The sequence below is a fragment of the Hydrogenophaga sp. T66 genome (assembly GCF_057219855.1).
The window spans coordinates 1-102,856 of sequence record NZ_JBXVVX010000005.1 but is presented as its reverse complement, the minus strand read 5'-3'; the positions used below and the strand labels follow the sequence as shown (position 1 = coordinate 102,856).

The 102,856-nt window shown below is 70.6% G+C and carries 88 protein-coding genes and 2 pseudogenes; 42 read left to right on the top strand and 48 right to left on the bottom strand.

Annotated elements, in window-relative coordinates:
• Positions 1-84: 84 nt before the first annotated feature.
• The 4 genes from AC2D80_RS14850 to AC2D80_RS14835 form a co-directional block, all read right to left on the bottom strand.
• Positions 85-1,284: a phosphoglycerate kinase gene (locus AC2D80_RS14850; protein ID WP_484633811.1), complete on the bottom strand. Its 1,200-nt coding sequence runs from the start codon at positions 1,282-1,284 to the stop codon at positions 85-87.
• 109 nt (positions 1,285-1,393) lie between these two features.
• The gene (locus AC2D80_RS14845; RefSeq protein WP_484633810.1) at positions 1,394-3,025 is read right to left on the bottom strand and encodes a phosphoethanolamine transferase; all 1,632 of its coding nucleotides are present in this window, start codon (positions 3,023-3,025) and stop codon (positions 1,394-1,396) included.
• A gap of 36 nt (positions 3,026-3,061) precedes the next feature.
• Positions 3,062-4,384, bottom strand: coding sequence for a sensor histidine kinase (locus AC2D80_RS14840; RefSeq protein ID WP_484633809.1), 1,323 nt, complete (start codon positions 4,382-4,384; stop codon positions 3,062-3,064).
• Complete coding sequence (locus tag AC2D80_RS14835) at positions 4,381-5,079, bottom strand: response regulator (RefSeq protein WP_484633808.1); 699 nt, start codon at positions 5,077-5,079, stop codon at positions 4,381-4,383. The genes AC2D80_RS14840 and AC2D80_RS14835 overlap by 4 nt, the downstream gene beginning before the upstream one ends.
• A gap of 99 nt (positions 5,080-5,178) precedes the next feature.
• Here AC2D80_RS14835 and AC2D80_RS14830 point away from each other — a divergent pair.
• Positions 5,179-5,862, top strand: a pseudogene (locus tag AC2D80_RS14830) (phosphatase PAP2 family protein); the annotation flags it as partial.
• 33 nt (positions 5,863-5,895) lie between these two features.
• Here AC2D80_RS14830 and AC2D80_RS14825 read toward each other — a convergent pair.
• The 4 genes from AC2D80_RS14825 to def are packed head-to-tail and all read right to left on the bottom strand — an operon-like array spanning position 5,896 to position 8,465.
• Positions 5,896-6,231, bottom strand: coding sequence for an AzlD domain-containing protein (locus AC2D80_RS14825; protein WP_484633814.1), 336 nt, complete (start codon positions 6,229-6,231; stop codon positions 5,896-5,898).
• On the bottom strand, positions 6,224-6,961 hold the full coding sequence (locus AC2D80_RS14820) for an AzlC family ABC transporter permease (protein WP_484633807.1): 738 nt from the start codon (positions 6,959-6,961) through the stop codon (positions 6,224-6,226). Before AC2D80_RS14820 ends, AC2D80_RS14825 begins: the two co-directional genes overlap by 8 nt.
• Positions 6,961-7,926 carry a methionyl-tRNA formyltransferase gene (gene fmt, locus AC2D80_RS14815; protein WP_484633806.1) on the bottom strand — a complete coding sequence of 322 codons (966 nt, stop codon included), beginning with the start codon at positions 7,924-7,926 and terminating at the stop codon, positions 6,961-6,963. Before fmt ends, AC2D80_RS14820 begins: the two co-directional genes overlap by 1 nt.
• 17 nt (positions 7,927-7,943) lie before the next feature.
• Positions 7,944-8,465 (bottom strand): peptide deformylase, encoded by a 522-nt coding sequence (gene def, locus AC2D80_RS14810; RefSeq protein WP_484633805.1) that lies wholly within the window; start codon positions 8,463-8,465, stop codon positions 7,944-7,946.
• 212 nt (positions 8,466-8,677) lie between these two features.
• Here def and AC2D80_RS14805 point away from each other — a divergent pair, with 212 nt between their 5' ends.
• Entirely contained in the window at positions 8,678-9,877 is a 1,200-nt protein-coding gene (locus tag AC2D80_RS14805; RefSeq protein WP_484633804.1) for a LysM peptidoglycan-binding domain-containing protein, read from the top strand.
• 7 nt (positions 9,878-9,884) lie between these two features.
• A complete protein-coding gene (dprA, locus tag AC2D80_RS14800) occupies positions 9,885-10,982 on the top strand; it encodes a DNA-processing protein DprA (protein WP_484633803.1) in 1,098 nt (365 codons plus the stop codon).
• A gap of 15 nt (positions 10,983-10,997) precedes the next feature.
• Here the strand turns inward: dprA and AC2D80_RS14795 are convergent, their stop codons facing one another.
• The 5 genes from AC2D80_RS14795 to AC2D80_RS14775 form a co-directional block, all read right to left on the bottom strand.
• Positions 10,998-13,340: a DUF1631 family protein gene (locus AC2D80_RS14795; protein ID WP_484633802.1), complete on the bottom strand. Its 2,343-nt coding sequence runs from the start codon at positions 13,338-13,340 to the stop codon at positions 10,998-11,000.
• 69 nt (positions 13,341-13,409) lie between these two features.
• On the bottom strand, positions 13,410-14,369 hold the full coding sequence (gene secF, locus AC2D80_RS14790) for a protein translocase subunit SecF (protein WP_484633801.1): 960 nt from the start codon (positions 14,367-14,369) through the stop codon (positions 13,410-13,412).
• A gap of 61 nt (positions 14,370-14,430) precedes the next feature.
• Entirely contained in the window at positions 14,431-16,314 is a 1,884-nt protein-coding gene (secD, locus tag AC2D80_RS14785) for a protein translocase subunit SecD (RefSeq protein WP_484633800.1), read from the bottom strand.
• 120 nt (positions 16,315-16,434) lie between these two features.
• Positions 16,435-16,752, bottom strand: a complete 318-nt coding sequence (gene yajC, locus AC2D80_RS14780; RefSeq protein ID WP_484633799.1) for a preprotein translocase subunit YajC — start codon at positions 16,750-16,752, stop codon at positions 16,435-16,437.
• Between the two features lie 102 nt (positions 16,753-16,854).
• Entirely contained in the window at positions 16,855-20,430 is a 3,576-nt protein-coding gene (locus AC2D80_RS14775) for an indolepyruvate ferredoxin oxidoreductase family protein (RefSeq protein WP_484633798.1), read from the bottom strand.
• Positions 20,431-20,609: 179 nt separating this feature from the next.
• On the opposite strand from AC2D80_RS14775, the gene AC2D80_RS14770 reads away from it, so the two are divergent.
• The 7 genes from AC2D80_RS14770 (at position 20,610) to AC2D80_RS14740 (ending at position 26,762) form a co-directional block, all read left to right on the top strand.
• A complete protein-coding gene (locus AC2D80_RS14770) occupies positions 20,610-21,119 on the top strand; it encodes an Lrp/AsnC family transcriptional regulator (protein WP_484633797.1) in 510 nt (169 codons plus the stop codon).
• Positions 21,120-21,312: 193 nt separating this feature from the next.
• A complete protein-coding gene (locus tag AC2D80_RS14765) occupies positions 21,313-21,903 on the top strand; it encodes a hypothetical protein (protein ID WP_484633796.1) in 591 nt (196 codons plus the stop codon).
• A 71-nt stretch (positions 21,904-21,974) separates the two neighbouring features.
• Positions 21,975-22,601 (top strand): hypothetical protein, encoded by a 627-nt coding sequence (locus AC2D80_RS14760; RefSeq protein ID WP_484633795.1) that lies wholly within the window; start codon positions 21,975-21,977, stop codon positions 22,599-22,601.
• A complete protein-coding gene (locus AC2D80_RS14755) occupies positions 22,598-23,077 on the top strand; it encodes a hypothetical protein (protein ID WP_484633794.1) in 480 nt (159 codons plus the stop codon). Before AC2D80_RS14760 ends, AC2D80_RS14755 begins: the two co-directional genes overlap by 4 nt.
• A 29-nt stretch (positions 23,078-23,106) precedes the next feature.
• Complete coding sequence (locus tag AC2D80_RS14750; protein ID WP_484633793.1) at positions 23,107-23,898, top strand: hypothetical protein; 792 nt, start codon at positions 23,107-23,109, stop codon at positions 23,896-23,898.
• Positions 23,895-25,859, top strand: a complete 1,965-nt coding sequence (locus AC2D80_RS14745; protein ID WP_484633792.1) for a hypothetical protein — start codon at positions 23,895-23,897, stop codon at positions 25,857-25,859. The genes AC2D80_RS14750 and AC2D80_RS14745 overlap by 4 nt, the downstream gene beginning before the upstream one ends.
• A 408-nt stretch (positions 25,860-26,267) precedes the next feature.
• Positions 26,268-26,762, top strand: coding sequence for a hypothetical protein (locus AC2D80_RS14740; RefSeq protein WP_484633791.1), 495 nt, complete (start codon positions 26,268-26,270; stop codon positions 26,760-26,762).
• Between the two features lie 60 nt (positions 26,763-26,822).
• Here AC2D80_RS14740 and mltA read toward each other — a convergent pair whose 3' ends face one another.
• A complete protein-coding gene (mltA, locus tag AC2D80_RS14735; protein WP_484633790.1) occupies positions 26,823-28,169 on the bottom strand; it encodes a murein transglycosylase A in 1,347 nt (448 codons plus the stop codon).
• Between mltA and AC2D80_RS14730 the strand changes: the two genes are divergently transcribed.
• Positions 28,168-28,311, top strand: a complete 144-nt coding sequence (locus AC2D80_RS14730; protein WP_484633789.1) for a hypothetical protein — start codon at positions 28,168-28,170, stop codon at positions 28,309-28,311. The genes mltA and AC2D80_RS14730 overlap by 2 nt on opposite strands.
• Before the next feature lie 4 nt (positions 28,312-28,315).
• On the opposite strand, the gene AC2D80_RS14725 is transcribed toward AC2D80_RS14730, so the two are convergent.
• The 4 genes from AC2D80_RS14725 to AC2D80_RS14710 are packed head-to-tail and all read right to left on the bottom strand — an operon-like array spanning position 28,316 to position 36,053.
• Entirely contained in the window at positions 28,316-28,945 is a 630-nt protein-coding gene (locus AC2D80_RS14725; RefSeq protein WP_484633788.1) for a response regulator transcription factor, read from the bottom strand.
• 14 nt (positions 28,946-28,959) lie between these two features.
• Positions 28,960-30,981, bottom strand: coding sequence for a two-component system sensor histidine kinase NtrB (locus AC2D80_RS14720; protein ID WP_484633787.1), 2,022 nt, complete (start codon positions 30,979-30,981; stop codon positions 28,960-28,962).
• 55 nt (positions 30,982-31,036) lie between these two features.
• A complete protein-coding gene (locus AC2D80_RS14715) occupies positions 31,037-31,846 on the bottom strand; it encodes a carbon-nitrogen hydrolase family protein (RefSeq protein ID WP_484633786.1) in 810 nt (269 codons plus the stop codon).
• Between the two features lie 43 nt (positions 31,847-31,889).
• Positions 31,890-36,053 carry a YhdP family protein gene (locus AC2D80_RS14710; RefSeq protein WP_484633785.1) on the bottom strand — a complete coding sequence of 1,388 codons (4,164 nt, stop codon included), beginning with the start codon at positions 36,051-36,053 and terminating at the stop codon, positions 31,890-31,892.
• A 14-nt stretch (positions 36,054-36,067) separates the two neighbouring features.
• Between AC2D80_RS14710 and glnE the strand changes: the two genes are divergently transcribed.
• Complete coding sequence (gene glnE / locus AC2D80_RS14705; protein WP_484633784.1) at positions 36,068-38,863, top strand: bifunctional [glutamate--ammonia ligase]-adenylyl-L-tyrosine phosphorylase/[glutamate--ammonia-ligase] adenylyltransferase; 2,796 nt, start codon at positions 36,068-36,070, stop codon at positions 38,861-38,863.
• Complete coding sequence (locus AC2D80_RS14700; RefSeq protein ID WP_484633783.1) at positions 38,860-39,459, top strand: rhomboid family protein; 600 nt, start codon at positions 38,860-38,862, stop codon at positions 39,457-39,459. The genes glnE and AC2D80_RS14700 overlap by 4 nt, the downstream gene beginning before the upstream one ends.
• Before the next feature lie 18 nt (positions 39,460-39,477).
• Here AC2D80_RS14700 and AC2D80_RS14695 read toward each other — a convergent pair whose 3' ends face one another.
• From AC2D80_RS14695 to AC2D80_RS14680, 4 genes are all read right to left on the bottom strand, one after another.
• The gene (locus AC2D80_RS14695) at positions 39,478-40,329 is read right to left on the bottom strand and encodes a ferritin family protein (RefSeq protein WP_484633782.1); all 852 of its coding nucleotides are present in this window, start codon (positions 40,327-40,329) and stop codon (positions 39,478-39,480) included.
• 65 nt (positions 40,330-40,394) lie between these two features.
• Positions 40,395-41,948, bottom strand: a complete 1,554-nt coding sequence (locus AC2D80_RS14690) for a cryptochrome/photolyase family protein (protein ID WP_484633781.1) — start codon at positions 41,946-41,948, stop codon at positions 40,395-40,397.
• Between the two features lie 42 nt (positions 41,949-41,990).
• Positions 41,991-42,158 carry a DUF2256 domain-containing protein gene (locus AC2D80_RS14685; protein ID WP_484633780.1) on the bottom strand — a complete coding sequence of 56 codons (168 nt, stop codon included), beginning with the start codon at positions 42,156-42,158 and terminating at the stop codon, positions 41,991-41,993.
• Positions 42,159-42,169: 11 nt separating this feature from the next.
• Positions 42,170-43,132 carry a MerR family transcriptional regulator gene (locus AC2D80_RS14680; protein WP_484633779.1) on the bottom strand — a complete coding sequence of 321 codons (963 nt, stop codon included), beginning with the start codon at positions 43,130-43,132 and terminating at the stop codon, positions 42,170-42,172.
• Positions 43,133-43,175: 43 nt separating this feature from the next.
• Between AC2D80_RS14680 and AC2D80_RS14675 the strand changes: the two genes are divergently transcribed.
• From AC2D80_RS14675 to AC2D80_RS14635, 9 genes are all read left to right on the top strand, one after another.
• Positions 43,176-43,796, top strand: a complete 621-nt coding sequence (locus AC2D80_RS14675; protein WP_484633778.1) for a glutathione peroxidase — start codon at positions 43,176-43,178, stop codon at positions 43,794-43,796.
• A gap of 342 nt (positions 43,797-44,138) precedes the next feature.
• The gene (locus tag AC2D80_RS14670) at positions 44,139-45,503 is read left to right on the top strand and encodes an NAD(P)/FAD-dependent oxidoreductase (RefSeq protein WP_484633813.1); all 1,365 of its coding nucleotides are present in this window, start codon (positions 44,139-44,141) and stop codon (positions 45,501-45,503) included.
• Positions 45,500-46,327: a DUF1365 domain-containing protein gene (locus AC2D80_RS14665; protein ID WP_484633777.1), complete on the top strand. Its 828-nt coding sequence runs from the start codon at positions 45,500-45,502 to the stop codon at positions 46,325-46,327. Before AC2D80_RS14670 ends, AC2D80_RS14665 begins: the two co-directional genes overlap by 4 nt.
• Positions 46,328-46,378: 51 nt before the next feature.
• A complete protein-coding gene (locus AC2D80_RS14660; protein WP_484633776.1) occupies positions 46,379-47,608 on the top strand; it encodes a class I SAM-dependent methyltransferase in 1,230 nt (409 codons plus the stop codon).
• 17 nt (positions 47,609-47,625) lie between these two features.
• The gene (locus tag AC2D80_RS14655) at positions 47,626-48,234 is read left to right on the top strand and encodes a chalcone isomerase family protein (protein ID WP_484633775.1); all 609 of its coding nucleotides are present in this window, start codon (positions 47,626-47,628) and stop codon (positions 48,232-48,234) included.
• Positions 48,231-49,562 (top strand): MFS transporter, encoded by a 1,332-nt coding sequence (locus AC2D80_RS14650; protein ID WP_484633774.1) that lies wholly within the window; start codon positions 48,231-48,233, stop codon positions 49,560-49,562. The genes AC2D80_RS14655 and AC2D80_RS14650 overlap by 4 nt, the downstream gene beginning before the upstream one ends.
• A 7-nt stretch (positions 49,563-49,569) precedes the next feature.
• Complete coding sequence (locus AC2D80_RS14645; RefSeq protein ID WP_484633773.1) at positions 49,570-50,106, top strand: DUF3833 domain-containing protein; 537 nt, start codon at positions 49,570-49,572, stop codon at positions 50,104-50,106.
• A complete protein-coding gene (locus AC2D80_RS14640) occupies positions 50,103-50,972 on the top strand; it encodes an SDR family NAD(P)-dependent oxidoreductase (RefSeq protein ID WP_484633772.1) in 870 nt (289 codons plus the stop codon). Before AC2D80_RS14645 ends, AC2D80_RS14640 begins: the two co-directional genes overlap by 4 nt.
• Before the next feature lie 5 nt (positions 50,973-50,977).
• Positions 50,978-51,442, top strand: a complete 465-nt coding sequence (locus AC2D80_RS14635) for a nuclear transport factor 2 family protein (RefSeq protein WP_484633771.1) — start codon at positions 50,978-50,980, stop codon at positions 51,440-51,442.
• A 136-nt stretch (positions 51,443-51,578) separates the two neighbouring features.
• Here the strand turns inward: AC2D80_RS14635 and AC2D80_RS14630 are convergent, their stop codons facing one another.
• Positions 51,579-52,193, bottom strand: a complete 615-nt coding sequence (locus AC2D80_RS14630) for a glutathione S-transferase C-terminal domain-containing protein (RefSeq protein ID WP_484633770.1) — start codon at positions 52,191-52,193, stop codon at positions 51,579-51,581.
• A gap of 98 nt (positions 52,194-52,291) precedes the next feature.
• Between AC2D80_RS14630 and purB the strand changes: the two genes are divergently transcribed.
• Positions 52,292-53,713 (top strand): adenylosuccinate lyase, encoded by a 1,422-nt coding sequence (gene purB / locus AC2D80_RS14625; RefSeq protein WP_484633769.1) that lies wholly within the window; start codon positions 52,292-52,294, stop codon positions 53,711-53,713.
• Between the two features lie 18 nt (positions 53,714-53,731).
• On the opposite strand, the gene AC2D80_RS14620 is transcribed toward purB, so the two are convergent.
• Positions 53,732-54,166 carry a DUF3717 domain-containing protein gene (locus AC2D80_RS14620; protein ID WP_484633768.1) on the bottom strand — a complete coding sequence of 145 codons (435 nt, stop codon included), beginning with the start codon at positions 54,164-54,166 and terminating at the stop codon, positions 53,732-53,734.
• Between the two features lie 140 nt (positions 54,167-54,306).
• Between AC2D80_RS14620 and AC2D80_RS14615 the strand changes: the two genes are divergently transcribed.
• Together AC2D80_RS14615 and AC2D80_RS14610 are read left to right on the top strand one after the other, a co-directional pair.
• On the top strand, positions 54,307-55,020 hold the full coding sequence (locus AC2D80_RS14615; protein ID WP_484633767.1) for a TerC family protein: 714 nt from the start codon (positions 54,307-54,309) through the stop codon (positions 55,018-55,020).
• Between the two features lie 15 nt (positions 55,021-55,035).
• On the top strand, positions 55,036-55,395 hold the full coding sequence (locus AC2D80_RS14610; protein ID WP_484633766.1) for a phage holin family protein: 360 nt from the start codon (positions 55,036-55,038) through the stop codon (positions 55,393-55,395).
• A gap of 40 nt (positions 55,396-55,435) precedes the next feature.
• Here the strand turns inward: AC2D80_RS14610 and AC2D80_RS14605 are convergent, their stop codons facing one another.
• Complete coding sequence (locus AC2D80_RS14605) at positions 55,436-57,031, bottom strand: M48 family metalloprotease (RefSeq protein ID WP_484633765.1); 1,596 nt, start codon at positions 57,029-57,031, stop codon at positions 55,436-55,438.
• A gap of 78 nt (positions 57,032-57,109) precedes the next feature.
• Here AC2D80_RS14605 and moaC point away from each other — a divergent pair, with 78 nt between their 5' ends.
• Positions 57,110-57,646 carry a cyclic pyranopterin monophosphate synthase MoaC gene (moaC, locus tag AC2D80_RS14600; protein WP_484633764.1) on the top strand — a complete coding sequence of 179 codons (537 nt, stop codon included), beginning with the start codon at positions 57,110-57,112 and terminating at the stop codon, positions 57,644-57,646.
• Between the two features lie 19 nt (positions 57,647-57,665).
• Here the strand turns inward: moaC and AC2D80_RS14595 are convergent, their stop codons facing one another.
• From AC2D80_RS14595 to sucC, 9 genes are all read right to left on the bottom strand, one after another.
• Positions 57,666-58,457, bottom strand: coding sequence for a pilus assembly protein (locus AC2D80_RS14595; RefSeq protein ID WP_484633763.1), 792 nt, complete (start codon positions 58,455-58,457; stop codon positions 57,666-57,668).
• A 124-nt stretch (positions 58,458-58,581) separates the two neighbouring features.
• Complete coding sequence (locus tag AC2D80_RS14590) at positions 58,582-60,258, bottom strand: PglL family O-oligosaccharyltransferase (RefSeq protein ID WP_484633762.1); 1,677 nt, start codon at positions 60,256-60,258, stop codon at positions 58,582-58,584.
• 108 nt (positions 60,259-60,366) lie between these two features.
• Complete coding sequence (locus AC2D80_RS14585) at positions 60,367-60,798, bottom strand: pilin (RefSeq protein ID WP_484633761.1); 432 nt, start codon at positions 60,796-60,798, stop codon at positions 60,367-60,369.
• A gap of 177 nt (positions 60,799-60,975) precedes the next feature.
• Positions 60,976-61,761: an MBL fold metallo-hydrolase gene (locus tag AC2D80_RS14580; protein WP_484633760.1), complete on the bottom strand. Its 786-nt coding sequence runs from the start codon at positions 61,759-61,761 to the stop codon at positions 60,976-60,978.
• A 142-nt stretch (positions 61,762-61,903) separates the two neighbouring features.
• Positions 61,904-62,539 (bottom strand): FHA domain-containing protein, encoded by a 636-nt coding sequence (locus tag AC2D80_RS14575; protein ID WP_484633759.1) that lies wholly within the window; start codon positions 62,537-62,539, stop codon positions 61,904-61,906.
• Between the two features lie 48 nt (positions 62,540-62,587).
• The gene (locus AC2D80_RS14570) at positions 62,588-63,373 is read right to left on the bottom strand and encodes a Stp1/IreP family PP2C-type Ser/Thr phosphatase (protein ID WP_484633758.1); all 786 of its coding nucleotides are present in this window, start codon (positions 63,371-63,373) and stop codon (positions 62,588-62,590) included.
• Positions 63,374-63,384: 11 nt separating this feature from the next.
• Positions 63,385-66,075: a CHASE2 domain-containing serine/threonine-protein kinase gene (locus AC2D80_RS14565; protein ID WP_484633757.1), complete on the bottom strand. Its 2,691-nt coding sequence runs from the start codon at positions 66,073-66,075 to the stop codon at positions 63,385-63,387.
• Between the two features lie 179 nt (positions 66,076-66,254).
• On the bottom strand, positions 66,255-67,148 hold the full coding sequence (sucD, locus tag AC2D80_RS14560; RefSeq protein ID WP_484633756.1) for a succinate--CoA ligase subunit alpha: 894 nt from the start codon (positions 67,146-67,148) through the stop codon (positions 66,255-66,257).
• Positions 67,149-67,162: 14 nt separating this feature from the next.
• On the bottom strand, positions 67,163-68,329 hold the full coding sequence (gene sucC, locus AC2D80_RS14555; protein ID WP_484633755.1) for an ADP-forming succinate--CoA ligase subunit beta: 1,167 nt from the start codon (positions 68,327-68,329) through the stop codon (positions 67,163-67,165).
• Positions 68,330-68,539: 210 nt separating this feature from the next.
• On the opposite strand from sucC, the gene argC reads away from it, so the two are divergent.
• Positions 68,540-69,463: an N-acetyl-gamma-glutamyl-phosphate reductase gene (gene argC, locus AC2D80_RS14550; RefSeq protein ID WP_484633754.1), complete on the top strand. Its 924-nt coding sequence runs from the start codon at positions 68,540-68,542 to the stop codon at positions 69,461-69,463.
• Positions 69,464-69,610: 147 nt separating this feature from the next.
• Here argC and recX read toward each other — a convergent pair whose 3' ends face one another.
• Together recX and recA are read right to left on the bottom strand one after the other, a co-directional pair.
• Positions 69,611-70,060, bottom strand: a complete 450-nt coding sequence (recX, locus tag AC2D80_RS14545) for a recombination regulator RecX (RefSeq protein WP_484633753.1) — start codon at positions 70,058-70,060, stop codon at positions 69,611-69,613.
• Positions 70,061-70,072: 12 nt separating this feature from the next.
• A complete protein-coding gene (gene recA, locus AC2D80_RS14540; RefSeq protein ID WP_484633752.1) occupies positions 70,073-71,185 on the bottom strand; it encodes a recombinase RecA in 1,113 nt (370 codons plus the stop codon).
• A gap of 147 nt (positions 71,186-71,332) precedes the next feature.
• On the opposite strand from recA, the gene AC2D80_RS14535 reads away from it, so the two are divergent.
• From AC2D80_RS14535 to AC2D80_RS14525, 3 genes are all read left to right on the top strand, one after another.
• On the top strand, positions 71,333-71,809 hold the full coding sequence (locus tag AC2D80_RS14535; protein ID WP_484633751.1) for a MarR family winged helix-turn-helix transcriptional regulator: 477 nt from the start codon (positions 71,333-71,335) through the stop codon (positions 71,807-71,809).
• Between the two features lie 93 nt (positions 71,810-71,902).
• Positions 71,903-72,577: a response regulator gene (locus AC2D80_RS14530; RefSeq protein WP_484633750.1), complete on the top strand. Its 675-nt coding sequence runs from the start codon at positions 71,903-71,905 to the stop codon at positions 72,575-72,577.
• 124 nt (positions 72,578-72,701) lie between these two features.
• Positions 72,702-74,078: a sensor histidine kinase N-terminal domain-containing protein gene (locus AC2D80_RS14525; protein ID WP_484633812.1), complete on the top strand. Its 1,377-nt coding sequence runs from the start codon at positions 72,702-72,704 to the stop codon at positions 74,076-74,078.
• A gap of 93 nt (positions 74,079-74,171) precedes the next feature.
• Here AC2D80_RS14525 and AC2D80_RS14520 read toward each other — a convergent pair whose 3' ends face one another.
• The gene (locus tag AC2D80_RS14520; RefSeq protein WP_484633749.1) at positions 74,172-74,819 is read right to left on the bottom strand and encodes a glutathione S-transferase family protein; all 648 of its coding nucleotides are present in this window, start codon (positions 74,817-74,819) and stop codon (positions 74,172-74,174) included.
• A 28-nt stretch (positions 74,820-74,847) separates the two neighbouring features.
• Positions 74,848-77,820, bottom strand: coding sequence for a DNA topoisomerase III (locus tag AC2D80_RS14515; protein WP_484633748.1), 2,973 nt, complete (start codon positions 77,818-77,820; stop codon positions 74,848-74,850).
• Between the two features lie 95 nt (positions 77,821-77,915).
• Between AC2D80_RS14515 and AC2D80_RS14510 the strand changes: the two genes are divergently transcribed.
• From AC2D80_RS14510 to AC2D80_RS14500, 3 genes are read left to right on the top strand one after another with little or no spacing between them, the layout of a single operon-like run.
• Positions 77,916-78,422: an SET domain-containing protein gene (locus AC2D80_RS14510; RefSeq protein ID WP_484633747.1), complete on the top strand. Its 507-nt coding sequence runs from the start codon at positions 77,916-77,918 to the stop codon at positions 78,420-78,422.
• A 16-nt stretch (positions 78,423-78,438) separates the two neighbouring features.
• Positions 78,439-79,212, top strand: coding sequence for a biotin--[acetyl-CoA-carboxylase] ligase (locus AC2D80_RS14505; RefSeq protein ID WP_484633746.1), 774 nt, complete (start codon positions 78,439-78,441; stop codon positions 79,210-79,212).
• Positions 79,206-79,940, top strand: coding sequence for an SPOR domain-containing protein (locus AC2D80_RS14500; protein WP_484633745.1), 735 nt, complete (start codon positions 79,206-79,208; stop codon positions 79,938-79,940). Before AC2D80_RS14505 ends, AC2D80_RS14500 begins: the two co-directional genes overlap by 7 nt.
• Before the next feature lie 92 nt (positions 79,941-80,032).
• Here the strand turns inward: AC2D80_RS14500 and AC2D80_RS14495 are convergent, their stop codons facing one another.
• From AC2D80_RS14495 to tkt, 5 genes are all read right to left on the bottom strand, one after another.
• Positions 80,033-82,030, bottom strand: a complete 1,998-nt coding sequence (locus AC2D80_RS14495; RefSeq protein WP_484633744.1) for a S8 family peptidase — start codon at positions 82,028-82,030, stop codon at positions 80,033-80,035.
• A gap of 65 nt (positions 82,031-82,095) precedes the next feature.
• Complete coding sequence (locus AC2D80_RS14490; RefSeq protein WP_484633743.1) at positions 82,096-83,004, bottom strand: alpha/beta hydrolase family protein; 909 nt, start codon at positions 83,002-83,004, stop codon at positions 82,096-82,098.
• Complete coding sequence (locus tag AC2D80_RS14485; protein ID WP_484633742.1) at positions 83,001-83,633, bottom strand: TetR/AcrR family transcriptional regulator; 633 nt, start codon at positions 83,631-83,633, stop codon at positions 83,001-83,003. Before AC2D80_RS14485 ends, AC2D80_RS14490 begins: the two co-directional genes overlap by 4 nt.
• A gap of 163 nt (positions 83,634-83,796) precedes the next feature.
• Positions 83,797-84,795, bottom strand: a complete 999-nt coding sequence (gap, locus tag AC2D80_RS14480; protein ID WP_484633741.1) for a type I glyceraldehyde-3-phosphate dehydrogenase — start codon at positions 84,793-84,795, stop codon at positions 83,797-83,799.
• Positions 84,796-84,834: 39 nt separating this feature from the next.
• Complete coding sequence (tkt, locus tag AC2D80_RS14475; protein ID WP_484633740.1) at positions 84,835-86,895, bottom strand: transketolase; 2,061 nt, start codon at positions 86,893-86,895, stop codon at positions 84,835-84,837.
• A 123-nt stretch (positions 86,896-87,018) separates the two neighbouring features.
• Here tkt and AC2D80_RS14470 point away from each other — a divergent pair, with 123 nt between their 5' ends.
• The 3 genes from AC2D80_RS14470 to AC2D80_RS14460 all read left to right on the top strand — a co-directional run bounded on the left by AC2D80_RS14470 (position 87,019) and on the right by AC2D80_RS14460 (position 89,822).
• The gene (locus AC2D80_RS14470) at positions 87,019-87,753 is read left to right on the top strand and encodes a sugar phosphate nucleotidyltransferase (RefSeq protein WP_484633739.1); all 735 of its coding nucleotides are present in this window, start codon (positions 87,019-87,021) and stop codon (positions 87,751-87,753) included.
• 94 nt (positions 87,754-87,847) lie between these two features.
• On the top strand, positions 87,848-89,245 hold the full coding sequence (locus AC2D80_RS14465) for an aminopeptidase P N-terminal domain-containing protein (protein WP_484633738.1): 1,398 nt from the start codon (positions 87,848-87,850) through the stop codon (positions 89,243-89,245).
• Between the two features lie 13 nt (positions 89,246-89,258).
• Positions 89,259-89,822 (top strand): MOSC domain-containing protein, encoded by a 564-nt coding sequence (locus AC2D80_RS14460; RefSeq protein WP_484633737.1) that lies wholly within the window; start codon positions 89,259-89,261, stop codon positions 89,820-89,822.
• Positions 89,823-89,832: 10 nt separating this feature from the next.
• On the opposite strand, the gene AC2D80_RS14455 is transcribed toward AC2D80_RS14460, so the two are convergent.
• Positions 89,833-90,135 (bottom strand): hypothetical protein, encoded by a 303-nt coding sequence (locus AC2D80_RS14455; RefSeq protein WP_484633736.1) that lies wholly within the window; start codon positions 90,133-90,135, stop codon positions 89,833-89,835.
• A 220-nt stretch (positions 90,136-90,355) separates the two neighbouring features.
• Here AC2D80_RS14455 and AC2D80_RS14450 point away from each other — a divergent pair, with 220 nt between their 5' ends.
• The 3 genes and pseudogenes from AC2D80_RS14450 to AC2D80_RS14440 form a co-directional block, all read left to right on the top strand.
• The gene (locus AC2D80_RS14450) at positions 90,356-92,680 is read left to right on the top strand and encodes an NADP-dependent malic enzyme (protein ID WP_484633735.1); all 2,325 of its coding nucleotides are present in this window, start codon (positions 90,356-90,358) and stop codon (positions 92,678-92,680) included.
• A 251-nt stretch (positions 92,681-92,931) separates the two neighbouring features.
• Positions 92,932-93,321 (top strand): guanyl-specific ribonuclease, encoded by a 390-nt coding sequence (locus tag AC2D80_RS14445; RefSeq protein ID WP_484633734.1) that lies wholly within the window; start codon positions 92,932-92,934, stop codon positions 93,319-93,321.
• 51 nt (positions 93,322-93,372) lie between these two features.
• A pseudogene (locus tag AC2D80_RS14440) lies at positions 93,373-93,768 on the top strand (barstar family protein); the annotation flags it as partial.
• Positions 93,769-94,036: 268 nt separating this feature from the next.
• On the opposite strand, the gene rsmA reads toward AC2D80_RS14440, so the two are convergent.
• Genes rsmA through AC2D80_RS14425 form a run of 3 tightly spaced genes read right to left on the bottom strand, consistent with a single transcriptional unit; the run spans position 94,037 to position 98,656 of the window.
• Positions 94,037-94,798, bottom strand: coding sequence for a 16S rRNA (adenine(1518)-N(6)/adenine(1519)-N(6))-dimethyltransferase RsmA (gene rsmA, locus AC2D80_RS14435; protein WP_484633733.1), 762 nt, complete (start codon positions 94,796-94,798; stop codon positions 94,037-94,039).
• Positions 94,795-96,168 (bottom strand): peptidylprolyl isomerase, encoded by a 1,374-nt coding sequence (locus AC2D80_RS14430; RefSeq protein WP_484633732.1) that lies wholly within the window; start codon positions 96,166-96,168, stop codon positions 94,795-94,797. Before AC2D80_RS14430 ends, rsmA begins: the two co-directional genes overlap by 4 nt.
• Positions 96,161-98,656 carry an LPS-assembly protein LptD gene (locus AC2D80_RS14425; RefSeq protein WP_484633731.1) on the bottom strand — a complete coding sequence of 832 codons (2,496 nt, stop codon included), beginning with the start codon at positions 98,654-98,656 and terminating at the stop codon, positions 96,161-96,163. The genes AC2D80_RS14430 and AC2D80_RS14425 overlap by 8 nt, the downstream gene beginning before the upstream one ends.
• A gap of 36 nt (positions 98,657-98,692) precedes the next feature.
• On the opposite strand from AC2D80_RS14425, the gene AC2D80_RS14420 reads away from it, so the two are divergent.
• Together AC2D80_RS14420 and AC2D80_RS14415 are read left to right on the top strand one after the other, a co-directional pair.
• A complete protein-coding gene (locus tag AC2D80_RS14420; protein ID WP_484633730.1) occupies positions 98,693-99,796 on the top strand; it encodes an aminoglycoside phosphotransferase family protein in 1,104 nt (367 codons plus the stop codon).
• Positions 99,797-99,814: 18 nt separating this feature from the next.
• On the top strand, positions 99,815-100,534 hold the full coding sequence (locus AC2D80_RS14415) for a 16S rRNA (uracil(1498)-N(3))-methyltransferase (protein ID WP_484633729.1): 720 nt from the start codon (positions 99,815-99,817) through the stop codon (positions 100,532-100,534).
• A 30-nt stretch (positions 100,535-100,564) separates the two neighbouring features.
• Here AC2D80_RS14415 and AC2D80_RS14410 read toward each other — a convergent pair whose 3' ends face one another.
• Positions 100,565-101,506 carry a CE1 family esterase gene (locus AC2D80_RS14410; RefSeq protein ID WP_484633728.1) on the bottom strand — a complete coding sequence of 314 codons (942 nt, stop codon included), beginning with the start codon at positions 101,504-101,506 and terminating at the stop codon, positions 100,565-100,567.
• Positions 101,507-101,565: 59 nt separating this feature from the next.
• Here AC2D80_RS14410 and AC2D80_RS14405 point away from each other — a divergent pair, with 59 nt between their 5' ends.
• On the top strand, positions 101,566-102,750 hold the full coding sequence (locus AC2D80_RS14405; RefSeq protein ID WP_484633727.1) for an MFS transporter: 1,185 nt from the start codon (positions 101,566-101,568) through the stop codon (positions 102,748-102,750).
• Positions 102,751-102,856 lie beyond the last annotated feature (106 nt).

Below are 102,856 nucleotides of genomic sequence, written 5' to 3'. Positions count from 1 at the left end.
TGACGGCCCCCACGCTCCGCCGCTGCGCGGGTCGCTGCCCCGGGACAGGGAGGGGACCCGGTCCGTGCCGGTCCCGGGGGCCGCTTAAGCCTGCGCCCGGCGCGCCAGCACCTCGAAGGCGGGCAGGGTCTTGCCTTCCAGCACCTCCAGGAAGGCGCCGCCGCCGGTGGAGATGTAGCCCACGTCTTTGTCGATGCCGTACTTCGCGATGGCGGCCAGCGTGTCGCCGCCGCCGGCGATGCTGAAGGCGCTGCTCTCGGCGATCGCCCGGGCGATGGTCTGGGTGCCGCCTTCGAAGGCGGCGAACTCGAACACGCCGACGGGCCCGTTCCACACGATGGTGCCGGCGGCCTTGAGCTGATCGGCCAGCAGCGCGGCCGTCTGCGGGCCGATGTCGAGGATGAGGTCGTCGTCGGCCACGTCGGTGGCGGGCTTCACCGTCGCCGGCGCGTCCGCAGCAAACTGCTTGGCGCAGACCACGTCCACCGGAATCGGCACCGCCGCACCCCGGGCCTTCATCGCCTCGATCACGGCGCGCGCCTCGCCCACCAGGTCGGGCTCGGCCAGGCTCTTGCCGATCTTCAGGCCGGCGGCGAGCATGAAGGTGTTGGCGATGCCGCCGCCCACGATCAGGCCGTCGACCTTGCTGGACAGGCTTTGGAGGATGGTCAGTTTGGTGCTGACCTTGGAGCCCGCCACGATGGCCACCAGCGGCCGCTTCGGGTTGGCCAGCGCCTTCGCGATGGCGTCCATCTCGGCGGCCAGCAGCGGGCCGGCGCAGGCCACGGGCGCGGTCTCGGCGATGCCATAGGTCGTGCCCTCGGCGCGGTGGGCGGTGCCGAAGGCGTCGTGCACAAAGATGTCGCACAGCGCGCCGAGCTTCTTCGCCAGCTCGGGCTTGTTCTTTTTCTCACCCACGTTGAGGCGGCAGTTCTCCAGCAGCACCACCTCGCCGGGCGCCACGCTGAAATCGCCATCCACCCAGTGGGACACCAGCCGCACCGGTTGATCGAGCAGCTGGCTCAGGCGCGCCGCCACGGGCTGCAGCGAGTCCTCCGGCTTGAACTCACCCTCGGTGGGGCGGCCGAGGTGGGACGTGACCATCACCGCAGCGCCGGCGTCCAGCGCCATGCGGATCGCCGGCACGCTGGCGCGGATGCGGGTGTCCTCGGTGATGCGGCCCTGCTCGTCCTGGGGGACGTTGAGGTCGGCGCGGATGAAGACGCGGCGGCCGCGGGCCTGGCCGTTGGCGCAAAGGTCGGAAAAGCGGATGAAGGCAGACATGGCGGAGGGCAATGAAAAGAGGGACGGCGCCACGCGGCGGCCGCGGTCAACCCGGGATTGTAGGAAACGCGCGCTCTGCCCCGCCCGCCGGTCACACCGGCCCGGCGCATCAACCGCCGCAGGGACGGAACAGGTCGAGCGCAGGCTGGCGGGCGGACGTCTGCACCGCCAGCGCGCCCAGCACCGAGTGGAACAGGTGGTCGTGCGAGACCGGCAGCGCCGCCCGCTGGCGCAGGCAGTCCGTGCCCACGCCGGTGCGGCGCTGCAGCGCCTCGGACTGCCACACGACCATGGGCACGCGCGTCTGCTGCTCGGGGGCAAACGCGTACGGCACACCGTGCAGGTACAAGCCCTTTTCACCGAGCGATTCGCCGTGGTCCGACACGAAGTACAGCCCGGTCGCCGCCTCGCCGCGCCGGGCCAGGCCATCGAGCCATTGCAGCGTGCGGTCGAGCACATGGTCGGTATAGGCGATGGTGTTGTCGTACGCGTTGATCAGCGACGCGGGGTCGCACTCGGCCAGCGTGATGCGGGTGCACTCGGGCCGGAAGGGCTTGCGCTCGGCCGGTGTGCGCTTGAAGTAGGCCGGGCCGTGGCTGCCCATGAGGTGGAGCACCAGCACCGTGCCGCGGGCGCGGCGTTGCGGGTCGAGCGCGGCGAGCTGGGCGTCCAGCCCGGTGAGCAGCGCCTCGTCAAAACATTCCTCGCCCTCGCACAGCGCGGGCTGGGGCAGCGGCCGGGCGGAGGGCACGCGCGCGCACACGCCCTTGCAGCCGGACTGGTTGTCCACCCACAGCACCGCCAGCCCGGCGCGCTGCAGGACGTCGAGCAGGTTCTCGTGCACCGCCGGCTGGTCACCACCGCCAGCGCGACCCAGCGGGGAAAACAGGCAGGGCACGGAGACCTGGGTGTTGGTGCCGCAACTGCTGGCCTGCGGGAAGTTCACCAGCCCGCGCTCGGTCTGCCAGCGCGCCAGCGACGGCGTGGTCGGGCGCGCATAGCCATTGAGGCCCCAGTTCTGGGCGCGCGCGGTCTCGCCCACCACGACGACGAACAGCGGCGGCGGCCCCGGCGGCGCCGGGTCGGGCAGCCGGGCATCGGTGCCGACGGGTTGCAACGCCGCGGCCTGCCGCGGGAGGTGGCTGACGTCGAGGCGGCCGAGCGCGTACACGCTGTTGAAAGGGTTGATCAGGTAGCGCACGGGCTTGTGGTCCCGGGCCAGCGAGGCCAGCTGCTGGTAGCCAGCGAGCACCGCCGCCACCGCCACCAGCAGCGCGAGCAGGGCAGCGCCGCCGTTGCGCAGCGTCTGGCGGGGCCACGGCCGCCACGCCACCGGCCGGCGCCAGATCCACCACAGCGGCGGAGCGGCGACGCCCACCAGCCACAGCGGCATGGACCAGGACAGCAGGTCGCGCACCTCGCGCGCGTCGGTGGCCAGCGCGTTGGCGATCATGCTGCTGTCGATGACCACACCGTAGGTGGCCATGAAATAACTCGTGGCCGCGCTGGTCACCACCAGCACGCTGGCCACCACCCGCCCCACGCGCGGCCAGGCCAGCAAAGAAAGCAAGGCCACCAGCACCGCCAGCACGGGCGCAGCCAGCGAGGCCTTGAGGCCCACGCCGCCCAGATCGGCCAGCCGCTGCCACAGCGGCAGGTTGCCGACGGTGGTGAGCCACACGGCGACCGGCAGCGTGACCAACCAGGGGGAAACGGGACGCGCGGAATCGGCAGCAGGCATGGGGCGGCACGATGCCGCCCCGCGGTTAAACCAACCTTAGGCGCTCGGCCAGCGCAGCTCGAAGCGCGTGGTCATGGGCGGCTCGCCGGTGTCGCGGTGCAGGCCACCGCCGAGCTGTTCGGCGATGCGCTGCACCAGCCGCAGCCCCAGCCCGAGGCCGCCGCGCGGGGCCGCGAGCGCGGGTGCGCCGGGTCGCTGGCCGTCGTCGCTCACGCTCACGCGGCGCCCGCCCGGGCCGTCGCTCACCTCCACGAGCACCTGCGTGCCGGGCGGCGTGTGCTGCAGCGCGTTCTGCACGAGGTTGCGCAGCGCCAGCTCCACCAGCAGCGGCGGGCCGTCCAGCCACACCGGCTGCACGGGCGCGTCGAGCGCGAGCTCGTGACCACCGGCGTAGGCCGCCGGCGCGAGCTCGGCGACCAGCGCGGCGGCGGTGGCGCCGAGGTCGGTGCGCGCGGCCTCGCCCGACGGCAGGTCGCGCTGGGCGCGGGCGAGATCGAGCAACTGAGCCAGGATGCCGCCGGCGCGCAGCGCCTCGGCCTCCAGCCGCGCCAGCGCCTCCGGCGTAGAGGCTTGGCGCGCGGCGGCGGCCTGCAGGGCGAGCGCGGCCAGCGGGGTGCGCAACTCGTGGGCCACGTCGCTGGCGAACTCGCGCTCGCGCCGGGCCTGCGCCTGCAAGCCGTCGGCCAGGGTGTTGATGGCCTGCACCGTGCTGGCGAACTCGCGGTAGCGGTGTTCGGCCTCGCCCAGGCGCTGGCCGGCGCCGGCGTCGAGCGCGGCCACGTCGCGCGACAGCTCGCTCAGCGGACGCAGCCCGCGGTGGATGGCCCAGGCCAGCAGCAGCGCGACCAGCGGCAACACCAGCAGCGTGGGCCGGGCGAGGTGCAGCGCCATGTCGCGGCCCAGGTCGATGCGGTGGTCCATGTCCATGAGCACCGTCACCCGCACGCCATCGCGCGCCTCGGTGTACAGCCGCCAGTGGTCGGGCCCGTCAGGCGTGGGCGGCGGGCCGCGGCGCTCGCCAAAGCCGGCGGCGGGGGGTTGCCGCAGATCGAGCAGGGGGGCCAGGCCGTGGCTGTCGGTGATGAGCTGACCGTCCGACCAGCGCAGCACGGCCACGTCCTGCACGTACGCTCGGGGTCGGTGCGCGGCGATCGCCGGGGCCCGCGGGCCGGCCCCGGCCGGGGCGGCCCCCAACCACAGGCGCGCGGCCGCCACCAGCTGGCCGTCGGTCACCTCCTTGGCCTCGTGGTGGCCGGTGTACCAGGCCGCGCCCAGCAGGGTGAGCCACACCAGCAGCAACGCGCCCACCACCCAGCCCCACAGGGTTAGCCACAGGCGCGGACGGGTGTCGAGCGTCATGGCGCGGGCGGCGGCACGAAGTAGCCCACGCCACGCACGGTCTTGATCAGCCCTTCGCCGAGCTTTTTGCGCAGGTGGTGGATGTGGACCTCGATGGCATTGCTTTCCAGCGCATCGCCGAAGCCGTACACGGCCGACTCCAGGCGGGCCTTGGACAGCACCTGCGGGCTGTTCTGCAGCAGCGTGAGCAACAGGGCGAACTCCTTGCCGCCGAGCAGCACGGTCTCGCCCGCGCGCTGCACCGTGTGGGCGGCCGGGTCGACGACGAGGTCGCCGTGTTCGATCAGAGGCCGGCTGCGGCCGTGCGCGCGGCGCAGCATGGCGCGCAACCGGGCCATCAGCTCGGTGGCGTCAAAGGGCTTGACGATGTAGTCGTCCGCACCCCCGTCGAGGCCGGCGACGCGGTCGCTCACGCCATCGCGCGCGGTCATGATGAGCACCGGCAGGTCCGGGCGGGGCAGCGATGAGGCGCCCGCCCGCGGCGCGGGCTGGCGGCGCAGCCGCGCCAGCAGTTCGTGACCGTCGCCATCGGGCAGGCCCAGGTCGAGCAGCACGGCGTCGAACGGCTCGACGCTCAGCGCGGTCCAGGCCGACTGCAGCGTGCCGCACACGTCCACCGCGTGACCGGCCTGCTTCAGGGCCGCCTGCAGGCCGGCGGCGATGCCAGCGTCGTCTTCCACCACCAGGGTGCGCATGGGCTGAGGGCCGCGCAGCGGCGGCGGTCGTTGGGATGCGCCGCATTATGGGCGGCGCGATTAATCGGCCATTAATCCGCGCGGCGCAGCCTGCGGCCCATGACAACGCCCCCGCCTCACGCCCGCCCCGCTCCGCCCGACGCCGCGTGGCGCCAGCCGCTGCTGCGGGCCTGGCTGGCGGTGCTGGCCTTCACCCTGCTGTGGGACGCCAGCGGCCTGGACCTGAGGGTGATGCAGATGATCGGCGGTCCGGACGGCTTCGCCTGGCGCGAGCTGCCCCTGCTCTCGCGTTGGCTGCACGACCGCTGGCGCAGCGCGGCCACCGGGGCCTTGGTCGGGCTGTGGGTCTGGGCGCTGTGGCCCGGCGTTCGCCACGGTCTGGCGCGGCGCGAGCGGCTGACCGTGGCGCTGCTGGCGGTGGCGGCGCTGGTGGCGGTGAACCTTGTGAAGAACCGCAGCGCCACCAGCTGCCCCTGGGACTGGCAGACCTTCGGCGGGCCGGCGGCGGTGGTGTCGCACTGGCGCTGGGGTGTCGCCGACGGCGGACCGGGGCGCTGCTTCCCCGGCGGTCACGCGTCGAGCGCGCTGGCCTTCGTGGCCCTGGCGCTGCCGTGGCTCTGGCCGCCGGCGGGCGCCCACCGGCGCGCGGCGGTGGGCGTGCGGTGGCTGGGCGCGATCCTGCTGGCGGGCGCGGTGGCCGGGACCGTGCAGACGCTGCGCGGCGCGCACCCGCCGAGCCACACGCTGTGGACGCTGCTGATCAGCGGCGCGGTGGCGCTGGCCGGCTGGGCGGCGTTGCGCCCCTGGCTGGCGCGCTCACCAGCCCAGGCCCAAGCGCAGCGGCAGGTACACGGCCATGCCACAGACGATGGTGCCAAGCACCCCGCGCTGCCACACGAACCACGCCACGCCGGCGGCGGTGGCGAACAGCCGGGCGTCCTGCCAGGTGGTGATCAGGTGCCCCTGGCTGACCACGATCTCGGGGATCACGACCGCGGCCAGCGCGGCGATGGGCGCGTACTGCAAGCCGCGCTGCGCCCAGTGGGGAAGCGTCCAGGGCTTGCTGCTGAGAAAGAAAAAGCTGCGCGTGATGACGGTGATCGCGCCGAGCAGCACGAAGGTCAGCAGCGCGCCGGGGTCCAGGTCAAACACGGTGGGCCTCCCCGCTGGGCGGGCGCAAGCGGTCGATGATCAGGCACAGCGCGACCGCGCTGGCGATGGCCACCACGATATTGAGCTTCAGCGGCAGCGCGAACGCGGCGACCGCGGCGGTGCCGGCGATGGTGGCCGAGACCACGCGCAACGCCGAGGTGGCCAGCGAGCACAGCACGCCCACCAGCGCCAGGATGCCGGCGAAGCCCAGTCCCCACGACAGCGGGATGGCGTTGGCCAGCGCAATGCCCACCACGCTGGCGCTCATCCACGACACATAGTTCACCGCGCAGTTGCCCAGCAGGTAGGCCTGCTGGCGGTGCAGCTCGTCGGGCGTGTGGCCGGGGTGCGGGTAACGCCGGGCAAAGAAGACGTAGCTCAGGTCGGCGGTCACGTAGCCGGTGACCAGGCGCTGCCAGCGCGGCAGGTGCATCAGGTAAGGCCGCAGGTGCGCGGAGAACACCACGAAGCGCAGGTTCACGCAAAACGCGGCCGCCAGGATCACCCACAGCGGCGCACCGGCCACGATCATGGGCGTGGCCGCGAGCTGCGCGCTGCCGGCGTAGACGATCAGCGTCATGAGCAGCGCCTCCAGCGGCGAGAGGCCGGTCTGCACCATCGACACACCGGTCATCAAACCCCAGGCGCCGATGCCCAGCGCCGCCCCGGTCTGGTCGCGCACGCCTTCCCAGAACTCCGGGCGGGCGCGGTAATCGCGTCGGAAAAACATCAGGCCAGCTCCTCGCCCACGGCCACCGGCCCACCGCGCAGGAACTCCGCCACAGGCAGGCGCTTGCCGCCCGGGCGCTGCAGCGCGGTCAGGCGCAACAGGCCGTCGCCCGTGGCGACAAGGATGCCGTCGGCCCCGGCGGCCCACACGCGGCCCGGCGCGGCCCCGGCGGCCACGCCCGCGCGGCCGGACTCGGCCCGCGCACCCCACACCTTCAGCGCCTCGCCGCGCCAGCCGGTGGTGGCGCCCGGGAAGGGGTCAAAGGCGCGCACGCGGCGCTCGATCACCGCCGCGGGCAACGTCCAGTCGATCGCGGCCTCGGCCTTCTCGATCTTGTGCGCGTAGGTCACGCCGTCAGCGGGCTGCGGGCGCGGCTGCAGCGTGCCGGCGCCGGCGGCCCGCAGGGCGGGCACGATGAGGCGAGCGCCGAGGTCCGCCAGCCGGTCGTGGAGGCGGGCGGTGGTGTCGTCGGAGGCAATCGGCTCGGCCTGCTCAAGCAGCATGGCGCCCGTGTCCAGGCCCTCGTCCATCTGCATGATGGTCACGCCGGTGGTCGTGTCGCCGGCCTCGATGGCGCGGTGGATCGGCGCCGCGCCGCGCCAGCGCGGCAGCAAGGACGCGTGGATGTTGAGACAGCCCAGGCGCGGCAGGTCGAGCACCCAGCGCGGCAGGATCAGGCCGTAGGCCGCCACCACCATCGCGTCCGGCGCCGCGGCCACGAGCGCGTCGCGCGCCGCCGCGGCGTCGTCGGGAAACTTGCCGTCCAGGCGCAGGCTGCGCGGCTGCGCCACCGGGATACCGCGCGCCACCGCCAGCTCCTTCACCGGCGAGGCCTGCAGCTTGAGTCCGCGGCCGGCCGGGCGGTCGGGTTGGGTGAGCACGAGCGGCACGTCGAACCCGGCGTCGAGCAACGCCTGCAGCGCCACGCGGGCGAAGGCCGGCGTGCCGGCAAACACAATCTTCATGGCAGAACCGGCGGCGCTCAGGCGCGCTCGAGGTCGCGCTGGGCCTTGGCCAGCTTGGTCTTGATGCGGGTGCGCTTGAGCGGCGACAGGTATTCCACGAACACCTTGCCCATGAGGTGGTCCATCTCGTGCTGGATGCACACCGCCAGCAAACCCTCGGCCGACACCGTGCGCGCGGTGCCGTCGCGGTCGAGCGCGCGCACGCGGATCGACACCGAGCGTTCCACGCCGTCGTAGATGCCCGGCACGGACAGGCAGCCTTCCTCACCCTTGCGGGTCTCGGGGCTGGCCCATTCGATCTCCGGATTGATCAGCACCAGCGGCTGGTCGCGCGACTCGCTCACATCGATCACGATCAGGCGCTCGTGCACATCGACCTGCGTGGCCGCCAGACCGATGCCGTGGGCCGCGTACATGGTGGCGAACATCCGGTCAATCAGGGTGCGGACGCGGTCGTCCACCGCCGCCACGGGCACGGCGACCCGGTGCAGGCGGGGGTCGGGATAGCGCAGGATGGGCAGCGTGTCGGGGGCGTTCATGCGGGTCGGTTCAGCGGATCAGGCCCGGCTTCGCGACGGCTGGTGGCCGCGCGGTGACAGGCGGAATGGGGTGTCGCTATTTTCGCCACTTTTGCGACGGCAGGTCGAAAGCGCTCCCCACAAACATTGCCTAATCAAGGGCTTGGCCGCAAAATCAAACGCGATTTGTCAAGACACGAGCGGTGCGGTGCGCCGCCGCAGGGGCCTCTCACATGCCGTCCACCATTCCGCTCCGTCGCGCCGTCGCGCTGGCCGCCGCCCTGCTGGCGGCCCCCGTGCTGGCCCAGAACTTCCCCATCACGCCGGCCCAGCGCGCCACCGCCAACCAGGTGGCGCAAGCCGGTGTGCCGCTGTCCGAGCTTGCGCCCAACGCGCCCGACAGCCACACCGTCAAGGCCGGCGACACCTTGTGGGCCATCTCGGGCCTGTTCCTCAAGAGCCCGTGGCGCTGGCCCGAGCTGTGGGGCATGAACCTCAACGACATTCAGAACCCGCACCGCATCTTTCCCGGTCAGGTCCTTTACCTGGACAAGACCGGCGGTCGCGCGCGCCTGACCTCCACGCCGCCCGGCGGCGATCTGGCCACGGTGAAGGTGTCGCCGCGCGTGCGCAGCGAATCGCTGGCCGACAGCGCCATCCCGGCCATTTCGCTGGCGACCATCGAGCCCTTCCTGACCGAGCCGCTGATCGTCGACGAGGCGACCTTCGCCCGCGCGCCGCGCATCGTGGCCACCCAGGACAACCGCGTGCTGCTCAGCCGTGGCGACCGCGCGTACGCGCGCTCACTGTCTGGCGACAACCCGCAGGCCGAACCCCTCACCGTCGTCAACGGCAAGTCCCAGTCCTTCCGCGTGTTCCGCAACGCGCGCCCGCTGCGCGACCCCTCGACCAACGCCATCCTGGCCTACGAGGCCGAATACGTCGGCGGCGCCGACCTGGTCAGCAGCGAGACCAAGCGCACCGCCACCGCCGCGAACGGACAGACCACCACCGAACTAATCCCCGCCCGCCTGTCGATCACGGCCGCGAAGTCGGAGATCCAGGTCGGCGACCGGCTGCTGCCCGAGCCCGCGCGCGAGTTCGCCAACTACGTGCCGCGCGCGCCGCAATCGCCGCAGTCCGGCCAGGTGATCTCCGTGTATGGCAACGCGGTGACCTTCGCCGCCCAAAACCAGGTGGTGGCGATCAACCGCGGCAAGGAACACGGTCTGGAGCGGGGCCACGTGCTGGCTGTCCAGCGCGAGAGCAACCTCGTGCCCGACACGACCGACAGCGCCCGGCCGCAGATCCGCCTGCCCGGTGAGCGCAACGGCCTGATGATGGTGTTCCGCACCTTCGACAAGGTCTCCTACGCCGTCATCCTGCAAATTGAAGACGGCGTGAAAGTGGGCGACCGCTTCACCAACCCCTGACGGGCGCATGGCGCTCGACGACGAGCTGGCCGCCTGGCTGCGGCTGCTGCTCACGCCCGGTCTTGGCCGGGCGTCCGCGCGCCGTCTGCTGGCCGCGTTCGGCTCGGCCGAGGCGGTCTGGGCCCAGCCTGATCCGGCATGGCAGGCCGTGCTCGGTCGCGATGCCCCGGCGGCGCCCGACGACTGGGACGCCCAGCGCGAGGCCCACGCGCGGTGGCTCGACACCGCCGGCCACCACGCCATCCCGCTGGGCGATGGGCGCTACCCCGCCGCCCTGCTGGAAAGCGAAGACCCGCCCCTGCTGTTGTTTGTCCTTGGAGACCCCGCCGCGCTGAACCACCCCCGCCGGGTGGCCATGGTCGGCAGCCGCAACCCCACCGCCCAGGGCGCGGACAACGCCCACGCCTTCGCGCAGGCCCTGGCGCGGGCCGGGGTGGCGGTGGTGTCCGGGCTGGCGCTTGGCGTGGACGGGGCGGCCCATCAAGGCGCGCTGGCCGGCGCCGGGCTCACGGTGGCCGTGGTCGGGACCGGCCTCGACCGCGTGTATCCCGCCCGCCACCGGGACCTCGCCCACCGCATCGTGGCCAGCGGCGGCGCCATCGTGAGCGAGTACCCACTCGGTACGCCCCCGCTGCCCGCCCATTTCCCGCAGCGCAACCGCCTGATCGCCGCGCTCGGCGAAGCCACGCTGGTGGTGGAAGCCGCGCTGCAGTCCGGCTCGCTCATCACCGCGCGGCTCGCGGGCGAGATGGGCCGCGAAGTGATGGCCATCCCCGGGTCCATCCACGCGCCCCAGTCGCGCGGCTGCCACGCGCTGATCCGCCAGGGCGCCAAGCTGGTCGAGTCGGCGAACGACGTGCTGGAAGACCTTCGGTGGGCCGCGGCATCTACCCCGGCCACCGCGTCGGAGGTCACGCCGCAGGAGCCGACCGACGAGGACCCGCTGCTGACCCAACTGGGCCACGAGCCGGTGAGCTTCGACGCACTCCAGGCCCGCACGGGGCTGGACACGCCCACACTGCAGGCGCGCCTGCTGGACCACGAGCTGGAAGGGCGGGTGGCCCGCCTGCCGGGGGGACTGTTTCAGCGCCGCCACGCGGCCTGAGCCGCGACAACTGGCTCAGGCGAGCAGGCGCTCGGGACGGGCCTCGAGTTGCTGGATGGCCTGGCGCGTGGCCCGAACGGTCAGTGCCTCGTCTTCCGACGGGACGAGCAGCCCGGCCTGCAGGTAGGCGGCGAGGCGCTGCGTCTGGAACAGGTAGCAGCGGCCCGACCCGGTGACGAACATGTACAGCTGGCCGCGCTCGCTGCGCCAGACCAGCTGGACGCTGTTCACCTTGCCGGCGCGTTCCAGGCCGAACCAGGTACCGATCTGCAGTTCGGCCGCCCACTGCTTCATCGCCTCGCCCGGCTGGCTGCCGCCTTCGCTGATCACCTCGATGTTCGAGGCGTCCACCCCGGTGATCATCTCCAGGCTCTGGGCATCGAGGTCGAGATCGCCCACACCGCTCTCTGGCAGGTAGTCCTCGAGGTTGGCGAGGCGGTGGGCCAGGCGATCCAGAGCCTCCTGCGGGATCACGTCCGTGCGGGACATGAACGCGTCGGCCAGCGTGTCGCTGATCGACTTGATGTGCTCGTCCTGCAGACGCTGCGGAAAACCGAGCAACGTCATGCCCTGGCGCAGCTGCTGCAGGATGCCCGGCAGCTGCTGGATGACGCGCGCGCGGTCGTTGCGGTTGGGCTTGGCGCTGGCCGCCCAGAGCAGGTCGCTGGCCACCTGCTTGAGCGCGGCTGTCTGCTCCGATTTCAGGCCGTGCTTGACACTGGCCACGGCCAGGACATCCACCCAGACCTTGAACAGGAAATCCCGGACCTCGCTGCGCACGGGCACGTCGTTGAGCAGCTTGCGCAGCTCAATCGTGTACTGCACCGACAGGGTTTCCTTCTGCTCGACCTGCTGGGCCACGCTGACCGCCTTGCTGGCCGAACCTTCGCCGGTGAGGTGGGTGGCGAGAAACTTCTGAAACTCGTCAAACACCAGCTGAAAGACGCGTCGGCCGGTTTCCGGGTACTGCTCGATCACCTGCACGACGCGCTTGATCTCCGCTTCCAGCGCGGCGGACGTGACGCCGGCCTCAAAGCCCATCACGCAGGAGCCCATGCGGTCAATCAGGCGGCGCGCCGGGTGTTGGAGGGCGCTGAAAAACTCGGGCTCGGCGAGGGCCACGCGCAAGACCGGGATCTGCAGCCGCGCAAACCAGACGCGCACCGCGGCCGGAATGCGCTCTTCGGCCAGGATGCTCTGGAACATCAACGCCACGACCTCGACGGTGGCTTTCTCGGTGGGCGTGTCGGCGGCGCGCTTGAGTTCGTCGGCCCGTTCGCGCAGCGACTGGGCAACCCGGTGCACCTGCCCGCTGTCTGCTCGCAGTGCCGCGGTGCCGCTGGCATAGTAGGGCGCGCCACGGACCGAAACCGACACGCGCGACATCGCCTGCTGCAGCTGCGGGGACGGCGGCAACGCTTGCGTGGCCTCGAAATCGTCACCGACGCGGTCAAGCAGCAGGCGCTTGAGGCGCCCGACAACCCCCTGCGCGCGCATCCGGGCCCGCGCCAGCGGCGTGACACCGGTCAACAACCGGGTTTCTTCGCCAATGCCCATGCCGGACGAGGAGGGCCCGCTGCGGGAGAACATGCCCCCTGTGTCAGCGCCGCTGCCGGTCGGGCGTCCACCGCCGAAGCCGCTGCCCACCCCACTGGCGCCGCTGCGGCGCCGGCCCTCGTCGCGGCCAGGGGGTGCGCGCTTGACCAGGGCCTGCAGGTCGATTTCCTTCATCACACCGCTGTTGATGAGGAAGGCGTTGGTCGCCTTGTAGGCTTCCAGCATTTTCTCGGCCATCACCGGCGCAACCATGTCCTGTGCCATCGCCCAGGCCTCGCGCGTCTGACCGGAGGCGACCCATTGCTCGACCAGCAGGCGGGCCACCACCTCGGGCAGGAGGATGTCGTTGCGGGCCAGCTCGGTGGTGCGGTCCAGGTGCTGAATCCGCAGGCGCAGTTCGTTGATCTCGGTGGACGACTTGTCGAGCACGGCCATCGCCAGGCGCGAGGCAATGATCTGGTCGTTGACCACGCCGTCTTCGACCAGCGAGAACTCCTGACGGCCGGGCAACTGGTCAAAGCCGCTGGCGACCGTGGCGCCGCCGCCGGAGACGGGCAGCAGGGTGCGTTGCAGGAGTTTTCGGGTGTTGTTCAGCCAGGCACCGCGCTGTTTCTGAAACGCCATCCAGGCGTCACGGCGCTGCATGTTCTGGGCCGGCGTGCCGGCCACATCGAGCAGGCCGCGCAGCTTCGACTCGAATGCCTTTTCCAGCTCGGGCAGCGCCCGGCCCACGTGAACCACGAAGAGTTCACGTGCCTGTCGGGCGAGCGGGGAGGACGGCTGCTCGGACGGGGACGCCATGCGTGAAGTATGACACGGCACCTGCGGCGCCCGTCCCCCGGGAAACGCCGGGGATCGGGCTTTCGGGCCTTAGACCATGGCGCCGGCGTTGGGGTCGTCCGGATCGCCGGGTTTGCCGGTGCCGCTGGTGGGCTTGATCAGGTCTTCGCGCTTGATGCCCAGCCACATGGCGATGGCCGCGGCGACGAAGACGGAGGAATAGATGCCGAAGCAGATGCCGATGGTCAAGGCCAGGGCAAAGTAGAACAGGGTGGGGCCGCCAAAAAGCAGCATCGACAGCACCATGATCTGCGTGGAGCCGTGGGTGATGATGGTCCGGCTGATGGTGGACGTGATCGCGTTGTCGATGATCTCCACCGTGGTCTTCTTGCGGTGGCGCCGGAAGCTCTCCCGGATCCGGTCGAAGATCACCACCGATTCGTTCACCGAATACCCCAGCACCGCCAAGGTGGCCGCCAGCACGGCGAGTGAAAACTCCCACTGGAAGAAGGCGAAGAAGCCGAGGATGATGACGATGTCGTGCAGGTTGGCGATGATGGCCGAGACCGCGTACTTCCACTCGAAGCGGACCGCGAGGTAGATCATGATGCCAACGATCACCAGCGCCAGCGCCTGCAGGCCGTGGGTGACGAGCTCCTGGCCGACCTGGGGCCCCACGAATTCGGTGCGCGACAGGGTGACGCTCGGGTTCTGGGCCTTGAGCGCGGCAAACATCTGCTCGCTCTGCTGACCAGACGACTTGCCCTCTTGCACCGGCAGGCGCATGAGCACGTCGCGCGACGAACCGAAGTTCTGCACCGGCACCTCCGCGTAGCCCAGCGACTCCACCACCTGACGGATCGCAGCCAGGTCGGCAGGTTGCTCGTAGGCCACCTCGATCACGGTGCCGCCGGTGAACTCGACCGAGAGGTTGAGACCGCGGGTCACCAGGAAGAACACCGCGGCCACGAAAGTGATCGCCGAGATCGCGTTGAGCAGGATGGCGTGCCGCATGAACGGGATGTCGCGGCGGATGCGGAAAAATTCCATGGCGGGCCTTCGGGGGTCGGTCGGCGGAGCGGGCGGTCGTCAGACGGGCATCAAGCGATCATCAATCGGCTTTGGCGGCAGGCGCTTCGTCGCTGCGCCACACCGTACCGATCGAGACGCTCTTGAGCTTCTTCTGCCGGCCGTACCAGAGGTTGACCAGCCCGCGGGAGAAGAACACAGCGGAGAACATGCTGGTGACGATGCCCAGGCAATGGACCACGGCGAAGCCTCGCACCGGGCCGGAGCCGAAGATCAGCAGCGCCACACCCGCGATCAACGAGGTGATGTTGGAGTCGAGGATGGTGCCCCAGGCGTGTTCGTAGCCGGCGTTGATGGCCGACTGCGGCGACGCCCCGCGGCGCAGTTCCTCGCGCACGCGCTCGTTGATCAGCACGTTGGCGTCGATGGCCATGCCGAGGGCCAGAGCCATCGCGGCGATGCCGGGCAGCGTGAGGGTGGCCTGCAGCATCGACAGGACCGACACCAGCAGCAGGACGTTGAAGCCCAGCGCCAGGCTGGAGAACACGCCGAAGAGCATGTAGTACACGCTCATGAACAGCACGATCACCACAAAGCCCCAGACAACGCTGTTGAAGCCCTTTTCGATGTTCTCGGCGCCCAGGCTGGGGCCGATCGTGCGCTCTTCCACGATCTCCATCGGCGCGGCCAGCGAGCCGGCGCGCAGCAGCAGCGCGGTGTCGCTGGCTTCGGCGGTGGTCATGGCGCCGGAGATCTGCACCCGTCCGCCGCCGATCTCGGTGCGGATCACGGGGGCGGTGACGACCTCGCCCTTGCCCTTCTCGAACAGGATGATGGCCATGCGCTTGCCCACGTTGTCGCGGGTCACGTCGCGGAAGATGCGGGTGCCCTTGGCATCGAGCGTGAGGTGGACGGCCGCTTCCTGCGTCTGGTTGTCGAAGCCGGCCTGGGCGTCGGTGAGGTTTTCACCGGTGAGCAGAACCTCGCGCTTGACGATGACCGCGCGGCCGCCGCGCTCCAGGTAGCGCTCCGAGCCGAACGGCACCGGGCCGGTGCCCCGCTCGGCGGCGAGGCCCTCGGTGCTCTCGTCCACCAGGCGCAGCTCCAGCGTGGCGGTGCGGCCCAGGATGTCCTTGGCCTTGGCGGTGTCCTGCACGCCGGGCAGCTGCACCACGATGCGATCAGCGCCCTGCTGCTGAATCACCGGTTCGGCCACGCCGAGTTCGTTGATGCGGTTGTGCAGCGTGGTGATGTTCTGCTTGAGGGCCTGCTCCTGCACGGCGCGAGCGGCTTCAGGCCGGATGCTCAGGCTCAGGCGCGTGTCGCCACCGGGCTCGCGGGTCTCGGCGATGAGCAGGTCGGGAAACTGGGTGCGCAGCAGGTCCTCGGCCGCGTTGAGCGTGGCCTGGTCGCGCACCCGCAGCTCGATGGTGTTGCCGTTGCGGGCGATGCCGCCGTGGCGGATGTTTTTCTCGCGCAGCGCGTTGCGCAGGTCGCTGGTCAGCACGTCGGCGCGGCGCTGCAAGGCGGCGGCCATGTCGACCTGCAGCATGAAGTGGACGCCGCCGCGCAGGTCCAGGCCGAGGTACATCGGCGAGGCGTGCAGCGCGGCGAGCCAGGCCGGGGTGCGCGGCACGAGGTTGAGCGCCACCACAAAGGTCGGGTCGGCGGGGTCGGTGTTCAGGGCCTTGTCGATCGCGTCGCGGGCCTTGATCTGGGTGTCGGTGGAATCAAACCGGGCGCGCACCGAGCTGCCTTCCAGCCCGATCGTCTCCGGGACGATGGACTGCGCGGCCAGCGCCTGCTCCACGCGGGTCACGGTGGACGCATCCACCTTGATGGTGGCCTTGGCGGGCGAGACCTGCACCGCCGGCGCCTCGCCAAACAGGTTGGGCAGGGCGTAGATCGCGCTGATGATCAGCACGGCCGCGATGATCGCGTACTTCCACAGCGGGTATCGGTTCATAAAGGCCCTTCGGCGCGCGCGATATCTTTTCTGGAAACGCGGCGGATCCGGCTGTGCCGGGCCGCTTGCGTTGCCCCCTCGGGGGGAGCGGTCCAGCCGATGCCGGACCGCGCAGGGGGATTACTTGATGGTGCCCTTGGGCAGCACCTGCACCACGGCGGTGCGCTGCATCTGAACTTCGACGCCGTCGGTGAGTTCCACGTCGATGTAGGTGTCGCCGATCTTGGAGATCTTGCCGAGGAAGCCGCCGGCGGTGACGACCTCATCGCCCTTGGCGATGGCGTCGATCATGGCCTTGTGCTCTTTCTGGCGCTTGAGCTGCGGGCGGATCATCACGAAATAGAGCACCACGAACATCAGCAGCAGCGGCAGCATGCCGAGCAGCGTGGACTCGGTGCCGCCGGCGGCGGCCTGGGCGTAGGCGGGGGAAATCAGCACGGAAGGTCTCCAGGTCGGTGGGGGGACGAAGCGCCGGCGCGCCGTTGGGCGCCAGCGCGGTCAACCGGCGATTGTATTCGGGGGGGGTCGATGCCCCCACGCTCAGGCGGCCTGGCGCAGCGGCTGGTCCCAGCGCGCCCACAGGGCCTCGCGCTGGGCGCGCGCGGCGGCGAGGTGCCGGTCTTTCACATGCCCGAAGCCGCGGATCTGCATCGGCACGCGGGCGATCTCGGCGGCCAGGGCGTGGCGCTCGGGCGTCAGGCCGGCGAGCAGGCGCTGCACATCGCTCTCGTATTGCGCGATCAGCGCGCGCTCGGTGCGGCGCTCCTCGGTGCGGCCGAACGGGTCCAGCGTGGTGCCGCGCAGGCCCTTGAAGCGGGCGAGCCAGCGGAAGGCGGTGAACATGAAGGGACCGTAGGGTCGCTTGACCAGTTCGCCGCGCTCATTCTTTTTCGCCAGCAACGGCGGCGCCAGGTGCACCTTCAGGGCATAGTCGCCCTCGAACTGGGCCGCGATCTTGGCGTGAAAGGCCGGGTCGGTGTGCAGGCGTGCCACCTCGTACTCGTCCTTGTAGGCCATCAGCTTGAACAGCGCACGGGCGACTGCGTCGGTCAGCGGCGTGGCGCTGCCCAGGGCCGCTTCGGCCTGGCGCACCCGCTCCACCAGCGCGCGGTAGCGCGCCGCGTAGGCGGCGTTCTGGTAGCCGGTGAGGAACTCGGCGCGGCGCTCGATTACGCGCTCCAGCGTCTCGCGCGGCTGCAGGGTGATGACCTGCGCGGCGGGTTGCAGGAGCGCGCGCACCGCCTGCGGATCGTGCGCCGCGCGACGGCCCCATTCGAACGCGGCCTTGTTCTGTGCCACGGCCACGGCGTTGAGCTCGATGGCGCGCATCAGCGACGCCTGGCCCAGCGGGATCCAGCCCTTCTGCCACGCGTAACCCAGCATGAACGGGTTGGCGTACAGGCTGTCGCCCAACAGGCGGGTGGCGGTGGCTTCGGCGTCGAACAGGCCGACCGCGCCCTCGCCCAGCGTGCGCACCATCAGGTCGACGCAGGTCTGGGCCGGGTTCTGCCAGTCGGCGTTGCGCACAAACGCCGCGGTCGGCGTGGCGCTGGTGTTGAGCGCGACGTGGGTACGACCGGCGCGCAGGCGCTGCACGGTCTCCGGGTTCGCGGCCACGATCGGGTCGCAGCCCAGGATCAGGTCGGCCGAGGCGGCTGACACGCGGGTGGTTCGGATGCTGTCCTGCGACGCGCCGATCAGCACATGACTCCAGGTGGCGCCGCCCTTCTGGGCCAGGCCGGCGGCGTCCTGCGTGACGATGCCCTTGCCCTCGATGTGCGCGGCCACGCCCAGCAGCTGGCCGATGGTGATGACGCCGGTGCCGCCGACGCCGGCCACCACGATGCCCCAGGCCTCCTCGCCCAGCGGCGGCAGCGCGGGATGCGGCAGGGCGCCGCCAGTCCATTCCACGCCCGCGCCTTTCTTGTCCTTCTTGCGCAGCTGCCCGCCCTGCACGGTGACGAAGCTCGGGCAGAAGCCCTTCACACAGGAGAAATCCTTGTTGCAGCTGCTCTGGTTGATCTGCCGCTTGCGGCCGAATTCGGTCTCCAGCGGCTCGACCGACAGGCAGTTGCTCTGCACGCCGCAGTCCCCGCAGCCCTCGCACACCAGCTCGTTGATCACCACGCGCTGGTCCGGCTCGGCCATCGTGCCGCGCTTGCGGCGGCGGCGCTTTTCGGTGGCGCAGGTCTGGTCGTAAATGATGACCGTGGTGCCGGGAATCTCGCGGAAGGCGCGCTGCACGGCGTCGAGCGTGTCGCGGTGCTGGATCGCGATGCCGTCGGGCAGGCCGGTGACGCCGTCGTACTTTTCCGGCTCGTCGGTGACGATGGTGATGCGCTGGGCCCCTTCGGCGCGCATGCTTTGCGCGATCTGCACGACCGAGTGGCCCTCCGGCCGCTCGCCCACCTGCTGGCCGCCGGTCATGGCCACCGCGTCGTTGTAGAGGATCTTGTAGGTGATGTTCACGCCAGCGGCGATGCTCTGGCGCACCGCGAGCAGGCCGCTGTGGAAATAGGTGCCGTCGCCCAGGTTGGCGAACACGTGCGATTCGGTGCTGAACGGCTGCTGGCCCACCCAGGGCACGCCCTCGCCGCCCATCTGCGTGAAACCGATCGTGCGGCGGTCCATCCAGGTGGCCATGAAGTGACAGCCGATGCCGGCCATGGCGCGTGAGCCCTCCGGCACCTGGGTGCTGGTGTTGTGCGGGCAGCCCGAGCAGAACCAGGGCTGGCGCGCGGCGTCGGCCGTGGCGCTGCGCAGGGTTTGCGCGGCCTGGGCCTGCGCGTCCAGGATGGCGAGGTGGGCGTTGATGCGCGCGGTCACGTCGTCCGGCACGCTGCCCAAGCGGCGCAGGCGCCGCGCGATGGCGCGGGCGATGATCGCCGGGTTGAGGTCGGCGTTGGCGCGCAGCAGCGTGTGGGCGCTGGGGTTGGGCTGCGACCATTCACCGCCGCTGAAATCGCCCTCGGCCTCGTCGAACTTGCCCAGCACGTTGGGGCGCACATCGGGCCGCCAGTTGTACAGCTCCTCTTTCAGCTGGTACTCGATGACCTGGCGCTTTTCCTCCACGACGAGGATCTCCCGCAGCCCGGTGGCGAACTCGCGGGTGATCTGCGCCTCCAGCGGCCACACCACGGCCACCTTGTGCAGCCGCAGGCCAATGCGCCGGCAGGTGGCGTCGTCCAGCCCGAGGTCGCTGAGTGCCTGGCGGGTGTCGTTGTAGGCCTTGCCGCTGGCGATGATGCCGAAGCGGTCGTTCGGGCCGGCGATGGTGTTGTGGTTGAGCCGGTTGGCCCGCACGTACGCCAGCGCCGCATACCACTTGTGGTCAAACAGCCGCGCTTCCTGGTCCAGCGCGTGGTCGGGCCAGCGGATGTGCACACCGCCGGGCGGCATCTCGAAGTCCGGCACGACGATCTGCACGCGCTGCGGATCGATCAACGCCGTGGCGCTGGATTCGACGATCTCCTGAATCGTCTTCATGCCGGTCCACACGCCGGCGAAGCGGCTCATCGCGAAGGCGTGCAGCCCCAGGTCGAGGATTTCCTGCACGCTGGCCGGGAAGAACACCGGCAGGCCGCAGGCCTTGAAGATGTGGTCGCTCTGGTGGGCGGCCGTCGAGCTCTTGGCGACGTGGTCGTCACCGGCCACCGCGATCACACCGCCCCAGGGCGTGGTACCGGCCATGTTGGCGTGTTTGAACACGTCGGAGCAGCGGTCCACGCCCGGGCCCTTGCCGTACCAGATGCCGAAGACGCCATCGAATTTCTGCGTGCCGGCCGGCGCAAAACCCAGCTGCTGCGTGCCCCACAGGGCGGTGGCAGCCAGCTCCTCGTTGACCCCGGGCTGGAACACGATGTTCTGCGCCTTCAGGTGCTCGGCCGCCTTCTGCAGGGCCTGGTCGTAACCGCCCAGCGGCGAGCCGCGGTAGCCACAGACAAAGCCGGCCGTGTTCTTGCCCAGCAGCGCGTCGCGCTGGCGCTGCAGCATCGGCAGCTTCACCAGCGCCTGCACGCCACTCATGAACGCGCGGCCGTGATCGAGCGCGTACTTGTCGTCGAGCGACACGGATTCCAGGGCCTGGCGGATGTGGTCGGGCAGCGGGGCGTTCATGTTGTCTCCTGGGGGGCGGGCCGCGCCGGGTGGGCGCGCGGGCGGCGGACACGCCACCCCCGGGTAGGGAGCCGCCTCCAGCCGTGAGCGCAGTGTAGGCCGACCGTCGGGAGAAGTGTTTGCTTTTCATGCCTCGAAACGGCAGTATCGAGAAAGATTCTTTCTCGCAGGAGCCCATCGTGGAAACACTCGACAAGTTCGACATCGCCATCCTTGCCGAACTGCAGGCCGACGGCCGCCTCACCAACGCCGAACTCGCGCAGCGCGTGGGCCTGTCCGCCGCGCCGTGCTGGCGCCGCGTGCGGGCGCTGGAAGAGGCCGGCGTGATCCGCGGCTACCGCGCCGACATCGACCGCGAAAAGATCGGTCTGGGCGTGCTGGCCTTCGTGCGGCTGGACGCCGACCGCAACAGCGGGCGTGTGACGCGCGACCTCGAAACCGCCATCCGCGCCATCCCCGAGGTGGTCGCCTGCCACTACATCAGCGGCTCAGGCACCTTCGAGCTGCAGGTCGTCAGCCGCGATCTCGCCGCGTTCAGCGCCTTCGCCCGCGAGGTGCTGCTCAACCTGCCCAACGTGAAAGACCTGCACACCAGCTTTTCCCTGGGGGAAGTCAAGTCCGGCAGCGCCCTCCCGTTGTCCCACTTGCCCCCCAAAAGTACCCACACGACAAAAACCGGCAAAACTTGAATCGGACACGACACCGCTCGCGTACTTATTTCTACCGTTAAGTCACAAACCGGACGCAAGTGCTTGAAATGTGTGCGATTTTTCATGTCCGCCGATTGCCAAGTACCCGGCCAGCCCCTACCATCCGCTCCACTTGATCCCGAGCACGTTTCATCAAAAGTGTTCAGGTTTGTCCCTTTGTGAAGGAACCGTCGTGAAGAAAAGCCTCCTCCTCAAAAGCACCCTGGCCCTCGCCCTGGCCACCCCGCTGCTGGCCTCGGCCGAATCGCAACTCAGCACCGGCACCACCCCCGCCGTCGCCCGACTCGACTTCCGGGTCGTGATTCCTCGCGTGGTGTACCTGGCCGTGGGCACGCCAGCCGCGGGTATCGCATCGGGCGGCACCATCGACACGGTGACCTTCGACTTCACCACCAACCCGGGCGCCGTGGGCACCGGGGCAGCAGCCGGCACCATCACCGGCAACGCGGTGCCGGTGCGTGTGTTGGGCAACGACGGCGCGATCACGCTGACCGCCAGCACGACCGGCGCCCTGCAAAACGCCGGCGGCGACTCGATCCCCTGGAGCGAAATCACCGCCGTCTCCAGCGCGCCTGCCTTGTTGCCCTCGCCGACCATTCCCGCCACGGGCACCGGCGCCAGCAGCGCCGTGGCCGTGAGCTCGGGACGCGTCACCGACCGCACCGCCACCTGGACCTTCAGCTACGCCAACAGCGCCGTGGTGCCGCCCGGCACCTACGGCACGACCAACGGCCGCGTCACCTACACCGCCTCCCTGCCCTGACGGGCCCGCGGCGCCGATCCGCCCACCGGGTCGGCGTCACCACGATGCCTGTGCTCACCACACGCCATCTTTTGCTCGCAAGCACCGCCACGAAAGCGCCCCGCAGCGCCTTCGTGGCGTTGTGCTTCCTGCTGCTCGCTGGCGAAGCGGCCGCGTGGAGCCTGAGCATCGGCGCCGCGACGCGCCGGGTGTACCTGCACGTGGGCAACGGCACCGCCGAAGGCAACAACGGCACGATCAACCTTGTGTCCGTGACCGTGCCGGCCGCCGCGTTGATCGCGGGTGGCGCCCAGGCCATGACGACCAACAGCACGCAGTCCAACAGCCTGTCGGGCGACAACTTCGCCACCTGCCCCACGCCCGCGTCGCAGATCCTGATCGGCGCGTCCTACCGGCGCAGCAACGCCGGCAACGGGCCGGCCAGCGCCACCCTCACGGTGACGTCCCCGGCGAACCTGACCAACGCCGCGGGCGACACGATTCCCTTCAGCCAGATCAGCTGGACGGTCTCGGCCCCGGGCAGCCCCGTGCCCGGCGTCATCCCGGCCGGCACCTTCAACGGCGGCACGCAGACGCTGGCCACCGTGCCGGCCAACACCTTCATCGAAAACTGCCACACGTTCACCTACGCCAACAGTGCGATCCGTGCCGCCGGCACCTACAACGGGCGGGTGACCTACACCCTCACCAGCCCATGACGCACGCCGCCTGGATCCGCATGGCGGGCGCGGTGCTGGCCGCGCTGCTGGCCAGCGGCGTGGTCAACGCCGCTGGCGCCCCCTCAGCCCAGCGGCTGGACGACTCGCTCAGCCACACAGTGCCGCCCAACGTGCAGCTGCAGTGGCGCCCGCTGCCGCCGTCGGCGGGCGCGGCGCTGAGCATGGAAGGCTGGGTGCGGGTGAACGTGCGCATCGACACCGCCCCGGTCGCGGGCCGCCCCGGTCGCGTCTACATGGTGCTGCCGCCCGAGCAGCGCGGGCTCGAACTGGTCTGGACCTCGCAGGGCCGGCTGCAGGCGGGCCGGCTGACACCGGGTGAGCGTGCGCTGGTCTACAGCGGTGTGCTGGGCGCGGGGCTGCTGGAAGACCAGATCACCGTGCGCCTGCGCGCCTCGCCCGACTGGGACAGCCCGACACGGCGTCTCAACGTCCACTTTGAATGGCAACCCGACTGATGCCCGTCCCTTCCCGCCCCGGATCGCGGGTGCTGTCCGCCCTGGGCCTCGCCGCCGCCCTGGTTCTGCCGACCGCACCGGCCGCCGCGCAAGGCTTCACCGCCGCCATCGCCCCGCCCCGTTTTGAGCTGCAGCTCAAGCCCGGGGAACGCATCCGCGAGGTCATCGAAATCCAGCATGCCAGCGGAGAGCGCGGCGGCTATCGCATCTACACCAACGACTGGACCCTGGGGCCCGACCTTTCGGTTCAATTCAGCGACGCCCTGACCCCCGGCAGCTGTCGCCCTTGGGTGGCGCTGGAGCGGCGCGAGCTGACGTTGGACGCCGGTTCGCGCTACCGCTACCGCTACGAAATCCAAGTGCCTCCCGACGCGCCCGTGGGCGAATGCCGCTTCGCGATCATGGTGGAAGGCACAGCCACCACCCAGCTGCAAGGCGGCGCCTTCAATTTCCCCGTGGGCGGGCGCATCGCCGTGATCGTGTACGCCGCCATCGGCGGCGCCTCGCCCAAGCTGAGCGCAGAACCCGCGGGCATAACCACCATCAATGGCCAGCCGCTGCCTACCCTGCGGGTACGCAACGATGGGCAGGCACACGGCCGGCTGGTCGGCTTCGTCGACGGCGTAGACGCGGCAGGTCAGCGCTTTGAGCTGGCCGCCACCGACAGCCCAGTGCTGCCGGGGGAAACGCGCACCATCGCGCTGGTTCCGGTGGCCCCCGAGGGCGTCACGCTGCCGGCCATCCGATATCCGCTGCAGGTCAATGGCTCACTGGAGTCCCGCGCCGACCGCCTGCCCATCAACGCCCGCTTCGCCCCATGACCGGTCAGACGCGACACGGGCTGGCATTGCTGATCGCAGCGCTGGCAGCGCCACTCTGGGCGCAGTCGGGCGCCACACCGCCCCCCGCCGCGCCATACGTGGACCGCGAGATCGAAGGACTGGCCGCCGAGCCGCTGGACGCGGGCGAGCCCACCGTGTACGACACCAGCGGCTGGCCGCGCTACCTGCGGCTGGAAGCCCGCGCGGGCACACAGGCCTTCGACCCCGAGCGGCGCACGCGCCTCGGATTCACTGCCTTCGGACTGCTGGAAACGCCGAACCACGGCACGCTTTCGGTAGACGGCACGCTCAGCCCCCGCGAACGGGACAGCACCCTCACCCTGCGCCAGCGCGGTCTGCCCTGGGAAGGCGGCTGGCTGGTGAACAACGAAGTCGGCGTGATCACACCACCCACGGCTTCGCTGCTCACCCTGCCGTCGCGCGTGTTCGTGCCAACCACGGCCGTGCGCGGCGCCAGCACCGAGTGGATCGGTCCGCGCGGAGGTCTTACCCTGCTGGCCAGCCAAGGGCAGCCGGGCCAGCAGCAACTGCTGCCCAACAACGGGTTTGACACCCAACCCGGCAGCCGCCGCCGCGTCGGCCTGCAGTGGCGTCTCGATCCCTCGGCTACCGGCCCGGGCAGCCTGCCCGGTTGGACCGCCGCCCTGCAGACCGAGGAGGCGCGCGGCGTGCTCGCCACCAGCGCTGCCGTGCCGGCCGGGGCGCGCGTGGACGCGCGCGGCTCCGTGCTGGCGCTGCGCCACGAAAGCGGCAGCGCCCGCCTCCAGGCCCACTGGCTGGGCGGCCAAAGCAGCAGCGGCCAGACGCAAGGTGTGTGGGTCGATGGCGAGTGGGACGACGGGCCGTGGCGCCATGGCGCCGGCGGCTACCGGCTCGACCCCGGCCTGAGCTGGGCCGAACAGCCGGTTGCCGGCAACCTCGAAGGCGTTTACCTGCGCAGCGCGTGGCGCTCGCGACGCTGGTCCGCCGAAGGCACACTGGATCTCCTGCGCAACCTGCAAACACCCCGCCAGCGTGGCTACTTCGCCACCGCCGCCGGCCGCTGGCGGCTCACCAGCACCGACAACCTGGGCCTGGGCACCGCCGCGCGCAACTTCCAGGGCCGCAACTGGAACCACTACCTCGACTGGCGAACCCTCAACCGCTGGGGCGCGGCGGGTCTGCGGCTCGACGTCAGCGGCGGCGACAGTTCATTTGCTGAGCGCCGCGTGAGCTACGACCAGGAGTGGCCCGTGCCGCAGGGCTGGCAACTCAACACGAGCCTGGGCGTGGGCGAGCGGCCCGGTGAAGCGGTGGTGGGCTCGAGCGACGAGCGTTTCTGGGCCCTGGCGGTCAGCGGAAGCGCCCCGCTCGGTGCCCGCGCCAGCCTGCGTGGGAACCTGCAAAGCGAACGCAGCAGCGGCGGCGAATCCCGACAGTCGCTCAACCTCGGCGCCACCTGGCGTCTGGACACCCGCTGGACGCTTGAGGGCTATGTGTTCCGCTCGGTCGGCCGCAGCCGCCCGGTGTTCGCGCTCGACCCACTGGCTCCGCCCGAATTGAGGGACCCGCTGCGCTTGGCCGACCGGACGTTCTACGTGCTGCTGCGCTATGAACTGAGCGCCGGCTCGCGCGACGTGCCGCTCGGCGGACGCCCCAACCAGGGCGGCGGCACGATCCGCGGCGTCGTCTATTTCGACGCCAACCGCAGCGGCACCCAGGAGGCCAGCGAGCGTGGGGTGCCCAACGTGACGGTGTTCCTCGACAACCGTTTCTCGGTGCGCACCGACGACCAGGGCCGCTTCGAGTTCCCCTTCGTGGCCTCGGGCGACCGCGCGGTGACGGTGCGCAACGACACGCTGCCCCTGCCGTGGAGCGTCGTCGGTGATGGCCAGACGCGCCTGACCGTGCGCGTGCGCGAGACGACCACGCTGAGCCTGCCGGTCCAGCGCAGCGAATGAAATGTGAGCCCCCGCGCTCCGCCGCTGCGCGGGTCGCGGCCCCCCGAGGGGGCTGATCCGGCTGGGGGCGGCCCGGCGCCGGATCGCTCGCCCCCACGCTCCGCCGCTGCGCGGGTCGCGAGGCCTTGCAGGCCGCGGCGCTGCCGGAGTCAGCGCCCCTTCGCCCCGTCCTGACCTGCGCAGGCAGGCCAGGAGCCGCGGGGCTCAGCCCCTCGGGGGCTGATCCGGCTGGGGGCGGCCCGGCGCCGAACCGGAAGCCCCCACGCTCCGCCGCTGCGCGGGTCGCTGCCCCCCAAGGGGGCGCGTTCGGCCTTGGGGCGGCCCGGCGGCCGAACCGGAAGCCCCCACGCTCCGCCGCTGCGCGGGTCGCGGGCTCAAGTCCTGGCCGCGGCGACCGATACGGAGGGCATGAAAGCCGCCCTCCGCTCCATGTTCCGCCGCCGCCTGATGCTGGGCAGCGTCTGGCTGCTGGGGGCCGCGCTGGTGGCGTGGCCGTCGCTGTCGCGGGCGGAATCGGCCGTGGCCAAGCCGGGCGGCTCGGCGAGCGCGAGCCTGCAGTTCCGCATCATCATCCCGCCGGTGCTGCGGGTGGTGGAAAACAGCCACCCGCCGGCGATCGCGCCCGATGCGGCGGGACAATGGCAGGCGGATCAGCGTTTGGTGGTGTTTTCGAACCTGAAGCAGGGGTTTTGCGCGACGTTGCGGTTGCAGGCGCCGGTGGACGGCTGGGCGCTGCAGGCGGTGGATTCGCCCGGGGTGACGCTGCAGCCCGCCGGCGACGGCTGGCGCCTGTGCGCCCCGCGGCCGGGCCGTCACACCGTCACGCTGCAGCACCGGTTCAACGGCCCGACCACCGCGGCCGCTGTGGCCTGGCCGGTGGCGACCGACCTCACCGCGCTCTGAAAGCGCACCCGCTGGCCGGCAACGGTCGTTTGAACGGCCGCACCGGCGGTCGGCCGCCCCTCAGCGCGGTACCAGCACCCACAACTGCAGCGGCTGCTTGAGCGCGGCGGCGAGGGTGTAGGCCTCGTCGGTGAAGCCGCCCCAGCCGGTGAACAGGTCCGCCCGCACCGCGCCGAGGATGGCGCCGCCGGTGTCCTGTGCCAGCACGAGGCGCTGGGTGGTCAGCGTGGGGCCGGCGCTGGCGAGCCAGACCGGGGTGCCGTAGGGAATGCTCTGGGGATCGACCGCGATGGAGCGGCCGGGCGTGAGCGGGACGCCCTGCGCCCCGCGCGGGCCGAACTGGGCGTCGAAGTCCGACAGGGGCTCCTCGCGGAAGAACACGGTGCGCGGGTTGCTCCACAGCATCTCGTTGAGGCGCTGCGGGTTTTGCGCCGCCCAGGTCTTGATGGCCGCCCACGAGGCCTCGCGGATGGCGCCCTGGTCGAGCAGCCAGCGGCCCACGCTCTGGTAGGGGTGACCGTTGTGGGCGGCGAAGGCCAGGCGCACGGTGCGCACGCGGCCGTCGGGCTCGGTGATGGCCAGGCGGCCGCTGCCCTGGATTTGCAGGATCAGGGCGTCGATCGGGTCGGCCAGCCAGGCCAGCGCGCGGCCGGCGAGGGCGGCCTGTGCGGCGGGCAGGGTGTCGATCTGCTGGCGGCTGAACCACGGCTGGCCCGGCGGCAGCGCGGCCGGCGGCGCGTGCAGCGGCACGCGGTGCGTGGCGGTGGGCGCGCGGCTGGCGGGCAGGATGGGCTCGTAATAGCCGGTGAGCAGGCCGGTGGCTGGGCTGCCGTCCACCTCGGTCACGCGGTAGGGCTGGAAGCGGCGTTCGATCCAGGCGAGCTGCTCGGCCGGGGTGGCGATGGCGAGCTGGCGCAGCTCGGCGCAGGCCGCGGCGTGGCCGGGCGCGGGCCGCTCGCAGCCGCGGACCCAGGCGTTCCAGGCCTCGTGCAACGGGTCGGTGCCCCAGCCGGGCAGGTCGGCAAAGCGCACCGGCTCCCAGCGGCTTTTGCCCCGCTGGATGGCCGCTCCAGCGACCGGCGGACGGTCGTCGGGCGCGCCGCGCACGGCCGGCACAGCGGCGGGCACAGCGCCCGGCGCGGCATCGGGCACCACGCGGGGGCCGAGCGCGCAGCCGGCGACCAGCCCCAGGGCGATCGCGCCCAGGAGGCTGCGCAAGGCCCGACCCGGCACGCGCGACCACCCCGGACCGTGGGGTGCCGCCGATGCGCCTTCGGCCGCGCGGCCTCCTACAATCCCGGCCGCCAGCGCCTGGCGCAGCCCGCGCCCCGCGCCGGCCCCGCGGAACCCGCGGCCGCCGAACGAGTCCACCCCGGCTCCGCCCTTCTCCCATTCCTGCTGTGCCATGACCTTGTTGTTGCTCGAAGCGTTCGGCGCGTTGTGTCTGCTGGTGTTCATCGTCTGGTGGACCATGTTCTCGGGCCGCAAGAAAGGCGAGCTGCCTGAGGCGGTGGAGCGCGAGAAGACGCAGGCCCCGCCACGCGAGTGAGCGCTCACGGCGAGCGCAGCAGGTTGGCCAGCTCGACAGCCGACTTCACGCCCATCTTGTCAAACACGCGCGAGCGGTGGACTTCCACCGTGCGCACGCTGATCTGCAGCCGGTCGGCCACCAGCTTGTTGGGCAGGCCGGCGACCACGAGGTCCATCACATCGCGCTCGCGCTCGGTGAGACTCTGCAAACGCGCCTGCAGTTCGCGTTGGGCCCGCCGGCGCGCCAGCACCGCGGCCGACTGCGCGAGCGCCTGCTCCACGCGGTCCACCAGCGCGTTGTCGGAAAACGGTTTTTCGCAGAAGTCGAACGCCCCGCGCTTGACCGCGTCCACCGCGGTGGGCACATCGGCGTGGCCGGAGAGGAAGATCACCGGCAGCGCGTCTTTCCAGGGCAGGGTTTGCAGTCGGTCAAACAGCGCCAGCCCGCTCATGCCGGGCATGCGAACGTCCAGCAGCACGCAACACGGACCGCGCGGCTCCTGGTTCCACGCGGGCTCATCGGCCAGAAAGGCCTCGGCGCTGTCGTAGCCGTCGCTCACCAGCCGCCGGGTGCGCAACAGCCAGCCCAGCGCTTCGCGCACGCCCGCGTCGTCGTCGACCAGGCAGACCTTCGCGTCGGGGTGGGGCGTCATGGGCGGATGATAGGTCAGCCCGCCGGGGCCACGGCGGCTGGCAGGTGGAAGCGGAAGGTGGTGCCGCGCGGCGGGGCGAGCTCGAACACGAGGGCGCCGCCGTGCTGCTCGATCACGGTGCGGCACAGGCTGAGGCCAATGCCCATGCCCTCGGCTTTGGTGGTGAAAAAGGGCGTGAACAGGCGCTCCTGGACCTCGGGGCTGAGGCCCTGGCCGTGGTCGGTCACGGCGAAGCCGACCCAGGCTTTGGGCGGCGGGCCGTCGGCCGACAGACCGGCCAGCGCACGGGCGGGCGCGACGTCGATGCGCAGCTCGCGCAGGCCACTGGCGGTGGACGGGTCGCCGAGCGGCATGGCCTGCATGCCGTTGCGGGCCAGGTTGAGCAGCACCTGCTCGATCATCGTGCGGTCGCACTGCACCGGCGCACAGCCCGGCGCCACGCGCACGACCAGCCGGATGCCCTGTTTCTTGGCCTGCAGGTGGAGCAGCGGCATCACCGCGTCGATCAGCGCCGCCGGCGGCACGGCCTCGCGCACCTGATCGCGCCGGCGCACGAAGTCGCTCACGCTGCGGATCACGCGGCCCGCCCGCTCGGCCTGCTCGCTGATGCGGGCGATGGCGTGGCGCAGCTCGCTCGGTGGCAGCGGCGCGGCGGCCGGCGCATCGATGACGTTGAGCGTGCCGCTGGCGTAGCTGGCGATGGCGGCCAGAGGCTGGTTGAGCTCGTGGCTGATCATCGAAGCCATCTCGCCCACCGTGGCCAGCCGCGCGGTGGCCTGCAGCCGCTCCTGGGAGGTGCGGTTGAGCTCTTCGACGCGGCGCTGCTCGGTGAGGTCGATGATGGCGCTCATGAAGCCGGTCTGCTGGCCGCTGGCATCGATCAGCGGCGCCTCGATGATCAGCACCGGGAACCGCGTGCCGTCGCTGCGCTGGAACACCGATTCGTAGCCTTCGCGCGGCAGGGTCTGCCCGGCCAGACGCACGGCCTGCCGCTGCTGGTATTCGTCCACCAGCTCCGGCGGCCACCACGGGGCAGGCAGACCGGTGCCGATCAGCCGGTCCGCCGGCAGCCCCACCATCTGGCAGAACGCGGGGTTCACGTACGTGATGCGCCCGCTCATGTCGCGGGCGCGCAGGCCGGTGACGAGCGAGTCCTCCATGGCCTTGCGGAAAGCGAGTGCTTCGGCGACGTCCTGCTCGGCGCGCTGGCGGCGCCGCGTGTCGCGCGCCAGCAGCGCCAGCACGGCCAGCAGCGCCAGCGACAGCGCGCCCACCACCGCGGTCAGCACGTTGGGGAACAGGCCGAGCGTGCGCCGGGGGCTCTCCAGCTGCAGGAGGAAGGTGTGGCCGGGCAGGTCGAGCAGGGCGCTGGCGCGGCGGTTGCCCAGACCGCCGGGCGGCGCGTTGAGCGCCACCAGCCGGGTGCCGTCCACGTCGTTGAAGGCCAGCGTGCGGCCGCGCAGCAGGTCGGCGTTGGGCAGCTCGGCCAGCACGCCGGCCAGCGAGTAGGTGGCCACGAGCGCGCCGCTGGTGCGTCCGGCCACGACCAGCGGCATGCACAGTTCCATGAGTTCAAGCCCGAGGCCGCCGCGCACCGGCCAGAAATAGCTGCGCGCGTAGGCCGGCGCCGCGACACGGCGGGCGTTGTCGCAGGCCAGATCGACCTCGCTTTCGGCCTGCGAGCGCGGCAGGTGGGAGAACACCGGCTCCCGGTAGGGCGAATCGCGCTCGGCGATCAGCGCGCCGCGCGCGTCGCGCCATTCCAGCCGCACGATTTCGCGGTGCTGGGCGAGCAGCTCCGCCGCTGGCGTGGGCCAGGAATCGGGCGTGGGCGCGACGCTGTGCAGCGACTGCAGGGTCTGGGCGTTGCGCAGCAGGTCACCGCGCAGGTCGGCGGCCAGCAGCTGGGCGTCCTGATCGAGATCGGCCTGGTCGCGGGCGTCTTCGTACTCCGCCGCCAGGAACACCAGCACGGTGAGCAAGGCGCCCACCAGCAGCAGCAACGCGCCCCACAACAGCCAGCGGGGGGACTTCACGGGGGCTCCGGTCCGACGCACGGGCGCGCTCACCAGCCAGCGCGGCGCGCGCCGCTCACGGGAGCACGCGGTGCTGCAGCGAGGGCAGCTGCTCGCGCACCGCGCGCAGGCGCGCCATATCCAGGTCGGCCACCGCCATGCCGGGGCCTTCGGCGTGCAGGGCCATGACCTGGCCCCACGGGTCGATCACCATGCTGTGGCCCCAGGTGCGGCGGCCGTTTTCATGGACGCCGCCTTGCGCGCTGGCGATCACGTAGGCCTGGTTCTCGATGGCCCGCGCGCGCAGGAGCACTTCCCAGTGCGCCTGGCCGGTCGTGTGGGTGAAGGCCGACGGGACGAGCAGCACGTCGGCGGCGAGCGCGCGGTACAGCTCGGCGAAGCGCAGGTCGTAGCACACGCTTTGACCGATCGTCCACGCCTGCCCGTCGCGCGCCGTGGCGACGAAGCGCGTCGGGGTGTCGCCGGCCTGGAGCACGGCGGCCTCGTCGTAGCGCTCGCGGCCGTTGTCAAAACGGAAGAGGTGGATCTTGTCGTAGCGGCTGCGGCACTCGCCCCGCGGGTCGAACACCAGCGAGGCATTGGCCGCGTGACTGGGGTCGTCGGTGGCCATGGGCAGCGTGCCGCCCACGACCCAGAGCTTGAGATCGCGCGCGGCGTCGCTGAGGAAGTCCTGCACGGTGCCCAGGCCCGGCCGCTCGGCCAGCACCAGCTTGTCCTCGTCGCACGTGCCCATGAAGCAGAAGTACTCGGGCAGCACGGCCAGTTCCACGCCGGCGGCGGCGGCCAGGCGCAACAGGCGCAGGGCTTCGCTGAGGTTGGCGTCCAGGCTGATGCCGGAAACCATCTGGAGGGCGGCGACTTTCATGGCGGTGGGTGCCGACAGGGCGGTGGGTGGCGGTCGGTCGAGCTTACTGCAGGGCTGGCGCGGGCGGTGCGTTCGGCGGGGCCGGCGCGGGCGCGGCGGCCGCGGGGGCGCGCGCGACTTTCTCCACCTGCGGATCGGCCCAGCTGCCGGTGATGCGGAACTCCTGCGTCGTGGCGGACTGCAGCGGCTGGCGCAAGACGAGCTGGGCCAGCAGGCTGCCCAGGCCGATGGCGGGGTTGATGGCGGTGGCGAGCAAGGAGGCGGTACCGGCGTTCAGTTCCGGCACCACGACGACCTTGAGGTCCTGCTGCTCGCGCACCAGATCGGCCGAACCTTCCATCAGCACGGCCGCGTTGACGCCCTTCATCTGCAGGTTGTTGGTGCGCGCCACGCCGGCCTCCACGCGCGCCTGCCCGCGCACGACATCGAAGGCGAAACCCTGGGAAAACACATCGCGGAAATCCAGCACCAGGCGCCGCGGCAGCGCCTGCAGGCTCAGCACGCCGAGCAGCCGGCCCGCGCCGGGCTCGACCTTCAGAAACTGGCCGCGCTCGATGTCGGCGTTGACCAGGCCCGACAGGGTGGGCAGGTCGATGGCGAAGGGCGAGCCGAGCCAGCCGATGTTGCCGTCGAGCCGGCCGCGTCCACCGCGCACCACGCCCTCGCGGCCGAAGCGCGCCAGCAACGCGCCGGCGTCGTCGATGTCGAGCGTGAAGGCCAGCGCGGTGCGGCGCACCGTCCCCGCGCCTCCGCCGGCGAGCGCCCAGTTGCCGGTGGCGGTCAGCCGGGCCTCGGGCAGCGTGGCGCTCAGCCGGGTCAGGCGCCATTCGCTGGCGCGTCCGGGCGCGCCGCGGTTGATCGCCTCGGCCTGCACCTGACCCAGCGAGCGGCCGCCAAACCGGAAGTCGTCCACCGCGATGTCCAGCGCCGGCACGCTGGTGGGTTGCTGCAGCAGCTGCTCCACCTCGCGCCCGGCCTCCGTGGCCAGATTCAGCCGGGCCAGCCGCGCGTACACGCTGCCGGCCGCGCCGCTTTGGCCGGGGCGCAGCTCCAGGTAGCCGCTGAGTTCGGGCGCCTCCACGTTGGCGCGCCACACGCCGGCCTCGCGAGACAGGCCCGCCAGGACCCGCTCGAAGCGGCGGCCGGCCACACGCAGCTGCTGCAGATCCAGCGACAGCCGCGTGGGCAGGTAATCGCCGCCGGCCACCGTCGCCCCGCCCAGCACGCCGCCAGCCCCCACCCCCACACCGGCCAGCGCGCGCTCCCACGCGTCCACGTCCAGCTCGGCCAGCCGCGCCGCCGCCACCACGCCGTCGCCCGGCCACGCCGGGGCCTCGGCAGGCTCCACGCCCAGCGCCACCACGCCGCGCAGCACCCGCGCCCCGCGCTCGCCCAGCTCGCGTTCCCAGCGCGCGTCCAGGAGCGGGGCGGCCGCCTGGCCGAGCGTGACCTGCAGGCGATCGGTCTGCGCCTGCGACCCCACGAGCACCTGCACCGCCTGCTCGGCGCGCAAGGGCAGCGTGGTCTCGGCCCGCTTGCCCAGCGGCGCCGGCAACGCCAGGGCCAGGCCCTGCAGGCTGCTGGCCACCTGCCACTCCGGGGCCCCGCCGCGCCAGCCGAGCTGCGCCGCGTAGGTCGTGGCGCCACTGGCGCCGCCCGCCAGCCGGGCCAGCGGCCCCAGCAGCGGATCGCGCAGGCCCTCGGCCGTCACGCTGCCCTGGCCGCGGAACAGCAGGCGCGCCTGACCCTGCGCGTCCGGCCGCAGGCCGCCCTCGAAACTCAAGTCGCCGCCGAGCACACGGGCCTGCGCGTTGCGCACGGCGAAGCCGGTCTCGCTGAACACGATCTGCCCGCGCGCGCGGGCCAGGGTGGGCGTGTCGGGCGTCATCTGCAGGTCGTTGCCCGGCAGTTGCACGGTGCCGGTCACCCGCGTGCGCGCCAGGTCGGCCAGCGGCACGCTCAGCGACACCTCGCCCTGCACCGCGCCGGTGATGCGCGCCCGCGCCAGCGCCTGCTGCGTGAGCGCGTTCAGCGGCGACGCCTGCACGAAGCCCAGCACCTCGCGCGCCGGGCCGCGCGCGTCCCAGCGGGCGCTCAGGGTGGGCGTGAAGCTGTGCAGCGAGTCCACGCCCAGCGTGCCCGCGCTCAGTCGCACGCCCGGCGCCCCCGCCACGCCCGCCTCGATCTGCGCGATGTCGAGCTTCGCCCGGTCGATCGACAGCTGGCCGCGCGCCCCCCGCAGGCCCGGCCACGGCGCCTGCCCGGCGGGCTGCAGGGAGGCCGGCAGGTAATCCATGTCCAGACCGTCCAACGCGCCCGCCAGCTGGAAGGTCCCGGCCGCGCCGGGCGCATCGAAGGGCACGTTCCACAAATCGCCGGCGATGCGCCAAGACACGTCGCGCCCCTGGCCCGCGCGCACCGCCTCGCCCAGGTAGGCGCGCACCTCGGCCGGCACCGTCAGCGGCAGGTAGCGGTGCAGCGCACGCAGGTCGGCGCGCGACAGGTTGGCCGTGAGGTCGAGCACGCCCGGAAAGCGGCTGCGCGCCGGGCTGGTGGCCGGATCGGCCGTGTGCCAGCGGCCGCGCGCCGTGGCCTGTACGTCGGCATTGGCCAGCGCGGCCTCGTCCAGCGTGACGTCGATGCGGTCGCCGTCCAGCCGCCAGCTGCCGCGCGCCTCCAGCCGCTCCAGCGGCACGCGCTCGTCCTCAAAAACCCCCGGCAGACTCACCGCGCCGCGCTCGATCAGCACCCGCGCGCGCCCGGCGTGGCGCTGCGCGTCGAACTCCACCAGCGCGCCCTCCACGCCCGGCCGACCCGGCAGCGGGTAGCGCCCGGAAATCGACATCCGCCCGCTCGGCTCGCCGGTGAGGAACAAACCGACCACCCGGCCTTTGGCCTGCAGGCCCTGCGCGTCCGGGCCCTGCCAGCGGGCGCTCAATCCGTCCACCCGCCCGGCCGGGCGCAGCCGGGCGAGCCAGTCGTGCACCGGCGTGGGCAGCGGCAGCCGCTCGGCCAGCGCGGTCAGCGCGGCCAGCTCCACGCCGTCGGCCGTGACTTCGGTGCCCGCCAGTCGCGGCGCCGTGCTGTGGCTCACCCGCACGCGCCCGCCGGGCCAGACCACGCCCTCGCGGGTGGTGAAGCTCAGCGCGTCGGTGCCCACCGAAAAGCCCTCCGCCGACCACTGGCCGGCGAGTTGCCCCTCCAGCCGGGTCAGCGCCAGCGGCGGCAGGTCGCGGCCGAGTTGCACATCGACGTCGCGCAGCGCCACCACCGCCGCGCCGCCGGCCACGCGACCGCGCACCACGTCGGCCCAGGCCTGCAGCCGGCCCTGGCCGGCCCGCACGGCCACGCCCCACTCGCTGAGATCGGCGTGGTGACGCAGCCGCGCCACATCGGCGCGCGGCAGCTCGGCGTAGAGCTCGCCGTCCCAGCGCTGCCAGACCGCCTCACCGGGGGCGCGTGGCGCGAAATCAAGCAAGGGCTCGCGCAGGCGCGCGCGCAGGCTGAAACGGTCACCCCAGTCGGCGGGGGGCGTGGCGTCCAGGCGCAGGGTGTGGCGGCGCGCCGTGTTGCGGGCCACGAAGTCGAGCTGTTCCAGCGCCAGCGGCGGCTGCGCGCGGCGTTCGTCGGTCCAGCGCACGGTGCCGCCGCGCACCGCGACCTCGGGCTGGTCAAAGAACCAGTCGGCCGCCGCCTGCCCGCCACCGGCCGGGCGGCCGAGGTCGATGCCGGCGACCTCGATGCGGCCGTCGGCCGTGCGCCGCACATCCAGCGCCGGCGCGTCGATCACCAGCTGCTCCACACCGCCGCGCCACAGCGAGCGCGGCGACACCGCCACCAGCACGCGCGGCAGCGCCAGCGCCGGCCGGCCGGCGGCGTCGGCCACGCGCAGGTCGCGCAGCTCAAAAGCGGGCATCAGGGGCGGCAGGCCAAGGGGGCCGGGCGCGGTCGCCACCGCGCGGATGTCGCCCACGGTGACGGGCAACCCCATCGCGCGTGAGGCCCAGCGTTCCAGGTCGGGGCGCCACTGGTCGATTCGCGGCACAATGGCCGCGTGCAGGACCAGCCAGGTGAGGAAGAACACGGCCCAGGCCGTCGCCACCAACCCCAGCAGCCAGCGGGTGACGCGGGCCCAGGCCCGCAGCCGGCGTGGCGCGGGGACCAGCGAATCCGCTTCCGCGCCGGGCGCCTGACTGATGTGATCCATGTTCACCACAAATTATGACGGCCCGTGAGCCCCCCGCATCGGCGCCGGCCGACGCTTGTTCTTCGCCCGGTGGGCCCGGTTGGGCCCGACTGGACGCCAGCCACCGGCAGGCCACCCACAGCCGCTTCGTGCAGCGGGTGCGCCGGCGCTATGCCGACGAACTGGCGCTGCTGCCCCCGGGCCTGCCCACCCTGGACACCATGACCCCGGCGCTGGCCGCGCTGCGCGCGCGCGGGCTGGCCACGCCGGCGGCGCTGCGGGTGCTGCGTCACCTGGTGCTGGAGCGGCTGGCCGTGCTGGACTGCGAGGCCGACGCGCCGCTGGGCGGCGTGACGCGCGCGGTCACCGAACTGGCCGAACTCGCGTTGGACGAGGCCTGCGCGCTGGCGTTCCGCGAACTCGACGAACTGCACGGCGCGCCGATCGGTGAGACCAGCGGCGAACGCGCCGCCCTGTGGGTGATCGGCATGGGCAAGCTCGGGGCGCGCGAGCTCAACGTGTCCAGCGACATCGACCTCATCTACGTCTACGACCAGGACGGCGAGACCGCCGGCAACGCCGAGGGCCGCGCGCGCATCAGCAACCACGAGTACTTCGCCAAGGCGGTCAAGCACATCCACGCCACCGTCGGCGAAACCACCGACCACGGTTGCGTGTTCCGCGTCGACCTCGCGCTGCGGCCCAACGGCAACTCCGGGCCCAGCGTGGTGTCGCTGGGCGCGCTGGAAGAGTATTTCCTGGTGCAGGGCCGCGAGTGGGAACGTTTCGCGTGGCTCAAGAGCCGGGTGATCGCGCCGGCGGCCGAGCGGCGCGGCCGCGGCGTGCTGGCGCTGCGCGCCACCGTGCTGCCTTTCGTGTTCCGCCGCTACCTCGACTACGGCGTGTTCGAGTCCCTGCGCGGGCTGCACCGGCAGATCCGCGACCACGCGGCCAAACGCGCCGCCGGCCATCCCGGCCGGGCCAACGACGTGAAGCTGTCGCGCGGCGGCATCCGCGAAATTGAGTTCACGGTGCAGCTGCTGCAGGTGGTGCGCGGCGGCCAGTTCCCCGAGCTGCGGACCCGGCCCACGCTGGACGCGCTGCAGCGCGTGGCGCGCGCCGGTCTGATGCCCGAGCCCAAGGCGCAGGCGCTGGCCGAGGCCTACGCGTTCCTGCGCCGGGTGGAGCACCGCATCCAGTACCTCGACGATCAGCAGACGCACGTGATGCCCGAGCGGGACGACGACCTGGCCTGGATCGCCGCCACGCTCGGCTACGCCACCACCTGCGCCTTTCTGCACGCGCTGGACGCGCACCGCGAGGTGGTCGCCGAAGAATTCGACATCCTGCTCGGCGGGCCCGGCAAGGGCCAGTGCCAGGGCAAGGGCTGCCCGGGCAACCGCGCCGACGGAGCGCCGCCGACCGACCTGGCCGGCGTGCTGCCCTCGTTGCCGCCGGCGCTGGCGACCAAGGTGGCGGCGTGGGCGGAGCACCCGCGCGTGCAGGCGCTGCGCGAGGACACGCGGGCGCGGCTGGTGCGGCTGGTGCAGCGCACCGGCGCCTGGATCGACGACGGCCGGGTGAGCGAGCTGGCCGCGCTGCGCATGGCCGACTGGATCGAGCCGCTGCTGCGGCGCGAAAGCTACCTCGCCTTGCTGCAGGAGCGGCCCTCGGTCCACGAGCGCCTGCTGCGCCTGCTGGGCGCGGCGAAGTGGCCGGCGCGCTACCTGATCCAGCACCCCGGCGTGATCGACGAGCTGGCCAGCCAGCAACTGCTGGCCGAGCGATTCGACGCGCGGCAGTTCACCGCCGACCTCGAAGACCGCCGCGCCTCGCTGCACCGCACCGGCGAGGACGACGAGGAAGCGCTGCTCAACCTGCTGCGCCGCGCGCACCACGCCGAGGTGTTCCGCACGTTGGCGCGCGACGTGGAAGGCGTGCTCAGCGTCGAGCAGGTGGCCGACGACCTCTCCGCGCTGGCCGACACCGTGCTGGCGCTGACCGCGCGCTGGTGCTGGCAGCGGCTGAAGAACCGCCACCGGGACGAGCCGGCCTTCGCCGTGATCGGCTACGGCAAGCTCGGCGGCAAAGAGCTGGGCTATGGCTCCGACCTGGACATCGTGTTCGTGTACGACGACCCGCACGACAGCGCGCCCGAGGTCTACGCCGCCTTCGTGCGCAAACTCATCAACTGGCTCACCGTCAAGACCGGCGAGGGTGACCTGTTCGAGATCGACACGGCGCTGCGCCCGAACGGCAACTCCGGCCTGCTGGTGACGAGCTTCGAGGCCTACGAGAAATACCAGACCCAGCGCGGCAGCAACACCGCCTGGACCTGGGAACACCAGGCGATGACGCGGGCGCGCTGCGTGCTCGGCGACGACGCCCTGGCGCGGCGCTTCGAGGCGGTGCGGGCCGCGGTCATCGCGGCGCCCCGCGACGCAGCGGCGCTGGCGCAGGAGATCACCGCCATGCGCGCGAAGGTGCGGGCGGCGCACCCGGTGCGCGGCGAGGCGTTTGACGTGAAGCACAGCCCGGGCGGCATGGTGGACGTGGAGTTCGTCGTGCAGTACCTTGTGCTGCTGCATTCGGCCGACCACCCGGCCCTGCGCGACAACGCCGGCAACATCAGCCTGCTGCAGCGCGCCGAGGCGGCGGGCCTGCTGCCGGCGGGTGTGGGGCAGGCGGCGGCCAACGCCTACCGCGACCTGCGGCAGATCCAGCACCGCGCGCGGCTCGATGAAGCGCCCACCCAAGTGCCACCCGAGCAGGCGGCCGACGCGGCCAACGCGGTGACGGCGCTGTGGCGCCACGTGCTTAGCGCGGCATGAAACGCTCGTCGTGGTGGCTCCTGCTGTGCGGGGTGCATGGCGTGGTCAGCATGATCCTGTGGTGGGGCCAGGAAAGCGCGGTGCAGACGCTGATCTGGCGCGCCGACGACTGGACCGGGCGCGTGTGGACGCTGTGGACGAGCGCCTGGGTGCACGTGAACACGCCCCACCTGATCGGCAATCAGCTGGCCCTGGGTGCGCTGGTGGCGTTTGCCTGGGTGGTGCGCCCGCCGTGGCCGGCCACGCTGGCCTGGTTGCTGGCCTGGCCGCTGACGCAACTCAGCCTGATCCTGTGGCCGCACATCGGCTACGCGGTGGGTCTCTCGGGCCTGCTGCACGCCGGGGCCATGGTGCTGGCCTGCCACCTGGTGCTGGGTCGCCTGCCGGTGCCGAAGGCGCGCCGCTGGGGCGCCCTGCTGGCGCTGGGCGTGGGCACGAAGGTGGTGCTGGAGCGGGGCTGGGCGCAGCCGGTGGTGTGGGACGCCGGCATCGACACGTCGGTCGTGCAGGCGGCACACCTGGCCGGCGTGCTGTGGGGCGTGGGTCTGGGCCTGCTGACCGCGGCGTGGCCGCGACCGTCCGGCGTCCGCGCCTGACCGGGCGCGTGCGAAACCTCAGGCCGCCTGCGGCGCCGCGCCGGCGGGCGTGGCCAGCGACTTGCGAAAGCGGTTGAGTTCCTGCACGGTCTGGAAGCTCTGGTTCATGAGCAGGCTCATGTTGTGCAGGATGCGCTCGACCACCTTGCTCTCCCACACCGCGTCGAAGGCGATCTGCTTGTCCAGCCAGTGCTCCAGCCATTCGGGGTCGGGCAGGCGGCTCTGGATGGTGTCGTTGGGGAACAGGGCCTTGTTGACGTGCAGGTTGGTGGGGTGCAGGGCCTGGGCGGTGCGGCGGGCGCTGGCCATGAGCACGCCCACCTTGGCGAACGCCGCGCGGGCCTCGTCGCCGAATTTGCCGATGGCGCGTTTCATGTAGCGCAGGTAGGCGCCACCGTGGCGGGCTTCGTCCTGCGACAGCGTGGTGTAGATGTGTTTGATCACCGGCTCGGTGTGCCACTCGGCCGCGCGGCGGTACCAGTGGTTCAGGCGGATTTCGCCGCAGAAATGCAGCATGAGCGTCTCCAGCGCGGGCGCCGGGTCGAACTCGAAGCGGATCTCGTGCAACTCCGCCTCGGTGGGCACGAGGTCGGGGCGGAAGCGGCGCAGGTACTCCATCAGCACCAGCGAGTGCTTCTGCTCCTCGAAGAACCAGATCGACATGAAGGCCGAGAAATCCGAGTCGTCGCGGTTGTCGCGCAGGAACATCTCGGTGGCCGGCAGTGCGGCCCACTCGGTGATCGCGTTCATCTTGATGGTCTGGGCCTGTTCGTCGGTGAGCAGGCTGGCGTCGAAGCTCGACCAGGGAATGTCCTTGTCCATGTCCCAGCGGACGGATTCCAGTTGCTTGAACAGTTCGGGGTACAGCATGGTCGTTCTTCCAGATGCGGGCGCGGCGTCGCGCGGTATTGTAGGCAAGGGGGCCCGCCGGCGGCTCACAATTCCGATGGCCGCGACAAGAGATACGCGGCGTGCTGGCGCACGGATTCGCGTTCCTCCGCCGGCAGGCGCTGCAGGTTTTTCACCATCAGCGCGGTGCGCGGGCTGCTGGCGAGTTCGGCTTCGTGGCGGTCGAGAAAGTTCCAGTAGAGCGTGGTGAACGGACAGGCGCGCTCGCCGGTGCGCTCGCCGGGGCGGTAGGCGCAGCCCCGGCAGTGGTTGCTCATGCGGTCGATGTAGGCGCCGCTGGCCACGTACGGTTTGCTGGTGAAGCGCCCACCGTTGGCAAACAGCGCCATGCCGGCCACGTTGGGCAATTCCACCCACTCGATCGCGTCGACGTAGACCGCCAGGTACCAGTCGGCCACGGCGCGCGGGTCGACCTCGGCGAGCAGGGCGAACTGGCCGGTGAGCATGAGGCGCTGGATGTGGTGGGCGTAGCCGTGGCGCAGCGTCTGGCCGATGGCGTCGCGCAGGCAGGCCATGCGGGTGTCGCCGGTCCAGTACCACGCGGGCAGCGGGCGCTGATGACCGTAGTGGTTGGCGCTTTGCAGGCCGGGCATGTCGAGCCAGTAGACGCCGCGGATGAATTCGCGCCAGCCCAGGATCTGCCGGATGAATCCTTCCACCGCGGCCAGCGGCGCGCCGCGCTCGCGCCAGGCGGCCTCGGCGGCGGCGATCACCTCGCGCGGGTCGATCAGGTGCAGGTTGAGCGCCACCGACAGCAGCGAGTGCCAGCCGAACGGTGTGTCGCTCCACATCGCGTCCTGATACGCGCCAAAGCCGATCAGGCGTTCGTCGATGAAGCGTTGCAGCGCCTCGCGGGCGTGCGCGGGCGTGACCGGCCACGCGAAGCTGTCGAGGTCGCCGGGGTGGTCGGGGAAGCGGCGCTGGACGAGGTCGAGCACCTCGCGGGTGATCGCGTCGGGCTCGAAGCGGGCCGGCTCGGGAATGGCGCCAGGGCCGGCCTTGGGGTAGGCCTTGCGGTTGTCGGCGTCGAAGTTCCACTGGCCACCGACCGGCTCGCTGCCGTCCATCAACACCCGGTGCTCGCGGCGCATCTCGCGGTAGAAAAACTCCAGCCGCCATTCCTTGCGGCCTTTGGCCCAGCGGGCAAAACGCCCGCGGCTGCACAGGAAATGCGCGTCCTCCCACACCTGGATCGGCACGCCGGCCTCGCGCGCCGTGGCCGCCAGGCCGTCGGCCAGGCGCCACTCGCCGGGCTCGCACACGTGCAGCGCGCGCGGCCGGCGCTCGGCGAGCACGGCGGCCAGCCGCTGCAGCAAGCCGGGCCGCTCGGCGTGGGCGGGGTCGTCGAGCGCGATGTGCTGCACCGGCCAGCCGCGCGCGCGCAGGTCGTGGCTGAAGTGGCGCATGGCGGCCAGGAACACGGCGATGCGCGCCTTGTGACTCCAGACGTGGGTGGCTTCGCCGGGCGCCTCGATCAGCAGCACCGCGTCCTGCGCGGGATCGAAGCCGTCGAGTGCGGGGTTGCCCGCCCAGAGCTGGTCGCCCAGCACCAGCACGAGGTGTCGCAGCGGGAGTGTCATGGCAGGACGGCAGGCATCAGACGGGCGGCGCGCGGCGCGGCTTCAGCGCGCGGCGCCCTGGGCGCGGCAGCGGTCGCTGCAGTACTTCACGGCGTCCCAGTTCAGCGCCCATTTCTTGCGCCAGCTCATGGGCCGGCCGCAGGCCAGGCATGGCTTGCTGGGCAGGGCTGCCTTGTTGCCCTTGAAACCGGCAGACCGCTCGCGCGCCATGCCGCCGGGCCTCAGGCGCGCTGCGCGGCTTCAGCGCGCCAGCGGGCCACGCCGACCGCCACGTCCTGCAGGCGGCCCATGGGGTAGAACACCCGCGGCTCGCCGCGCGGCAGCGGTTTGTACAGGGCCGGGCATTGGCCGCCGGCCCAGATTTCCACGTGCGCCGGCAGCCGCTCGCGCAACTGCTGCAACGCGGTTTTCACCTCGCGTGGGTTCTGGCCGGCGGTGAAACTCAGGGCGACGATGTCGGCGCTCCCCGCCTCAGTCGCCTTCACCACGTCGCCCAGCGGCGTCTGCGTGCCCAGCGGAATGGTGTGGCAGCGCTCCAGCACGAGGAAGCACTCGGCCATCAGCAAGCCCAGCGCGTGGACCTCGCCCGGCAGGGTGGTCAGCAACACGCGGGGCGGTATGGCAGGCCGCGCGCCGGCCACCAGCGCGAGCGACTGGCGCAGCGTGGCCTGCACGATCTCGGTGTAGAGGTGTTCCTCGTACACCGCCAGCGCGCCGTCCAGCCAGGCCTGCCCCACCTGCACGTTCATGGGCGCGATGCCCTCGACGATGGTGCGCCCCAGGCCGCGCTCGGCCAGCATGAGCTGCAGCCGGGCGCGCAGGGCCGGGGCGTCCTGGGCGCGCAGCAGGCGCAGCCAGTGTTCGCGCTCGGCCACGGTGTCCGCACCGGCGTCGGGGGTTTGAATCCGGCGGGCCGGCGGTGACGTATCCAGTTCCAGCAGCCGCTCCAGCGGCAGCGCCACCACTTGGCCCGGCCGGTGGCCCGCATCGATGAGACGGCGGATGTGACGCAGGCGCACCAGCTGGTCGTCGTCGTAGCGGCGCTCGCCCTGGGCGTCGCGCGTGGGCGTCGGGAAGCCATAGCGGCGCTCCCACACGCGCAAGGTGTCCTTGGACAGCCCCGTGTCACGCTCGACATCGGCGATGCTGTGTCCCTCGGGTGTGGGTAAGCTCTGGTTTGTCATGGACAAATTGGGTGCGCGGCGCCCGGATTATGGAGGTCACCGCATGAAAGTAGCGACGTTTATCACCAATGTCCCTGCGGCACCCCCGCGGGACGCGCTCGCGCGGCGCCGCCTGCTCGCCGGGGCCGCGGCCGCGCTGGCCCTGCCCGCGTGGGCCCAGGGCACCCCGGCCGCGGCCTGCCCGGCGCTGCTGCAGCACCGCTTCGACCGCCTACAGGACGAGAAGCCTCAGTCGCTGTGCCAGTACGCCGGGCGCGTGCTGCTGGTGGTGAACACCGCCAGCTACTGCGGCTTCACCGGGCAGTACGAGGGCCTGGAAGCGCTGCACGCGCGCTACCAGGCGCGCGGGCTGACGGTCCTGGGCTTTCCGGCCAACGATTTCGGCCAGCAGGAGCCGGGCAACAACCGGGCGATCGCCGATTTCTGCGAAAACACCTTCGGCGTGAAATTCCCGATGTTCAGCAAGTCCCACGTGGTCGGCCCACAGGCCAACCCGCTGTACCGCCAGCTCGCCGAGCGCACCGGCCAGCGCCCGCAATGGAACTTCCACAAGTACCTGATCGCCCGCGACGGCCAGACGGTGCGCAGCTTCCCCAGCGCGGTCGAACCCAAAGACCCCCAGTTCGTGAAGGTTATCGAGCAAATGCTCTCGACCAAATCGTGACTGATCAGTCACAATGAGACCAATCGGTTTTCACGGCGGATCGTCCGCCGGTCCACGGAGCCACCGCATGCCCCTCCCGACCCACCGTCACACCCGTCGGAACTTTTCCGACCGCCCCGCGCTCTCAGCGGCGGTAAGCGGTGGGAGGTTCGATCCCCGTTTTGCACTGCGAAGCCTGGCCGCAAGGCCTGCAATCCCGAGGCGCTTCTCCTCCTCCTCCCTCCCTCCCTTGTTCGTTTCGGGGCGCTTCGCAGGCCTTTCTTTTCCGGCGCGGGAGGTGTGCTGATGTACACCGACCCGCACACGCCCAGCACGCCCAACGGCGCGCCGCTGGTGCGTCCGATGCCCCGGGTGGCGGTCGTCGGCTCCGGCATTTCCGGGCTGGCGGCAGCCCACACGCTGCAAGGCCTGGCCGACATCACCCTGTTTGAGGCCAACGATTACTTCGGCGGTCACACCCACACGGTCGACATGACCCTGCCCGACGCGCAGGGCCGGCCGGTGAGCTTCGGCGTGGACACGGGCTTTCTGGTGCTCAACGAGCGCACCTACCCGAACCTGCTGGCGCTGTTTTCGCAGCTCGACGTGCCGATCGCTGAATCGGACATGTCGTTTTCGGTGCAGGCGCCCGGCGCCGCGCCCGATGGCGGGTCGCTGGAGTGGAGCGGCTCGTCGCTGTCGACGGTGTTCGCCCAGCGCCGCAACCTGCTCAACCCGCGCTTCTGGCGCATGCTGGCCGACATCGTGCGCTTCAACCGGGTGACCACCCGGCTGGCCGAGCGCGGCGAAGACCTGCGCCCGAACAGCCCGCTGCTGCAACCCCTGGGCGATTTCCTGCGCGAGCAGGGCTTCTCCGCCGAATTCCGCGACTGGTATTTCCTGCCGATGATGGGCTGCATCTGGAGCTGCCCGACGGACCAGATGCTGCAATTCCCGGTCGCCACGATGGTGCGCTTCTGCCACAACCACGGCCTGATCCAGATCGCCAACCGGCCGCAGTGGTACACGGTGGCCGGCGGCGCGCGCCAGTACGTGCACAAGATCACCGACCGCATCGCCGACAAGCGGCTGAAGACGCCGGTCCAGCAGATCCTGCGCGACGCCGAAGGCGTGCGCGTGGTCAGCGCCGGACGGGTGGAACGGTTCGATGCGGTGATCCTGGCCTGCCACTCCGACCAGTCGCTGCGCCTGCTCGGCGGCGAGGCCTCGGCGGATGAGCGCGAGGTGCTGGGGGCGATCCGCTACCAGGCCAACCGCGCGCTGCTGCACACCGACGTGCGCGTGCTGCCGCAGCGCGAGTCGGCGTGGGCGGCGTGGAACTACGAGCGCGCGCCGGCCGCGCAGGAGTCGGCCCGCGTGTGCCTGCACTACCTGCTCAACCGCCTGCAGCCGCTGCCGGTGAAGCAACCGGTGGTGGTGTCGCTGAATCCGACGCAGCCGATCGACGAACGCACCGTGGTCGGCGCCTGGGACTACGACCACCCGGTGTTTGATCTCGGCGCCATCCGCGCGCAAGGCCGCGTGCCGCAGCTGCAGGGCCACCTCAAGACCTTCTACGCCGGCGCCTGGTGCGGCTACGGTTTCCACGAGGACGGCCTGAAGGCCGGGCTGCAGGCCGCGCGCGCCCTGATCGACGCGTTTGGCCTCACGCCGCGGACCACCGACGACCAGGCGCGCCGCGACGCGCTGCCGGGGGTGTTTGCGTGAACACCGCGGCGCTTGAGCTGCTAGGCCGGCCGGCCGAGCCGCTGATCGGCTTCGGCCGCGTGCGCCACACGCGGCACCGCCCGCGCCACAACGCCTTCGTCTACCCGACCTATTTCCTGATGCTGCCGATGCGCAGCCTGCGCGCCCACGGCCCCGGCGCGCTGGCACGCAACCGCGCCGCCGCCCTGAGCTTCCACGACCGCGACCACGGCGACGGCCGCGAGGACGCGCTGAGCTGGCTCGACGAGGTCCTGGCCAGCCACGGCATCCACGACGCCACCGGCGAAGTCTGGCTGCACACCTACCCGCGCGTGCTGGGCTTTGTCTTCAAGCCGGTGAGCTTCTGGTACTGCCACCGCCCCGACGGCTCGCTGCGCGCCGTGCTGGCCGAGGTGAACAACACCTTCGGCGAGCGCCACGGTTACCTGCTCGACGCCCCCACCTACGGCCAGCCCTGCGAAGCCGCCAAGGTGTTTCACGTCTCGCCGTTTTGCCCGGTGCAGGGCCGCTACCGCTTCGTGTTCATGCGAACCGAACGCCCGAGCGCCGTGGGCGCCGTGCCGCGCACGGTGGCGCGCATCGACTACTTCGACGACGAGCGCCCCGAGGCGCCGGCGCTGCTCAACACCAGCGTGAGCGGCGATCTCGTGCCGCTGGACGCCACCACCACGCGCCGCGCCCTGTGGTCCTACCCCGCCATGACGCTCGGCGTGATCGCCCGCATCCATTGGCAGGCCCTGCGCCTGTGGATCAAGCGCGCCCCGTTCTTCCGCCAACCGCCCGCCCCGCGCGACTTCATCACCTCGGCCCAGCGGCCGCTGTGACCGCCGCCCAGGATCGTCCGACCCAGACCGCCCGACCGCCACCGTCCGCCCATGACCAGCCAGACCGCCACCCGACAGCCCGCCGGCTTCGCCCTGCCGGACAACGCCCCCGCCGCCGCGCGCACCACGCTGCAGCTGCTGCAGCGCCTCTCCCACGGCAGCCTGACCGTGACCCTGCCCGACGGCAGCGTGCAGCGCTTCGGCAGCACCGAAGGCCCGCACGCCAGCATGAAGCTGCACAACTGGGCGGTCTGCGGCGCGGCGCTGAAATCGGGTGACATCGGCTTCGCCGAAACCTTCATCAACGGCGACTGGAGCACGCCCAACCTCACCGCGCTGCTGGAGCTGATGCTGGCCAACCGCCGCGAGGTGGAGGACGTCATTTACGGCTCCTGGCTGGGTCGGCTGGCGTACCGCATCCGCCACCTGCTCAACCGCAACAGCAAGACCAACAGCCGCAAAAACATCCACGCCCACTACGACCTGGGCAACGCCTTCTACGGCCTGTGGCTCGACGAGACCATGAACTACTCGTCGGCCTGGTTCGAGACGCCCGAGCAATCGCTGGTCGAAGCGCAGCACGCCAAGGTGCGGCGTGCGCTGCGCATGGTGCAGGTCAAGCCGGGTGAGCGCGTGCTGGAGATCGGCTGCGGCTGGGGCGCGCTCGCCGAAAAAGCCACCACCGAGTTCGACGCCCACCTCACCGGCGTGACGCTGTCGACCGAGCAGCTGGCCTGGGCGCAGGACCGCATGGCGCGCATCGGCCGCACCGACCGCGCCGACCTGCGGCTGCAGGACTACCGCGACATCCAGGACCCGCCGTTCGACGCCATCTGCTCGATCGAAATGATCGAAGCCGTCGGGCGCGAGTACTGGCCGACCTACTTCCGCACCGTCGCCCGGCTGCTCAAACCGGGCGGGCGCGCCTGCATCCAGAGCATCGTCATCGACGACGCGCTGTTCGACCGCTACATCAAGGGCACCGACTTCATCCAGCAGTACGTCTTCCCCGGCGGCTGCCTGCCCTGCCCGCGCGAGTTCCGCGCCCAGGCGCGCGCCGCCGGCCTGCAGGTCAGCGACGAATTCGCCTTCGGCCTCGACTACGCCCGCACGCTGGCGCTGTGGCGCGAGCGCTTCCTGCACGAGCAGGAGCGCGTGCTCGCCCAAGGCTTCGACCAGCGCTTCCTGCGCATCTGGGAGTTCTACCTCGCGTACTGCGAGGCGGGCTTCCGCGGCCGCAGCATCGATGTCGTGCAGTACACGCTGCACAAGCCCGCCTGAGCCCGGAGCGATCCGCCATGGACGTCCGACCCGCCACCCGATCCCTGCCCGCCCGCGCCCGCCTCGCCGCCTCGGGCGCCCTGCTGGCCGCCGGCCTCCTGCTGGCCAGCGGCCCGGTGGCCGCGCAGCCGGCGCCGGCCGAACCCACGCTCACCGCCGCGCTGCAGGACAAGGCCGCCAGCGGCCGGGCGCGGCTGAAGGTGTGGGGCTTCGACATCTATGACGCCACGCTCTACACCCTGCCCGGCTTCGACGCCGCGCGCTTCGGCGAGCACCGCTTCGCGCTGGAGCTGAACTACCTGCGCAACTTCGACGGCAAGGACATCGCCGAGCGCTCGGTCGACGAAATGCGCCACACCGGCGCGCTCGACGACGCGCAGGCCGCGCGCTGGCTCGACGCGATGGCCCGCCTGTTCCCCAACGTGCAGCGCGGCGACCGCATCACCGGCGTTCACGTGCCCGGCAGCGGCGCGCGCTTCTACCTCAACGGGCGCCTGCTCGGCGAGGTGGCGGACGACGCCTTCTCGCGCCGCTTCTTCGGCATCTGGCTCTCACCCCGCACCTCGCAGCCGCGCATGCGCGAGACGCTGCTGCAGGCCCTGGCGGCCCCGCCGCGCGCGCCATGACCGCCCCCCACCGCGCCGCCGACCCGGCCGCGCGCTTCATCGGCCCGGGCGCCTGGCGCCACGGCCTGAGCTACGGCCTGCTCGGGCTGCCGCTGGCCTTCGTGGCGCTGCCGCTGTACGTGATCCTGCCCAACCACTATGCGCGCGAATTCGCCGCGCCGCTGGGCGCGCTGGGTGGTGTGCTGCTGGGCGCGCGGCTGGTCGACGCGGTGCTCGATCCGATCATCGGCCGCTGGTGCGACCGGCTGGCCGCGCGCGACCAGCGCGCCGTGCTCGCCGTGGCGGCGCTGGCCGCGGTGGCGCTGGCGCTGGGCCTGTGGGGCCTGTTGTTCCCGCCCACCGCGGTGCGCGGCAGCACCTTTGCGCTGCTGACCTGGGCCGGCCTGGTCATGGCCTTCACCTACACCGCCTTCAGCATCGTCAGCGTGGCGCACCAGGCCTGGGGCGCGCGGCTGGGCGGCAGCGAAGCGCAGCGCAGCCGGGTGGTGGCGTGGCGCGAGGCGCTGGCGCTGGTCGGCGTGCTCACGGCCGCCGTGCTACCCACCGCCGCCGGCCTGGGCGCCACCGTCATCGCCTTCGCGGTGTTGCTGGCGCTGGGCATGCTGGCCTGGTCGCGCAGCCTCGTCCCGCCCCCGAGCCCGTCGCTGAGCGACGCGGCACCGCGCGTCTCGCCGCTGCGCCAGCCGGCGTTCCGGCGGCTGCTCGCCGTCTTCGTCATCAACGGCACGGCCAGCGCCGTGCCCGCCACGCTGGTGCTGTTCTTCGTGCAGGACCGGCTGCAGGCGCCGGCCTCGGTGGAGCCGGCATTCCTCGGCGTCTATTTCCTCTGCGCAGCGCTGTCGATCCCGCTGTGGGTGCGGCTGGTCGGGCGCTGGGGCCTGGCGCCCACCTGGATGGCCGGCATGGCGCTGGCCGTGGCCGTGTTCGTCTGGGCGGCCACGCTGGGCGCCGGCGATGTGGTGCCCTTCCTCGTGGTCTGCGCGCTCTCGGGCATCGCCCTGGGCACCGACCTCACCCTGCCCAGCGCCCTGCTCGCCGGCCTGATCGGCCAGCTCGGCGAGCGCGGCCGCGGCGAAGGCGCCTACTTCGGCTGGTGGAACTTCGCCAACAAGCTCAACCTCGCCCTGGCCGCCGGCCTGGCCCTGCCGCTGCTGGGCTGGTTCGGCTACAGCCCCGGCGCGCGCGACCCCGAGGCGCTGCAAACGCTCACCATCGCCTACTGCCTGCTGCCCTGCGCGCTCAAACTCCTGGCCGCCGGTGCGCTCTACACCCTGGTCATCCGTCCCTCCGCCGCGCCCGCGGCGCCCTCCCCCCACACCACGACCTGAGACCGCCATGCAACGACGACTCCTGCTCGCCGCCGGCATCGCCGGCACCGTCACCCTCGCCGGCTGCGCCGGCCCGCAGATCGCGCAGTACGCCAACGAAAAGCCCGTGCTCGACCTGCGCCAGTACTTCAACGGCACGCTCGACGCCTTCGGCATCTTCACCGACCGCAGCGGCGCCGTGGTCAAGCGCTTCACGGTCGTGATGCGCTGCACCTGGAACGGCAACGAGGGCGTGCTCGACGAGGACTTCATCTACTCCGACGGCACCACCCAGAAGCGCATCTGGCGCCTGAAGTACCTCGGCGACGGCCGCTACAGCGGCACCGCCGACGACGTGAAGGGCGAGGCGGTGGGCGAAACCCGCGGCAACGCCTTCCGCTGGAACTACACCCTGCTGCTGCCGGTGGAGGGCCGCGTGTGGGAAGTGCAGTTCGACGACTGGATGTACCTGATGGACGACCGCGTGATGCTCAACAAGGCCGAGATGAGCAAGTTCGGCGTGCGGCTGGGCGAGGTCACGCTGACCTTCGTGAAGCGGCCATGAACACCTCCCTGCCCCACACCGCCGGTACCGCGCGCAGCGCCCGGCCACCGACCGCACCGCCCGCCCGCCGCGGTCTGTTCGCGCCGCTGAACCCGCCGATCACCGATTGGCGGGGCCGCCGCGTCTGGCTGGTCGGCGCCTCCAGCGGCATCGGCGAAGCCTGCGCCGAGGCCCTGTACCGGCGTGGCGCCCAGGTCTTGCTGTCGGCCCGCAAGGCCGAGGCCCTGCAGACCTTTGTTGACGCCCATCCGCCGCGCGACGGCGCGCTGGCGCAGGCCTGGCCGCTGGACGTCACCAACGCCGCGGCCGTGAACGCCACCACGCGCGCCATCCTGGCGCAAGGGCCGCTCGACCTGGTCGTGTACTGCGCCGGCCACTACCGCGAGATGCGCGCCACCGCCATCGACATGGCCGACCTGCGGCGCCACCTCGACATCAACTACGTGGGCGCGCTGCACCTGATGGACGCGCTGGTGCCGGCGCTGGTCATGCAGGGCCACGGCCACCTCAGCCTCATCAGCAGCGTGGCGGGCTTCCGTGGCCTGCCCAAGAGCCTGGCCTACGGCCCGACCAAGGCCGCCCTCACCAACCTGGCGGAGAACCTCTACCTGGATCTTGGGCCGCTGGGCGTGGGCGTGAGCGTGGTTCACCCCGGTTTCGTGCAGACGCCGCTGACGGCGCAGAACGACTTCACCATGCCCGCCCTCATCACGCCCGCCGAGGCCGCGGAATCCATGATCGCGGACTGGGAACGGGGCGCCTTTGAGATCCACTACCCCAAGCGCTTCACCCGCGCAATGAAGCTGCTGCGCCTGCTGCCCTACCGGCTGTTCTTCCCGCTGGTGCGGCGCATGACCGGCCTGTGACGCGCATGGAACCCGCCGACACAATCCAAGTCGCCGCCGACCCCCGCGCCGCCGTGGACCGGCTGTGCACCTACTTTGAGGCCATCGCGCCGGACAACCTCGACCGCCTGGCCGAGCACTACACGGCCGACGCGCGCTTCAAGGACCCGTTCAACGAAGTGCGGGGCGTGGCCGCGATCCGCGCCATCTTCGCCCACATGTTCGTCAGCCTCGACGGACCGCACTTCGTGGTGACCGAGCGGGTGGTGGACGGCGGCCAGGCCTTTCTCGCGTGGGAGTTCCGCTTCCGCTTCAAGCGCTTCGACACCCAGACCGCGCAGGTCATCCGCGGCGGCTCGCACCTGCGGCTGGCCCCCGACGGCCGCGTGAGCGACCACCGCGACTACTGGGACGCCGCCGAAGAGCTGTATGAGAAGCTGCCGCTGCTCGGCGGCCTGATGCGCTGGCTCAAAAAACGCGCTGGCAGTTGATCCCCCCGCGCCGCGCCGGTGGCGCGTCACCCCCCAGGGGGCAATGCCTGCGGCCTGGCGGAGCCAGTTCCGCGGCATTCGCGGGAGCGCGGGCGCGGTGCGGGCCACCGGCGAGCCGCCAGCGGGGGACCTTGGTTCAGGCGGGTTTGGAGTCGATGAAGCTCTGGCGCTGGTTGAGCTTCTCGGCGAGCTTGGCGAGGTTGGGGTGCTCGCTGCGCCAGTCGATCACCGGGAAGCGGAAATCGAGGTAGCCCAGCGCGCAGCCGACGGCGATGTCGGACAGGCTCAGGTGAATGCCGCTGCAAAACGGCTTGTCGCCCAGCCCGCGGCCCATGGCCTTGAGCGCGGCGTGGATCTTGTCCATCTGGCGGTCGATCCAGGCCTGGCTGCGCTGCTCCGCCGTGCGCCCGGCCCAGGTGGCTTCCAGGCGGGCCAGGATGGCCGCGTCGAGCAGGCCGTCGGCCAGCGCTTCCCAGGTCTTCACCTCGGCGCGCTCGCGGCCGCTGGGGGGAATCAGCTTGCCCACGGGCGAGAGCGTGTCGAGGTATTCGACGATGACGCGCGAGTCGAACACCGCCTCGCCGCCTTCCATCACCAGACACGGGACCTTGCCCAGGGGGTTGGAGGTGCCGATGGTGGTGTCGGCGGACCAGACGTCTTCCTGCACGAACTGGTAATCGAGCTTCTTCTCGGCCATGACGATGCGCACTTTGCGCACGTAGGGGCTGGTGATGGCGCCGATGAGTTTCATGGTCGTCCGGGAGTTCGGGGGAAGGCGATTCTAGCCAGACACCCCCGGCGCCCGGCTGACGCAGCCCCGCGGAAATGGGGGACTCCTACAATCACCGGATGCGCCCGACCCCCGCCCCCGCCGCCGCCAGCGCGGCCGCCACCGCCCTGTCCCCGATCGCCGCCCTGTCCCCGCTGGACGGCCGTTATGCCAACCGCCTGGCCGCCCTGCGCCCGCTGATGAGCGAGCTGGGCTACATGCACCGCCGCGTGCAGGTGGAGATCGCGTGGTTCATCGCCCTGTCCGACGCCGGCTTCGCCGAGTTCAAACCGTTGTCGCCCGGCGCGCGCACCTACCTGCTGGGCCTGGTGAAAAACTTCAGTGAGGCCGATGGCGAAGCGATCAAGGCCATCGAAAAAACGACCAACCACGATGTGAAAGCCGTGGAGTACTGGATCAAGTCGAAGTTCGAAGCCCGGCCAGAGCTGGAGAAGGCGGCCGAGTTCGTCCACTTCGCCTGCACCAGCGAAGACATCAACAACACCAGCCACGCCCTGCAGCTCAAAGGCGCGCGCGAGCAGGTGCTGCTGCCGGCGCTCGACGGCGTGATCGCCAAGCTGCGCGACATGGCCCACGCGCTGGCCGCCGTGCCGATGCTCAGCCGCACGCACGGCCAGACCGCCAGCCCGACCACCGTGGGCAAGGAACTGGCCAACGTGGTGGTGCGCCTGCAAACCGCCCGCGCGGCGATCGCCGGCGTGAAGCTCATGGGCAAGATGAACGGTGCGGTGGGCAACTACAACGCCCACCTCAGCGCCTGGCCCGATTTCGACTGGGAAGGCTTCAGCCGCACCGTGGTCGAAACGCCCGAGCCGCTCGGCCTGGGCCTGACTTTCCAGCCCTACAGCATCCAGATCGAGCCGCACGACTACATGGCCGAGCTGTTCGATGCGGTGGCCCGCACCAACACGATCCTCATCGACCTGGCGCGCGACATCTGGGGCTACGTGAGCCTGGGCTACTTCAAGCAAAAGCTCAAGGCCGGCGAAATCGGTTCGTCGACCATGCCGCACAAGGTCAACCCGATCGATTTCGAGAACGCCGAGGGCAACCTGGGCCTGTCCAACGCCCTGCTGCGCCACCTCAGCGAGAAGCTGCCGATCAGCCGCTGGCAACGCGACCTCACCGACTCCACCGTGCTGCGCAACATGGGCGTGGCGCTGGGCTACGCGGTGCTGGCCTACCACGCGCTGGGCGTGGGCCTGAACAAGCTGGAACTCAACGAGGAAGCGCTGGCCGACGACCTGGACGCGTCGTGGGAGGTGCTGGCCGAGCCGATCCAGACGGTGATGCGCCGCTTCGGCGTCGCCGGCGCGTACGAGAAACTGAAGGAAGTCACCCGCGGCAAGACCGTCACGCCCGAGGCGCTGCACGGCCTGATCCGCAGCCTGGACATCCCGGCCGCCGAAAAAGAGCGGCTGCTGGGCATGACGCCGGCCAGCTACGTGGGCAAGGCGGCAGAACTCGCGCGCCGGGTCTGAGCGCCGGCGCGCGGCGCGTTACGTGGCCGGGCCCGCGGACGCGTCCCGCCCGTCGCGGGCGCGCTCGGCGTAGCGGTTGAAGCGCCACGCGTCGCCCGCCTGCGTGATGCGGCGCCAGGTGGCGCGCTTCTCGCCGGGCGTCATCTCCGTCCAGCGCTGCACCTCGTCAAAACTGCGCCCGCAGCCCTTGCACTGCTCGTCCCCCTGGCTGGTGGAACAAATGGCGATGCAAGGCGTGTCGGCCGTGGTGTCGTACCAGGCGCGCCAGGCGGCGGCGGCCTTGGCCGGGAGCGTGAACTCGTCGGCCTCGGTCTCGCCGTAGAACACCAGCAGCGCGTACACCTCGGCCAGCGCCCGGGTTTCGGGCGGCAACGACACGCCGTCCGGCGAGGGTGAGCGCTCACGCCAGTAGTTGATCGCGGCCTCGATGTCGGTGATGTGGATGCCAGCCATGGGGGGGTCCGAAGGGGAGGCGAATGATAGCCAGATCGACCGCCGGCCTCGGGTTTGCGGCTATTGCGTACGACGCCGCGGGGGTCGGTTCGTAAAATCCCGGGTTTACAAAAGGGGCGAGAGGGCCCGGAGGAGTTTCCATGGAATTCATGTCCACCGCCTGGTGGTCGGCGTTGCTGGCCATCGTGCTCATCGACCTCGTGCTCGCCGGCGACAACGCCATCGTGATCGCGCTGGCGGCCCGCAACCTGCCCAAAGAACACCAGAAGAAAGCCATCGTCTGGGGCACGGTGGGCGCCATCGTCGTGCGCTCGGCCATGACCGTGGCCGTCGTGTGGCTGCTCAAGATTCCGGGCCTGATGCTCATCGGCGGCCTGGCGCTGGTGTGGATCGCCTACAAGCTGATCGCCGAAGACGACGGCGAAGGTGACGAACACGGACCGGTGGCGACCACGTTCTGGGGCGCCATGAAAACGATCGTGATCGCCGACGCCATCATGGGCATCGACAACGTGCTCGGCGTGGCCGGCGCCGCCCAGGGCTCGTTCGATCTGGTGGTGATCGGCCTGCTGATCAGCATCCCGATCGTGGTGTTTGGCAGCACGCTGGTGCTGCGTCTGGTCGAGCGCTTCCCGGTGATCATGTACATCGGCGCGGCCGTGCTGGCGTTCACCGCGGGCAAGATGGTCGTCAACGAAAAACTGCTCGGCGAGTGGTTCCGGCCCGGCGGCACGCCCAACACGCTGTACTGGGGCGTGGTGGCGTGCGTGATCGTGGCCGTGCTGGCGGCGGGCTGGCTGCACAACCGCCGCGCGGCCGAGCGCGGCGACGGCGGCGACAACGCCGCGGCCTGACCGGCCGGCCACGCCATGATCTGGCTGCTGCGCTGGCTGCTGGCGGCGTGTGCGCTGCTGCTGGTGGCTTCGGTGTACGACGGGGTGCAGCTGCGGGGCTACGGTGCCGCGCTGATCGCCGCGGCCATCATCGGCCTGTTCAACGCGGTGCTGCGCCCGGTGCTCGTGATCCTCACGCTGCCGGTCACGGTGGTCACGCTCGGGCTGTTCCTGTTCGTGATCAACGCGCTGCTGTTCTGGGCGGCGGCGTCGGTGCTTGACGGCTTCTTCGTGCGCGGCTTTGGCGCCGCGCTGCTGGGCTCGGTGATGTATTCGCTGCTGATGCTGGTGGTCGATGCGGCGCTGGGGGCGCTGCGCGGCCGCCCGGCCGCCTGAGCCGCGCCGCAACCGGGCTCGCCATCACCGGGCGCTGAGTTCAGGGTTCTTTCTCTTCGCGCAGTTGCTCGCGCAGCTGCGCCTCCACCTCCCGGCGCCGGCTGTCCACGATGGCCAGCTCGATGGCGTCGTTGCCGCGCGCCGCCGGCGGCAGGGCCTGCGCCGCGCGCAGCCGCTCGGCAGCGCCGCTGAAGTCGCGGTGCGCCGCGCGCGCCTCGGCCTCGGCGCGCACGGCGTGCAAGGTCAGGCCCTCGGCCTGGCGCACGCGGGCCAGCGTCTGCCAGGCCAGCGCATCGCGCGGCCACATGACCACCCATTCCTGCAAGCGTTGCGCGGCCCGCGCGGTCTGGCCGGTGGCCAGCGCCGCCTGCGCACCCCAGAGCACCGCGCTGCGCGAGCCGCCGGCCAGCGCGGTGTCGCGCAGGCCGGCCAGCAGCGGCCCGTTGGCCGCCGGGCCGGGGCCGGGCGCGAGCAGGGCCTCCATGAGGAAGAACTCCACCAGCGGGCGCGCCTCCGCGGGTGCCGCCAACCGCAGGCTCTCGCCCAGGGTGATGGCCCGGTCGCGCTGGCCCAGGCGCAAAGCGCTCAGGGCGGCGGCGTAGCGATCGCCTGCGCTGGCGCCGGCGGCCGTGCCGACCTGCAGCCACGCGCGCCAGCGGTCGGGGTTGTTCTCGGACAGCACACGGGCGCGCGCCGCCACCAGCGCGTGCTGCGCGGGCGTGGGCAAGCCCGCGCGCGGCGCGGCCGAGGCCAGTGGCCCCACCGGCAGGCGGGCGCGCATGTCGGCGATGCGGTCGGCGGTGAGCGGGTGCGTGCGCAGATAGGGAAAGGCGCCGTCGTCGTTGAGCCGCGAGGCCTGCTGCAGGCGGTCGAACATGCTCACGAAACCCTGACCGTCAAAGCCGGCCCCGGTGAGCACGCCAAAGCCCACCCGGTCGGCTTCGCGCTCCATGTCGCGCGAGAAGTTGAGGCCGCGCTGTGCCGCCACCGCCGTGCTGCCGGCCATCGCCGCGCCGGCGACGTTGGGGTTGGATCCGGCGGCCAGTGCGCCGAGGATCATGGCGCCGATCATCCACGGCGCCATGCGCTCTTCGCGCGAAATCATCCGGGCGATGTGGCGCTGGGAGACGTGGCTGAGCTCGTGCGCGAGCACGGAAGCCACCTCCTCCGGCCGCTCGGTCACGGCGAGCAGCCCGAGGTGGATCCCGAGGTAGCCACCGGGCATGGCGAAGGCGTTGACCGACTTGTCGCGCGACACCAGCAGCTCCCAGGCGAGGCGCTCGGCCAGCTCCGGCGACACCTCGCCGCGGTCGCGCGCCGCCGCCATGAGCGGCTGCCACAGCGCCTGCAGGTAGTCGCCAATCACCGGATCGTCCAGGTAGGACGGGTCGGCATAGAGGCTGCGCACGATGCGGTCGCCCAGCCGCCGCTCCGCGGCCACGCTCATGCCGTCGCCGTCGCCCAGGCTGGGCAGGGCCTGGGCCGTCGGGCCGTCGCGCGGACCCGCGGCGTGCAGGCCAGCCGCCGGAGAATGCGCCCCGGCCGGCGCGGCCGGGAACACCAGGGCCAGGGCCAGGCCGACGGTCGTGAGCGACCGGGCCGGCGCCCACCGGGCGAATCGGGAGGGAAAGCTCATCGCCGTATGATGCCGCGCTTGCGCCGGGGTTCGGTTACGCCGGTGTAAATCCACCCGCCCCCGTCTGTCTGCCAGACCATGCCCGACACCACCACGCCCGCCGCCCCCGCCAGCCCCCTCACGCACTTCGACGCCCAGGGCCAGGCCCACATGGTCGACGTCGGCAGCAAGGCCAGCACCCACCGCATCGCCGTCACCGAAGGCCGCATCCGCATGGAGCCCGCCACGCTGGCGCTCATCGAGCACGGCACGGCGAAAAAGGGCGATGTGCTGGGCATCGCCCGGCTGGCCGGCATCATGGCCGCCAAGAAAACCAGCGACCTCATCCCGCTGTGCCACCCGATCGGCCTCACCCGCGTCGCGGTGGAGTTCCGCACCGACCCCGCGCTGCCGGGGGTGCACTGCACCGCCACCGCGGAGTGCACCGGCCAGACCGGCGTGGAAATGGAAGCCCTCACCGCCGCCAGCGTGGCCCTGCTCACCATCTACGACATGTGCAAGGCGGTCGATCGCGGCATGGTGATCGACGGCGTGCGCCTGCTGGAAAAACGCGGCGGCAAAAGCGGCGTGTTTGTGGCTGACGCCACCAGCCCCGCGGACAAAGGCAGCGCCTGAGCCACCGCGGCCGCGCCGCTCAAGGCACGGCAAACCCGTCGCCGGGCGCGAACCCCAGGATGCGCCCCTGACGGTCCAGCAGCGCGATCCACTCCTGGCGGTGCACCACCGGCAAGAACAGCGCATCCGCCACGGCAACCCCCGACGACCCCAGCTCCCGCTCCACCCGCGCCCGCGCGGCCGGGAACCGCTCCACGAACCGGCTCAGCGGACGCGCCCGCTGCATGGCCTGGCTGGCATAGGCGGGGTCGTATGGGATGTAGAAGTTGGGGCGCTGGGCGAAGTCACGGCCGCCAGAAATCGCCTCGAACAGGATCTCGGCGTGCTCGGTCATGTCCTTGGCCGGCCGCAGCCCGACCGTGATCGGCCCGCGCCAGGGACGCTGCTGCAACGCCGGGGGCAGTGCGTCCAGGTCCGACCGGACGTCCACCCCCAGGTAGTCCGGCGCGGCAATCACGCGAAAACGGTCGAACTCGTGCACCAGGTACATCGGGCGGGCCTCGTGCACCGTCCACAAGCCGTACAGCAGGGCCGCGAGCTGCAGCACGCCGATCAGACCCAGGTCACGCAGCAACTCGCCGCGCGGCTTCGCGCGGTTGAAGACCACCAGCGTGAGCAACGGACCGCACACCACGTCCACCGCCACCACAAGCAGGAACAATTCCCGCCCACCGGACAGCTCGTCAAACGGCGAGGGGTACCAGACGCCCCAGACCAGCAACGCCGCCAGCAGGGACACCGCCAGGGACAACAGAAAATGCACGCCCGCTGCGGGCGCGGCGTGGCGGATGCGGACAATTAAAGACACCATGACTATTTCTTTCCAACGAATTTAGCACCGGGCGTCAGATCGACTCAGCCTTATCCGCAAGTGCAGAACCGGGTGGAACTTTGATAGGAAACAATAAAGTTGATGTATTTGAAACCAATAGGAACTACTCGGGCCTAGATTTTTCTAAACGAGGCGCCACCTTCCACTCAATCCTCGAAATCAAAGGATCGATGGAAGAAAGATATCGCCAACGAGCCAATGCAAGTTTTCGCAACTGTGGGTTGGCCGTAAGGATAGCCAAATCCACAGCGCGCTGCGCGCCAAGAACGTCGCCTTGTCTTGCACGCATCTCCGCGAGATGCTGAAACGCGACAAGAGATGGAAGATGTACGATGCCTCGCTCAAATTCATCGAGTTGTTCTTGAGATAAGGAGTCAGAAGAACCACGGAGTCCAGAGAGAACAGCACCAAACTGGTTCAGTGCATAAACACTCGGCGCCTCCCAAGAATCCGATGCGTCGATCCGCGCAATCTCAAATCGCCATGCATAAAAAGCTCTTTCAACACGCAAATAATCGTGAATAACAAGAGCAAGCGCAACCACAAGCCCCAAGACCCATGGAAGTGCAAAGCGAAGATTTATTGCCCTAAATGGAATCCCGGCAGGTATTGAAAGAGCCCCCATCATCAAACAAGCAGGCAACAAAAAATAAGCAAAAGCAAGGGGTAACTCAACGCATCCGTGCAAACCGATCGCAAATACGCCCGCAGCATAGATTCTATTTTCAACTTCAGTACAGCAAATGACAACTCTGTATGCAGCCCAGACGATCAAAGCAAAGATGCCGAGGGACACCGGCACTCCATACCATACAGCGATATCTAGGAAAACATTGTGCGTCCAGGTGTAGAGCCCCTTGAGGTCAAAGCCAAGATCGCCTGCCGTACGTTGCGCGAGAACACTTTGCGCAAAGCCATAACCTGTCCAAGGCTCGTTCATTGATGCAGCGATGTAAGCTTGCCAGATGAACAGCCGAGCGCTCGTAAGATCTCGCTCAAAGGCTCCAGGACTTGTTGTTACTTGTTGGGCCTCGCCTCCTGTCGATGGCAAGTTCAGCAGAAAGATACTAACGAAAAATAAAATAATTATCGACAGGACGCGAGTAAACCATGGTTTAAATCCCTCTTTACGCCATCCCAAACCCAATACAATCAACATCAGGGCCAAGAACGAAAGATATCCAATTCGTGAACCTGTGACCGAAATTGTGAAAGTCAAGAACCCTGCCCCAATGATCCAGACATTGGGCCTGAGTTCTTTTCTCGATGCAAACCATGTAAGGCCAACCTGCCCAAGCACCATAAGGGTAGCAGCATTGTTCGGCTGGTTCAAATTGCCATACGGTTGATGAGTTGGGGCAACCTCTTGGATCCACACACCCATCAAAGAAAGTTGCATCCATTGCACAAGAACAAAGAAGCCCGTTCCAAAAGCTGCTATCACAAGCCCAAGAAATACAAATCTCCCAAATTGCTCCGGATTGTCTCTGCTCCACTCTCGACCGAATACGGTCGCCAAGGCAGCACCTATCAAGTACAAGAATGCAATAACAAGGTGCCCGATGAAGTATATTTTCCCGGCAACCCATTGATAAATACACAACAGGAACAATAGGATAAAAGCCCCGGCGATAAGATCTATCCCCAAACCATTGCGCGATCCGTCCCCTTTCCTCTTTGCACACCAAACAATAAAAGTTACTAGTAGCACCCCGGAGATCCACGCATCTTTGTGAAACGCAAGCCACGGTGGAGAAGCATTCGGCAGCAACCAAGACATGGCCAGCAGCACCGATGCGAGAGGGGTCCAAAGAGGTAACGCCTTCATCAACAAACCCACATGCAAAAAGAAAAGCCCCGAAAGGGGCTTTTCTTAATTATCCTTCGTTTAACGGCAGCTTGCTGGACGGAAACGGACGTTAATCGTATCGCCGGGGATACCACAATCCCAGTTCACTTGGCCGTTCGCTGCCAGGGTACCACGCATGCTCAGCGTTTGACCGACAATTCGGGGATCGTTTGCACCCGTAGCGGTAATAGTGCCAGTCGATTCGTCTTGACGCGCATACACAACGCCTTGGACAAACTGGGATTGCTGGTTATCCAGCGCAAAGCTACCTACGAGAGGCATCGCACCCTCGGTGGCCGCGGTTTCTGCCAGCGAGGTGCGCGCGGCCGAGACAGCCAGCACGATTTCAGACACCCGTGCCCGGGTGGTGTAGTCCTGATAAGCCGGCAGCGCCACGGCGGCCAGGATACCGATGATGGCCACGACGATCATCAGTTCGATCAGCGTGAAACCTTGTTGGATTCGCTTCATGGGGGTCACTCCTAGGAGGGGTTGGGGGTGGGTCGCAGCCCCATCAGCAGGGTGCGTGCCGAGAAGTTTAGGAGGGGTTGGCGCGTTCACCGAGCCCGCTGGGCTCGCCGGGGGCGCCGCCCGGAAGGCGGGGTGACGACAATTTTTAGCCCCGGGTGACAGGGGTGACAAAAATTGTCAGACGTCGAAGATCTGGCCGGCGGTGAGCCAGCGAATGTCGTGGCCGGGGCGGGTGTCGAAGCGGCGGATCTCATCGACGATGAGTTCGGTCTCGGCCGGCTTGGTGTGGGTGACGTAGATGGGGAACCGGCGCGCGGGATCGAGCTGGGCGAGTTCTTCGGCGAGGCTGGCCGGGGCGAGATGCAGGCTGCGCTGGGCGAGTTCTTGCTCGCGGTCGCTGAAGGCGGTTTCGATGACGAGGTGGCCGACGGGCAGCTGGTTGATGCGTTGCCAGAAAGCGGGGTTGCGGCCGGTGTCGCCGCTGAACACCCAGCAGTCGCCGTCGCCGCGGGCGGCGTAGCCCACGGCGGGCACGGTGTGGACGGCGGGCAGGGCCTCGATGGTCTTGCCGGCCACGCGCAGCACGTCTCCCGTGGCCAGCGGCTCAAAGCGCATGAGCGGGGCGCCGGCGCTGGGGATGGCGGTGAAGTCGGGCCAGATGGTGTTGTTGAACAGGTGGGCGCGCAGGGCGTCGATAGTGCCGGCCAGGGCGTGGACCGCGATCGGCGGGCGACCCGCGGCCAGGCGCGCGGACGCGACGCTGTCGAGCATGAGCGGCAGCGCGGCCACGTGGTCGAGGTGGGCGTGGGTGAGCAGGACGTGATCGATGCGGCGCATCTCGTCGAGCGTGAGGTCGCCGACGCCGGTGCCGGCGTCGACCAGCACGTTGTCGTCCAGCAGGAAGGCGGTGGTGCGGCAGCCGTGGGCGATGGCGCCGGAGCAGCCCAGGACGCGCACCCTCATGGCTGGCGGAGGAGAGCAGGGAAAAGAATCATGGCGGAGCAAGCCTAGCGGCTCGGGCGCCGCGCGGATAGGACTTTTTCCGCAGTTTTTCCGCGCACGGGTCGGCGGGGCCGACGGCGCAGCGGCGGGGGACAGGAGCGGCTCAGGGCTGCAGCACGAACTGCATCTGGGTGCCACCCAGTTCCAGCAGGTCGCCATCGCGCAGGTCGACGGCGTCGCTGCCCAGCGGCTGGCCGTTGACGGTGGGACGGACGGTGCCCTCGACGACGGCGATCACATACGCATGGGGCCGGCGGGTGATGGCGGCCACGGCGACGCCCGGCTTGCCGAGGGTGGTGACGACCTTGACCAGCGGCAGCTCGCGGCCAGCGGCCGAACCCGACATGACCCGGATGAGGGCGTTGCCCACCGACGCGCCGGCGGGGTTGACCACGCTGCCGGCGTTGATGACCATGGTTTTTTCGTACTGGTCGGCGGTGACGGTTTCGCTGCCCTCGGCGACGTAGCGGATCTTGTACTTGCCGATCTCGATCAGGTCGTCGTTGGCCAGCTGCTGCTTCTTGACCGCCTTGCCGTTGACGTAGGTGCCGTTGGTGCTGTTGAGGTCTTCGATGGTGACGCTGCCACCGCTCATTTGCATGACCGCGTGTTCGCCGCTGACCGCCAGGTTGTCGATCACGATGTCGTTGTACGGCCGGCGGCCGAGCGTGGTGCGGTCTTTGGTGAGCTGCACTTCCTTGATGACGACGCCGTCGATGGAAACGATCATTTTCGGCATGGCCGACTCCTGTGATCCTGTGGTCTTATTGTCTGATGCGACGCGCGATTATTTCCCCAACATGCGCGACAACAGGCCGCGCCGTGCGGGTTTGGACCGGGCGTGAGCGAGTATGACCGAAATATTGTCGCGTCCGCCGCACTCGTTGGCACCATCCACCAGCGCGCGTGCTTTTTCCTCAAGCGTGCCGGCGGTGACCAACACGGCGGCGATGCGCTCGTCGCTCATCATGTCGCTCAGGCCGTCGGAGCAGAAGAGGTAGAGGTCGTCGTCCTCCACCCGGAACTCATTCACTTCCAGCAGCACCGTGTCCTCCACGCCGAGGGCGCGGGTGACCAGGTTTTTGTGGGTGGCGTACTGGGCCTGCTCGGCCGAAATCAGACCGGCGTCGATCTGCTCCTGCAGCAGGGAGTGGTCGCGGGTGATCTGCGCGAACTCGCCGCGGCGCAGCCGGTAGCAGCGCGAGTCGCCGACGTGGCCGATCATGGCGCGGCCTTCGCTGAACACGCCCATGACCAGCGTGGTGCCCATGCCGGCGTACTGGGGGTTGGCGTTGGCGGCGTTGAAGATGGAGCGGTTGGCGTTGTCGATGCAGATTTCCATGGCGCGCTTGAGCTCTCGCGGGCTGGCTTCGAAGCCGCCTTCGGCGATCCACCGGCCGAGTTCGGTGCGGATGAAGGTGGTGGCCATGGCGCTGGCCACCTCGCCGGCGTTGTAGCCGCCCATGCCGTCGGCCAGGATCGCGATCTGGTTGTCGGTGTCCAGCGTCACCGAGTCCTCGTTGTTGTCCCGAACGAGACCCGGGTTTGTGATGCAAAAGTACTCGAAATTCATGATCGGCACGTTTATAGCCGGAAGTCGGGCTCGCTGGCGCCGAGCGGGGCGGTGGCGGCGGGGGGCGCGGACGGCGCGCCCCGCCCGGGACGCGGGACGGACGAGGTCGCATCTTGCGGCCGGGGACGGTGGGCGGAGGCCGCGATCGGCTGTTCGGCGATGCGGCGCAGATCGGTGGCCAGGGCTTCGCCGCTGGGATGGCGGTCGGCGGGGGATTTCGCCAGCAGGCGCTGCAGCACGCGGGCCAGTTCGACCGGCAGATCGGGTCGCAACACCGTCACGGCCGCGGCGGGCTCGTTGGCGATCTGGAACATGAGCGCGGCCATCGAATCGGCCCGGAATGGGAGCTGACCCGTCAACAGCTGGTACAGCGTGACGCCCAGCGAGTACAGGTCGGAGCGGCCGTCCACGCGCTGCCCGGCGAGCTGCTCGGGGGACATGAAACTGGGGGTACCCAGGACCATGCCGGTCTTGGTGCGGCTGCTGTCGGTCACGCGCGCGATGCCGAAGTCGGTGACCTTGACCACGTCGGTGGTGAAATCCACCATCACGTTGGCCGGCTTGATGTCGCGGTGGACGACCTGCTGGCGGTGGGCGTGGTCCAGCGCCAGGGCCACACGCTCGCCAATCCGCAGCACCTTGTCCACCGGCAGCAGGTGGCCTGGGCGGGTGAAGGCGGTCAGGTCCTGTCCAGAGAGGAACTCCATCGCGATGTAGGCCAGGTCGTGGTCCTCGCCGGCATCGAAGATGGTCACGATGTTGGGGTGTTGCAGGCGGCCGGCGGTTTCTGCTTCGCGGAAGAAGCGCTCGCGGGCGTCCTGCAGCTCCTGGCCTTCAAATTCCGCGGACAAGGCCAGCGTCTTGATGGCCACGGTGCGGCCGATCTTGGGATCGCGGCCCTGATAGACCACCCCCATGGCGCCTTTGCCCAGTTCCTTTTCCACCTGGTAGCGGCCCAGCATGGGTTTTTCCGCGGCACCCAGCATCAGCGTGCCGCCCGGGTGGGACGACCCCGGGCCGAGCACCACGGCCTGGGCGAGCTGTCGCGCCCGGCGCAGGCCGGCGGCGGCCGCGGCGTGACCGGGCTCCAGCCGCAGCATGTGCTGGCACACCGCTTCGGCCTTATTGAACTGACGCTTGCGCTCGAAGTCGCGCGCCAGATGCAGCAGGTTGTCCATCAGCGCCGGGCTGTGCGGCACGCGCTGCAAACGGTCGAAGGCCAGGTCGAGCTGACCTTGCCCCTGCAGGGCCAGACCCATCATCCGGTTCGTCTCCGCCGACTCGGCGTCGGCGCGACGCCGGCGCACCTCGTTGTGCACCAGTCGGCGAATACCCCACGTGAGGTGGCCGATCAGCAGGAGCGCCGCGGGCAGCACCGCCCCCACCCACCAGTGCGCCTGGGCCACCAGCAGCAGATCACCACCGATCAAGACCGCCACGGCGGCGGCGCTGATCGCGGCGGCGCGCCACCCGCTCAGGCGAGGCAGGCAGAACACCAGGTAGCCCAGCACGAGCACCACCGCCAGTCCCTGGGCGAGACCGCTCCACGCCGGACGCACGTGATGGTGGCCGCTGAGCAGGCTGCTGAGCGTGTGGGCCGTCGCCAGCACGGGCGGTGTGGCAGCGCCGGCGGGGGTGGCGAACGCCGTTTTTCCGCCCGCGGCCGCGGTCGTGGGGCCGACAAGCACGATCCGGCCCTGGTACTTCGACACCGGCACACGGCCCGCGATCACGTCATAAAACGAGTCCACCTCGAAGGCCGGGCGCCCGCCACGGTCCGGGTAGAACTGCGGCAGCAGACGGGCCCGCTCGTCGGTGGGCAACAGGACGCCGCCCAGGCGAACGCCCTCGGCGCGGTCGAGCACGATGTCCTTGGGCGCCAGGTTCAGGCTGTGGGCCGCGGCGGCCAGGGCGATCGACGGCAGGGCGCGTCCGTCGTACTCGACCACCAGCGCTTCCTGGCGCACGGTCCCATCGGGATCGGCCACGTGGTTGACATGTCCCACCGCCGCCGCGCCGTCGGCCAGCACCGGCAGCGGGTGCACCGCCCGCAGCGACGGCAGGCCGAAGCCGGTGGCCGGACCGAGGCTGCTGCGGTGCGCCGCCGGGGGCAAGGGCGCTTCCGGGCGGCCGTGCGGAACACCCAGGGTGTGGGTCGACCCCAGAATCACGTTGCCGGCCGACGCGATGCTGCGGGCCAGTCGGGCGTCGGAATCCAGTCGTTGCTCGGTGTCTCGCAGGTAAGTAAGCAGTCGCTCTCGCGAATCGGGACTCAGATCGCCATAGACGTCGCTGGTACCGCCGGCGGCCTCCAGCCGCGAGCGCAGTTCGCGCAACGGCGCGAGCGCCCGCTCGGTCTGGGGTTCGGAGAAGGCGCTGGTGTGGACGATGGTCTTGGCCCCGGCCGCGGCGAGCTGGTCGATCAGCTCGGCGTGGACCTCGCGCGGCCACGGCCAGCGACCCACCTTGGCGATGCTCGCGTCGTCGATGGCGATGACCGCCACCCGCCCGAGCGGCGCCCGGTCCGTCATGAGGCTGGCGGCGTCGAACAACCGCCGCTCCAGGGCAGCGATCGGGTCGGCGGTGAAGTGCAGCGTCAGCACCGCCGCAGCCACGCCCAGGCCCCACCACACGTCGTGGCGACGCGGGTGGTACCAGGGGCGGTGGAGGGTGGTCAGGCGCGACAAAAGGATGGGCTGCAAGGGCAGGCAAACACAAGGCTTGCCAAGCTATCGGCAGAACGGGGGACCGATGAAGGTTGCATTCTGTTGCATACCCCCGGGAGTGCCCGTGCCTTGCAGCGCCCGCGGACGTACGCCTGTCGTGCGGGCACAAAAAAGGGCAACGAACCGTTGCCCTTGTCACAGACGCGGTGGACCGCTCAGAGCAGCGCCTTGAGCAGCTTGCCCATCTCCGAGGGGTTGCGCGTGACCTTGAAGCCGCACTCTTCCATGATGGCGAGCTTGGCGTCGGCCGTGTCCGCACCGCCGCTGATCAGCGCACCGGCGTGGCCCATGCGCTTGCCGGGGGGCGCGGTGACGCCGGCGATGAAGCCGACCACGGGCTTCTTCATGTTCGCCTTGCACCACATCGCGGCCTCGGCCTCGTCCGGGCCGCCGATCTCGCCGATCATGATCACGGCGTCGGTGTCCGGGTCGTCGTTGAAGGCCTTCATCACGTCGATGTGCTTCAGGCCGTTGATCGGGTCACCGCCGATGCCCACGGCGCTGGACTGGCCCAGGCCGATTTCGGTGAGCTGCGCCACCGCTTCATAGGTCAGCGTGCCCGAGCGCGAGACCACGCCGATGCGGCCCTTGCGGTGGATGTGACCGGGCATGATGCCGATCTTGATCTCTTCCGGAGTGATCAGGCCGGGGCAATTCGGGCCCAGCAGCAGCGTCTTCTTGCCGCCGGCGGCTTCCTTGGCCTTCATCTTGTTGCGCACTTCCAGCATGTCGCGCACCGGAATGCCTTCGGTGATGCAGATCGCCAGGTCCAGATCGGCCTCGACGGCCTCCCAGATCGCGGCGGCGGCGCCCGCGGGCGGCACGTAGATCACCGAGACCGTGGCGCCGGTCTGCTGCGCGGCTTCCTTCACCGAGGCGTAGATCGGGATGTTGAAGATCGACTCACCAGCCTTCTTCGGGTTGACGCCGGCCACGAAGCAGTTTTTGCCGTTTGCGTATTCCTGGCACTTCTCGGTGTGGAACTGGCCGGTCTTGCCCGTGATGCCCTGGGTGATGACCTTGGTGTCCTTGTTGATGTAGATCGACATGTGTTTCTCCAGGCTCAGGCGGCTTTGACGGCGGCGACGACTTTTTGCGCGGCCTCGGCCATCGAGTCGGCGCTGATGATGGGCAGACCGGACTCGGCCAGCATCTTCTTGCCCAGTTCTTCGTTGGTGCCCTTCATGCGCACCACCAGCGGCACGCTCAGGTTCACCGCCTTGCAGGCCGTGATCACGCCGGTGGCGATGGTGTCGCAGCGCATGATGCCGCCGAAGATGTTGACCAAGATGGCCTTCACCTTGGGGTTCTTGAGCATGATCTTGAACGCCTCGGTGACCTTCTCGGGCGTGGCGCCACCGCCCACGTCCAGGAAGTTGGCCGGCTCGGCGCCGAACAGCTTGATGGTGTCCATGGTGGCCATGGCCAGACCGGCGCCGTTGACGAGGCAGCCGATGTTGCCGTCCAGGCTGATGTAGGCCAGGTCGAACTTGGAAGCCTCGATCTCGGCGGCGTCCTCCTCGTCGAGGTCACGCAACGCCACGATCTCGGGGTGGCGGAACAGCGCGTTGGCGTCGAAGTTGAACTTCGCGTCGAGGGCGATCACGTTGCCTTTGCTGTCGCGGTTGAGCGGGTTGATCTCCACCAGCGAGGCATCGGTGTCCATGTAGCACTTGTAGAGCTTCTGGCAGATGTCGATGAACTGGGCCTGCGAGTCGGCGGGCATGCCGATGCCCTGGGCCAGCGCTTCGCCTTGCGCCTGGGTGAACCCGGCGAGCGGGTCCACGAACACCTTGACGATCTTCTCCGGGGTGGCGTGGGCCACTTCCTCGATGTCCATGCCGCCTTCGCTGGAGGCGATGAAGGCCACCTTCTGCGACGCGCGGTCGGTCACCACCGAGAGGTAATACTCTTTCTGGATGTCGGCGCCGTCTTCGATGTAGAGGCGGCGAACCTTCTGGCCTTCCGGGCCGGTCTGGTGCGTCTTGAGCTGCATGCCCAGGATGTCCGTGGCGCGGGCCTTGACGTCGTCGATCGACTTGGCCACCTTCACGCCACCGCCCTTGCCACGGCCACCGGCGTGGATCTGGGCCTTGACCACCCAGACCGGGCCGCCGAGTTTCTGGGCGGCTTCGACCGCTTCCTGCACCGTGAACGCCGGGATGCCGCGCGGCACGGGCACGCCGAAGTGGCGCAGGATCTCCTTGCCTTGGTATTCGTGAATCTTCATGAGGTCGCTCTCAAGGGATGGGACGTGAAGCCCCGGAACGGCCGCGAGATGGCGGGAGAGGTGCTCCGGGGGGTAGGCAACCGGGGACTGTATCATGGTGCAACGCACCAATCTGGCGCAGTCCCGCCGCGCGCATTATGGTCAGGCGCCTGATGCGCGGCTGACAACACCGGCGGCCGTCCCAACGACATCGATTCCGGAGCCCCGCCCATGCCCACCCTCTTCATCGACGGCGAAGCCGGCACCACCGGCCTGCAGATCCGCGAGCGCCTGCACGGGATGGCCGGCATCGAACTCGTCAGCATCGACCCGGCACGCCGCAAAGACCCCGAAGCGAAGCGCGAAATCATGGCGGCGGTCGATCTGGTGATCCTGTGCCTGCACGACGACGCCGCGCGCGAGTCCGTGGCGATGATCGACGCGCTGCCCGGCCGGCGGCCCCGGATCATCGACGCCTCCACCGCCCACCGTGTCGCACCGGGCTGGGTGTATGGCTTCCCCGAACTGACCGCCGCGCAGGCCGACGCGGTGCGGCGCGCCGAGCGCGTGGCCAACCCCGGCTGCTACGCCACCGGCGCCATCGCCCTGATCCGCCCGCTGGTCGACGCCGGCCTGATCCCGGCCGACTTCCCGCTGGCGCTGCCCTCGGTGAGCGGTTACTCCGGTGGCGGCCGCACCATGATCGAGGCCTACGAGGCCGGCACGGCGCCGCTCTTTGAGGCCTATGCGCTGGGTCTGGCGCACAAGCACATCCCCGAAATCATGGCCCTGACCGGCCTGACACGTCGGCCCCTGTTCATTCCCGCGGTGGGCAATTTCCGCCAGGGCATGCTGGTGCAGTTGCCACTGCACCTCGACGAACTGCCCGGCCGACCGCGCGCTGCCGACCTGCACGACGCGCTGGCCGCGCACTACGCCGCCAGCGAAGCCGGCGGCGGCTTTGTCCGGGTACTGCCCCCCACGGAGGACGGCAAACTCGACGCCACCGCCCTGAACGACACCAACCGGCTGGAATTGCGGGTGTTTGCGAACGAGGCCCACCGCCACGCGGTGCTGATCGCCCGGCTGGACAACCTGGGCAAAGGCGCCAGCGGCGCGGCGGTGCAAAACCTGCGGCTGATGCTGGGTCTGTAAGCCCCCCTGCGCGGCTGGCGCCGCTTCACCCCAGGGAGCCAACCCCGTGGCCCGGCGAGGCGGGTTCCACGGCGGTGGCTGGATGGATGGAGACACGCCGGAGACACGCGCCCCGACCGTTTGAAGCGTCAACGGCCGTCGCCGGCCTCAATCGTCTTCGTCCCCCTGGACGACACGGCGAATGGCTGCCGTGCCAAAGCCGCGTGACGCCAGAAAGCGCATCTGCTTCGCGCGGCCCGCGGCATCCATGGCTGGGGCGCCAAACTTCTTGCGCCAGACCTCGCGCGCGCGCTCGACCTCGGTGCCGCGCAAGCGTTCCACCGCCTCCGCCACCGCCTCGGCGCTGACGCCCTTGGCCTGCAGCTCCTGCTTCACCCGCCCCGCGCCCAGCCGGGCGGCGCGCCGGTGAAGCACCGACTCCACCACCCGGGGCTCGCTGATGAAGCCCTTGGCCTGCAGTTCGTCCAGCGCCTGCGCGAGTTCGCCCGGCGCTTCCTCGTGCGGTGCCAGCTTGCGCAGCAGCTCGGCGCGCGAATGCTCGCGCTGCGCGAGCAGGCGCAGCGCCCGGCCCTTGAGCGAGATTTTTTCGAAACCCACGCCGCGCGGCGTTCAGGCCTCGGCGGCGTCGGCGCGCGGCTTGCGGGCCTTGGCCGGCGTTGGCTGCTCGGCGGCCGGTTCGCCGTCGGCTTCCGAGGCCGGCAGCAGCGGCACACCCAGCGCTTCGCGCACCTTGTTCTCGATTTCCAGGCGCAGCGGCGGGTTCTCACGCAGGAACTCGCGGGCGTTGTCGCGGCCCTGGCCGATCTTCTCGCCGTTGTAGGCATACCAGGCGCCCGATTTCTCCAGCACGCGGTGCAACACGCCGAGGTCGAGGATTTCGCCCTCGCGGCTGATGCCTTCGCCAAACAGGATGTCGAACTCGGCGGTCTTGAACGGCGGGGAGACCTTGTTCTTCACCACCTTGACCTTGGTTTCGTTGCCGATCGCGTCTTCGCCTTTCTTGATCGTGCCGGTGCGGCGGATGTCCAGGCGGACCGAGGCGTAGAACTTGAGCGCGTTGCCGCCGGTGGTGGTCTCGGGGCTGCCGAACATCACGCCGATCTTCATGCGGATCTGGTTGATGAAGATGACCGTGCAGTTGGTCTTCTTGATGGTGGCGGTGAGCTTGCGCAGGGCCTGGCTCATCAAACGGGCCTGCAGGCCGGGCAGCTGGTCGCCCATCTCGCCTTCGATTTCGGCCTTGGGCGTGAGCGCGGCCACCGAGTCCACCACCACCAGATCCACCGCGCCGGAGCGTACCAGCGAATCGACGATCTCCAGCGCCTGCTCGCCGGTGTCGGGCTGGCTGATCAACAGGTCCGACAGGTTCACGCCGAGTTTCTGGGCGTACTGCACGTCCAGGGCGTGTTCGGCATCGACGAAGGCGCAGGTGCCGTTGAGGCGCTGCATCTCGGCAATCACCTGCAGCGTCAGCGTGGTCTTGCCCGAGGATTCGGGTCCGTAGATCTCGATCACGCGGCCGCGCGGCAAGCCACCGACGCCCAGCGCGATGTCCAGCCCCAGCGAGCCGGTGGAGACGACCTGGATGTCCTCGATCACCTCGCCCTCGCCGAGCTTCATGATCGTGCCCTTGCCGAACTGCTTTTCGATCTGCGCGAGGGCGGCCTGCAGGGCCTTGGCTTTTTCGGTGTTGAGGGCGGCGTTTTTGACGGGGGCGTCCATGGGGGCTCCTGAAGGGTGTTGACCTGTGGGCGCATCCAGCACTGGATGCATGGCCAGCACTGTAGCAGGCCAATACCCGGGCGAATCTCGATTTTTTGGTCAGTTTGCCTTACCATTTGGCGCCCCCACCGCCAACCCACGCCGCCCATGACCGACACCTTGCCCGACGACCGCTGGCGCGGCGGTCACCTCGGCCGCCTGCTCGGCGCGGCCCAGCGTCGCTTTGATGAGCGGGTGCTGGCGCGCATGGCGCGCGACGCGCAGGTGCCACTGGCGCTGTCGAACCTGGCGGCGCGCGCGCAGGTGGGGGCGGCGCACGTGCACATCACGCGCCACCTCTCGCTGCGCGGCTCGCGCCTGACCGAGCTGGCCGCCAGCGCCGGCATGAGCAAACAGGCCATGGGCGACCTGGTCACGCAGTGCGAGGCCTGGGGGCTCGTGCGGCGCGAGCCCGACCCGACCGACGCCCGCGCGCGGCGCATCGTGTTCACGGCCGACGGCCTGCTGTGGCTCGACGCGTTCCGCCACGCCGTCGCGCAGACCGAGGCGGAGTTCCGCGCGCAGGTGGGCGAGGACGTGGCGACCGTGGTGGCGCTGGGGCTGGAAGCGTACGCGCAGGGTTGAGCGCCCGGGTCGGCGGCGGGCTGGGCGCGCGCGGGCCCGCCGCCTAAAATCGGCCCCACACGGCGGGCACCGCCGGGCGCGAGGAGACAAGGCATGCGCATCCTGATTGCGGAAGACGACCAGGTCCTGGCGGACGGCCTGCTGCGCAGCCTGCGGGCCGCCGGCGCGGCGGTGGACCACGTGGCCAACGGCGCGGAGGCCGACGCTGCGCTGATGACCAACAACGAGTTCGACCTGCTGATCCTGGACCTCGGTCTGCCGCGGCTGCACGGCCTGGAGGTGCTCAAGCGGCTGCGCTCGCGGGGCTCGCAGCTGCCGGTGCTGATCCTCACCGCCGCCGACAGCGTGGAAGAGCGCGTCAAGGGGCTGGACTACGGCGCCGACGACTACATGGCCAAACCCTTCAGCCTGCAGGAGCTCGAGGCGCGGGTGCGGGCCCTCACGCGCCGCGGCATGGGCGGCACCACCAACACCATCCGCCACGGCCCGCTGGAATACGACCAGGCCGGCCGCGTGGCCACCATCGACGGCAAGATGGTCGAGCTCTCGGCGCGTGAGCTGGGTCTGCTGGAGGTGTTGCTGCAACGCGCCGGGCGGCTGGTCAGCAAGGACCAGCTCGTCGAGCGGCTGTGCGAATGGGGCGAAGAGGTGAGCAACAACGCCATCGAGGTCTACATCCACCGCCTGCGCAAGAAGATCGAGAAAGGCCCGATCCGCATCGCCACGGTGCGCGGCCTGGGCTACTGCCTTGAAAAAATCCCCGGCTGAAGACGCCGCCGTCGGTCGCGCGGCGTCCGGTGGCGAACCCCCGGCCGAGGCGCGCGCGGCCGCCACCGGCTTCGGGCTGTTCCAGCGCGAGCAGCGCAGCCTGTTCGGCGAGATCCTGGACTGGATGCTCACGCCGCTGCTGCTGCTGTGGCCGCTGTCGCTGGCGCTCACGTGGTTCGTCGCCCAGGGCATCGCCAGCAAGCCCTTTGACCGCGCGCTCGAGTTCAACCTGCAGGCGCTGACGCAGCTGGTGGTGCGCGAGGGCGAGCAGGTGCGCTTCGTCCTCAACACCCAGGCGCGTGACCTGCTGCGCGCCGACGACAGCGACCTCGTCTATTACCAGGTGGTGGACGCGCGGGGCGCGCTGGTCAGCGGCGAGGTGGACTTCCCGAAACCGCAGGACGACGATCCGCCGGAGATCGGCCGCGTGCGGCTGCGTGACGACGTGGTGCGCGGCGACGAGGTGCGCGTGGCCTACACCTGGCTGGCGCGCGACGACCCGCAGCGCCCGGTGCTGATGCAGGTGGCCGAGACCAAGGGCAAGCGCTCCACGCTGGCCAACGAGATCATCAAGGGCGTGATGGTGCCGCAGTTCGTGATCCTGCCGCTGGCGGTGCTGCTGGTGTGGATGGCGCTGGTGCGGGGCATCCGGCCGCTGTCGGACCTGGAACAACGCATCCGCGCGCGCCGCCCCGACGACCTCAGCCCGATCGAGGAGTCGTTCATTCCGCAGGAAGTGGCGCCGCTGGTGTCCTCGATCAACGACCTGCTCACCCGCCTCAAGGCCTCGCTCACCTCGCAGCGGCGCTTCCTCGCCGACGCGGCGCACCAGCTCAAGACACCGCTGGCGGGCCTGCGCATGCAGGCCGAACTGGCCCAGCGCGAAACCGACCCGGCCGAGATTCGCGGCTCGCTGCAGCAGATCGCCCGCGCCAGCGCGCGGGCCACGCACACCGTCAACCAGCTGCTGGCACTCGCGCGCGCGGAATCGACCGGCCGGGCGCTGCCCAGCGCCGCGGTGGATTTCGCGCGGCTGGTGCCGCAGGTGGTCCAGGACTCGGTGCCCCGCGCGCTGGAGGCCGGCATCGACCTCGGCTACGAGGGCCCGGCCGAGCTGCCGCCCGAACTGCACCGGGTGGGCAACCCGATCCTGCTGCAGGAAATGGTGCGCAACCTCGTGGACAACGCGATCGCGTACAGCGGCCGCGGCAGTGTGGTGACGGCGCGGGTGCTGACCGACCGCTTCAGCGGCGCCCAGGTGATCCAGGTCGAGGACGACGGCCCGGGCATCCCGGCCAACGAGCGCGACCTGGTGCTGCAGCCCTTCTACCGGGCGCTGGGCACCAACGTCGACGGCTCGGGACTGGGGCTGGCGATCGTGCAGGAGATCGCGCAACAGCACGGCGCCACCGTGGTGATGGAAGACGCCCACCCGGAGCGCGCCCGGCGCGGGCTGCGCGTGTCCCTGCGCTTCATGCCGCGACCCGACCCGGCCGAGTAGGGCCGGGGCGCGGCGATTGACCTCCGGCCGAGTAAGGCCGGGGTGCGTCGAAGGACCACCGGCCGCGCGAGGCCGGTGGTGTGGCGGTTCCGCTTACTGCGGCTTGTACACGTTGAGTTCGAGCCGCTCACGCTCGATCGCACGCGCCACCGCCGGCAGCGCCGCGAAACGCTGGGCCAGGCCCCAGGTCGCGGGCAGGGTGTTGGGGTCGATGCCGGCAAAGCCGCCCCAGCGCAGCAGGGTCAGCGCGTAGGCGTCGAGCAGGCCGGGGTGCTCCCCTCCCAGCCACGGGCCGGCCGCCGCCGCCAGGGCCTCGATCTCGCCCAGCAGCTCACGGTAGGCCGCCACGGCGTGGGCCTTGACCGCCTGCTGGGCGGCGGCGTCCGCGGTGAACTTCTGCGGCATGAACACGTGGGTGAAGGTCGGGTGCACCGTGTTGTTCATCCAGGCAAAGGTCTGCAGCGCGCGGGTGCGCGCCGCACCGCCGGCGGGCAGCAGCCCGGCCTGCGGAAAACGCGCGTCCAGGTGCAGGCCGATGGCCACGATCTGGGTGATCACCTGATCGCCATCCACCAGCACCGGGACCTGGCCGCGCGGGTTCAGCGCGAGGTAGTCGGGCGTGCGGTGCTCGCCCTTGTGCAGCTTGACAAGCGCGGGTTCAAAGTCGGCGCCGGCCAGCTCCAGCGCGGCGTGCGGCACGAAGGAACACGCGCCGGGCGCGTAGAACAGCTTGAGGCTCATGGGTGGTGTCTCCGGGTGGGTGATGGGGTCAGGACAGGTGGCCGCCGACCAGGCCGGCGATCTCGAACATGGTCACGGCGTCTTTGCCAAACACGGGGCGCAGCTTGGCGTCGGCGTTGATGCGGCGCTTGTCGGCCGCATCCTGCAGCCCGTTGGCCTTGATGTAGTCCCACAACTTCTTCACGACCTCGGGCCGGGTGACCGGCCCCGGGCCGATGACGGCGGCCAGCGCGGCGCTGGGCTGCTTGCCCGAGGCGGCGGTGGCGGCGCGGGGGGCCTTGGCGGCGGCGGGCTTGGCCGCCTTCTTGGCCACGGGTTTGGCGGCGGCTTTGGTGGCGGTCTTGGCCGCGACTTTCTTGGCCGCGGGCACTGGCCGCGCGGCGGCCGTCTTGCGCGGCGGGTACTTGCTCTCGCGCGGCTCGAAAGCGAAGTTCACCTTGCCGGCCTCGGCGTCCCAGGCCAGGAAGGCCTTGAAGGGACGGCGGGTGCGCAGCGAGACGAACTTGTCCAGCAGGTCGGTTTTGCCGCTGGCGAGCAACTTGTTCATCTGTTCGCGCGCCACCGGCTGCTGCAGGATGACCTTGCCGCTCTTGAAGTCGCAGCTGGGCGTGGGCTGCTGGGCCGTGGGCACGGCGCGTTCGCACACGTAGTTCGCGCCGTGCTCGTGCACCGCGCCGCCGCACTTGGGACACGCGCCCAGCGACTCGCTGGCCGCGAAGTCCACCAGCTCGCCGGTTTCTTCGCCCTTGCGGTCATCGCCGAAGTCGAACTCCAGCTTCCAGTTGCGGTCCTCGTCGCTGTACTTGAGCGTCATCTCGGCCACGAAGGGCCAGCCGGCCTTGGAGCGGAAGCCCTCCAGCGGACCGATGTGGCGGTCCCGCACGAAGGCCTCGGCCTCGTCGAGCTCAAAGGTGCGACCGGCGGGCGACTTGGTGAACGAGAAGCCGCAGCCGTCGCTGGCGCCGTCGGCACCCGTGCAGGCGTAGCGGCGGTAGTTCTCCTTGACCACGCCGCCGCAGTTCGGGCAGGGCGCCTGCAGCGTGGCGTAGTTGCCGGGCACGGTGTCGCGGTCGTACTCCTTGGCCTTCTTCACGAGCCGCTCGGTCATGGCGGCAATCTCGCCCATGAAGGCCTCGCGGGAGAGCTTGCCGTGCTCCATCTGCGCGAGCTTGTATTCCCACTCGCCGGTGAGTTCCGGCTTGGAAAGCTCCTCGACCTCCAGCCCGCGCAGCAGTGTCATCAGCTGAAAGGCCTTGGCGGTGGGGATGATCTCGCGGCCTTCGCGCAGCATGTACTTCTCGGCCAGCAGACCTTCGATGATGGCCGCGCGCGTGGCTGGCGTGCCGAGGCCTTTTTCCTGCATGGCCTCGCGCAACTCGTCGTCGTCGACCAGCTTGCCGGCGCCTTCCATGGCGCCGAGCAGTGTGGCTTCGGAGTAGCGCGCCGGCGGACGGGTCTTGAGGCCCTTGGCCTCGGCCGACTCGGTGCGCACCGTCTCGCCCTCGCGCACGGCGACCAGGTTCTGGCCCTTGTCGCCGTCCTTGGCGCCTTCGATCTCGTCGGCGGCCTCCTTGCCGTACACCGCCATCCAGCCCGGCTTGACCAGCACCTTGCCTTCGGTCTTGAAGTGATGGTTGACGACGGTGCTGATGCGCGTGGTCACCATGAATTCGGCGCTGGGGAAGAACACCGCCAGGAAGCGGCGCACCACCAGGTCGTAGAGCTTCTGCTCGGCCTCGGAGAGACCGCTGGGGGCCTGCAGCGTGGGGATGATGGCGAAGTGGTCCGACACCTTGCTGTTGTCGAACACGCGCTTGCTGGGCTTGATGTAGCCGCCGTTGAGCGCGGTCAGCGCGTGCGGCGCGAGGTGGTTCATGCCGCTGTCGGCGAGCATCTCGAAGGTCTGCTTCACCGTCGGCAGGTAGTCCTCCGGGAGGTGGCGCGAATCGGTTCGCGGGTAGGTCAGGGCCTTGTGGCGCTCGTACAGGCTCTGCGCGAGCTGCAGGGTGGTTTTGGCGGAAAAGCCGAAGCGGCCGTTGGCCTCACGCTGCAGCGTGGTCAGGTCGTAGAGCAGGCCGCAGGCCTGGGTGGTGGGTTTGCGCTCTTCGGTGACGCTGGCGGCCTTGCCGCGCACGGCCTCCACGATGGCCAGCGCCTGGCGGTGGTCCCACAGGCGGTCGGCCCGCAGGTCACCGTCGGCGTTGTCGCCGGTGGGTTTCTTGAACGCCGGGTCAAACCACTTGCCGGGGTAGGCGCCGGCCTCGGCGAGGAAGGACGCGTGGATTTCCCAGTAATCGCGGCTGCGGTGCGCGCGGATCTGCTCCTCGCGTTCGACCACGATCGACAGCGTGGGCGTCTGCACGCGGCCGACGGTGGTGAGGAAGAAGCCGCCATCGCGCGAGTTGAAGGCCGTCATGGCGCGCGTGCCGTTGATGCCGACCAGCCAGTCGGCCTCGGAGCGGCTGCGCGCCGCGTCGGCCAGGCCACGCATCTGGGCGTCGCTGCGCAGCTGGGCAAAGCCGTCGCGGATGGCGGCCGGGGTCATCGACTGCAGCCACAGGCGCCGCACCGGCTTGCCCAGGCCGGGGTACTGACCGTTCTTCTGCCCGCCGGCGTACTGCTCGATCAGGCGGAAGATCAGCTCGCCCTCGCGGCCCGCGTCGCAGGCGTTGACCAGCTCGCCCACGTCCTTGCGCTTGGCGAGCTTGACGACCGCGTTGAGCCGCGACTTGGTCTTGTCGATCGGCTTGAGCTCGAAGAAGGGCGGCAGCACCGGCAGGTGGGCAAAGCTCCACTTGCCGCGCTTGACGTCGAACTGCTCGGGCGCGGCGATCTCCACCAGGTGGCCCACGGCCGAGGTCACGAGGTAGCGCTCGTTCTCGAAATGGTCGTCGTGCTTGTCGAACTTGCCCGCCACGGGCGTGAGCGCACGCACGATGTCCTGCGCCACCGACGGCTTCTCTGCGATCACCAGCGTCTTGCCGGAAGCTTCTGTTTTCATCTCTACAATCCATTTCCTCGCGCGTGCACACGCGCGCTCGTGGCGCGCACACGCGCGCGCCCGCACTCAAAAAACCTTACCAAAAACACCGCCCCGTGAGCAAAACCCCCGCCAAGGCCCCGCGCGCCACCCCCCTTCGGCGCATCCAGGTGCGCCGCTCCGGCGTTCACGGCCGCGGGGTCTATGCGCTGGTGGATCTGGCGGAAGGTGAAACGCTCATCGAGTACGTGGGCGAGGTGATCAGCTGGGCCGAGGCGCTGCGCCGCCACCCGCACGACCCCAGCGACCCGAACCACACCTTCTACTTCCACATCGACGAAGACCACGTCATCGACGCGAAGTTCGGCGGCAACTCGGCCCGCTGGATCAACCACAGTTGCGCGCCGAACTGCGTGGCCGAGGTGGAAGACGGGCGGGTGTTCATCCGCGCGGCCCGGCCCATCGCCGCGGGTGAAGAGTTGTTCTACGACTACGGTCTGGTCATCGACGAGCCGATGACCGCCGCGCTGAAGAAGCAGTACCCCTGCTGGTGCGGCGCGCCGCGCTGCCGCGGCACCCTGCTGGCGCCACGCCGCGGCGGGCGCGCGAGCCGGCTGGGCTGACAACCAAACACCCGGCATGCTGACCGCCCACGCCGAAGCCGTCTGGAGCGCCGTGGCGCCTCTCTTGCCGGGCTTCACGGTGGAGGTGCTCCCCGCCGTCGATTCGACCAACAGCGAGCTGATGCGGCGCGCACGCGCCGGGCTGATGGAGCCGGTGCTGCTGGCGGCGGAAGAACAGACGGCCGGGCGGGGACGCCTCGGCAAAGGCTGGCACAGCCGCCCGGGCCAGTCGCTGACCTTCTCGCTGGCGCTGCCCCTGGCGCCGGCCGACTGGTCGGGCCTGTCGCTGGCGGTGGGCGTGAGCCTGGCCGACAGCCTCGACCCGGCCATCCGCCTCAAGTGGCCCAACGACCTCTGGTGGGACGACCGCAAGCTCGGCGGCATCCTGGTGGAAACGGCCTCGCCGCTGGACGCGCCCAGCGGTGCTCGCCGGCTGGTGGTGGTGGGCGTGGGCCTGAACATCGCGCGCCCGGCGGACGCGGCCATCGCCCCCGGGGGCGTGGCACCGGCGGGCCTGGCGGAGCGCCTGGTCGGCCTCACCGCGGGCGAGGCGCTGGCCCGCGTGGTGCCGCCGCTGGTGCAAGACCTGCTGCTTTTTGAACGCGAGGGGTTCGCCGCGTTCGCCTCCCGCTTTGCCGCGCGCGACGCGCTGCGCGACCGCGCGGTGCGGCTGAGCGACGGCACCGACGGCACGGCGATGGGCGTGGACGAGGACGGCGCGCTGCGGGTGCACACGGCCGGTGGGCTGCGCCGGGTGACCAGCGCCGACGTGAGCGTGCGCCCATGCTGAGAACGCTCGTGCTGGCGCTGCTGCTGGCCAATGCCGGCACCTGGGCCTACACACAAGGCTGGCTGGCCCCGTGGTTGCCCGCGGCGGTCGGCGGCGCGCGCGAACCGGATCGCGTGGCCGCGCAGGTGCGGCCCGAGGCGGTGCGGCTGCTCAACGGCGCCCGCCCGGCCAGCGAGCCCAGCCCCACACCGCCCGCGCCGCCCGTGGCGGCCGCAGCCACCTCGTCGCCGGCCGACGGCAGCGAGGCCCCGGCACCCACCGCCTGCTTCGAGGCGGGCGGGTTCACGCCGGCGCAGGCGGAACTGCTGCGCGCCGAGTTCCGCCTGCTCGGCTGGGGTGGCACCCTGTGGCAGCTCAATGAGGTGCGCAGCCCGGCGCGCTGGCTGGTCTACATGGGCCGGTATGACACGCCGGAACAGGCCGCCCGCAAAAAGGCGGAGCTGCGGGCGCTCGGCGTCGCCCACCGGGACGTGACCACGCCCGGGCTGAGCCCCGGCCTGGCGCTGGGCACCTACAGCACCGAGGCGGCCGCGCGCACCGCGCTGGACCAGGCGGCGCGCGGCGGTGTGCGCACCGCACGGGTGGTGCAGGAACGGGAAGAATCGCTGTCGTTCAACCTGCGGCTGCCGGCCATCACCGACGCGCAGCGGCGCACGGTGGACGGGCTGCGCGGCGCCATGGGCGGCCGCTCGCTGCAGGCTTGCGACGCGCGCTCCGGGGAACGCTGAGGCGCGGGTTCAGGCGGCTGTCGGCCCGGCGCTGAACCGGACGCCACGCCGGGGCACGGGGCGGCGTCAGCCGGTGCGCCGTGGGCGGAGGCTCAGGCCAGTGCGCGGCGGCGCCGGACGACCGTGATCACCACCAGCACCCACGCCCAAAGCGCCACGCCCGCGGCGAGGCCCAGGCCTCCACCGCCGCCGCCGCCAGCCACCGGCGTCGGATCGGGCGCGTCGGTGACGACGGCGATCACATCGGTCGCGCCGCTGCCCAGCGTGAGCTGAAACTCCCAGCGGGCCTCGATCGCGGGCAAGGTGACGCTGGTCAGCGCGGACGTGGCGTTGGGGATCGTCAGCGCGGGGCCACTGCGCACGCTCCACTGGTAGGTGATGGGCTGTCCCGCGTCCTGGCTGGCGCGACCGTCCAGGGCGATCGTGGCGCCGGGGAGCACCGTGCCGACGGGCTGGATGAACGCCGACTGGCCCAGATAGGCGGTCAGCACGTTGTTCAACGCGGCGGCCGGGTTGAGCAGGCCGGCGCCGCAGGTGGTGGTGGTGCAGCGGCACGCGCCGATGCTCGCCGCACCGCAGGCGGCCAAGCCGGGGGCGAGCCCTGTCCACGGGGTCGCCGCGGCCTTCATCCGGTCGATCAGCGCCGCGGGCGTGAGGCTGGGGTTGATGGCCAGCATCAGGCCTGCCACGCCAGCGGCCTGTGGCGCGGAGAAGCTGGTGCCTTGCTTGTAGCCGTAGGCCTGGCTGTCGGGAAGGCCGGTGTAGGCGACCGGCGTCGTGCCACCGGGGTTGTCGGTGGAACGCAGCAGGTGGTCTGTCTGGGGCGACTCCAGGGCCGATCCGCCCGGAGCGGCCAGCGCCACGTTGCTGCCCCAGCTGGAGTAGTACGCCTTGGCGCCGTCGCGCCGCACCGCGGCCACGGCCATCACGCCGCGGCAATCGGCCGGCCGGGTGAGGGCGGTGTCGCCGTTCCCGGCGGCCACGACCACCAATGCGCCGCGATTGGTGACGTCATCGATGGTGGTCTGATAACCCCTTGTACAAGCCCCAGAGCCACCGAAACTGAGGTTGATCACCTTGGCAGGATGGGTGTTGGGTGGGATACCCAGCACGGGTAAACCCGCAGCCCAACGAAGCCCGTCAAGGATGTCTGACAACAGCGCGCCGCACTTGCCGCTCACGCGTACCGGCAACACCAATGCGTTCCCGCCCCAATTGAGCCCGGCGACGCCCAGATTGTTGTTGGTGCGTGCGGCGATTTGTCCGGCGATGAAGGTGCCGTGCCAAGAACTGGGGATTCGCGTCTGCCCGACGTCGAAGTCGCCGCACTCTTGGGCGTCCACGAACTGCTGCACAGCGGGAGGATTCCCAGTGCGATCAACCCAATCCCCTGGGTCAGAAGCGTCGCTGTCTCGCCCATTCCCATCGTTTGCAAACTCAACCTCACTGACAAAGTCATAACCGTTGAGCAACACACCGCCCTGCGCCACGCTGAGCAGATCGGGGTGGTCGAAGCGCACGCCGCTGTCGACCACGGCGATGGTCACGGGCGACGGACTCGGGGGCATGAGCAGCCAGGCATCGGGCATGCGCATGCTGGCGGTGAAGGCGCTGCCGAGATGCCATTGGGTGTTGAACAGGGTGTCGTTGGGCGGCGGAATGACCTGCTGGCGCTTGACTCGCACATCCGGCTCGACCGACGCGACCAGCGGGTGCAGGCGCAGGCGGCGCAGCGTGGCGTCGAGCTCGGCGCCGGCCTGGGGGCGGTCAAAACGCAAGGCGCTGGCATTGCCGGCTTCATGCCACTGACCCGGAGGCAAACCCGCTTCTTTGGCGACCCGCTTGCCGAGGTCGCGGGCCGCCAGGGCGGCGCGCTCCCAGCGCTTGCGGTCGCGCGATGCCTCGGCGGCCTTCAGCGGCGCAGCGTCGCGCTTCAAGGGATCGACCGAGGCCTTCCAGACCACGATCACGCCCGCGGCGGGCGGGGTATCGGCGAAGGCGGCCGGGACGGCCGCCAACAGGGCCAGGGCCGCGGCGAGGCGACGAAGGCCTCGCCCCGGCCGCGCGGGTCGGGCGGTGATGGAACGCATGACGCGTCTTGTAACACCGCCGCCCCCCGACCGATGCCGAAAAAAGACACGCGGGTCGGTCTTTGTTACCCGGCGGCCACAGGGCGGGCGTCGAACCAGGCCAGCGCGGCGTCCCACAGGGGCCGCGCGCGCGGCCGGAAGTAGCCCATGTGGCCGATCGGACCCAGGCCGCTGCGGCGCGGGTCGATGGTCACGGCGTGCACAGCGGCTTGCCGGTAACCGGCCATGAACGCGTCGCGCGAAGCGGGCGGCGCCCAGGCGTCGTCCAGCGCGTTGGCCGCGGCGATGGGGAAGCGCACCGCGTCGAACCGGGCCGTGATCTCGCGCATCTGCGGGTCGTCGAAGAAGTAGCGCGGAAAGCGGCACCAGTGGCGCCATTGCCGGTAGACGTCCAGCGGCAGGTCCTCGCCCATGCCGAGCTTGCTCCAGGGCAGGTAGCCCGCGGCGCGGGTCATCAGCGGGCCCAGCACATGCCACATGAACTGCACGCGCAGCCGCTCCAACGGCGGCATCCAGCCGTGCCAGCCGGCGCCGGTGGCAAAGGTGTAGGCCGCGTCCACCCACTCGGGGTGGGGCAGCAGGCCCAGCGCGTGGCCACCGTAGGAATGGCCGACCAGCCACAGCGGGGTGCCGGGCTGGCGCATGTGGGCGACGCCCGCGGCCAGGTCCAGCCGCCCCCAGTCGAGGTAGTTCATGCGAAAGCCCTTGAGGCTGCCGGGTGCGGAATCGCCGATGCCGCGGTAGTCCAGCGTCAGCACGTCGATGCCGCGGGCGGCCGCGTGGCGGGCGAAGCGCTGATAGAAGCCCTGAGGCACGGCCGTCGCGCCGCCGATCACGAGGTGGGCGCGGGGCGTCACCGGGCTGTGGTAGCGGCGCGCGGCCAGCGCATAGCCGTCGGCGGCCATGAGGGTCAGGCGCTCGACGCGGACCGCCTCCGGGTCGTGGGGGGTGTCGTGCAGGGGCATCGGGTTCATGTCGGTCCTCCGGGGGTCGGTGGGGTGGGACGGTGGGACGGGTCGCCGAGCAGGGCCAGCAGGGTGCCGGTGACGGCGTCGAGGGGCTCGGTGCTCTGGGCGACCCGGGCCTGCAGCAGGCCGCCTTCGTAGGCGGCCACGATCAGGGCCGCCAGCCCGCTGGCGCGGGGCGCGGGCACGCCGCTGGCGAGCAGCGCCGCGGCGATGCGCTCGCGCAGGCGGGTGAAGGCGCGGGCCAGCGCGGCGCGCAGGGCGGCGTCGTCGGCCGTGGACTCCAGCGAGACCGTGGCCAGCGGGCAGCCGGACTCAAAACCGCTGTCGCTGAGCCGTCGGGTGGCGCCGGCCAGCCAGGCGCGGGTGGCGACGAGCGGGTCGGGCTGGCTGGCGAGCAGGCGGTCCAGGCCCTCGGCCATGCGGTCGACGACGGCGTCGATGGCGGCGATGGCCAGTTCGGTCTTGCCGCCCGGAAAGTGGTGGTACAGCACGCCTTTCGGCGCGCCGGCGGTCTGCAGCAGCTCGTTGAGCCCCACGCCGTGCAGCCCGCGGGTGCGCAGGGCGTCGGTCATGGCGGCGATCAGGCGCTCGCGGGTGCCGGTGGCGCGGGAGGCCGGGGGCGGTTCGGTGGGCATGGCGCGATTCTATAGACCAGTCGGTCTATTCTGCAAGATCAGGGCCGTCCCGCAGGCGACGCGCGACGCGGATGGGGCGGCCCGCCGCGGCCGGCGGTGCCACGGGACCGCGGCCATGAAAAAGGGCGCCCGAGGGCGCCCTGATCGATGAGTGAGCGTGTGCTTACTTGGCGACGACGCGAACCATCTCCAGGCACTTGTTGGAGTAGCCCCACTCGTTGTCGTACCAGCTCACCACCTTGATGAAGGTGCCGTCCAGCGCGATGCCGGCGTCGGCGTCGAAGATGGAGGTGCGGGTGTCGCCGCGGAAATCGGTGGCCACGACCTTGTCCTCGGTGTAGCCGAGCACGCCCTTGAGCGCGCCTTCGGACTGGGCCTTCATCTCGGCCTTGATCTCCTCGTACGTGGCCGGCTTGTCCAGCTCGACGGTCAGGTCCACGACGGACACGTCGGAGGTGGGCACGCGGAAGGACATGCCGGTGAGCTTCTTGTTGAGCGAGGGGATCACCACGCCCACGGCCTTGGCCGCGCCGGTGGAGCTGGGGATGATGTTTTCCAGGATGCCGCGGCCGCCGCGCCAGTCTTTGTTGGACGGGCCGTCCACGGTTTTCTGCGTGGCGGTGGCGGCGTGCACGGTGGTCATCAGGCCGCGCTTGATGCCCCACCTGTCGTGGAGCACCTTGGCGATCGGGGCCAGGCAGTTGGTGGTGCAGGAGGCGTTGGAGATGATGGCCTCGCCCTGGTAGGTGTCGTGGTTGACGCCGTACACGAACATGGGCGTGTCGTCCTTGCTGGGCGCCGACAGGATGACCTTCTTGGCGCCGGCGTCCAGGTGCTTCTGGGCGGTGACCTTGTCCAGGAACAGGCCGGTGGACTCGATCACGACATCGGCGCCGACCTCGTTCCATTTCAGGTTGGCCGGGTCGCGCTCCTGGGTCAGGCGGATCTTCTTGCCGTTGACGATGAGGGTGTTGCCCTCGACGCTGACCGTGCCCTTGAAACGGCCGTGCACGCTGTCGTACTGCAGCATGTACGCCAGGTAATCCGGCTCCAGCAGGTCGTTGATGGCCACCACCTCGATGTCGGCGAAGTTCTGGATGGCGCTGCGCAGCACGTTGCGGCCGATGCGGCCGAAGCCGTTGATGCCGATCTTGATGGTCATGTCGGGTCTCTCCTGGAGGGGTTGGTCAATGGGGGTTGATCACTTCGCGAGCACGGCGCGCACCGTGTCCGCCACGTTCTGGTCGGTGAAGCCGAAGTGCTGGAACAGCACCGGCGCCGGGGCAGATTCGCCGTAGGTGTCGATGCCGACCACGGCCGCCACGCCGTACTTCCACCAGCCGTCGGTGGAGCCCATTTCCACCGCCACGCGCGGCAGGCCGGCGGGCAGCACGGACTTCTTGTAGGCCACGCTCTGGCGGTCGAAGGCGGTGGTGCTGGGCATGGAGACCACGCGCACGGCGATGCCGTGTTCGCGGGCCAGGCGCTCCTGGGCCTTGAGGGCCAGCTGCACTTCGGAGCCGGTGGCGATGATCACCGCCTGCGCCTTCTTCTTGAGGCCCACCTCGGCCGGCTCGGCGAGCACATAGGCGCCCTTGGCGATGTCGCTGAGGTCTTTCTTGGGCGCGTACGGAAGGTTCTGGCGCGACAGCAGCAGCGCGGTCGGACGCTGGCGGTTCTCCAGCGCCACCGCCCAGGCCACGGCGGTCTCGGCCGTGTCCGCGGGGCGCCAGACGTCGAGGTTGGGAATCAGGCGCAGGCTGGCCGCGTGTTCGATGGACTGGTGGGTAGGGCCGTCTTCGCCCAGGCCGATGGAGTCGTGGGTGAACACGTGGATCACCCGCTGCTTCATCAGCGCGGCCATGCGGATGGCGTTGCGCGAGTAGTCGCTGAAGGTGAGGAAGGTGCCGCCGTAGGGAATGAAACCGCCGTGCAGCGCCACGCCGTTCATGATGGCGGCCATGCCGAACTCGCGCACGCCGTAGTTGATGTGGCGGCCCAGGCGACCCTGCTCGTCGGCCACGACATCGCCGCCGAGGTTCACGCGCAGCGCGGGGGTGTGGCTGGTGTTGGTGAGGTTGGAGCCGGTGAGGTCGGCGCTGCCGCCCAGCAACTCCGGCAGGGTAGCGGTGAAGTGCTCCAGCGCGATCTGGCTGGCCTTGCGGGTGGCCACGGTCTCGGCCTTGGTGTGCGCGGCCACGGCCGCGTCGACCGCGGTCTGCGCAAACGCGGCCGGCAGCTCGCCGGCCATGCGGCGGCGGAATTCCGCAGCGAGCGCGGGGTGCGCGGCCTCGTAGGCGGCAAAGGCGGCATTCCAGCGGTCTTCGCGGGCCTGACCGGCGGCACGCGCGTCCCACGCGGCGTACACCTCGGCGGGGATCTCAAAGGGCGCGTGCGGCCAGCCCAACGCTTCGCGGGTCAGGGCGATCTCGGCGGCACCCAGGGGTTCGCCGTGGGCCTTGGCGGTGTTGGCGCGGTTCGGGCTGCCTTTGCCGATGTGGGTCTTGCAGATGATCAGCGTGGGCGCGTCGGCGTGGGCGCGGGCGTCGGCGATGGCGCGGTCCACGGCGTCCACGTTGTGGCCGTCCACCGGACCGATCACGTTCCAGCCGTACGCGGCGAAGCGCAGCGCGGTGTTGTCGATGAACCAGGGCGTGACCTGGCCGTCGATGGAAATGCCGTTGTCGTCGTACAGCGCAATCAGCTTGTTGAGCTTCCACGCGCCGGCCAGGGCGCAGGCCTCGTGGCTGATGCCTTCCATCAGGCAACCGTCACCCAGGAAGACGTAGGTGTGGTGGTCGACCACCGTGTGGCCGGGGCGGTTGAATTCGGCGGCCAGCCGCTTTTCGGCCAGCGCCATGCCGACCGCGTTGGTGATGCCCTGGCCGAGCGGGCCGGTGGTGGTCTCCACGCCGGGGGTGATGCCGACCTCGGGGTGGCCGGCGGTCTTGCTGTGCAGCTGGCGGAAGTTCTTGAGTTCCTGGATCGGCAGGTCGTAGCCGGTGAGGTGCAGCAGCGCGTAGATGAGCATCGAGCCGTGGCCGTTGGACAGCACGAAGCGGTCGCGGTCGGCCCACAGCGGGTGGGTCGGGTTGTGCTTGAGATGGCGGCCCCACAGCGCCACCGCGATGTCGGCCATGCCCATGGGCGCGCCCGGGTGACCGGAGTTGGCGGCCTGCACCGCGTCCATCGCCAGCGCGCGGATGGCGTTGGCCTGGGTCTGGGGGGTCACGGCGGCGGGGGTGGGGTTGGCGTCGGGCATGGCGGGGATGCGGGGTGGGCGCAGGGTCGGCGCGGGGTGGGCGGGGTGAGCGGAGGAGGCCGCGGGTGGCGGCGTGGCGCGAAACCCGGGATTTTATCGGCCGGCGCCGATAATCACCGACCCATGACCGAGCCCCTCCCGAACGCCGCCGCGGCCGCCCTGGTGCTGGCCGCCGGCCGCGGCAGCCGCATGCGCCCGCTGACCGACCACACGCCCAAGCCGCTGCTGGCGGTGCGCGGGCGGCCGCTGATGCAGTGGCCGATGGATGCGCTGGTGCGCGCCGGGGTGACGCGCTTGGCGGTGAACACCGCGTGGCTCGGCGCTCAGATTGAAGGCTTCGCCACCGAGTGGGCCGCGCAGCGTCCCGGCCTGGCGCTCACGCTGTCGCGCGAAGGCGCCGATTTCGGCGACGCGCTGGAAACGCTGGGCGGCGTGGTGCGCGCGCTGCCGGCGCTGGGCGACCTGTTCTGGGTGGTGGCCGGCGACGTGTTCGCGCCCGCGTTCGACTTCGCCGCGGCCGATCCGGCGGCGCTGCTGGCCGACGGCGCACTGGCGCACCTGTGGCTCGTGCCGAACCCGGCGCACCACCCGAGCGGCGATTTCGGCCTGAGCGCTGACGGGCAGGCCCTCAACGGCGGCTCGCCACGCTTCACTTTCAGCACCATCGGCCTGTACCGGCGCGCGCTGTTCGAAGCGCCCTGGTGCGACATCCCGGCCGGGAATCCCCAGGGCGTGGTGGCGCCGCTGGCGCCGCTGCTGCGCCGGGCGATGGACGCCGGTCGTGTGCGCGCCACGCTGTACACCGGGCCGTGGACGGACGTGGGCACGCCCGAGCGCCTGGCCGCCCTCAACGCCTGAGCCCTCGGGGGACAGCGCCCTGAATCGCCGGGGTGGCCCGGCGCACAAGGCCACGCGCATCGCGCGGCGCGGCGCTTGCCGCCACAATGCGCGCATGGACGCCCGCACCCCGTTTTCCCTTTACGCCGAGCGCCGCGCCCGCGTGGCCGCGCAACTCGGCCCCGGCGGCATCGCCATCGTGCCCACCGCGCCCGAGCGCGCGCGCAACCGCGACAGCGACTTTCTCTACCGGCACGACAGCTATTTCTATTACCTGACCGGCTTCACCGAGCCCCACGCCTGGCTGGTGATCACGGCCGAGGGCCGCAGCACGCTCTTTTGCCAGCCCAAGGACCTCGAGCGCGAGATCTGGGACGGCATCCGCCTGGGTCCCGAGGCCGCGCCGGGCGCGCTGGGGGTGGACGAAGCGTTCTCGGTCGCGGAGCTGGAGCAGCGCCTGCCCGGCCTGCTGGAGAACCGCAGCGCCGTCTGGCTGCCTTTCGCCATCCACGACGGGCTGCAGGCTCGGGTGGACGGCTGGTTGCAGAAGGTGCGGGCGCGGGTGCGCTTTGGTGCGCTGTGCCCGTCGACCCAGCACGACCTGTGCCACGTGCTCGACGAGATGCGCTTGATCAAGGACGCGCATGAGCAGGCCGTGATGCGCCGGGCCGCGCAGATCAGCGCGCGCGCCCACGTGCGGGCGATGCAGCGTTGCGCAGCCATGCTGCGCGCCGGGCAGGACGTGCGGGAATACCACCTCGATGCCGAGCTGCTGCACGAGTTCCGCCTCGGCGGCTCGCAGTACCCCGCCTACAGCTCCATCGTGGCGGCCGGCGCGAACGCCTGCGTGCTTCACTACCGCGCCGACGCCGCGCCGGTGCGCGATGGCGAGCTGGTGTTGATCGACGCCGGCTGCGAGCTCGACGGCTATGCCAGCGACATCACGCGCACCTTCCCCGCCAACGGCCGCTTCACCGGGCCGCAGCGCGACCTGTACGCGCTGGTGCTGGCCAGCCAGGACGCGGCCGTGGCCGCCACGCGGGCTGGCGCGCGCTTCACCGATCCCCACGAGGCCACCGTGCGCGTGCTGTCGCAGGGCCTGCTTGACCTTGGCCTGCTCCGGCGCGACGTGGTCGGCGGCGTCGACGACGTGATCGCGCAGCGCCACTATTTCCGCTTTTACATGCACCGCACCGGCCACTGGCTTGGCATGGATGTGCACGACTGCGGCAGTTATGTGGAGCCGGGCGAGATCGGCGCCGTGAGCGAGCGGCGCGACCCGCTCAGCGGCGAGACGATCAAGGACCGGCCCAGCCGCGTGCTGCGGCCGGGTATGGCGCTGACCATCGAGCCCGGGCTGTACGTGCGCCCGGCGGCCGATGTGCCCGAGGCCTTCTGGAATCTGGGCATCCGCATCGAGGACGACGCCATCTTGACCGCCACCGGCTGCGAGCTCATCACGCGCGACGTGCCGGTGGAGCCGGACGCGATCGAAGCGCTGATGCGCGGCTGAGGCCGCGGCCGCGATGCGGGTGGTCAGCGTCAATGTCGGGCGCGCCGCGCCTCTGGCGGTGGGCGGCCGTCGTTTCCTCTCCGGCATCTACAAGCGCGCGGTCGACGGCCCGGTCGCCCTCGGCCCGCTCGGGCTGGCCGGCGACGAGCAGGCCGACCTGTCGGTCCACGGCGGGCTCGACAAGGCGGTGTACGCCTATCCGGTGGAACACCATGCGTTCTGGACCGCCGCGCGCGGCGGCTTGTTTGACGCGCCGCTGTCCTGCGGCGCCTTCGGCGAGAACCTGAGCATCGAGGGCCTGCGCGAACACGAGGTGTGGATCGGCGACCGCCTGATCGGGCCCGGCTGGGTGCTGCGGGTGACCGCCCCGCGCGAACCCTGCTTCAAATTCAACGCCGTGATGGGCCTGCCGGACGCGGGGCGGCGCATGATGGAGGCCCGCTGCAGCGGCTTCTACCTGGCGGTGGACCAGGCCGGCCCCGTGCAGGCCGGCGATCGCTTTGCGCTGCAACCCGGCCCACGCGGGCTGCGCGTGGACGAGGCCTTCGCCGCGAAGCGGTTCAAACACCTCCGCTAGCGCGGGCCTGTTACTGCACCGTGCTCGGCGCGGGCATGGACACCACCCACGGCGAGGCGGGCGCGTCGCTGCGCAGCTCCATCAGCCAGCGCTCGCTCAAGCGGCTGAGCAACTGGCGCAGCGTCGGCGACAGGTCGGGGTGCCGGGCCAGCTCGGTGAGGTTGGCCACGACCTTGCCGGCCATCAACTCGCGCTGCGCGTGGGGACCGCTGTGCTGGGCACAGCCCGTCATGAGGGCCAGCGTCCCGGCCAGCAGGGCCTCGCTGGATGGCAGCACCCATTCTTCGTCGGTGTGGCGGGAGGTCGGTTTCATGGCAGCTCCGGTGACGCGATGAGGCCATCATATGAGAACAATTCTCATTTGCAAAGTCCTCGCTGGTGGTGGGATCTTTTCGGATCACGAACCGATTACCTCCGCCGCGGTCACAAGCGACGCCACCGCATGCGCAGGATTACGGACTGGGGTTTTCCCGGGGCGCCACTTAGAATGCGAAGGCCGCTTTCACATCGCAGAAAACGCCGACGGAGACACCATGAGCGAGAACACCCCGGAGAACAAACGCGCCGAGCTGCGCCGTGCCGCCCTCGACTACCACGAGCGGCCCACGCCGGGCAAGGTGGCGATCGCGGCGACCAAGCAGCTGATCAACCAGCGCGACCTCGCCCTCGCCTATTCCCCTGGCGTGGCGGCGCCCTGCGAGGAAATCGTGGCCGACCCGGCCAACGCCTGGCGCTACACCAGCCGCGGCAATCTGGTCGCCGTCATCACCAACGGCACCGCGGTGCTGGGCCTGGGCGACATTGGCCCGCTGGCCGCCAAGCCGGTGATGGAAGGCAAGGGCGTGCTGTTCAAGAAGTTCGCCGGCATCGACGTGTTCGACATCGAGATCAACGAGAAGGACCCGGACAAGCTGGTCGAGATCATCGCGGCGCTCGAACCCACCTTCGGCGGCATCAACCTCGAAGACATCAAGGCACCGGACTGCTTCTACGTGGAGCGCAAGCTGCGCGAACGCATGAAGATCCCGGTCTTCCACGACGACCAGCACGGCACCGCCATCGTCGTCGGCGCGGCCATCCTCAACGGCCTGAAGGTGGTGGGCAAGGACCTCAAACAGGTCAAGCTGGTGACCTCCGGCGCCGGCGCGGCCGCACTGGCCTGTCTGGGCCTGCTGGTGAAGCTGGGCCTGCCGCGCGAAAACATCTGGGTCACCGACCTCGCCGGTGTGGTGTACGAGGGCCGCACCGAGCTGATGGACGAGGACAAGATCCAGTTCGCCCAGAAGACCAGCGCGCGCACCCTGACCGACGTGATCGAGGGCGCGGACATCTTCCTCGGCCTGTCGGCCGGTGGCGTGCTCAAGCCCGCCATGGTGCAGAAGATGGCGGCGCGCCCGCTGATTCTGGCGCTGGCCAACCCGACCCCGGAAATCCTGCCGGAAGAGGTGAAAGCGGTCCGCGACGATGCGGTGATGGCCACCGGCCGCACCGACTACCCGAACCAGGTCAACAACGTCCTGTGTTTCCCCTACATCTTCCGCGGCGCGCTCGACGCGGGCGCGTCCACCATCACCGATGCGATGGAAATCGCCGCGGTGCACGCGATTGCCGACCTGGCGCAGGCCGAGCAGAGCGAGGTGGTGGCCGCGGCCTACGCCGGCGAAAAACTCGCCTTCGGCCCCGAGTACCTGATTCCCAAGCCGTTTGACCCGCGGCTGATGATGAAGATCGCGCCCGCCGTGGCCCAGGCCGCGGCCGACAGCGGCGTGGCCCAGCGGCCGGTGGCCGACATGGCCGCCTACAAGGAAAAGCTGCAGGGCTTCGTGTTCGCCTCCGGGACGATCATGAAACCCATCTTCGCCGCCGCGAAGGTCGCCACCCGCAAGCGCGTGGCCTACGCCGAAGGCGAGGAAGAGCGGGTCCTGCGCGCCTGCCAGATCGTGGTGGACGAAGGCCTCGCGCGCCCGACCCTGATCGGTCGACCCGCCGTCATCGCGCAGCGGATCGACAAATTCGGCCTGCGCCTGAAGGAGGGGCTGGACTACGACGTCGTCAACGTGGAACAGGACCACCGCTACCGCGACTTCTGGCAGACCTACCACCGCATGACCGAGCGCAAGGGCGTGACCCAGCAGCTCGCCAAGATTGAAATGCGGCGGCGCCTGACGCTGATCGGCGCGATGCTGCTGCACAAAGGCGAGGTCGACGGCCTGATCTGCGGCACCTGGGGCTCCACCCACACCCACCTGGAGTACATCGACCAGGTCATCGGCAAACGCGCCGGCGGCAGCCCCAGCACGCAGCAGGACGTGCGCACCTACGCCTGCATGAACGGCCTCATGCTGCCCGGCCGCCAGGTCTTCCTGGTCGACACCCACGTCAACCACGACCCCACCCCCGAGCAGCTCTGCGAGATCACCGTCATGGCCGCCGAGGAAATGGTGCGCTTCGGCCTGCAGCCCAAGGTGGCCCTGCTGTCGCATTCCAACTTCGGCTCCAGCAACCGCCCGTCGGCCCAGAAGATGCGCGACACCCTGGCCCTGCTGCGCGAGCAGGCGCCCTGGCTGGAGGTGGACGGCGAGATGCACGGCGACGTCGCGCTCGACCCGGTCGCCCGCGCCGCGCTCATGCCCAACTCGACCCTAAAGGGCGTGGCCAACCTGCTGGTGCTGCCCGACATCGACGCGGCCAACATCGCCTACAACCTGCTCAAAACCGCCGCCGGCGGCAACATCGCCATCGGTCCGGTGCTGCTCGGCGCGGCCGCGCCGGTGCATGTGTTGACCGCCAGTGCCACGGTGCGCCGCATCGTCAACATGACAGCCCTCACCGTGGCCGATGCAAACGCCTCCCGGTAAGGGTATTTACGACAGCGGGCGCTAACTTAAGACGCCGCAAGGCCCCGCTTTTTCTGCTGAAATTTTCAGCATTCGCTTGCATTTCCCGGCCGCTTCGGGCACACTGCGCGGCTTGAATTTCAGGGTTAACCCGCCTCCCTTCGACGCCCGATCGGGGCACCAAGGCGGCGGGTTGATCGCATCAGGAGCGACGAAACCTCATGGGTCTGCGGCCCCGACGCCCCGGTCACCGGGGCCTGAAATCCCGCCTTGTGGCGGGGTTCGCCGCGTTGGTGGCGGCCTCCATCGGCACCATTCTGGTGCAGGCCCGCACCCCCGACCCGGCCGTCAACGCGCCCACTGCGGTGGCCTCGTCGACGGTGGCGGCGTCGGCCCTGCCCCCGCAGGGCCGCGAGGTGCTGGCGCAGATCCATCAGGGCGGTCCGTTCCGCTACGAGAAAGATGGCACGGTGTTTTTCAACCGGGAGCGTTTGCTTCCGGCCAATCCCCGCGGGTATTACCGCGAGTACACCGTGCCCACCCCGGGACTCAAACACCGGGGCGCCCGGCGGATCGTGTGCGGCGGTGAGCGCCCGGCGAAACCCGATGCCTGTTATTACACCGAGGACCACTACGCCAGCTTCCGGCTGATCGTGCAGTGACCCCCGGCCCGAGAACCGATTTGCAACTTCACAGTGGAAAGAAACACGGAGATGGACACGCCACTTCGTAACGTTCGAACCAACATCGTCCAGTCGATCCGCGCCTTCGCGGTCAAGGACCTGCAGGCCGCGGCCGAGCAGTTGGGCCACCACTTCCTGTACGCCAACCTGGCCAAGGCCCAGAGCAAGCAGGACGTGCTGGAACTGATCGCGGCCCAGTACACGCTGCCGGCGCACTTCGGCAAAAACTTCGACGCGCTGTACGACTGCATGACCGACCTGGTCCACAAGTCGGGCCCGCAGACCGGTTTCATCGTCGTGCTGGAGCACATCCCGGCGCACAGCAAGTTCGACAAGGAAGCGCGCGAGCAGCTGCTCGACATCTTCCGCGACGCCGCCGACTACTGGGGCGACCGCAAGATTCCGTTCCGCTGCTTCTACTCGTTCTCCGTGGCCCGCACGCCGCAAGGCGAGGAGCCGATCGAGGTGCAGAGCGACGAGCCGATGCCCACCGACAAGATCGTGGACGTGAGCCCGCAGGCCCTGCGGATGAGCAGCCCCTTCAACGCGGGCTACTGGTTGACTGCGGCTTGATTGACTCACCTCCGCGCCGCGCCTGACGGCGCGTCACCCCCTCAAGGGGGCGGCGCCAACGGACTGGCAGCGCCAGATCCGTGGCGCCACTGAATGAGCCGCGACCCCGGTCGCGGCTTTTTCATGCCTGCGTGCGCTGGGCGAGACTGACGTATTCGCTCACCGGCACCTCTTCGGCCCGGCGCTGGAGATCGAAGCTGCCTGTCGCGTTGCGCGCCTCCAGCCACCGGCCCAGCGTGTGACGCAGGATCTTGCGGCGTTGGCTGAAGGCCGTCTGGACCAGGGCGCTGAAATGGGCCACGTCGATCGCCGGCGGGTCGGCCAGCGGCACCATGCGCACCACGGCGCTGTCCACCCGCGGTGGCGGGTCGAAGGCGTGCGGCGGGACGAACAACACGTTCTCCATCGCATACCGCCACTGCAACATGACCGACAGACGCCCGTAATCCGCGGTGGCGGGGGCGGCCACCATGCGGTCGATCACTTCCTTCTGCAGCATGAAATACTGGTCAGCCACCGCGTCCACCTGATCGAGCAGGTGGAAGAGGATCGGTGTGGAGATGTTGTAGGGCAGGTTGCCGACCACCCGCAACCGGCGGCCCAGGCTGGCGGCCAGCGCGCGGAAGTCGACGCGCAACACGTCGGACTCGATGACCGACAGGTCGGGGCGTGCCCGCAACCGGGCCGCCAGGTCGCGGTCGAGCTCGATCACGGTCAGGCGACCCAGGCGCTCCACCAGCGGCTGGGTGAGCGCGGCCAGGCCGGGGCCGATTTCCACCATCGGGTCGCCGGGTTGCGGCGCGATGGCGACGACGATGGCGTCGATGACGGCGGTGTCGGTCAGGAAATGCTGGCCGAAGCGCTTGCGCGCGATGTGTTTCACAGCTGCGGCGGCTCGCGCAACTCGACGTAGGCGCGGGCGCGCAGGTCGCGCAGCCACAGGTCGAGCGCCTCATCGAGCTTCTTCTCGCGGACCGCGCCGCGCACGGCGTCGCGCTGCTCACGGGCGCTGAGCGCGGTCTGGCGGCGCTCGTCCACACGGATGAGGTGCACGCCAAAGCGCGACACCACCGGGGCCGACACGTCGCCCGGCTTGAGCGCGTCCATCGCCTGTTCGAACTCGGGCACGAACTGGCCCGGTCCCGCCCAGCCGAGATCGCCGCCGCCGGCGGCCGAGCCGTCGGCGCTGTGTTCGCGGGCCAAGGCCTCGAAGGAGGCCTGCCCGGCGAGGATCTGCTGCCGGAACGCGGCGAGCCGCTCCACCGCCTGCGCCTGGGTCAGGCCCGCGGTGGGGCGCAGCAGGATGTGGCGGGCGCGGGTCTGGGTGACGCTGGTGGCCACACCGGGCTGGCGCTTGTCGACGACCTTGAGCACGTGAAAGCCGGCCGCACTGCGCAGCACGCCGGCCACGCCGCCCACCGGCAGGGCGCGCGTGGCGTTGACGAACAGATCGGGCAGGCGTGTGGCGGGCCGGAGGCCGAACACGCCCCCCTGCACGCGCTCGGGCGCGTCGGAGAACTCGCGCGCCAGCGCGCCGAAGTCGTCGCCGGCGCGGGCGCGCTCCAGCACGCGCTGCGCGCGCGCCTGCAACTCGGCCACGCGCGCCTCCGTCGCCCCTTCGGGCACCGCCACCAGCACGTGGGCCAGATTGAGTTCGAGCTGCGCCGGGTCGGCCGCCTGGCTCTGCTGCTCACGCAGGTAGTCGTCGATGTCGGCCTCGGTCACGCGCACGCGCGCGTCCACCTCGCGCTCCCGCACTTTTTGCAACAGAAGCTGGCTGCGCAGCTCAGCGCGCAGGCGGTTGAGGTCGATCACGCCCTCCGCAGCGAGCCGGCGGCGGAACTCGGCCACGCTGAGCTGGTTCTGCGCGGCGACGGCCTGCTCGGCCTGGTCCACCTCGGCGTCGGTGACGCGCAGACCCAGCTCGGTGGCGAGCTGCAACTGGGCCTTCTCGGCGATCAGGCCTTCGAGCACCTCGCGCGCGATCTCCTCGCGGGACGGCCGCGGGCCCCCGCGCTGCGCGAGCTGTTGCTCGATGCGGCCGACGCGGTCGCGCACCTCGTGGTTGGTGATCGGGTCGGCGTTGACGAGGGCGACGATGAAATCGGCGGTACGGGCAGGCCCGGCGGTGCTGCTGGCCGGCGGCGCGGCCACCGCGCCGCTGTTGCCCAGCCGGAGCTGGGCGTGGGCCACGCCGGCCGTGGAGAGGGCCAGGACCAGGGCGGCAAGGGGGAGACGGAGGCGGTCAGTCATGGCGTTGGAACCGGCTGGGCGGGTTGATTTCTTCGCGCAGGTACTGGTAGCGCGGCACGTTGTCTCGCAGGGTCTGCAGCGGGTTGGAGCCGATGCGGGAGAACCCGGTGAATTCGAGCTGGAAGAGGATGCGCTGGGCGGCGCTGGCGGCGCTGCGCTGCAGCCGCTCGACGACGATGCGCCCCACCCAGCAGCCGGCATCGTACTCAAAGCCCGCCACGAGATCGACGACCTTGCGGTCGGGCATGCTGTAGTTCACGCGGCCCACGCTGTACCAGTGGCCGGGGCCCAGGCCGCGCCCGGGCAGGGCGGTGCGGCTGGCCGTGCCCATCAGGTCGCCCAGCGGCCACTGCCAGCCCACGTCAATCTGCTCGCTGGTGCCGCGCTGCAGCCGGTAGGCGGCGCTGAGCACGCGGAAGGGGCCGGGCGTGTAGCGGGCGGCCAGCGTGGTGCGGACCGAGTCGTTGGTGGTGGGGTTGAACTGGAAATTGGTGTCCAGCAGCCACTGCGGCGTCCACTGCACGCGGGCGGCCAGCAGCAGGTCGCTGAAGCGCTCGGTCAGCGGAGCGCCGCCGGGCAGGAAGACGTTCTGGTCGCGCAGGAGGTAGCGCTGCGCGAGACCCAGCCGCACGATCTCGGCGCCGTCGCGCGGGTCGAGCAGGCGCGAACTCACGCCGACCGTCACGCCGCGTGTGTCGGCGATGCGGTCGCTGCCGCCGAACGGGTTGTCGGCAAAGATCGTGGCGAAGTTGAAGTCGGTGGCGGCCGAGTCGTAGTTGGGCAGCAGGCGCTGGTCGCGAAACGGTGTCCAGGTGAAGTAGGCGCGGGGTTCGAGCGTCTGCACGAAGTCGCGGCCGAACACCGCCGCGGGTCGCTCAAACACGAGGCCGCTGTCCAGGCTGACGGTGGGCAACACGCGCTGCGCGCTGCGCGCCCCGTCGGCCAGCGGGCGGTCGAAGCGGTAGTGGGTGGCGTGCAGCCGGGCGCGCGGCTCGATGAACCAGCCCGGCGCCTGCCAGCGGCGGCTGATCTCGGCCACCGCAATGGCGCGCTCGCCGTTGGTTTGCCCGGTGAGCAGCGGGTCGGCCTCGAAGCGCGTGACCTCGGCCGAGAAGCGCGGCGCCCAGTCGGCCAGCGCGCCGGCGGGCAGCGCACCGGGCGCGTAGCGCAGCGCCAGCGAGGGCACACGGTCGTACGGCGGAATGATGGGCGCGGCCGGGTCCTGCAGGGTTTGCCAGGTGTAAGCGCCGGCGCTGAACGACCAGGCGTCGCGGCCCCAGTTGAGCTCGGCGTCGGCGGGCAGCAGGCGCTGGGTGAGCGGTCCGAAGGCGCGAGGGAAATCGCGCCAGTAGTCGTCGTCGCTGACGCGGTTGAGGTTCAGTCGAAGCGCGGCGCTGCCGCCGCCGCCGAGGCGGTTGAGCGCGTCGGTCAGGGTCTGGTTGTGCTGCAGCGTGTAGCCCCAGCGGTTGGCGTCGCGCAGCGGGTCGTTGGGCAGGAAGGCGCCGCGCACGAAGCCGCTGTGGGTGGGCTGCAGGTAGCGCAGCTCGGCGCCGAGGTCCACGCCGCGCTTGGTCATCAGCGTGGGGTAGAGCGTGGCGTCGAGGTTGGGCGCGAGGTTGAGGTAATAGGGCAGCGTGAGCTCAAGGCCGCTGATGTTGTCGAGGTTGAGCGTGGGCGGCAGCAGGCCAGACTTGCGCTCGTCGCTCAGCGGGAAGGTGAAGTATGGCGCGCCCAGCAGCGGCACGCCCTTGAACTCCAGCACGCCCGCGGTGGCCGCGCCGGTTTGTTCCACGTTGTCGAATTCGATCTTGCGGGCGCGCACGAGCCAGTCGGGCATCCAGTCCTGCCCGGGCACGCGGGGACAGGTCGAGTAGCGCGCGTCGTGCGCCACGGCGTGGTCGGCGTCGATGAAGTCGAGGCGGCTGGCCTCGCCCTGGCCGCCGCTTTTGAGCAGGTCGATGCGGGGCTCGGTGAAGCTGCCTTCAAAGGTCTCGGCGTTGAGCCGCACGGCCGGGCCGGTGAAGCGGTCGCCCTGGCGGTTGATCAGGACGTTGCCTTCGGCGGTGGCGTCGCCGGTGCGCTGGTCGTAGGTGAGGCGGTCGGCGCGGATGACGGTGTCGTGGCGCCGCAGCTCGGCCTGACCTTCGACGATGGTCACGCCCTCGGTCTGGCCGCCGATGCGCTCGCCGCGCACGAAGGTCGGCGCCTGCGAGCGCGCGGCCTCGGGCAGCTGCTCGGTGAGGGCGGGGCTGGCCTGCAGCGACGGACCGTCGCTGGGCGGGGCATCGCCGTCGCCCGACTGCGCGCGCGCCGGGGTCGCCGCCAGCCAGACGCACGCGGCCAGCGCCGCCAGGGCAATCGGGGCCAGTCGGGGCGCGGGGTCGGCCGGGGCGGGAGCGGGACGGGCGGCGTTCAAGGCGGCGAGATCGGGACGGGGTGGCCGCCGGCGGGGGCCTTGGCGGGGCGCGTTTGTAGAATCGACGGCCATTATCCTATGGCCCCCCGCGCGGGCGGCCCGAGCCCCATGACCCCGTCCCACCCCCCCGTCGCGTGGGCCGATGCCCGGCGCGAAGCGGCCTTTGCGGCCTGGCTGGCCCCGCTGACCGCCACCCACGGCCTGCGCCCCGAGACCCTGCGCCCGGCGTCGGCCGACGCGAGCTTCCGGCGCTACCTGCGGCTCGACACCGCCACCGGCGGCAGCGCCATCGTGATGGACGCGCCGCCCACCCACGAGCAGACCGGCCCCTTCGTGCGGATCGCCGCGCTGATGCGCGAGGCCGGGCTGCGCGTGCCGCAGGTGCTGGCCTGGGACGAGGCGCAGGGCTTTCTGCTGCTGGACGATCTCGGCCACCGGACCCTGCTTGACGCGCTGGAGGGCGCCGCGCCCGCCACGGTGGACGCGCATTTCCGCGACGCGGTGGCTTCGCTGCTGACCTGGCAGGCGGCCAGCCGGCCGGGCGTGCTGCCGGCGTACGACGAGGCGGTGCTGCGGCGCGAGCTCGCCTTGTTCCCGGACTGGTACCTCACGCAGCACAAAGGCCTGACGCTGAGCGACGCGCACCAAGCGACCCTGCAGAAGACCTTTGACCTGATCGTGCAGCGCGTACTGGCGATGCCCACGGTGTACGTGCACCGCGACTACATGCCGCGCAATCTCATGGTGGCGGACTCATCCAGCGCGCCCGTCGGCGGCGGTGATCCGCGCGCGCTGGCCGTGCTGGATTTCCAGGATGCGCTGCACGGGCCGATCACCTACGACATCGCCAGCCTCATGCGCGACGCCTTCCACAGCTGGGAGGAAGACCGTGTGATCGACGTGACGGTGCGCTACTGGGAGCAGGCGCGGCAGCGCGGTCTGATGGACTTCGAGGACTGGCACAGCGACTTCGGCGCCTTCTACCGCGCGGTGGAATGGATGGGCCTGCAGCGCCACCTCAAGGTCGCGGGCATCTTCGCCCGTCTCACGCTGCGCGACGGCAAACCCAAGTACCTCGCCGACGCACCGCGCTTCATTGGCTACCTGCGCGCCACCGCGCACCGCTACCGCGAGCTGGCACCGCTGCTGCGGCTGATCGACGAGGTCGAGGGCCTGCAGGCGGCCAGCGGCTGGGCCTTCGGCCGCACCTGAGCGCCTGACCACGCCGCCATGCCACGCTTCCATTGCGAGACCCCCCTGAGCCCGGCGGCCGAGTTCGCGCTGCCGGCCACCGCCGCGCGCCATGTCCAGGTGCTGCGGCTGCAGCCCGGCGCGCGCATCACGCTGTTCGACGGCGTGGGTGGCGAATGGAGCGCCGAGGTCCTGCGCATGGGGCGCAGCGACGTGGTGGTGCGCGCGCTGGCGCACGACCCGGTGGAACGCGAGGCCGCGCGGGCGGTGACGCTGGCGGTCGGCATGCCGGCGAACGACCGCATGGACTGGCTGGTGGAGAAAGCCACCGAGCTCGGCGTGGCGCGGGTGGTGCCGGTGCAGACGGCGCACGGCGTGCTGCGGCTGGCCGGGGAACGGGCTGAGCGCAAGCAGGCGCACTGGCGCGCGGTGGCGGTGGCGGCCTGCGAGCAGTGCGGACGCAACCGGGTGCCGGCGGTCGCGCCGGTGGTCGCCCTGGACGACTGGCTGGCTGAGCCCGGCCCCGACGCGGCGCGCGCGGTGTTGTCGCTCGCCCCGGGCAGCCAGCCGCTGGCCGGCTGGCTCGGGGGCCTGCCGGCCGGGGCGCCGGTGGCGTTCCTCAGCGGGCCGGAGGGCGGCCTGAGCCCCGCCGAGGACGCGCGGGCGCGCGCCGCGGGTTGGACGCCGGTGCACCTGGGCGCGCGGGTCCTGCGCGCGGAAACCGCCGCCCTGGCCGCGCTCACGCTGGCCATCGCCTGAGGGCCACCCACGGGCCCCGCGGGGGCACCGTCACCGCGGGCCGGGATGGCGCGCGAAGAAATCCCAGATCACCGCGTTGGCCGACAAGGCGGTCGACCCCGGCGCGCCGCCGAGGGCCTTGCGTCCGCCCGGCCACGCGTGGCCGCCGGTGTCGGTCACGCAGAGCTGCACCTCGGTACCGCCGGCACACGCGTGCCGTTCACACACCGCGCCAGGCGCCTCCAGCACGCGCTGCGGCACCGCGGCGCAGCCGTTCGCGCGCACCCACTTCGCCACCGTGTCCGGCACGGACACAAAGTCGGCCCGGGCCACCGACGACGGCCCCGGTCCGCCGTCAAAAGCCACGTGGTCGTCGTCGCGGGCGTGGATCTGCAGCACCGACACCGGGCGGCCCGGTACGCAGGCCGGCGTGCCGTCGGTGCCGGCCACCGCGCCAATGGCCGCGAACACGCCCGGCAGCTCGCAGGCCAGCCGGTGGGCCAGCATCGCGCCGTTGGACATGCCGATCGCGTACACGCGGCGCTCGTCGTACGGCAGCCGCTCGCGCAGCGCGGCCAGCACCGCCCGCACGAAGCCCACATCGTCCACCCCCCGCTCACGCGCCGCGCCGCAACACAGCCCGGCGTTCCAGGTGGCCAGCCGCCCGCCGGGCCAGCGGCTGAAGCCGTTGGGAAACACCAGCACGTCGCCGCTGCGCTCCGACTGGCTGACCAGCCCGTACAGGCCGTCGCGCGCCATGATCGCCGCCGAACCGCCGCCGCCGTGCAAGGCCAGCACCACGCCCGGCCGCGCCGGCGCGCCGGCCGGCACGTACACCCGCACCTCGCGCGTGTCGCCCGCGTGCGTCACGTTGAAGCGGTGTTCGCCCGGCGCGAGCGCGCTGGCCAGCAGCGGCCAGACGAGTCCGAACAGACCCATCAACCCCAGCCCACCGACCCGCGCCGCCCGCGGTCGCCACGCCAACCCGTTCATGCGGCCATCATGGCGCGGCCGGGACCGCCGGGGAAGCCCCGCGGCGCTATAACCGGCCCATGAACCGCGACCTCTGGCTGCTGGCCGCTGCGCAAGGCCTGTTTCTCACCAACAACGTGGTGTTCATCGCCATCAATGGCCTGGTCGGGCTGGCGCTCGCGCCGGCCGGCTGGATGGCCACCCTGCCGGTGATGGGTTACGTGGTCGGCGGCGCGCTGGCCACGCCGCTGGTGGCCCGCAGCCAGCAACGCCTGGGGCGGCGCGGCGCCTTCCTCGCCGGCGCCGCGGTGGCCTTCGTGTCGGCGCTGCTGTGCGCGCTGGCGGTGGTGATGCGGCAGTTTGAGCTGCTGGTGCTGGCCACGGTGGTGGCCGGCTATTACAACGCCAACGCCCAGCTCTACCGCTTCGCAGCGGCCGAACTCGCGGCGCCGGCGGCGCGCGAGCGCGCGGTCTCGCTGGTGCTGGCCGGAGGCCTCGTCGGCGCGGTGGCGGGACCCAACCTCGCCAGCCACACGCGCACGCTGACCGACGCCCCGTTCGCCGGCGCCTACCTCGCGCTGGCCGCGGTCGCGCTGCTGTCGGCCGCGGTGATCGCCGCGCTGCGCTTTCCGCCGCCGCCGCCGGCCAGCGCCGGCAGCGGCCCGGGCCGTCCGCTCGGGGAGATCGTGCGGCAGCCGGTGTTCATCGTGGCGGCGGCCGGGGCGGCGCTGGGCTACGGCGTCATGAACCTTCTGATGGCCGCCACGCCGCTGGCCATGCAGGTCTGCGGCCACCCGTTCGACGACGCCGCGCTGGTGCTGGAGTGGCACGTCATCGGCATGTTCGCCCCGGGCTTTTTCACCGGCCGGCTGATCCAGCGTTTCGGCGCGCTGCGCATCATGGCGGTCGGCGTGGCGCTGAACATCGCCTGCGTGGCGATCGCGCTCTCGGGCGTGGCGGTGAGCCAGTTTCTCGTCGCGCTGTTCCTGCTGGGCGTGGGCTGGAACTTCCTCTTCACCGGCAGCACCACGCTGGCTTTGCGGGCCTGGCGGCCCGAAGAAAAGGACCGCGCGCAGGCGGCCATCAACTTCGCGACCTTTGCCACCCTGGCCCTGTCGTCGTTCGCGTCGGGCGCGCTCGTCACCACCCAGGGCTGGCGCTGGCTGAACCTGGGATCGCTCCTGCCGCTGGCGCTGCTCGCCGCGGCCCTGGCCTGGCTCGGCTGGCGGGAGCGACGCGCGGCAACCGCGGCCGGCGCAGCCTGACAAGTCAGGCGGGTTGCGGCGCGCCCTCCACGCGGAACACCGCGACCACCTGCGCCAGCCGCTTGGCCTGGTCTTTGAGGCTTTCGGCGGCGGCCGCACTCTCCTC

What these genes read in the sequence shown, in the direction of transcription:
- AC2D80_RS14850 (WP_484633811.1), bottom strand. Translation starts at nt 1,284, where the DNA reads ATGTCTGCCTTCATCCGCTTTTCCGACCTTTGCGCCAACGGCCAGGCC.
- AC2D80_RS14845 (WP_484633810.1), bottom strand. Translation starts at nt 3,025, where the DNA reads ATGCCTGCTGCCGATTCCGCGCGTCCCGTTTCCCCCTGGTTGGTCACG.
- AC2D80_RS14840 (WP_484633809.1), bottom strand. Translation starts at nt 4,384, where the DNA reads ATGACGCTCGACACCCGTCCGCGCCTGTGGCTAACCCTGTGGGGCTGG.
- AC2D80_RS14835 (WP_484633808.1), bottom strand. Translation starts at nt 5,079, where the DNA reads ATGCGCACCCTGGTGGTGGAAGACGACGCTGGCATCGCCGCCGGCCTG.
- AC2D80_RS14820 (WP_484633807.1), bottom strand. Translation starts at nt 6,961, where the DNA reads ATGTTTTTCCGACGCGATTACCGCGCCCGCCCGGAGTTCTGGGAAGGC.
- fmt (WP_484633806.1), bottom strand. Translation starts at nt 7,926, where the DNA reads ATGAAGATTGTGTTTGCCGGCACGCCGGCCTTCGCCCGCGTGGCGCTG.
- def (WP_484633805.1), bottom strand. Translation starts at nt 8,465, where the DNA reads ATGAACGCCCCCGACACGCTGCCCATCCTGCGCTATCCCGACCCCCGC.
- AC2D80_RS14805 (WP_484633804.1), top strand. Translation starts at nt 8,678, where the DNA reads ATGCCGTCCACCATTCCGCTCCGTCGCGCCGTCGCGCTGGCCGCCGCC.
- dprA (WP_484633803.1), top strand. Translation starts at nt 9,885, where the DNA reads ATGGCGCTCGACGACGAGCTGGCCGCCTGGCTGCGGCTGCTGCTCACG.
- AC2D80_RS14795 (WP_484633802.1), bottom strand. Translation starts at nt 13,340, where the DNA reads ATGGCGTCCCCGTCCGAGCAGCCGTCCTCCCCGCTCGCCCGACAGGCA.
- secF (WP_484633801.1), bottom strand. Translation starts at nt 14,369, where the DNA reads ATGGAATTTTTCCGCATCCGCCGCGACATCCCGTTCATGCGGCACGCC.
- secD (WP_484633800.1), bottom strand. Translation starts at nt 16,314, where the DNA reads ATGAACCGATACCCGCTGTGGAAGTACGCGATCATCGCGGCCGTGCTG.
- AC2D80_RS14775 (WP_484633798.1), bottom strand. Translation starts at nt 20,430, where the DNA reads ATGAACGCCCCGCTGCCCGACCACATCCGCCAGGCCCTGGAATCCGTG.
- AC2D80_RS14755 (WP_484633794.1), top strand. Translation starts at nt 22,598, where the DNA reads ATGACGCACGCCGCCTGGATCCGCATGGCGGGCGCGGTGCTGGCCGCG.
- AC2D80_RS14745 (WP_484633792.1), top strand. Translation starts at nt 23,895, where the DNA reads ATGACCGGTCAGACGCGACACGGGCTGGCATTGCTGATCGCAGCGCTG.
- AC2D80_RS14740 (WP_484633791.1), top strand. Translation starts at nt 26,268, where the DNA reads ATGAAAGCCGCCCTCCGCTCCATGTTCCGCCGCCGCCTGATGCTGGGC.
- AC2D80_RS14730 (WP_484633789.1), top strand. Translation starts at nt 28,168, where the DNA reads ATGACCTTGTTGTTGCTCGAAGCGTTCGGCGCGTTGTGTCTGCTGGTG.
- mltA (WP_484633790.1), bottom strand. Translation starts at nt 28,169, where the DNA reads ATGGCACAGCAGGAATGGGAGAAGGGCGGAGCCGGGGTGGACTCGTTC.
- AC2D80_RS14725 (WP_484633788.1), bottom strand. Translation starts at nt 28,945, where the DNA reads ATGACGCCCCACCCCGACGCGAAGGTCTGCCTGGTCGACGACGACGCG.
- AC2D80_RS14715 (WP_484633786.1), bottom strand. Translation starts at nt 31,846, where the DNA reads ATGAAAGTCGCCGCCCTCCAGATGGTTTCCGGCATCAGCCTGGACGCC.
- AC2D80_RS14710 (WP_484633785.1), bottom strand. Translation starts at nt 36,053, where the DNA reads ATGGATCACATCAGTCAGGCGCCCGGCGCGGAAGCGGATTCGCTGGTC.
- glnE (WP_484633784.1), top strand. Translation starts at nt 36,068, where the DNA reads ATGACGGCCCGTGAGCCCCCCGCATCGGCGCCGGCCGACGCTTGTTCT.
- AC2D80_RS14700 (WP_484633783.1), top strand. Translation starts at nt 38,860, where the DNA reads ATGAAACGCTCGTCGTGGTGGCTCCTGCTGTGCGGGGTGCATGGCGTG.
- AC2D80_RS14695 (WP_484633782.1), bottom strand. Translation starts at nt 40,329, where the DNA reads ATGCTGTACCCCGAACTGTTCAAGCAACTGGAATCCGTCCGCTGGGAC.
- AC2D80_RS14690 (WP_484633781.1), bottom strand. Translation starts at nt 41,948, where the DNA reads ATGACACTCCCGCTGCGACACCTCGTGCTGGTGCTGGGCGACCAGCTC.
- AC2D80_RS14685 (WP_484633780.1), bottom strand. Translation starts at nt 42,158, where the DNA reads ATGGCGCGCGAGCGGTCTGCCGGTTTCAAGGGCAACAAGGCAGCCCTG.
- AC2D80_RS14680 (WP_484633779.1), bottom strand. Translation starts at nt 43,132, where the DNA reads ATGACAAACCAGAGCTTACCCACACCCGAGGGACACAGCATCGCCGAT.
- AC2D80_RS14675 (WP_484633778.1), top strand. Translation starts at nt 43,176, where the DNA reads ATGAAAGTAGCGACGTTTATCACCAATGTCCCTGCGGCACCCCCGCGG.
- AC2D80_RS14670 (WP_484633813.1), top strand. Translation starts at nt 44,139, where the DNA reads ATGCCCCGGGTGGCGGTCGTCGGCTCCGGCATTTCCGGGCTGGCGGCA.
- AC2D80_RS14660 (WP_484633776.1), top strand. Translation starts at nt 46,379, where the DNA reads ATGACCAGCCAGACCGCCACCCGACAGCCCGCCGGCTTCGCCCTGCCG.
- AC2D80_RS14655 (WP_484633775.1), top strand. Translation starts at nt 47,626, where the DNA reads ATGGACGTCCGACCCGCCACCCGATCCCTGCCCGCCCGCGCCCGCCTC.
- AC2D80_RS14650 (WP_484633774.1), top strand. Translation starts at nt 48,231, where the DNA reads ATGACCGCCCCCCACCGCGCCGCCGACCCGGCCGCGCGCTTCATCGGC.
- AC2D80_RS14645 (WP_484633773.1), top strand. Translation starts at nt 49,570, where the DNA reads ATGCAACGACGACTCCTGCTCGCCGCCGGCATCGCCGGCACCGTCACC.
- AC2D80_RS14640 (WP_484633772.1), top strand. Translation starts at nt 50,103, where the DNA reads ATGAACACCTCCCTGCCCCACACCGCCGGTACCGCGCGCAGCGCCCGG.
- AC2D80_RS14635 (WP_484633771.1), top strand. Translation starts at nt 50,978, where the DNA reads ATGGAACCCGCCGACACAATCCAAGTCGCCGCCGACCCCCGCGCCGCC.
- AC2D80_RS14630 (WP_484633770.1), bottom strand. Translation starts at nt 52,193, where the DNA reads ATGAAACTCATCGGCGCCATCACCAGCCCCTACGTGCGCAAAGTGCGC.
- purB (WP_484633769.1), top strand. Translation starts at nt 52,292, where the DNA reads ATGCGCCCGACCCCCGCCCCCGCCGCCGCCAGCGCGGCCGCCACCGCC.
- AC2D80_RS14620 (WP_484633768.1), bottom strand. Translation starts at nt 54,166, where the DNA reads ATGGCTGGCATCCACATCACCGACATCGAGGCCGCGATCAACTACTGG.
- AC2D80_RS14615 (WP_484633767.1), top strand. Translation starts at nt 54,307, where the DNA reads ATGGAATTCATGTCCACCGCCTGGTGGTCGGCGTTGCTGGCCATCGTG.
- AC2D80_RS14610 (WP_484633766.1), top strand. Translation starts at nt 55,036, where the DNA reads ATGATCTGGCTGCTGCGCTGGCTGCTGGCGGCGTGTGCGCTGCTGCTG.
- AC2D80_RS14605 (WP_484633765.1), bottom strand. Translation starts at nt 57,031, where the DNA reads ATGAGCTTTCCCTCCCGATTCGCCCGGTGGGCGCCGGCCCGGTCGCTC.
- moaC (WP_484633764.1), top strand. Translation starts at nt 57,110, where the DNA reads ATGCCCGACACCACCACGCCCGCCGCCCCCGCCAGCCCCCTCACGCAC.
- AC2D80_RS14595 (WP_484633763.1), bottom strand. Translation starts at nt 58,457, where the DNA reads ATGGTGTCTTTAATTGTCCGCATCCGCCACGCCGCGCCCGCAGCGGGC.
- AC2D80_RS14590 (WP_484633762.1), bottom strand. Translation starts at nt 60,258, where the DNA reads ATGTCTTGGTTGCTGCCGAATGCTTCTCCACCGTGGCTTGCGTTTCAC.
- AC2D80_RS14585 (WP_484633761.1), bottom strand. Translation starts at nt 60,798, where the DNA reads ATGAAGCGAATCCAACAAGGTTTCACGCTGATCGAACTGATGATCGTC.
- AC2D80_RS14580 (WP_484633760.1), bottom strand. Translation starts at nt 61,761, where the DNA reads ATGAGGGTGCGCGTCCTGGGCTGCTCCGGCGCCATCGCCCACGGCTGC.
- AC2D80_RS14575 (WP_484633759.1), bottom strand. Translation starts at nt 62,539, where the DNA reads ATGCCGAAAATGATCGTTTCCATCGACGGCGTCGTCATCAAGGAAGTG.
- AC2D80_RS14570 (WP_484633758.1), bottom strand. Translation starts at nt 63,373, where the DNA reads ATGAATTTCGAGTACTTTTGCATCACAAACCCGGGTCTCGTTCGGGAC.
- sucD (WP_484633756.1), bottom strand. Translation starts at nt 67,148, where the DNA reads ATGTCGATCTACATCAACAAGGACACCAAGGTCATCACCCAGGGCATC.
- sucC (WP_484633755.1), bottom strand. Translation starts at nt 68,329, where the DNA reads ATGAAGATTCACGAATACCAAGGCAAGGAGATCCTGCGCCACTTCGGC.
- argC (WP_484633754.1), top strand. Translation starts at nt 68,540, where the DNA reads ATGCCCACCCTCTTCATCGACGGCGAAGCCGGCACCACCGGCCTGCAG.
- recA (WP_484633752.1), bottom strand. Translation starts at nt 71,185, where the DNA reads ATGGACGCCCCCGTCAAAAACGCCGCCCTCAACACCGAAAAAGCCAAG.
- AC2D80_RS14535 (WP_484633751.1), top strand. Translation starts at nt 71,333, where the DNA reads ATGACCGACACCTTGCCCGACGACCGCTGGCGCGGCGGTCACCTCGGC.
- AC2D80_RS14530 (WP_484633750.1), top strand. Translation starts at nt 71,903, where the DNA reads ATGCGCATCCTGATTGCGGAAGACGACCAGGTCCTGGCGGACGGCCTG.
- AC2D80_RS14525 (WP_484633812.1), top strand. Translation starts at nt 72,702, where the DNA reads ATGCTCACGCCGCTGCTGCTGCTGTGGCCGCTGTCGCTGGCGCTCACG.
- AC2D80_RS14520 (WP_484633749.1), bottom strand. Translation starts at nt 74,819, where the DNA reads ATGAGCCTCAAGCTGTTCTACGCGCCCGGCGCGTGTTCCTTCGTGCCG.
- AC2D80_RS14515 (WP_484633748.1), bottom strand. Translation starts at nt 77,820, where the DNA reads ATGAAAACAGAAGCTTCCGGCAAGACGCTGGTGATCGCAGAGAAGCCG.
- AC2D80_RS14505 (WP_484633746.1), top strand. Translation starts at nt 78,439, where the DNA reads ATGCTGACCGCCCACGCCGAAGCCGTCTGGAGCGCCGTGGCGCCTCTC.
- AC2D80_RS14500 (WP_484633745.1), top strand. Translation starts at nt 79,206, where the DNA reads ATGCTGAGAACGCTCGTGCTGGCGCTGCTGCTGGCCAATGCCGGCACC.
- AC2D80_RS14495 (WP_484633744.1), bottom strand. Translation starts at nt 82,030, where the DNA reads ATGCGTTCCATCACCGCCCGACCCGCGCGGCCGGGGCGAGGCCTTCGT.
- AC2D80_RS14490 (WP_484633743.1), bottom strand. Translation starts at nt 83,004, where the DNA reads ATGAACCCGATGCCCCTGCACGACACCCCCCACGACCCGGAGGCGGTC.
- AC2D80_RS14485 (WP_484633742.1), bottom strand. Translation starts at nt 83,633, where the DNA reads ATGCCCACCGAACCGCCCCCGGCCTCCCGCGCCACCGGCACCCGCGAG.
- gap (WP_484633741.1), bottom strand. Translation starts at nt 84,795, where the DNA reads ATGACCATCAAGATCGGCATCAACGGCTTCGGCCGCATCGGCCGCAAC.
- tkt (WP_484633740.1), bottom strand. Translation starts at nt 86,895, where the DNA reads ATGCCCGACGCCAACCCCACCCCCGCCGCCGTGACCCCCCAGACCCAG.
- AC2D80_RS14470 (WP_484633739.1), top strand. Translation starts at nt 87,019, where the DNA reads ATGACCGAGCCCCTCCCGAACGCCGCCGCGGCCGCCCTGGTGCTGGCC.
- AC2D80_RS14465 (WP_484633738.1), top strand. Translation starts at nt 87,848, where the DNA reads ATGGACGCCCGCACCCCGTTTTCCCTTTACGCCGAGCGCCGCGCCCGC.
- AC2D80_RS14460 (WP_484633737.1), top strand. Translation starts at nt 89,259, where the DNA reads ATGCGGGTGGTCAGCGTCAATGTCGGGCGCGCCGCGCCTCTGGCGGTG.
- AC2D80_RS14455 (WP_484633736.1), bottom strand. Translation starts at nt 90,135, where the DNA reads ATGAAACCGACCTCCCGCCACACCGACGAAGAATGGGTGCTGCCATCC.
- AC2D80_RS14450 (WP_484633735.1), top strand. Translation starts at nt 90,356, where the DNA reads ATGAGCGAGAACACCCCGGAGAACAAACGCGCCGAGCTGCGCCGTGCC.
- AC2D80_RS14430 (WP_484633732.1), bottom strand. Translation starts at nt 96,168, where the DNA reads ATGACTGACCGCCTCCGTCTCCCCCTTGCCGCCCTGGTCCTGGCCCTC.
- AC2D80_RS14425 (WP_484633731.1), bottom strand. Translation starts at nt 98,656, where the DNA reads ATGGCCGTCGATTCTACAAACGCGCCCCGCCAAGGCCCCCGCCGGCGG.
- AC2D80_RS14420 (WP_484633730.1), top strand. Translation starts at nt 98,693, where the DNA reads ATGACCCCGTCCCACCCCCCCGTCGCGTGGGCCGATGCCCGGCGCGAA.
- AC2D80_RS14415 (WP_484633729.1), top strand. Translation starts at nt 99,815, where the DNA reads ATGCCACGCTTCCATTGCGAGACCCCCCTGAGCCCGGCGGCCGAGTTC.
- AC2D80_RS14410 (WP_484633728.1), bottom strand. Translation starts at nt 101,506, where the DNA reads ATGAACGGGTTGGCGTGGCGACCGCGGGCGGCGCGGGTCGGTGGGCTG.
- AC2D80_RS14405 (WP_484633727.1), top strand. Translation starts at nt 101,566, where the DNA reads ATGAACCGCGACCTCTGGCTGCTGGCCGCTGCGCAAGGCCTGTTTCTC.